The organism is Paracoccus sp. MKU1, from assembly GCF_001447385.1.
Taxonomy (GTDB): domain Bacteria; phylum Pseudomonadota; class Alphaproteobacteria; order Rhodobacterales; family Rhodobacteraceae; genus Paracoccus.
The window spans coordinates 55,546-167,008 of record NZ_LLWQ01000215.1 but is presented as its reverse complement, the minus strand read 5'-3'; the positions used below and the strand labels follow the sequence as shown (position 1 = coordinate 167,008).

Genomic DNA, 111,463 nt, shown 5'->3' with positions numbered 1-111,463 from the left:
ACATCAAGAGCGTCGTCGGCGTCTCGACCCGGGTCGAGGTCAAGGATCCCAACAGCATCGCCCGTTCGGAAGGCAAGGCGAAACGGGTGCTTGACAACCGGCCCAAGACATGATGCCGCATCGCGGCAACCAATATGACACGCGGTCGCAAACCCGCTAAGTCGTTAGGGGGCCATGTGCCCCCTTGTTTTCCTCGCCTCTCGACCGCGGGCGAACAAATGATCTGATGAGGATGGCATGGCTCGGACACGGGCAGTGGATTTCGAGGAAAAGCAGCGCGGCCTTCTGGACAAGGCGGCCGAGGTCTTTGCCGATCTGGGCATGGAAAAGGCATCCATGGCGCAGATCGCCGCGCATAGCCAGGTGTCCAAGGCGCTGCTCTACCACTATTATCCCAGCAAGGACGCACTGATCTTTGCCATCATCATCACCCATCTGGAAGAGCTCGAAGCCGCCCTCGAAGAAGCGGACGATCCCGGCCTGCCGCCGCAGCAGCGGCTGCGCCGGCTGGTGGGCACGGTGCTGGACCGCTATCGCGGTGCGGACAACCAGCACAAGGTGCAGCTGAACGCCACCCCGGCCCTGGGCGACGAGCAGAAGGCCGAGATCCTGGGCGTCGAGCGGCGCATCGTCAAGCGCTTCGCCGCCGTGCTGCGCGAGATCAACCCGGCGCTGGACGATCCGCAGCGCCCCCTGCTGACCCCGGTCACCATGTCGCTGTTCGGCATGATGAACTGGGTCTACATGTGGTTCCGCGACGGCGGCCGCATCACCCGTGAGGATTACGCCGACGTGGCGACGACCCTGATCCTGGAGGGGATCAAGGCGGTGCGGTAATGCCGCGACGCGGCGGTCCTCGACGGAGTGCCCCGCGAAGCGCAGGCGGAAGTCCCGGTGACGGGCAGCCGACCGGAAACGAAGCGATCATGCAGACCGTGCCTAGGCAATTCGAGCAGGTACCCGCCGCGCTGGCGTCCTTGCGAAACATCCTCGGCGATGCGCTGCTTGCAGCCTATCTGCATGGATCGGCGGCTTCGGGCCAGCACCGGCCGCAAAGCGACATCGATCTTCTGGCCGTCGTGGATCGCGCCTTGTCCGAAGGTCAGCGCAGCGACTTGCTGGCAGCCCTGCTGCGTCTTTCCGGCCGCCACCCCGCCGCGCCGGGCGGTCCGCGCTGCCTTGAGGTGATGATATTCCGCCGCTCCGACCTCGCAGAGCCTGCTTCTTGGGACCGGGCGGAGTTCGTCTATGGCGAGTGGTTGCGGGAGGCGTTCGAAAGCGGCAGCAAGGCGATGCCGGCGCGTGATCCCGAACATATCCTGCTTCTCGCACAGGCGCGCGAAGAGGCTATTCCCCTGCTCGGCCCGGGCGCGGACCAGCTTCTGCCCGCGTTTCCCCCGACCCGTCTTCGACAGGCCATGCGCGACATGCTTCCGGCCCTGCTGGCCGGTTTGCACGGGGATGAGCGGAACGTCCTGCTGACGCTTGCCCGGATGTGGCATACGGCGAGCACCGGACAGTTCGCCTCCAAGCAGGCCGCCGCCCTCTGGGCAAAGCGGCGAATCCGGGGGCGGGAAGCTGCGACGCTGGACCATGCGCGGCAAGCCCATCTCGGCGAGATCGCCGATGACTGGAGCAGCAGGTCCGACGCTGCGCAGCGATTGGCCGCGCATCTGGAAAGGCGGATTGCCGGGGAACTGGGAATTTCCGAGGGGTCCTGACCAGCTGCTGGCCGGTCCGGGCTTTCGCAGGTGCGGGCAGGGACGATCCCGAAGCACCGCCCTGCCCTTCCGCTTATTCCGCCGCCTGCGCCAGCGGCCACTCCTTGGCCACCATGGTCAGCACGTCGTATTGCGCCACGACCTCGCCCTTCTGGTTGGTGACCTGGCAATCCCAGCGCACCTCGCCATGGCCGGCATTCTCGCGCGGGTTGATCTCCTTGCAGGTCAGCCGCACTTGCAGCGTGTCGCCGAAATAGACCGGGGTCAGGAAACGCAGGTTGTCCACGCCGTAATTGGCCAGAACCGGACCCGGATTCGGCTCGACGAACAGGCCCGCCGCGAAACTGGCGATCAGGTAGCCATGCGCGACGCGGTCGTCGAAGAACGGGTTCGCCTTGGCCGCCGCCTCGTCCATATGGGCATAGAAGGTGTCGCCGGTGAAATGGGCGAAATGCTCGACATCCTCGCGGGTGACGGTGCGCTTGGTCGTGACCAGCTGATCGCCGATGCGCAGCTCGGCCAGCGACTTGCGGAAGGGGTGGATGCCCTGCTGCGCATCGGCGCCCTCGATCCAGCGGCCGGTGACTGCGGACAGCAGCCGCGGCGCGCCCTGCACCGCCGTGCGCTGCATGTAATGCTTGACGCCGCGGATGCCGCCCATCTCCTCGCCGCCGCCGGCGCGGCCCGGCCCGCCATGGACCAGCGGCGCCAGGGGCGAGCCATGGCCGGTCGAGGACTTGGCCGAGGCGCGGTTGCCGATCATCACCCGGCCATGCCAGGGCGCCACGCCCAGGACCAGCTCCTCGGCGACCTTGGGATCGTCGGTAAAGACCGACGTGACCAGCGAGCCCTTGCCCAGCCGTGCCAGCGCCACCGCCTCGTCCAGGTCGTCATAGGGCATGACCGTGGACACGGGACCGAATGCCTCGACCTCATGCACCGCCGCCGCCTCGAAGGGCTTGGCCGCATACATCAGCACCGGGTTCAGGAAGGCGCCCTGCGCGGCATCGCCCGAGGTCACGCGCACTGCGTCCGGGTCGCCGGCCACGATCTCGGCCGCCGCCTGCAAGTCGCGGATGCGCTCGCGTACCTCCTCGCGCTGGTCGAGGCTCGCGAGCGGACCCATGCGCACCCCCTCGTCGCCCGGCAGGCCAAGCGCGGTCTTGCCCAGCCGCTCGTCCAGCGCGGCGACCAGCGCATCGACCTGGGCGCGGGGCGCGATGACGCGGCGGATGGCAGTGCATTTCTGCCCGGCCTTGACCGTCATCTCGCGCGCGACTTCCTTGACGAACAGGTCGAACTCGGGCGTGCCCGCCACCGCGTCCGGGCCCAGGATCGAGGCGTTCAGGCTGTCCGCCTCCATGGTGAAGCGCACGGAATTGGCGACGATCGCCGGATGGGTCTTGAGCTTGCGCCCGGTCCAGGCCGAGCCGGTGAAGGTCACGGCGTCCTGTTCGGTCACATGGTCCAGAAGATCCCCGACCGAGCCGCAGATCAGTTGCAGCGCGCCTTCCGGCAGGATGCCGGTCTCGACGATGCGGCGCACCATCAGCTCGGTCAGATAGGCGGTCTGGCTGGCGGGTTTCACCAGGCAGGGCACGCCGGCCAGAAGCGTCGGCGCGATCTTTTCCAGCATCCCCCAGATCGGGAAGTTGAAGGCGTTGATATGCACCGCCACGCCATGCAGCGGCGTCAGGATATGCTGGGCGCTGAAGCTGCCGTCCTTGGACAGCGGCTCGACATCGCCATCGGTCAGCACGCGGGTGTTGGGCAATTCGCGCCGGCCCTTGGAGGCATAGGTCAGCATGGTGCCGATGCCGCCCTCGATATCGACCCAGCCGTCGGTGCGGGTGGCGCCGGTATGCAGGCTCTCGGCGTAGAATTCCTCTTTCTGCGCCATCAGCGCCAGGCCCAGGGCCTTGAGCATGCCGGCGCGTTCGTGGAAGGACATGGCGCGCAGCTTCGGCCCGGCCACGTCGCGGCCATGGGCCAGCGCGGCGGCAAAGTCGATCCCGGTCGAATCGATCACGGCCACCGGCTCGCCGGTGGCGGCGTCCAGCAGGGTCTGGCCTTGCTGGCTGCCGGGGGTCCAGCGGCCGCAGACATAGCTTTCAAGACGGCGCGGAGTGGTCATGGGCGTTTCCTTGGTCAGTCTTTGTTTCGTCAGGCGGCAAGCCGCGCCCCAGGGGACGCGGCGATGACGCCGATTAGAGGCCAAGCGCGGCCAGATGTTCCGAGGCCAGCGCCTCCCAGCGGGCCAGCAGCGCCTCGTTCGGGCTGTGGCGCAGGCCGAAGCGCGCCAGCGTATCGTAGCGCGCCGAATGGGTCAGGCCGAAGCCCGCCGCAACGCGGGGCCGCCAATAGGCGACCGCGGCGCGGGCTTCCTCGCGCCCCTCTTCGGTCGCGGCGATCTGCTCCAGCCCCTCAAGACCCAGCTCGGCGTGACGCGCCTCGCGCGGGGCGATCTCGCGGAACACCTCGGCCAGCGGACCGTAGGAGACGCGGGTCAGTTCGGTCATCTGCACCCCGGTCGCCAGCCCTTGCAGCACGTTCATCACCACCGCATCGGTCCAGCCGGTGACGGGATAGTGAAACACCGACAGCCGCATGTCGCCGGGCCGGCGCGCGGTACCCAGATCGGCATCGCGCTCGACCCGCGCGGCCCAGTCGTGGCTGGTCTGGTAGCGCGCGACATCGGTGCCGAACTCGCCCATCACCCGCAGCACGCGCTCGGCATGGTCGGCCTTTTCCAGCGTGATGCGGCTGGCGGCGATGCGTTCCTTGATGCCGGGGGCAAAGTTGATCGCATTGGCAAAGCCGGCCGAGGCGGCAAGCTCGCTGTCGACAAAGGACGACATCAGCCGCAAAAGCTCGCCGCGATAGCGGGCGGGCACGTTGCCGGGCGCGGTCAGAACGCCGCCCTGCGCCAGATAGTCCTCGATATTCATGGTGTCGGACATCGGTTCCTCCCCTGCGCCCTGATCATTCGTCATAGGTGACGACCACGCGGTCGCTGATCGGATAGGCCTGACAGCTCAGCACATAGCCGGCGCGGACCTCGTAATCCTCCAGCGCGTGGTTCACCGCCATCTCGACCTCGCCTTCCAGCACCTTGCAGCGGCAGGTCGAGCAGACGCCCGCCTTGCAGGAATAGGGCGCATCCAGGGCATTGGCGATGGCGGCGTCCAGGATCGTCTCGCCCTGGCGCGGCATCTGGAAATTGCGGGTGGCGCCGTCCAGCGTCACGGTGGCGGCCACGCCCTCGCCGGCCTTGATCGCCTCGCGCGAGACGGGACGGATCCTGGCCCGGCCGGGCTGGCTGCTGGCGAACAGCTCGAACTTGATCTGCTCGTCGCGCAGCCCATGGTCGCGCAAGGACGCGGCGACGGTCAGCATCATCGGCTCGGGCCCGCAGATGAAGGCGGTGTCCACGGCCTTGGCGTCCAGCCAGTGCTGGAACAGCGCCGTCATCTTCTCGGCATCGATGCGGCCGGTGAACAGGTCGATCTCCTGCCCCTCCTGCTCCAGCACATGGATGACCGCGAACCGGCCGAGATAGAGGTTCTTCAGATCCTCCAGCTCCTCGCGGAACATGATGCTGTTGATCTGGCGGTTGGCATAGACCAGCGTGAACTGCGAGCGCGGCTCGCGCGCCAGCACGGTCTTGATGATCGACAGGACCGGGGTGATGCCCGATCCGGCGGCAAAGCCCAGATACTGCTTTTCGGCCTCGGGCTCGATCGGGGTAAAGAACTTGCCCATCGGCGGCATCGCCTCGATCTCGTCGCCCGGCGCCAGGTTCTCGTTCACCCAGGTGCTGAAAGCCCCGCCATCGACGCGCTTGATGCCGACGCGCAGCATGCCCTCGTCCTTGCCGGCGCAGATCGAATAAGAGCGGCGCAGCTCCTCGCCGTCGAAGTCGCGGCGAAAGGTCAGGTATTGGCCTTGGGTAAAGTCGAACAGCGCGCGGTCCTCGTCGCGGGGCGCAAGGGTGACGACCACCGCGTCGCGCGTCTCGCGCTTCACGTCGGTGACCTTCAGCGGGTGGAAGCGTGCCATGTGGGTATCCTTCCTGAAGCGGGGCGCCTTCTTACAGGCATTTGAAATAGTCGAAGGGTTCCAGACAGTCCTTGCAGCGATAATTCGCCTTGCAGGGGGTCGAGCCGAACTGGCTGATCTTTTCGGTATGGGTCGAGCCGCAGCGCGGGCAGGCGATGGTCAGGTTCGCGCCGGTCATCCGGGCGATGCGCCCGGCCAGCACCCCGTCCGCCGCCGTGCCGTCCACGGGCGGCGCGATGCCATAGGCGCGCAGCTTTTCCCGCCCCTCCGGCGTTATCCAGTCGGTGGTCCAGGGCGGCGACATCTGGCGTTCCAGCCGCAGCTTTTCGATGCCGCGACCGCGCAGCGCGGTCTCGATGTCCAGGTTGATGATGCTGGTCGCGGGACAGCCGGAATAGGTCGGCGTGACCCTGACGACCAGCGTGTCGCCCTGCCATTCGACGCCGCGGATGATGCCCAGATCGGTCAGGCTGATCACCGGGATTTCCGGGTCGGGCACCTCCGAAAGCCAGCCCCAGACCTCCTCGACGCTGGGATGGGTCGCAGCGGCCATGGCGCTTTACCAGCTTGCGCCCGGATAGGCGCGTTGCAGGAACTGCATCTCGGCCAGGATATAGCCCAAGTGTTCGGTATGGATGCCCTGCTTGCCGCCCTTATGCGCGAAATCGCCCTCGGGGATCTGCAAGGTGGCCTCGGTCAGCACATGACGCAGGGTCTCGTCCCAGCCGGCGCGCAGGCTGGCCGGATCGGGGGCGATACCGCGTGCCGCCATATCGGCATCCTTGTCGTCGCCCAGGAACATCTCGCCCGTATAGGGCCAGAGCGCGTCCAGCGCCTCCTGCATCCGGCGATGGCTTTCCTCGGTCCCGTCGCCCAGCCGCACCACCAGGTCGGACGAGCGTTCCAGGTGATAGGCGACCTCCTTGCCGGCCTTGGCCGCAATCTCGGCCACGCGCGGGTCCGACGAAGCCGCCAGCCCCTTCAGCAACTCGTGGTGCCAGGCGTCGAACAGGAACTGCCGCATCAGGGTATGGCCGAAATCGCCGTTCGGACGCTCGCAGATCAGCAGGTTGCGGAAGTCCCAGGCGTCGCGCAGATAGGCCAGGTCGTCGGCCGAGCGGCCCTGCCCCTCGACCTCGCCGGCCAAGCCCAGCCACAGCTGGGTCTGGCCGATCAGGTCCAGCGCCACGTTGGCCAGCGCGATATCCTCTTCCAGCGCCGGCGAATGGCCGCACCATTCGGACACGCGATGGCCCAGGATCAGCGTCGAGTCGCCGATGCGCAGCAGGGTTTCGAACAGCGCCTCCTGCCCGGCATCGGGCTGGGGCACGGTCGGATGGGCGGGATGGGCATCGGCCTCGCGCCGGGCCAGGTCCGCCACCTCGGGTGTGTTCATGTCGGGCAGCGACGGCATCACATATGCCCCACTTCTTCGGGAATGTCGAAAAAGGTCGGGTGGCGATAGACCTTGCTGTTCGACGGCTCGAACAGCGGCCCCTTGTCCGAGGGGCTCGACGCGGTGATCTGCGCCGAGGGCACCACCCAGATCGACACGCCCTCGTTGCGGCGGGTATAGACGTCGCGGGCGTTCATGATCGCCATTTCGGCGTCGGGCGCGTGCAGGCTGCCGACATGGCGGTGGTTCAGCCCGTGCTGGCCCCGGATGAAGACCTCCCAGAGCGGCCATTCCTTGGACATGGTTCTCTCCCTAAACTTGGTTCTGCGACTGGCGCGTGTTCCTGGCGATAGCGGGCTTATTCGGCGGCCTGCGCCCGGCGGGCGGCGGCCTTTTCGGCATGGGCCATCAGCCCCTCTCGGAACCAGGCGCCGTCCTCCCAGGCCTTGACGCGCGCGCCCAGCCGGTCCTTGTTGCAGGGCCCGTTGCCGGCCAGCACGTCGTAGAATTCCGACCAGTCCGGCTCGCTGAAATCGTAGCCGCCCTTTTCCTCGTTCCATTTCAGGTTCGGGTCGGGGACGGTCAGGCCCAGATATTCCGCCTGCGGCACGGTCTGGTCGACGAATTTCTGCCGCAGCTCGTCATTGGTGTTCATCTTGATCTTCCAGGCCATGGACTGCGCGGAATGCACCGAGTCCTTGTCGGATGGCCCGAACATCATCAGCGCCGGATACCAGAGCCGGTTCAGCGCATCCTGTGCCATGCGCTTCTGCGCCGGCGTGCCCTGCGCCATCTTCATCATGATGGCATAGCCCTGGCGCTGGTGGAACGATTCCTCCTTGCAGATGCGGATCATGGCGCGGGAATAGGGACCGTAGCTGGTGCGTTGCAGCGGCACCTGGTTCATGATCGCCGCGCCATCGACCAGCCAGCCCACCGCGCCCATATCGGCCCAGGTCAGCGTCGGATAGTTGAAGATCGAGGAATATTTCATCTTGCCGGCGTGCAGCAGTTCCATCAGCTCATCGCGCGAGACGCCCAGCGTCTCGGCCGCCGAATAGAGATAGAGCCCGTGCCCGGCCTCGTCCTGCACCTTGGCCAGCAGGATCGCCTTGCGCTCCAGCGTGGGGGCGCGGGTGATCCAGTTGCCCTCGGGCAGCTGGCCGACGATCTCGCTATGGGCATGCTGGCCGATCTGGCGGATCAGCGTCTTGCGATAGCCCTCGGGCATCCATTCCTTGGGCTCGATCTTCTCGCCGCGGTCGATGCGCTCCTGGAAGGCAAGCTCCTCGGGCGTCATCTCCTCGCGGGTCTTGGTGCCTTCGGATTTCACAAGCTGGGCATACATGGCTGGATCCTCCCCTGGATCAAACGCGTTCGATGATGATGGCGATCCCCTGTCCCACACCGATGCACATGGTACAGAGCGCATAGCGCCCGCCGGTGCGATGCAGCTGATACATCGCCGTCGTCACAAGCCGGGCCCCCGACATGCCAAGCGGATGGCCGATCGCGATGGCGCCGCCGTTCGGATTCACATGGGCGGCATCATCGGGCAAACCAAGATCGCGCAGCGTCGCCAGCGCCTGACTGGCGAAGGCCTCGTTCAATTCTATCACATCCATCTGCTCGATGGTCATCCCTGCGCGCGCCAGCACTTTTTTCGCCGCCGGCGCCGGGCCGATGCCCATGATGCGCGGCTCGACCCCCGCCGCCGCCATGGCGACGATGCGCGCCTTGGGCACCAGCCCGTGCTGTTCCGCCGCCGCGCCCGACAGGATCGCCAGCGCCGCAGCGCCGTCATTGACGCCCGAGGCATTGCCGGCCGTCACCGTCAGGTCGGGACCGTTCACGCCCCTGAGCTTGGCCAGCGTCTCGGCCGTGGTGCCGGGGCGCGGATGCTCGTCGGTATCGACCACGACGAGCTCGCCCTTTTTCTGCGGGACGGTGACGGGCACGATCTCGTCGGCAAAGACCCCGGCCTTCTGCGCGGCTTCCCAGCGGGCCTGGCTGCGGGCGGCGAAAGCGTCCTGGTCGGCGCGGCTGATGTTGAAATCGGCGGCCACGTTGTCGGCGGTCTGCGGCATCGAGTCGATGCCGAACTGCGCCTTCATCGCCGGATTGACGAAGCGCCAACCGATGGTGGTGTCATAGACCGCATTGGCGCGGGAAAAGACGGTTTCCGCCTTGGGCATCACGAAGGGGGCGCGAGTCATGCTTTCGACGCCGCCGGCAATGACGAAATCGCAATCGCCCGCCTTGATGGCGCGGGCCGCCATGCCGACCGCATCCATGCCCGAGCCGCAAAGCCGGTTCACCGTGGTCGCCGGCACGCCCACCGGCATCCCGGCCAACAGCACCGCCATGCGGCCGACATTGCGGTTGTCCTCGCCCGCCTGGTTGGCGCAGCCATAGATCAGGTCGTCGACCGCCGACCAGTCCACGCGCGGATTGCGCTCCATCAACGCTTTCAGCGGCACCGCGGCCAGGTCATCCGCCCGGACCGAGGCCAGCGCCCCGCCATAGCGACCGATCGGCGTGCGCACCGCATCACAGATGAAGGCGTCCTGCATGCTCTCTCCCCTTTTTGGCAACGGCGGGTGATTCTCCAATTCACCGACCGGTTGGTCAACTTATACATTCCTAAACATCACAAAGAAAGAAAAAACTTCGCCTGCCTTGTGATGTTTTAGGATGCGCAAGATAGTCTTACTATTTCAAGTCGTTGTCCCGGACAGATCGGCCAGCCTCGTCTCGCTTTCGGCGGTTTTCTCGGGCAGGAAGCCGGCGCTGCCCTCGAAATGCGCCCCGATCCAGCGTTCCGCCGCCGGGGAAAGCTGCCGATAGAGGCGGCGGAACAGCGCCCGCGCCTCATGCCCCCTCCAATCCGGCGGCAGGGCCGCCTGCGGCAGGCGCGGATCGCGCAGCAGGACGCCGCGATAGTCATGCACCAAGAGCAGCCGGGCGATCAGCGCCATCTCGTCCGACAGCGCCGCGCCCGCCTCGGCCAGCGGCGCAAAGCGCGCCAGCATGTCGAGATAACGCTGATGCAGCGCCGAGAGATCCCAGAACTGCCCGATCCGGCCCAGCTCGGGCGGGTCCGAGGCGTGGAAAACCAGCGCGCCCTCGGGCACCGGCTGGCCGCGGTCGGGCCGGATGAAGACCGCCCCGCCCATATGGCCCATGCGCTGGTGGCGGGCCTCGTCCTCGGCAAGCTCCGGGGCGTGCAGGATCTGCCAGCCCTGCGCCGGCACCTCGGCCTTGTAGAGCAGTCCCGCCGCCTGGTCGAATTCCCGCTGGGCCGAGGCGTCCAGCCGGTAATAGCTGCGCCGCCCCAGCCGCTCGCCGCGCAGCCGGTGGGCGGCGACCAGGCGCGAGACGGCGGTGCGCACCAGCGATTCGCTGATGCCGACCCGCTCGCAAACCTCGATCAGCGTGCCGGTCCACAACACGCCGCCGCGCGGCACGACCACATCGCCATAGACGGTGACGATGAACGCGGCCGAACGCAGCGCCATCCCCTGCAATATTCCGTCGAGCAGCCCGCGCTCGGCCATTCCGCCCTGCTGCATGTTTCCTCGCCATCCGCCACCGCTGCCATAGAAGCCGGGAAAGCGGCCATGCGCAATGCGGCTTGCCCCTGCCTCGGATGCGGATGCCGGCCACCTGTCGCGATGGCCGGCCGAACCTCAGCGCGGAACGGCGATGGTTTCGCGCGACACGGCCGCGGCCTCGACCTCGTCGCGGGTCAGCGCCTGCGGGCGGCAATCGAAGTTCTGGTAAAGCGCCAGCTGGTCCTCGTAATGCGGCGACGCCTCGCCCGAGGGGCCGATGAACCCGCTTTGGCCCGGCGGGGTCACGGCGCAGAACTCGGCCTTGCCGTCGCGGAAGGTGATCCGGTTGTTCTCGGTGCCGCGGTTCATCGCGGTGCCGATGGCGCGCGTCTCGTCCTCGCCGGCCTGCGGGATGCCCAGGTAGTTGCTGGTCTCGAACACATGCTGCTTGATCTCGATGCGCCAGTCGGCGGGCTCCTGGCTGCCGAACCTGTCGGCCAGCCGCGCGGCGGCCTTGTCCAGCGAGGCCAGGATGATCTCCTTGCGGCCCGCCTCATCGGCGCCGTTGAAGAAATCATGGGTCTGCGGCACGCCGGCCCGCTCGCCCAGCAGCGCGTTGTGCAGCATTTGCGCGGCGCGCGAGATGCGGTTGTACAGGATCGCCGGCGGGATCGCCGGGCTGTCGTCGCGCAGCACGTCCTCGACCATCACGTCCAGCCAGGTCTGGAACAGCCCCACCGCCGGGGAGCTCGCGCGGCCGTCCTCGCCCCGGATCTGCTGCCCGTCCCAGTTGCGCAGGATCTCGACCAGTTCGGCGCGCTGGCTTTGCGGGTCGATGCCCTCGGCCGCATCAAGGATGAAGGGCAGGAAATAGCGCGCGTTGATGTCGAGAAAGCTGATCTCGCGGTTGATGTCCCAGATCTCCTCGGGGGTCAGCTTGTCCTTGGCGTCGAGCCGCGCGGTGATCTCGACCACCCGGTCGGCGCTGCCCCAGGGCGTGGCCTCGAAATTCGCGGCATCGCCCTTGGCCGAGCGGTTGTTCCAGTTCGCGATCCAGCCCTGGCTGGGGTTATAGGCCTTGGGCGCATCGGCAAAGGGCCGCACGCCCTGCCAGTCGTCCTTGCCCGGCTGGGCCGGAAGCCGCTGGTCGTGGCCTTCGGCGCGGAGGGGGACATGGCCGGGCGAGACATAGCCGATGTTGCCGTCCCGGTCGGCGTAATACCAGTTGATCGTCGTCGCGACCTTTTCCGCCTGGTCCAGCCATTCCTCGTAATTCTGCGCCTTGGTCGAGTTCACCCAGGCCATGAGCGTCGAGATCTCCTGCCCGTCCCAGGCGCGGTTGAAGGCATAGGCGGTCGCCGCCTCGGGATCGATCTGGCCGACCACGCCGTAATCGCTTTCCCAGACCGTGGTTTCGACCTCGGGCTGGCCCTTGACGCGGAAGGTCTCGCGGCGCGCCGTCATCTCCTTCCAGCCGTCGCCGGCGCGGTATTGGCGCGGGTTCTCGGGGTTCAGCTCCAGCCGGTAATAGTCGTTCACGTCGCGCGGCCCGGCGGTGGCGCCCCAGGCGATGGTGCCGTTGGTGCCGAACAGGACGTTGGGCACGGCAAAGGGCGTGTTGCCGGTCAGGTCGAACCCCGCGCCGTGCAGCCCGATGCTGAAGACATAGGACGGGTTGAAATTGCCGAATTGCGGCCCGTTGATCAGGATGGTGCTGCCATCGGTGGTCTTTTGCGGCCCGGCGATCCACAGGTTGCTGGCGCGCGGGCGGTCGTCGTCGCCGGGCAACTCGCCGGCGTGCAGCAATTCGGCGAAGCGGCTGGCCGAAGGCGGGGCCAGCCCGGCCTTGCGCTGGTATTGCTCGCCCTCGGGCACGGTGGTCGGGGCCAGCGGGTCCTCGTTCCAGAACATCTGGTCGAAAAGTGCGCGCGCCTTTTCAGGGCCGAGTTGCGCCTCGAGTTCGGCCAGCGTCTTGGCATTGCCCAGTTCGGAGCTGTAGCCCGAAAAGCGGCCGGCCATGGTCCCGACATAGATCATCGCCACGTCGAACTCGGTCCAGCGCCGGGGCTTGAAGCCGAAATCGTTGAACTGCCTGGGCATCAGCTCAGCCGGTTCGGCCAGAACCCGGTCCACCCACAGGTTGAAGCCCGCCGCATAGCCGCGCAGGATGTCGCGCTCTTCCGGGGCCAGCGCCTCGATCTGGCTGCGGATCTCGGCATGGTCGAACATGGCCCGGGTCTGGATGTCGAAGGGCAGCCGCTCGATGCCCAGCACCTCGGCCACCTCGCCCAGGACCGAGCGCCGCGCCATCTCCATCTGGAACAGCCGGTCCTGCGCGACGCTGTAGCCGAAGCCCGCGTAAAGCCCATGCACGTCGTCGGCATAGACATGCGGCACGCCCCAGTCGTCGCGGATGATCTCGACCTGGGTGTCGGCCAGCGCCGGGCAGGCAACGAGGGCGGAAAGGCCGGCCGACAGCAACAGGCGGCCAAGCAGGGACCTGGACATGTGATTCTCCTCCGGGTGTAGGCGCCTCCTCCGGCGCCTCGCCATGGTTATCGTTAACCGTTCGGTCGGTCAATTATTGAAAGCCCATCGCTCAGAAATCACGCCCCCGGCAGATCGCGGCGTTCACGCGATTGTCAGCGCAGACCGGCGCGCGCTGGCGGATCATGGAGCGGCGGCCACCACCTGGCGCGCGGCAGTCCCGACCAACATCCGAAAAAGAGGTCCGACATGCATATCCAAGCCCGCATCCTTCCCTCCATCATGCTCGCCGCTGCCCTGACGCTCGGCGCTGTGCCCGCGCTTGCGCATCACGGCTGGTCATGGGCCGAAGGCGAGCAGTCGACGCTGGAGGGAACCATCGAAAGCGTCTCGATGAACCCGCCCCATCCCACCATTCAGGTCCGCGATGCCCAGGGCACCGTCTGGCAGGTCGATCTGGGCAATCCCAACCAGACCGCCCGCTCGGGCTTTACCGCCGACACGGCAGAGCCGGGCGATGCGATCACGGTGATCGGCAATCGCAACCAGGACCAAAGCGCGCATATGAAGGCCGTCCGCATCGTGATCGACGGGCAGAACTACGACATGTATCCTGATCGCATCCAGGACTGAGCCGTGCAGGACTTCGCGGCCTGGGCCGAGAGCACCGCCCTGGCGGCGGCGCTGCGCCGTTCGGGCCATCTCTACATGGTGGTGAATGCCACGCATATCCTGGGAATCGCGCTGCTGCTGGGGGCGATCGTTCCGCTGGACCTTCGCCTTGTCGGGATCATCCGCGGCGGGGCGCTGCGCGTCCTGGCGCCCTTCCTGTCGCGTGCAGCGGGGGTCGGGCTTGCCATCGCCCTTGCGACCGGCCCCGTCCTGTGGTCGGTCGCGGGCCGCGACTATCTGGCCAATGCCGCCTTCCGCTGGAAAATGGCGCTGATCGCACTTGGCCTTGTGGTCGTCGCCCTGCAACATATCGGCAAGGGTTGGCGACAGGCAGTCGAGACCGGAGCGCCCGGCCCGGATGCGCGCATTCTGGCGGCGCTTTCGGTGGCGATCTGGCTGTCGGTGCTGCTGGCGGGGCGCTGGATCGGCTTTCTGTGACGCGCCTGGTGCCGCTGCATCGGAAATCCTGAGACGCTGGCAATGGAATGGCGATTTTTTGCGGGGTCGCGGCTTCGCTAGTCTTGGGCAAACGGCCAGGACGATGAGCAAGCCATGACCCAGATCCCCTCTCCCCATCCGTTCCGCCCGGAATTGGCGATCCTGCGCAGCGGCATCGCGGCAGGGTCGGCGCTGCGCCAAGGCGTCATCGTGCTGGGGAATTTCGACGGCTTTCATCGCGGCCACCAGTTCCTGATCCGCTCGGCGCGTCGGATTGCGGCGGACGGGCGGGCGGTCGGCGTCATGTCGGTGGAGCCCCATCCGCGCCAGGTGTTTGCCCCCGAGGCCGCGCCCTTCCGCCTGGCCCTGCCCGAACAGAAGCACGGGACGGCGCGGCGGATCGGGCTGGATTACCTGTTCGAGCCCGTCTTCGACCGCGCCTTCGCCGGCATGACGCCCTGCGACTTCATCGACGAGGTGCTGTGCCGGCGGCTGGGGGTCTCGCATGTGGTGGTCGGCGCGGATTTCCATTTCGGCGCGAAACGCGCGGGCACGACCCGGACCCTGACGCAGGAATGCACGGCGCGCGGCATCGGTGTCACGGTCCTGCCGTTGCAGGGCGGCTTTTCCTCGACCGCGGCGCGCGAGGCGATCCTGGCCGGCGACATGCGGCAGGCACGGCGCTGCCTCGGCCGTCCATGGGAGGGCGTGCTGGATGCCGGGTGGCTTGCCCCCGCGCAGATCCGCCCGCCGGCGGGCCGGTATCTGGTCCGTGCGCAGCGCGGCGCCGGGCCCGAACTGGTCCGGCTGGACGCGGACGGCCGTATCCTGTCCCCCGAGAGCCTGCCGCGACGGATCGAATTCCTGGATCGGCGCGACTGATCCGCCTTGCCCGAAAGGAACCCCATGGAACTGCCCCTGCACCTGCCGGCCAGCGCCTATCGCACCATGCCGTGGAAGAACGGCACCGGCGCCACGGACGAGGTCTGGCTCTGGCCGCCCCGCGGCGACCGCGACGCCTTTTCGATCCGCATCTCGCGCGCGCCGATCCTGACGGATGGCGGCTTTTCCGCCTTTGCCGGCGCCGACCGGGTCATCACGCTGATCGAGGGCGCGGGGCTGGTGCTGGATTTCGGCAGCCGCAGCGAGCATCTGGCCCCGCTGGCGCCCTTCCGCTTCGACACCGGCCTGGCGCCGGTGGGGCGGCCCGTCGGCGGGCCGGTGCGGGTGTTCAACGTCATGGCCGATCGCGACGCCTGGACCATCGCGCGGGCGGCGGTGCTGGAAAAGGGGATGGACGAGGCGGCCGGCCTGACCGTCCTGTTCGCGCTGGAGCCCCAGCAGGCCGAGACCGGCGGCCGCCTGCATTACCTTGCCCGGCAGGATACGCTGATCTGCGGGCCGGGACCGCTGCGGCGCGGCGGGCGGGCGCTGGTCGTCGCCCTGGCGCCCGCTGGCTGACGCGTGGCGGGCCGTCAGGCCCCGCCGAACTAGGCCCGCGCGAATTTCTCGCGGCATTTCTGGGCGAAACGCTGGGCGGCGCTGGACAGCGCATGCCCCTTGCGCCAGGCCAGCACGATCTGCGACAGCGCATGATCGCCCGCCAGCGGCAGCGCCACCAGCGGCAACCCGTCATAGCTCATGCTCGACGCGGGCTTCGTGCACAGCAGCGTATAGCCCAGCCCATGCGCGACCATGCCCCGCACCATCTCGAACGAGGCCGAGCGATGCGCGATCAGCGGCTCGACCCCCTGCGCCTCGAGGATGCCGGTGAAATAGGCGCTGGAGGGCGGCGCATCCAACAGCACCATCGGCTCGGCCGCCAGGTCGGTCGGCAGGATCTCGGCCTGACGCGCCATCGGATGATCCTCGGCCATCAGCACATAGGGCTTCAGCACGCTCAGCGCCTGCCATTCGAAACGTTCGTCCAGGTCGTTGTCATAGAGCACCGCGATTTCGGACTCGCCCGAGACCAGGCTTTCGGTCAGCCGGCGCTGGTCGCCTTCCAGCAGCTCGATATCGAGCCCGCCCAGTTGCCGGATCAGCGAGGGCATCAGGAACGGCCCGAAGGTGTGGAAGCAGCCGACCTTCAGCTTGATCCCCTCGCCGTTCAGCACGCCCCGCATGCTGCGCGGCGCATCGATCCGGCGCGACGAGCCATAGGAGCGGTTGGCATAGATCAGCGGCGAGCCGAGCCGAGCGCTATGCGTGTCATCGACGGCGCACAGCAGGACGTGATGCGTGCCGACCCGCTCGGCCGAAAGCACATGGCACTCGAATGCCACCAGCGGGTCGGCGACGCGCGGCGTGCCATTGGCCAGCACCACCCAGTCCGTGCATTCGAACTTGTCGCCCAGCTCGTCCTTGAAACGCCCGGCGAAGGCTTCGGAGATATAGGACTGGTCCTCGCGCAGCACGTTCACGCACAGCACGCCGTTCTCGATGATCCTGGGCGCCGCCGGGCTGAGGTGATGGACGCAGATCAGCAGCGTCGGCGCCTCGCCATCGGCCGAGACCGAGGCCATGGCCGAAACCGTGACCCCCGCCTTGCCAGCCGGGCCGTCGGTGGTGACGACATTCACCGTGCAGGCGGCATGGCTCATCCCCGCGACGAAGCGGTCGCGAAGCGGGATCTGGGGCATCTGCGGGTCGGCGTTCATGGCTGCTGTCCTTGCGTGGGTTCGTTCCGATTGTCCTGCATGCAGATTGCCGGCTTTTGCCCTCGGGCCAAAATCGTGTTTTCCGCAGCTCTGCCTCAGGAAGATTGATGGGCCGGATCCTCGGGCCCGCATTCGGTCTGCTCGGCCGGCAGCATGCCCGGCAGGGCGCCGTCGCGGATCACCTCGCGGCAATAGTCGATGAAGGCCTCGGCCGCGCGCGACCGGCGCAGCTCGGTCAGATAGGCGATGCCGAAGGCGATGGATTGCGAGACGTCCTCGATCGGAAGATAGACCAGCGGCAGCCCATTCTCGGCATGGCGGTTGGCAGGCCGGACGGTCATCATGCTGTAGCCGATGCCCGCCGCGACATAGGAGCGCAGCGAGGCGGTGGACGAGGTTTCCATCACGATGCGGGGGGTGCCGCCGATCTTGCGGAACATGCCCAGGAAGTAGTCGCGCGTCAGCGGCGGGTCCAGCAGGACGAAGGGGTCGTCGATCAGCTCGGCCAGCCGGACGGACTTGCGATCCGCCATGCGATGCCCGGCCCCGACGATGACATAGGTCCTGAGCCGCGCCAGTTCGATGAACGAGACATCCGGCGGCAGGTTCAGGTCATAGGTCAGCGCCAGGTCGATCCGCGCCAGCCGCAGCTTTTCCAACAGATCGACCTCGCTGCCCTCGGCCATGGTCATCTGCACCGCCTCGTAGCGGCCCGAGAAACCGGTCCAGAGCTCCGGGGCGATCAGCGGCGCGAAGGTGAAGAAGGTGCCGACATTCAGCGTGCCCGCGACATGGTCGTTCACGTCGCTGGCCACGTCGTAAAGCTCGGAGGCGGCGCGCAGCGATTCCTTGGCCGCGCGCAGCAGCCGGGTGCCGGCGGGCGTCAGCGACAGGCCCTGCGCGTGATGGCGCACGAAAAGCTGCACGTTCAGCTCGGTCTCCAGATGCGCGATGGCCGCCGAGATCGAGGGCTGCGAGATATTGACCTGCTCGGCCGCCTTGGTGACCGACAGCGTCTCGCCGGCCGCGATGAAATAGCTGAGTTGCCTGAGCGTGAATCGCATCGTCCTGGTCCCCTGTCATGCGCGCAAAGTGGCAACATTCTTTCCGCGCTCACCCGCCGAATTGGAAGCTGGTTCTTGGGTCAGGCCGCCGCCTCCAGCGCATCGAGCAGGCGCGACAGCATCCGGTCGCAGGCCGCCAGCTGTTCGGCGGCAACGAATTCGTCGGGCTTGTGGCCCTGCTCCATGAAGCCCGGCCCGCAGATCGCCGTGGACATGCCAAGGCCCTGATGGAACAGCCCGCCCTCGGTCCCGAAGGCCACCTTGATCGCCGGCCCGTCCGCCCCGGTGATGCGGCGCAGCAGCCGGATCGCGGGCGCGTCCTCGGGGGTGTCGAGGCCGGGATAGGCCGAGACCGTCTCGATCTCGATCCGCGCCTCGGGAAAACGGGCGCGATGGGCGGCGGCGATGGCCTCGGCATCGCCGGCGATGGCAGCCAGGATCGCGGCAGGGTCGTCGGCGACGATGTTGCGGATCTCGAAATCGATCTCGCAGCGGTTCGGCACGATGTTCAGCGCCGTGCCGCCCTGCATGATGCCGGCATGGATGGTGGAATAGGGAATGTCATAGGCAGGGTCGCGGGCACCGCTGCTGGCCAGTTCCTGCTGCCGGACCTGAAGCCCGGCGACGAAGGCCGCGCCCAGATGCAAGGCGTTCAGCGCGTTCGGAGCCAGCGCCGAATGGCCCTCGCGGCCATGGCAGCAGGCGCGATAGGCCGCCTTGCCCTTGTGGCCGGCGGCGATGCGCATGCCGGTCGGCTCGCCCACGATGCACAGCGCCGGACGGTCGGGACGCGCGGCCAGCGCCTCGATCATGCCACGCACGCCCATGCAGCCGATTTCCTCGTCATAGGACAGCGCCAGATGCAGCGGCATCCGCAAATCGCGCCGGGCGGCATGCAGGGCGGCATGGATGGCGGCGGCGACGAAGCCCTTCATGTCCGCCGTGCCGCGCCCGTAATAGAGCCCGTCGCGCTCGGTCAGGGCAAAGGGGTCCAGGCTCCAGTCCTGGCCGGTCACCGGCACCACGTCGGTATGGCCCGACAGCACCACGCCGCCCGGCCCCTCGGGACCGATGGTCGCCCACAGATTGGCGCGGCTGCCATCGGCATGCGCGAAGCGTTCGACGCGCGCCCCAGCGGGACGCAGCAGCCCCTCGACATAGTCCAGCAGGTCGAGGTTCGGGCGGCGGGACACCGTCTGATAGGCGACCAGCCGGCGCAGGATATCGACGGTCGAGGGGATCGCGGTCATGGAAATCTCGTCGCAAAGACCGGGGGCGGCACGGGCCGCCCCCGAGTTGGGGGGATCATTCGTCGCCGGGCACGCCATAGCTGGGCGCGGCGTCGGGGTTCAGCGCGCGGGTCACATAGGCGTCCATCTCGAGCCGCCAGCGTTCCCACAGGGCGGCGCAATCCTCGATGGGATCGCCCTCGCTCCAGTCGATGCGCAGGTCGGCTATGGGCCAGCTCACCCTGTCCACGATCAGCATGCCCATGGAATGCACCGGCCCCTCCTCGCCGCCGGCGGCGACCGAGGCGCGCATGCCCGCCAACAGCCGGTCGCCCAGATGCCGGCCGCTGGCCGCCATGAAGGCATCGACCATCTTCCGCGGGATCTCGTCCGAGCGAAGCAGGTTGCCCGCCGCCGCCACGCCCTCGCCATAGGCGATGCCATGCGTGCCCAGCGTCCGGGCGCCGGAACGCCCGGCGGTGCCGCCCGCCGCATCGACCAGCGCCAGCTGGCGGTATTCGACATGCGGCGCCTCGGCCACCAGCCGCTCCAGCGCCTGCGCCGCGGAAAGCCCCTGCGCCATCAGGTCCAGCCCCTTCGGCCCCAGGCTCGGATCGGTGACGTTCTGGGTCGCGACCACCCCCACGCCCGCCCGCGCATGGGCGCAACGCGCCGCCACGCAGGGCGAGGAGGAGGAGACCGCGATGCCGAACATGCCGGTCTCGGGGCAGCGGGCGGAGATCGAGAAGGTCATGCCCGCCTCATGCGTCCGGGATGACGGCGGTGGCCTCGATCTCGACCACCCATTCGGGCCGGGCCAGCGCCGGGACCACGATGCCGGTCGAGCAGGGATGCACGCCTTGCAGATGCTTGCCCATCTCCTGATAGACCGCCTCGCGATAGCGGATGTCGGTCACATAGACGACGATGCGGCAGATATGCTCCATCCGCGAGCCCGCCTCTTCCAGCAGCATCCGGATGTTTTCCATGGTCTTGCGGGTCTGCGCCGCCGGGTCGCCGACATGCAGGCATTCGCGGGTCTCGAGGTCCTGCGAGACCTGGCCGCGCAGGAAGACCATGGTGCCGCGGGCGACGACGCCCTGGCTCAGGTCGTTGTTCAGCTTCTGCTCGGGATAGGTTTCCTTGGTGTTGAAGGGGCGGATGCGGTGATGGATGGTCATGGTGTCTGCTCCGGTCATTCAGTGTTTCGTGCCCCAGACCTGATCGGACAGGCCCGCGGATTTGTGGGTGAAGCGCAGCGCCTCGTTCCAGTCGAAGTTGCGATAGACGGCAGCCAGATGGGCGAAGGGCGGGGATTGCGCGAAAAGCTGGAAGGTCAGCCGGTGGCCGGCATAGTCCGAGTTCAGCAGGTCGCGCGCATAGGCCAGAAGCTTGCGGCGATCCTCGCTGCCCCAGTTCTCGTTCAGCGTATAGAACTTGTCGAGCCAGGGCGCGGTTTCGGGGTCCTCGAAACAGGCGGCATCGGGGGTGATGCAGATCTGGCCGCCGCAAAGCTCGCGCGCCAGATGCATCATGTGATGCAGCTGCGAACAGGCCAGCACCCGGCCGGTCATCAGCAGCGACTGGTTCGGCATCATCAGCCCGCCGGGGCTTTCTTCGGCCTCGGCGATGGCCGCGGTCAGGTGGGCGTTGATCCCCTCGCGGTAGCAGGCCAGCGTCGCCAGCTTTTCCTGCACGGCCGGCTGATGCTCCAGCCCGGTCTGGCGCACGTTCCACAGCGCCGCGCCGATCAAGAGGTCGGCAAGCTTGAGGTTGCGCTGCACGAAGGCAAAGGCGGAATAGCGGTGCAGCGTGGCGCGGATGAAGGTCGCGGCCTTGGTGTGCTGGTAGAACAGCACGTTTTCCCACGGGATCAGCACGTCGTCATAGATCACCAGCGTCTCGACCTCGTCGAAGCGGTTCGACAGCGGATAGTCCCGGGCCGGCGCGCGGCCGGCAAAGCCGGTGCGGGCGATGAAGCGCAGGTTGGGCGAGGAAAAGTCGCACACGAAGCCCACCGCGTAATCCGACATGGCCTCGTTGCCCCAGTTGGCGATGGTCGGCTTGGTGAAGGCCTGGTTGGCATAGGCGGCGGCGGTCTCGTATTTCGCGCCGCGCACGATGATGCCCGCGTCGGTTTCCTTGACCACGTGCAGCAGCATGTCCGGGTCCTGGTCCTGCGGCCGCTTGGAGCGGTCGCCCTTGGGATCGGTATTGGCCGAGACGTGGAAGGGGTCGGTCATGATGACGCGGTGGATGTGGTTGCGGATGTTTTCCGAAAAGCGCGGATCCACCTCGTTCAGGATGTCCTGGCCGTCGAACAGCGACCACATCTCGCCCGCCGTCTCGTCGCCGACGCGGGTGACGATGCCGCCCACCTCTTCCAGAACCGCGTTGGTGGCGGCGCGCTTGGCGCGCCAGTCCTCGCGGGTGAAGGGCAGCTTGAGCCCGACCGAGAAACGCTCGCCGTTCTCCTCGTAGCTCATCAGGTCGCGCGTGGCCTCGGCATGGGCCATGTCGTAGATATGCGCGCGGATATCGACCAGCGGCTTGAACATCGGATGCCGGGTGATGTCCTGCACGCGCTCGCCATTGATCCAGACGCGGCGGCCGTCGCGGATGGAGTCGCGATACTGTTCTCCGGTTCTTAACATGATTTCCTCGGGATTGGCCTTTCGGCGGATGGGTTCGGCCCGGGCGCGCTGGCCCTCGGCGGGGGGGATCGGGCAGACCTCTCCCGTCCCCTGCAAACGTTCGCAGGGGCGGGATCGGCCGGCGGGGATGGATCGGATCAGCGGGCGTCAGGACTTGGCATAGGTGGTCCAGGCGCCGTCCTTGACGGTCTTCAGCTCGATGGCGATGGGGGTCTGGGTCTGGCCGTTCGCGTCGAAGGTGATCTGGCCGGTGGCGCCGTCATGCTGGATCGCGCGGATCGTCTCGGCCAGCTTGGCCTTGTTCTCGACCCCGACCTCGTTGATCGCCTGGATGATGATGTTCGCGGCATCGAAGGCGTATTTCGTATAGGGGCTCATCGGTTCGGCGAAGCCCTTGGCCTGGTAGTCGGCCTCCATCTTGGCCAGCTTCGGCGTCTGCGAGGCCACCGGATAGGAGACGATGGTGTTCGAGGCCGCGTCGCCCGCCACCGCGATGAATTCCGGGTCGTAGAAGCCCGAGATGCCCAGCATCGGCTTGTCCAGCCCGACTTCCTTCATCTGCCGGGCCAGGATGCCGGCCTCGGTGATGACGCCGCCGAAATAGACCGCATCGACCTGCTTGCCCTTCAGCGAGGTCAGGACGGTGCGAAAATCGGTCGAGCCCACCGGCAGCAGGTCGGTCGAGACCACCTCGCCGCCCGCCGCCGGGACGAATTCGGCAATCGCCTCGGCGTTCGACTTGCCGTAATCCGAGGTGTCGGCGATGACGGCGATGCGCTTGGCGCCCAGATCCTTGACCATCCATTCCGAAAGCGGCTGGTTCTCGGTCAAAAGCGTCGGGGTGACGCGCGTCACCTCGGGCAGGTTCTGCTCGGTGATCGCCGGAGAGATCGCGCCCCAGATCACCAGCGGCGTCTGGAAGCGCGAGAATACCGGCATGGTCGCCAGCGCCACGGGCGAGTTCCAGTGCCCGGTCGCGGCCACCACATCGGGGTCGTTCACCAGCTTCATCGCCGCGCCGACGCCGGTCTGCGGGTCCGAGGCGTCGTCCAGCACCACCGGCTCGATCTGATACTGGCCGGCCGGATCGGCATTCGCCTGCTCGATCGCCAGCAGGAAGCCGTTCCGGGCGCCCAGACCCTGCTGGGCGTTGCCGCCCGAAAGCGGGCCCATGAAGCCGATCTTGACCTTCGCCTTCTCGGCGAATGCGGGGGCGGCAAAGACCGCCGTCGAAAGCACGAGACCGGCCAGAACGGCGCGGCGGGTGGTGGGCATGAAAGCCATGGACCTCTCCTGTCGAAGCGGAAGTTTCCGCGGTCGCGTTTGGGTTGGGATCTGCCGCGTTGGCCGGCCGGGCACCCTTTCGGGGATGCTGGCTCGCCGGTCTCGCGGCTTGTTGTCGCACCCCGAACATCGACCGATTTCCGCCCGGCTGAGAAGTCGCATTAACTGAACCAGTGCCTCAAAAAATACGAAGCATCCGGCCAAGCATTTCATTTGCCTGATGGGCGCTCCCGCCGTCATCTTCGTCGGAAAAACCAATCCAACGCATCAACATGGGAGGACGACATGGAAAGTCTGATCCTCCAGCACCTGCTTAACTGGCTGGTTCTGGGAAGTATTTACGCGCTGGTGGCGCTGGGGTTCAGCCTGCTGTTCGGGCTGCTCAACGTCATCCATTTCTCGCATGGCGACGTGTCGATGATCGCCCCTTTCGTGGCGCTCGGCAGCCTTCAGGCGGTCTTCGGCATCACCGGCGGCAGCATGGGCATCCTGCCGATCCTGACGGTGCTGGCCATCGCGATCCTGGTCACGGGGCTGATCGGCATCGGCGCGGACAAGCTGGTGATCTCGCGCTTTCGCCGCTCGCCGGCGATGATGGCGCTGGTGGCCACCGTGGCCCTGGGCACGGTGATCCGCGAGCTGATCCGGGGCTTTTATCCGCAGGGCTCGAACCCCAAGGCGTTCCCGGCCATCGCCCAGGGCTTCCTGGAGCTCGGCCCGCTGCGGCTGCCCGCCCAGCCGGTGCTGATCGTCGGCACGACCGCGCTGGTCGTGGCGCTGATGTATGGGCTGATGCAGAAGACGCCCATCGGCACCCGCATCCGCGCCGTGGCCGAGGATGCGGCGACCGCGCGGCTGATGGGAATCACCCCCTCGCGCATCTTCGCCTTCACCTTCTTCCTCGCCTCGGCGGCGGGGGCGCTGGGGGCGCTGTTCTTCGCCAGCCATGCCGGGGTGGTGCGATTCGACTTCGGCGTGCAGCTGGGCCTGATCGGCTTTTCCGCCGCGGTGATCGGCGGCCTCGGCTCGATGACCGGGGCGATCCTGGGCGCGCTCGCCATTGCCGGGATCGAAAGCATCGTGCAGGCCAACATCGCCGACGGCGCCTCGTACCGCCTCGTCTTCGCCTTCCTGCTCGTCATCCTGATGCTGTGCCTGCGCCCCTCGGGCCTGCTGGGCAAGCCCGTCTTCGAAAAGGTCTGAGCCGATGTCCACGACCCTGACCAATATCCAGAGCCGCGCCGCCCTGCCCGCCAGCCTGATCGTCGCCGCGACCGAGATCGGCGGCGCGATCCTGCTCGGCGCCTTCCTGCTGGCCGAATCGACGCCGCTGGTGGTGGCGCTGCTGGCGGTGATGGGCGCGCTGTTCGCCGCCTTGCAACTCCGCCCGCAGATCGAGGAGGTGATCGTCGCCGCCTTTCACGACGCGCGCGGGCTGGCCACGGTGCTGGCCGTCGCCATCGTGCTGATCTATCCGTTCTTCCTGGGCGGCAACACCTATGCGCTGCACCTGCTGATCGTCTCGCTGCTTTATTCGGTGCTGGCCCTGGCGCTGAACTTCCAGCTCGGCTCGGCCAATATCCCGAACTTCGCCACCGGCGCGACCTATGGCATCGGCGCCTATACCTCGGCGCTGCTGGCGATCCATTTCGGCTGGACCTTCTGGGCGACGCTGCCCGCCGCCGCCATCGTCGCCACGGTCTTCGGCTTCCTGCTGGGCATCCCGTCGATGCGCACGCGCGACAGCTACCTGGCGCTGGTGACCATCGCCTTCGGCATCGTCATCCACCAGATGCTGAACAATCTCAGCTGGACCGGCGGCCCGAACGGCCTGGTCGGCATCCCGGCGCCCAGCCTGCTGGGCCATTCCTTCATGCGGCCCATCGAGCTGTTCGGCTTCCGGCTGCCCTCGCAGGCGAATTTCTACTATCTCTCGGCGGCGCTGCTGGGGCTGGCGATCCTGTCGGCCAAGCGGCTGCACGAAAGCCGCGTCGGCCTGGCCTGGAACGCGATCCGCGCCGACGAGCTGGCGGCGAAATGCCAGGGCATCAACGTGGTCTGGTACAAGATCCTGGCCTTCGGCGTGGACGCCTTCCTGGCCGCCTTCGCCGGCACGATCTATGCCTTCTACATCTCGTATATCTCGCCCGACAACTTCACCTTCCTGGTCTCGGTCACGATCATGACCATGGTGATCGTCGGCGGCATGGACAACACGCTGGGCGTGATCCTGGGCGCCTTCCTGCTGACCATGCTGCCGGAAAAGCTGCGGGTATTTTCCGACTACCGCCTGCTTTTCGTCTCGGTCGTGGTGATCCTGTTCCTGATTCTGCGCCCCAAGGGGCTGTTCCCGCAACGCCAGCGCCATTACGGAGGCCATTGATGACCACCCCGCTGCTGAAACTGAGCGGGCTCGGCATCCGCTTCGGCGGCCTCGTCGCCGTCGATGCCGTCGACCTGACCGTCGCCCCCTCGACCATCACCTGCATCATCGGCCCGAACGGGGCCGGGAAATCCACGCTGTTCAACCTGATCACCGGCATCTACCGGCCGACCTCGGGCACGGTGGCCTTGCAGGGCGACGAGATCACCGGCCTGCCCGCGCACAAGATCGCCATGCGCGGCATCGCCCGGACCTTCCAGTCCTCGCGGCTGTTCGAGGACCTGTCGATCCTCGACAACGTCATCATCGGCATGCATGGCCGCACCCGCACCGGCGTGCTGACCGCGCTGCTGCGCCCGGCGAAGTCCCGGCGCGAGCTGGAGGCCTGCGCCGCCGAGGCCGAGACGATCCTGCGCGGCATCTCGGACGAGCTTTTCGCCCGCCGCTACCAGCCCGCCGGCATCCTGCCGCAGGCCGACCGGCGCCGGCTGGAGATCGCCCGGGCGCTGGCCTCGCATCCCCGGCTGATCCTGCTGGACGAGCCCTCCTCGGGCATGGACGACCGCGACACGGCCGCGCTGATGGCCGATATCCGCCGCGTCATGGCCGACAATCCCGGCCTGTCCTTCCTGATCATCGAGCATGACATGCGGCTGGTGGCCGAATTGCCCGACAATGTCGTGGTCATCGACTACGGCAAGAAGATCGCCGAGGGGGATTTCGCCACCGTGCGCCAGCTTCCCCGCGTGCAGCAGGCCTATCTCGGACAGAAGGCGGTCGAACATGCTTGAACTCAGCAACGTCAGCACCTCCTATGGCCCCGTCGCCATGCTGCGCGGGGTCAGCATGACCATCGGCAAGGGCGAACTCGTCTGCCTGCTGGGTCCGAACGGCGCCGGCAAGTCCACCACCTTCAAGGCGCTGACCGGGCTTTTGCCGCTGGACGGCGGCGAGGTGCGCCTGATGGGCCGCGACATCTCGCGCCTGGGCACGGAAAAGCTCGCCGCGCTCGGCGTGGGCTTCGTGCCCGAGGGGCGGCGGCTGTTCCCCTCGCTGACCGTGCGCGAAAACCTGAAGCTCGGCTACGATGCCTCGGGCTGCACCATCCCCTTCGAGAGCCGGCTGGAACTGATCTACGACATGTTCCCGCGCATCCGCGAGCGGATGAACCAGCAGGCCAACACCATGTCCGGGGGCGAGCAGGCCATGGTGGCACTGGCGCGGGCGCTGATCGGCGATCCCGAGATGCTGGTGATGGACGAACCCTCGCTGGGCCTGTCGCCCAAGCTGATCGATGAATATTTCGAGACCGTGGTCCGCATCCATGCCGAGGGCAAGACCGTGCTGCTGATCGAGCAGAACGCCGAGACCGCGCTGTCGATCTCGGACCGCGGCTATCTGCTGGTGCGCGGCCAGATCGCGGTCAGCGGCACCCGCGCCGAGATGCTTCAGGACGACACGATCCGGCACATGTATCTGTGACCGCCGGGACCGGCCGGCCCGCTGGCCCGTCCCATGCCGACCCCGGCCAATGCGAATGCCTTGAGGCGCCGTCCCCCAGCGGGGCGGCGCCTCACGCTTGCCGCGTCCCGGCCTGGCTGGGCCGGGCCGGGTTTCGCCGCAGGAGTCGGCGGGATCGGTGCCGGCCCGCCCATGGATGCAATCCGCATAGACATAACCCAAAGGCATATTTCTGCGCGACCATGCGATGATATGGCCGCCTTCCCCAAGATAGAGTGCTGCCTCAGGACGCTTGCCGCAGGCGCCGGCCAGAGGAGGGCCACGCCACCGCAACGGAATGCGGCGGATCATGGGAGGTTAGGCAATGCTCAACAGACGGACATTCATCGCTTCGGGCGCGGCGCTGGCGGGACTGGGGCTGGCACGCCCGGCGCTCGCGCAGCGCAAGGCGATCAGGATCGGCTATGTCAGCCCGCAGACCGGGCCGCTTTCGGCCTTTTCGGCGGCGGACGACTTCACCGTCAGGCAGTTCCTGGCCGCAGCACCGGGGCTTGGCCTGGATGTCGAGGTCATAGTCAAGGACAGCCAGTCCAACCCCAACCGCGCCGCCGAGGTGGCGCGCGAGCTGATCAGCCGCGACGAGGTGAACCTGCTGCTGGTCGCCTCGACCCCCGAGACCACCAACCCGGTGTGCAGCGTGGCGGAATCCGAGGAGATCCCGGTGATCTCGACCGTGGCGCCCTGGCAGCCCTGGTTCATCGGCCAGCAGGGCAATCCGGCCGACGCGGAAAGCTGGCAGGAATTCGACTATGCCTATCACTTCTTCTGGGGGCTCGAGGACAATGTCCGGGTCTTCATGAACATGTGGGAGACGGTGCAGACCAACAAATCGGTCGGCGCGCTCTGGCCGAACGACAGCGACGGCAATGCCTGGGCCTCGGACGTGGGCATGCCGCCGGCGCTGGCCGAAGCCGGCTACAGGCTGACCGATCCGGGCCGCTACCAGAACCTGACCGACGATTTCAGCGCCCAGATCAACGCCTTCAAGCAGGCGCAGGCCGAGATCCTGGTCGGCATCCCGATCCCGCCGGATTTCACCACCTTCTGGACCCAGGCCCGCCAGCAGGGCTACCGGCCCAAGCTGGTTTCGGTCGCCAAGGCGCTGCTGTTTCCCGAAAGCGTCGCCGCGCTTGGCGAGCTGGGCGACAACCTGACCTCCGAGGTCTGGTGGTCGCCGCAGCACCCGTTCCGCTCGTCCCTGACCGGGCAGAGCGCCGGCGAGCTGGCCGGCGCCTTCGAGGCGGCGGCGAAGCGGCAATGGACCCAGCCCGCCGGCTTCGTCCATGCGCTGTTCGAGGTCGCCGCCGACGCCATCCGCCGCACCGAGGACCCGACCGACGGCGATGCGCTGGCCGAATCCATCGCCGCCACCGACCTGCAAACCGTGGTCGGCCGCGTCGCCTGGGGACAGGAGAACGTGCCCGAATTCGCCCGCAAGAACGTCGCCAAGACGCCGCTGGTCGGCGGACAATGGCGCCGCAAGGAGGATGGCAGCTTCGATCTGGTGATCGTCGAGAACGCCCTGGCGCCCGAGATCCCGCTGGGCGACAGCATCCGGACGCTGGCGTGATGGCCCTGCTTTCGCTGCGATCCGTGTCGAAAAGCTTCGGCGCGCTGAAGGTCACCGACGATGTCAGCTTCGACCTGCAACCGGGCGAGGCGCTTGGCATCATCGGCCCCAACGGCGCCGGGAAATCGACCCTGTTCAACCTGATCACCGGCAACCTGCGGCCGGATGCCGGGCAGATCCTGCTGGACGGCCGCGATGTCAGCGCCGATTCGGTCATGGCGCGCTGCGCGGCGGGCATCGGCCGCTCGTTCCAGATCCCGCAGCCCTTCGGCCATCTGTCGGTCTATGAGAACCTGCTGGTCGCGGCGCGGTTCGGCGGCGGCCTTGCGGCGGCCGAGGCGCCGGAGTTCTGCATGGACATCCTGCGCCGCACCGGGCTGGCCGGCGTGGCCGACAGTCCCGCCGGCGGGTTGCCGCTGCTCAGCCGCAAGCGGCTGGAGCTGGCGCGCGCCATGGCGACGCGGCCGCGGGTGCTGCTGCTCGACGAGATCGCCGGCGGGCTGACCGATGCCGAATGCGTCGAACTGGTCGCCACCATCCGCGCCATCCATGCCGAGGGCACCGCCATCGTCTGGATCGAGCATGTGCTGCATGCGCTGAACAGCGTCGTGAACCGGCTGATCGTGCTGAATTTCGGGCGGCTGCTGATGGTCGGCGACGTCAAGACGGTGATGAACTCGGCCGAGGTGCGCGAGATCTATCTGGGGGCCGAGGTATGAGCGAACCCATCCTGTCGGTTTCCGGCCTGACCGCGCATTACGGCGATTTCCAGGCGCTGTTCGGCGTCGACGTGGCGCTGGAGCAAGGCGAGGTCGTCGCCATCATCGGCGCCAACGGCGCCGGCAAGACCACCCTGATGCGCGCCATCACCGGCATCGCCCGCATCAGCGCCGGCCGCGTCCGGCTGGACGGGCGCGACATCACCGGCACCGCCGCGCCCGGCATCCTGATGGCCGGCATCGCCATGGTGCCCGAGGGGCGGCGGCTGTTCCCCTCGCTCAGCGTCGAGGAGAACCTGCTGATCGGCGCCCATGCGCGCCGGGCCGCCGGGCATTGGAACCTCGAAAGCGTCTACAGGCTGTTCCCCGCCCTGCGCGAGCGGCGCCACCATCCCGGCACGGCGCTGTCGGGCGGCCAGCAGCAGATGGTGGCCATCGGCCGGGCGCTGATGTCCAATCCGCGCGTGCTGCTCTGCGACGAGCTGAGCCTCGGCCTCGCCCCGGTGGTGATCCGCGAGATCTATGCCGCCTTCCCCGAGATCCGCGCCAGCGGCGCCTCGATCGTGGTGATCGAGCAGGACGTGGGCCAGGCGCTGAAGGTGGCCGATTACGTGCATTGCATGATGGAGGGCCGCATCACCCTGTCCGGCCGGCCGGGCGACCTGTCGCGCGACGCCATCCACGACGCCTATTTCGGAGCGACCCACTGATGTTTTCGCTGGATACAATCGTGCAGGGCCTGCTGCTGGGCGGCCTCTATGCGCTTTTCGCCGCCGGGCTCAGCCTGGTCTTCGGCATCATGCGGCTGGTGAACCTGGCGCATGGCGACCTGATCGTGCTGGGCGCCTATCTGATCCTCGGCCTCGGCACGGTGACGGGCATGAACCCCTTCGTCGCGGCGCTGATCGCCATGCCGCTGATGTTCGCGCTGGGATGGCTCTTGCAGACCCGGCTGCTGAACCGCGTGCTGGGCGAGGACATCCTGCCGCCGCTGCTGGTCACCTTCGGGCTGTCGGTGGTGATCCAGAACGGGCTGCTTGCCGCCTTCACCGCCGACAGCCGCAAGCTGGCGGCCGGGCCGGTCGAATCCGCCTCGGTCGCGGTCGGGCCGGTGCAGATGGGCGTCATGCCGGTGATGTCCCTGGCCACGGCGGTCGCGGTCATCCTGGGGCTCAACCTGCTGTTCTACCGCACCGCGCTGGGACGCGCCTTCCGCGCCACCTCGGACGATGCGGTGACCGCACAGCTCATGGGCATCCGGCCGCAGCGCATCTTCGCCATGGCCACCGGCATCGCCCTGGTCGTCGCCGCCATCGCCGCGCTCTACCTGGGCACGCGGGCGAATTTCGACCCGTCCATCGGGCCGGCCCGGTTGCTCTATGCCTTCGAGGCGGTGATCATCGGCGGGCTGGGCAGCCTCTGGGGCACGCTGGCCGGAGGCGTGGTGATCGGCCTTGCCCAGACCATGGGCGCGGCGATCAACCCGGAATGGCAGATCCTGGCCGGGCATGTCGCCTTCGTGCTGATCCTGATGGTCCGCCCGCGCGGGCTGTTCCCCCGAGCCATCGACTGAAGGGCGCCATGATGAAAACCTCATTTCCCGCATATCGCCCCCTGGCCCTCGCCGTGCTTTGCGCCGCCGCCCTGGCCCTGGTGCCGCTGATCGGCCCGCGCGCCGTGGTGCAGGACCTGTTCGGCATCCTCTGCCTGCTGGTGCTGGCGCTGAACTGGAACATGCTGGCGGGCTTTGCCGGGCTGGTCTCGGTCGGGCAGCAGGCCTTCGTCGGCATCGGCGCCTATACCATGTTCGCCGCCGTCATCCTGTTCGGGCTGGACCCGCTGGCCGGCGTGCTCTTGGGCGGGCTGGTCGCCATGGCGCTGGCCGTGCCGGTGGCCTGTTTCGTCTTTCGCCTGAACGGCGCCTATTTCGCCATCGGCACCTGGGTCGCGGCCGAGATCGCCCGGCTGGGCCTGGGCCAGTGGAAGGCGCTCGGCGGCGGCACCGGCACCTCGCTGCCCAAGGGCACCACCCGCGACATGCTGGGCGTCGGGCCGGTCAAGGAATGGCTGGGCGTTTCCAGCGCCGCGGCCAGCGACATCCTGCTTTACTGGCTGGCGCTGGGGCTGGTGCTGGTGACGCTGGGCGTGTCCTGGGCCTTCCTGCGCTCGCGCATGGGGCTGGGCTTGCAGGCGATCCGCGACAATGCCATGGCCGCGCGCGCGGTGGGCGTCGATCCGGTGCGGCTCAAGGCGCTGGTCTTTCTGCTGACCGCCTTCGGCACCGGCCTTTGCGGCGGGCTGCTGTTCATCCAGATCACCCGCATCACCCCCGACGCGGCCTTCTCGCTGCTGGACTGGACCGCCTTCGTGCTGTTCGTGGTGGTGATCGGCGGCATCGGCACCCTGCCCGGCCCCATCGTCGGCGTGGTGGTGTTCTATGCGCTGGAGCGGCTGCTCTCGGATTACGGCAGCGCCTATCTGATCGTGCTGGGCCTGTTCGGCATCGCGGTCATGCTGTTCGCCCGGCGCGGCCTCTGGGGCAGCCTGTCCGGACGCACCGGGCTGGAGCTGCTGCCGCTGGGCCACCGCGCCCCCGCCTCTGCATCGGCCGTCCGGCCCTGAGATTCACGAAAGGAAAGCATCATGTCCTATTTCACCGAAGCAGGCTCGGTCGAGGCGGTGAACGCCCGCATGGCCGAGGATATCGACCCGCGGCTGCGGCAGGTAATGGCCTGCCTGGTCAAGCACCTGCACGCCTTCGCCAAGGAAATCGCCCTGACCCAGGAGGAATGGGAGCTCGGCATCGACTTCCTGACCCGCACCGGCCAGATCTGCTCGGCCGAGCGGCAAGAGTTCATCCTGCTTTCGGACGTGCTGGGCTTTTCCATGCTGGTCGATGCGATCAACAACCGCCGCCCCGAAGGCGCGACCGAGAACACCGTCTTTGGCCCCTTCCATGTCGAGGGCGCGCCGATCCGGCAGATGGGCGAATGCATCAGCCTGGACGGCAAGGGCGAGAGCTGCCTGTTCGAGGGCCGGGTGCTGGACCTCGACGGCAATCCCGTCGAGGGCGCTACCGTCGATGTCTGGTCCGACAATGCCGACGGCTATTACGACGTGCAGCAGCCGGACATCCAGCCGAAATGGAACAATCGCGGCCGTTTCGTCACCGGGCCGGACGGGCGCTACAGCTTTATCGGCATCAAGCCGGTCAGCTATCCGATCCCCGATGACGGGCCGGTCGGGCAGATGCTGGGCAGGCTGGGCCGCCATCCCTATCGGCCGGCCCATATGCATTACATGGTGACCGCGCCGGGCTATCAGCGCGTCGTCACCCATACCTTCGTCGCCGAGGACGACTATATCGCCGACGATACCGTGTTCGGCGTCAAGGAGACGCTGATCGCCCCCTTCCAGCGGGTCGATGGCGACACCCTCTGGCGCTCGCCCTTCGACTTCATCCTCGTTCCCGCCTGAGCCGATCATGCCCAACGTCAAGATCTATATCGACGAAACCCGCCTCGCCGCCTGCCGCGGCGCCATCGAGGACGCGCTGCCCCGGCTGCGCGACCTGCTCTGCGAGGGGCTGGCGGTCGAAGCCAGTGCCTGCCAGATCGCCGCGCTGCCGGTGGTGGGCCTGCCCGACCAGCCGCAGGTGAATGCCGAGCTGCTGATCCTGCCGCGCAGCGGGCGCACGCCGGACCGCATCCGCGCCGTCGCCGGGACCATGCGGCAGGTGCTGGAACAGGCCAGCGGCCTCGATGTCGCGGTGCGGGTGGGCATGCTGGACCCCGAGACCTATCTGGCGCTGAAATAGGCCCTCAGCCGCGCCGCCGCGTCACCTGCTGGTCGTGCTCCATCCGCGCGGTCAGCCGGGCGAATTCCTCGGTCAGGAAGACGATGAGCTGGCGCATGGCCGGCGGGCCGGGCCGGTCCTCGGGCATCAACAGGCCCAACTGCCGCTCAGGGTGGTCGATGCGCAGCGGCAGCGCCTCCATCGGCACGCTGCGGCGCGACAGGAACACCACCGAATAGGGCAGCACGGTCAGCGCGTCCGATCCCGCCATCACCGACTGGATCGACGCCAGCGTGCCGCCCGAGAAGCTGACGTTGAAATCCTCCTGCCCGATGGATTTCAGCGCCCGCTCCAGATCACGGTAAAGCGGGCTGTTCGCCGGCGGCGCGATCCAGGTATAGGGCGCGAGATCGGCCTGCGTGATCGCCTTGCGCCGGATCAGCGGATGGCCGGCGCGGGCCGCGACCACGTTGCGGCTGGGCAGGACCGGAGTGAAGCTCAGCCCCGGCGGCACCTGGCTGGGATGCAGGGGCAGGATCGCCATGTCCAGCGTGCCATTGCGCAAGGATGCCTCCAGCGTATCGACATAGCCATAGGACTGGTCGATCTGCACCTCGGGGTGGCGCATCTGGAAATCCGCGATCATGGTCGAGACCACGCCGTCCATGAAGATCGGCGAGCCGCCGACCCGCAGCCGCCCGGCATGGCCCTTGCGGAAGCGCTGGACCAGCAGGCTCGCCTCCTGGTTGGCGGCGCGGATGCGGGCGCCGAAGCGCGCCAGGCTCAGCCCCAGCTCGGTCGGGCGCAGCGGCCGGCGGCCGGGCTGGAACAGCGGCATGCCGATGCGCTTTTCCAGCAGCGCCATGCTGCGCGAGACCGAGGGCTGCGACTTGCCAAGCGCCTCGGCCCCCTCGGTCAGCCCACCCTTCTCGACGATCACCGCCAGGATTTCCAGATGTTCGCTGTCTATTTTCATAACTTATTATCATATTATGTTTCGTTCATCCGATCAATATTTGTCTTTGGCCGGTGTAACGTCCCCGGGACGAGGATCGAGGGAGGAAAACCAGTGTCCTTTTTCCGCGAGGAATTCACAGCGCAAAGCCCGGCCGTCCGGGTGCGGTTCGGCAGCGGCGTGCGCAACAGCATCGCCGACGAGATCGACGCGCTTGGCGCCCGCCGCGCGCTGATCCTGACGACGCCGCAGCAGGCCGGGATGGCCGATGAGTTCGCCGCACTCTGCGGCAACCGCGCGGTCGGCCGGTTCACCGGCGCGGTCATGCACACCCCGGTCGAGGTCTCGGAACAGGCAACCGAGCAGGCCCGCAGCATCGGCGCCGACGTGCTGGTCGCGGTGGGCGGCGGCTCGACCACCGGCCTCGGCAAGGCCATCGCGCTGCGCACCGGCCTGCCGCAGATCGTCGTGCCCACCACCTATGCCGGCAGCGAGGCGACGCCGATCCTGGGCCAGACCGAAAACGGGCTGAAGACCACGATCACCGACCGCCGGGTGCAGCCCGAGGTCATCCTCTACGATGCCGAGCTGGTCGCCACCCTGCCGGTGGCCATGACCGTGACCAGCGCGCTGAACGCCATGGCCCATGCCGCCGAGGGGCTTTACGCCCGCGACCGCTCGCCCCTGACCTCGCTGATGGCGGTCGAGGGGCTGCGCGCCTTTCGCGACGCCCTGCCCCGCGTCGTCGCCGCGCCCGGCGACCTGGCGGCGCGGGGCGAGACGCTGTATGGCGCCTGGCTTTGCGGCTCGGTGCTGGGCCAGGTCGGCATGGCGCTGCACCACAAGCTTTGCCACACGCTGGGCGGCAGCTTCGACCTGCCCCATGCCGAGACCCATGCCGTGATCCTGCCCCATGCCATCGCCTATAACGCGCAGGCGGTGCCCGAATTGCTGGCGCCGGTGGCCGAGATCTTCGGCGATGCCGATCCGGGACGGGCGCTTCACCACTTCGCCCGCGAAAGCGGCGCGCCGCTGGCGCTGCGCGACCTGGGCCTGAAGGAAACGGACCTGGACCGCGCCGCCGAGATCGCCACCCGCAACCCCTACTGGAACCCGCGCCCGGTCGAGCGCGACGCCCTGCGCCGGCTGCTGGCCGCCGCCTGGGCGGGCGAGGCACCGGGCCGCTGAGCCGCCGCCCGCGCAGCCATCCCTTTTTGACGAAACCCTCTGGGAGGAGAGACCCCGAATGACTGATATCACCACCGATGTGCTGATCATCGGCACCGGCCCGGCCGGCTCGGCCACCGCCGCGCTGCTGTCGACCTACGGCATCGCCAACCTGGCGGTGAACCGCTATCGCTGGCTGGCCAACACGCCCCGCGCCCATATCACCAACCAGCGCACCATGGAGGTGCTGCGCGACCTCGGCCGCGATGTCGAGGACGAGGCCTATATGTTCGCCACCCATCAGGAACTGATGGGCGAGAACATCTTCTGCGAAAGCCTGGCGGGAGAGGAGATCGGCCGGCTGAAGGCCTGGGGCAACCATCCGCTGTCCAAGGCCGAGCATCTGATGTCCTCGCCCACCCGGATGAACGACCTGCCGCAGACCTATATGGAGCCGCTGCTGTTCAAGACCGCCTGTTCGCGCGGCACGCAGGGGCGGCTGTCCACCGAATACCTGCGCCACGAGCAGGACGAGACCGGCGTCACCACCACCTGCCGCGACCGGCTGACCGGGCAGGAGATCACCATCCGCTCGAAATACCTGATCGGCGCCGATGGCGGCAAATCGCTGGTCGCCGAACATGCCGGCCTGCCCTTCGAGGGCAAGATGGGCGTGGGCGGCTCGATGAACATCCTGTTCCGGGCCGACCTGTCGAAATACGTCGCGCACCGGCCCTCGGTGCTTTACTGGGTGATGCAGCCCGGCGCCGATGTCGGCGGCATCGGCATGGGGCTGGTGCGCATGGTGCGGCCCTGGAACGAATGGCTGATCGTCTGGGGCTATGACATCAACGGCCCCGAGCCCGAGGTGACCGAGGAATTCGCCACCGGCGTCGCCCGCCAGCTGGTCGGCGATCCCGAGCTGAAGATCGAGCTGCTGTCCGCCAACACCTGGACGGTGAACAACTTCTACGCCACCCGGACCGCGAACGGGCGGGTGTTCTGTATGGGCGATGCCATCCACCGGCATCCGCCGTCGAACGGGCTGGGCTCGAACACCTCGATCCAGGATGCGTTCAACCTGGCCTGGAAACTGGCCCTGGTGCTGAAAGGCCAGGCCGGCGAGCGGTTGCTGGACAGCTATGACGCCGAGCGCGCCCCGGTGGCCAGGCAGATCGTGACCCGCGCCAACCAGTCCATCACCGAGACCGGCCCGATCTTTGCCGCGCTCGGCATGGCCGAGGGGGTGGACCCGGTGCAGATGCAGAAGAACCTGCAAGCCCGCACCGACGGCACGCCCGAGGCCGAGTTGCAGCGCGAGGCGATCCGCAAGGCCATCGCCTTCAAGAAATACGAATTCGACGCGCATGGCGTCGAGATGAACCAGCGTTACCGCTCGGATGCCGTGGTGACCGACAACCAGCTCGAGCCGGATTTCCAGCTCGATCCCGAACTGCACTACCAGCCGACCACCTGGCCGGGCGCCCGCCTGCCGCATGCCTGGCTTTACCGCCACGACGACGGGGCCGAGGTCTCGACGCTGGACCTGTGCGGCCATGGCCGCTTCACCCTGCTGACCGGGCTTGGCGGCGAGGCCTGGGCCGAGGCGGCCGGCCAGGTGGCGCGCGATCTGGGCATCGACCTGGTCGCCCATGTCATCGGCCCGCGCCAGGCCTATGTCGATCACAGCGGCGACTGGGCCCGCGCCTCGGAAATCAAGGATAACGGCTGCCTGCTGGTGCGCCCCGACCACCATGTCTGCTGGCGTGCCACCGGCCTTGTTCCCCAGCCCGAGGCCGAATTGTCGCGCGTGCTGCGGCAAGTGCTGGCGCGCTGAATCATCCCCCGCACCACCACGGCCGGGCGCGCTCTGCAAGGGGCGCGCCCGATGGCATTCCATTTTTTCGAAAATTTTATTGATTACCGATAAGAACTGCCTTACCACTCGGCGCGGGGACGATTCATATAACGTTGCGTCATGTTATCCGCCGATCATGTCATGCTGTAACCCGCCTCCCTTTGCTAACCCTTCCAAGGGGGAGGAGACCCGGAGAGACAGCTAGCACCGTCGGCGCCTTGCGCGGCCCGGGATCGTTCTTCCGTGAACAGGAGGAGGAATCATAATGACGTCGAAAAGACTGGCCACCTTGCCGCGCCTTGCGCTGAGCGTGGCGACGCTGGCCATCGCCCATCCGGCGCTGGCGCAGGACGCCCGCCCCAACATCGTGCTGATCGTCGTCGACGACATGGGCTATTCGGATATGGGCGCCTTCGGCAGCGAAATCCTGACGCCGAACCTGGACGCGCTGACCCGGGACGGCGTGCAGCTGACCAATTTCCACGTCGCGCCGACCTGCTCGCCGACACGCTCCATGCTGATGTCGGGCACCGACAACCATGTCGCCGGCCTGGGCAGCATGGCCGAGGAAATCCTGGACGAGCAGCGCGGTCATCCCGGCTACGAGGGCTATCTGAACGAGCGGGTCATAAGCTTCCCCGAGGTGCTGCGCGACAGCGGCTATCACACTTATATCTCGGGCAAATGGCATCTCGGCGGCAAGGAGGGCCAGCGCCCCAACGCCCGCGGCTTCGAGCGCTCCTTCGCGCTGATGAACGGCGCCGCGCATAATTTCGACCAGACCGGCCTGATCGAGGCGCTGCCCAAGGCGAACTATACCGCCGACGACCAGCCGGTCGACCTGGGCGACGACTTCACCTATTCGACGGATTACTTCACCACCCAGCTGATCGAGCAGATCGATTCCGCCAGCGACGACGCGCCGTTCTTCGGCTATCTGGCCTATACCGCGCCGCATTGGCCCCTTCAGGCCCCGGACGCATCCATCGCGCTGTTCAAGGGCAAATACGATGCCGGCTATGACGCGATCCGCGACGCGCGGCTGGCGCGGATGCGCGAGCTGGGCCTGATCGGCGCGGACGTGCAGCCGAACGCCGCCCCCGACCTCTGGCCGCATTGGAGCGAGCTCGACGCGGCGCAGCGCGCCAGCGAGGCCCGCAAGATGGAGGTCTATGCCGCGATGATCCACGAGGTCGACCAGAATGTCGGCCGTCTCGTCGATCACCTGAAGCAGAAGGGCGAATACGAGGACACCATCTTCATCTTCTTCTCGGACAACGGCGCCGAGGGCCAGCTGCCCGAGAACATCATGGGCGGCAGGAACGGGGAATGGATCAGCCGCGCCTTCGACAATTCGCTCGAGAACATGGGCAAGCAGGGCTCGTATATCGGCTATGGTCCCAGCTGGGCCTCGGTCAGCCAGACGCCGTTCCGCATGGTCAAGGGCTATACCTATGAAGGCGGCACCCGCTCGCCCGCCTTCATCTCCTATCCCGGCTGGAAGACCGGCGAACGGCTGGACCAGTTCGTGCATGTCACCGACATCGCGCCGACGCTCTTGGACCTGGCCGGCGCCACGCCGCCCGCAGAGCGCGCCGGCATCGAACTGGCGCCGATGACCGGCCATTCGCTGCGGCCCTGGCTGGAGGGCCAGGCCGAGACGGCCCGCCCGCAGGACGAACCGGTCTGCACCGAGCTGTTCGGCCGCGTCTCGGTCTGGAAGGACGGCTGGAAGATGGTGCACAGCAACAAGCCCTGGGGCACCGGCGATTTCGAACTGTTCGACATCAAGGCCGACATGACCGAGCGTCACGACCTGGCGGCGGATCAGCCCGACAAGCTGGCCGAGCTGAAAGCCGACTGGGCGGATTGCCAGGAACGTTTCGGCATCTACTGGAACGAGGGGCTGGCGCCGCAGATGGTCTATTCCAACGAGACCGAATACCTGTTCCCGCGCCCGCAGCTGGCCGGCGCCAACTGAGCTACTGCAATCCTGCCCGGGGGCATCGCCGTCCCCGGGGCCCTGCCGAAAGGACCGGCCATGACCCTTGCCCGCCAGCCTGACCCCGGCGAGATGGTGGCCGTCCCGGGCGGCCGCTTCCTGATAGGTTCGGACCGCTTCTACCCCGAGGAGCGCCCGGTCCGCCCGGCCGAGGTCGGCGCCTTTCTCATCGACCGCCACCCGGTCACCAATGCCGCCTTCGCCCGCTTCGTCGCCGCGACCGGCCATGTCACCCAGGCCGAGCGGCCGCAGCCGCATCCCTCGATCCCCGGCCGCATGGTCGAACCCTGCTCGGCGGTCTTCACCCCGCCGCTGCCCGGCACGGTGCTGCAAGGCCCGGCCAGCTGGTGGCGGCTGGTGCCGGGCGCCTGCTGGAAGCACCCGGCCGGCCCGGGCAGCGACCTTGCCGGGCTCGAGGATCACCCGGTGGTGCATGTCGCCCTGGCCGATGCGCTGGCCTATGCCGCATGGGCCGGCAAGGCGCTGCCGACCGAAGCGGAATGGGAATGCGCCGCGCGCGGCGGGCTCGCGGGCGCGGAATACGCCTGGGGCGACAGCCTGACTCTGGACGGCCGGCACATGGCGAATACCTGGCAGGGCGCCTTTCCCTTCGTCAACGACCTCGAGGACGGTTTCGCCCGCACCTCTCCGGTCGGCAGTTTCCCGGCCAATGGCTACGGGCTTTTCGACATGATCGGCAATGTCTGGGAATGGACGCTGGACGACTATGCCGCGCCCCGGGCCGAGCCGGCGCGCAGCTGCTGCCGCAAGCCGGAGGCCAGCGGCGCCGCGACCAAGGTCATCAAGGGCGGCTCCTATCTCTGCGCGCCGAACTACTGCCAGCGCTACCGCCCCGCCGCCCGCCATCCCCAGCAGACCGACATGACCACAGGCCATCTGGGATTCCGCTGCATCCGGCGGATGTAGCCGCATAGCGGGAGCGGTAAGCCCCCGCCGCCAACGGGACTAGACCCTCTCCAGCGCCACGGCGATGCCTTGGCCAACGCCGATGCACATGGTCGAGAGCGAGCGCCGCCCGCCGGTCCGCGCCAGTTCCAGCGCCGCCGTGCCGGTGATGCGGGCGCCCGACATGCCCAGCGGATGCCCCAGCGCGATGGCGCCGCCGTTCGGGTTCACGCGCGGGTCGTCATCGGCAATGCCCAGCTGGCGCAGCGTGGCGAGGCCCTGGGCCGCGAAGGCCTCGTTCAGCTCGATCACGTCGAAATCCGCTTGGGTCAGGCCCAGCCGCGCCATCAGTTTTTGCGAGGCCGGCGCCGGGCCGATGCCCATGATGCGCGGCGGCACGCCCGCCGTCGCGCCGCCCAGCACCCGGGCGATGGGCGTCAACCCGTGCTTCTTCGCCGCCGCCTCCGAGGCCAGGATCAGCGCCGCCGCCCCGTCGTTCACCCCCGAGGCATTGCCCGCCGTGACCGAGCCGTTCGGGAACAGCGGTCGCAGCTTGGCCAGCGCCTCGGCCGTGGTGGCGCGGGGATGCTCGTCGGTATCGACCACCACCGGCTCGCCCTTGCGCTGCGGGATCGTCACCGGCGCGATCTCGGCCGCCAACCGGCCGCTGGCGATGGCGGCAGCGGCTTTCTGCTGCGAGGCCAGCGCCATGGCATCCTGCGCCTCGCGCGAGATGCCGTAGTCGTCGGCGACATTCTGGCCGGTCTGCGGCATCGAGTCGGTGCCATAGGCCGCCTGCATCGCCGGGTTCACGAAGCGCCAGCCGATGGTGGTGTCGTGGATCTCGGCATGACGGCTGAAGGCGGTCTCGGCCTTGGGCAGCACGAAGGGCGCGCGCGACATCGACTCGACGCCGCCGGCGATCATCAGCTCGGCCTCGCCCGCCGCGATCTGGCGCGCGGCGACCAGCACCGCATCCATGCCCGAGCCGCAAAGCCGGTTGATCGTGGTGCCCGGCACCTCGAGCGGCAGGCCCGCCAGCAGCGCGGACATGCGGGCGACGTTGCGGTTGTCCTCGCCGGCCTGGTTGGCGCAGCCGTAGATCACGTCGTCCACCGCCTGCCAGTCGAGCCCGGCATGGCGGGCCATCAGCGCGCGCAGCGGGATGGCGCCCAGGTCGTCGGCCCGCACCGGGGCCAGCGCGCCGCCGAAACGGCCGATGGGCGTGCGGATATAGTCGCAGATGAAGACTTCGGTCATGTCACAGCTCCGGTGCGATCAGGTCGCCGACCGCACCGTCCAGATGCAGCCGCGCGCCGGTCACGGCTTGCAGGTCGTCAAGGGAAATCGTGGCCAGCTTCTCGCGCAGCACGAAGCGGCCGTCCTCGATGTCCACCACGGCGAGCGAGGTATAGACGCGCGTCACGCAGCCAACCCCGGTCAGCGGCAGGGTGCAGGCCTCCAGCAGCTTGGGCTTGCCGTCCTTGGTGACGTGATCGGTGATGACGGCGACGCGCTTGGCGCCATGCACCAGATCCATGGCGCCGCCGACCGCCGGCACCCCTTTGGGTCCGGTGGACCAGTTCGCCAGGTCGCCGTTCTGCGCCACCTGATAGGCGCCCAGGATCGCCACGTCCAGGTGGCCGCCGCGCACCATGGCAAAGCTGTCGGCATGGTGGAAGAAGGCCGCGCCGGGCTTCAGCGTGATCGCCTTCTTGCCGGCGTTGATCAGGTCCCAGTCCTCCTCGCCCGCCGGCGGGGCCTCGCCAAAGCCCAGCACGCCGTTCTCGGTATGGAACACCGCCTGACGGCCGGGGGGCTGGAACTTGGCCACCATCTCGGGGAACCCGATGCCCAGGTTCACATAGGCGCCGTCGGCGATGTCCTGCGCCGCGCGCCAGGCGATCTGGGCGTTGGAAAGCTTCGTGGTCATGCCTGCACCTCCTGGGGACGGGCGGGGGGATGGGCCGCGTCGGCGCGGTTCAGCGCCTCCTCCTGCGCCGGGTTCGCAACCTCGACGATGCCGGAGACGAAGATGCCCGGCGTCACCACATGCTCGGGGTCGATGCCGCCCGGCGCGACCGCCTGCGTCACCTGCGCAATAGTGCGCGCCGCCGCCATCGCCATCAGGGGCGAGAAGTTCCGCGCCGCCATGCGATAGGTCAGGTTGCCGTAATGGTCGCCCAGCTCGGCCTTGACCAGCGCGAAATCGGCCTTGAGCCAGCGTTCCTGCACATAGGGCCGGCCGTCGAATTCGGCGACCGGCTTGCCGCGGGCCAGGTCGGTGCCGTAGCTGGTGGGCGTATAGAAGGCCGGGATCCCCGCCCCGCCGGCGCGGATGCGTTCGGCCAGCGTGCCCTGCGGCACCAGTTCCAGCTCGATCTCTCCGGCCAGATACTTGTCGGTAAAAACCCGCGGATCGGCCGAGCGCGGGAAGGAACAGACCATCTTGCGGACCATGCCCTGCTCGATCAGCGCGGCGATGCCGACATGGCCGTTGCCGGCATTGTTGTTGATGACGGTCAGGTCCTTGGGGCTGCCGGTGGCCAGGTAGCGGTCGATCAGCGCGTGGATCAGCTCGATCGGCGCGCCAGAGCCGCCGAAGCCGCCGATCATCACCGCGGCGCCGTCCGGGATGCCGGCGACCGCCTCGGCCAGATTGGGGATGCGTTTGTCCATGAACTCCTCCTGCGGGTTCCGGGGAGTTTCATGCGCGCATGGCCACCGCGACACCAGAGATTTCGTGCGGATGTTGACATTTGTTCAAACTGCGTAAAAACATGTGCGCATGGTGAACAAGACCGATTTCATCGCCTCGCTTGCCAAGGGCCTTCACGTGATCGAGGCGTTCCGGGCGGAACGTCCACGGCTCTCCATCGCCGAGGTGGCCGGGGCGACGGGGCTGGACCGGGCGACGGCGCGGCGCTGCCTGCTGACCCTGCACGAGCTGGGCTATGCCGATTACGACGGCAAGTTCTTCACCCTGACCCCGCGCGTCCTGCGGCTGGGCATGGGGGCCTTGGCGGCGCTGCCGCTGGCGCAACTGGTGCAGCCCTGGCTGGACCAGCTGTCCGAGCAGATCGGGCAAAGCACCTCAGTCTCGATTCTCGACGACACCGAGATCGTCTATCTGGCGCGGGCGGCGCAGCGGCGGGTGATGTCCATCGGGCTGATGCCGGGCTCTCGCCTTCCCGCGCATTGCACCTCGATGGGCCGGGTGCTGCTGGCCGCCCTGCCCGAGCCCGAGGCGCGCGCCATCATCGAACGGTCGGACCTGACGCCCCGCACCCCGCACAGCCTGACCGCGCCGGACGAGATCATGGCGCGCATCCGCCAGGCCCGCGCCGAAGGCCATGCGGTGATCGACCAGGAGGTCGAGCTGGGCCTGCGGTCGCTTGCCGTGCCGCTTTACAACGCCCACGGCCGGGTGGTGGCGGCGCTGAATATCGGGGTGGCGGCGGTGCATTCCTCGGCCGAGGAACTGGTCGCGCTTTACCTGCCGGCGCTCCTGAAGGTGCAGGAGGGGTTGCGCCGGGTGCTGCGCTAGCGGCCGGGCAGCGGCGGGCGCGGCCGGCTGGCCAGTTCGGTGGCGCTGGCCAGGTCCAGGCCGGTGATGCAGAGCAAACGGGCCACGATCCGCTCGCTTTCGGCGGGTGAAAGCTGGTCTTCGGTGATCCCCAGGCTGGCACCGATCAGCGCGTGACAGGTCAGCCGCCAGATCAGCTCGGTATCCCCGGCCTCGAACCGGCCGGCCGCCGAGGCCTGGCGCAGGTCGCGGATCGCGAAGGGTCCCATCATGCGGAACAGCGCATCCGCGATCACCTCGGAGCGGTGCAGCATCTGCCGCCAGCGCGGATCGCCGGTCGCGGTGTCCAGAACGGTGCGGAGGCCGAAGGCATAGACCTGCGCCGGATCCTCGAACCTGTCGGTGACGGCCTGGATGCTGACGCCCAGGTCGTGCATCAGCCCCTCGAGCACGGCGATGGCCAGTTCGTCCTTGGACCTGAAATAATTGTAGATCGTCCCGGCACCGACATCGGCGCGCTCGGCGATCTCCAGCATGGTGGCGGCCTCGGCGCCCTTCTCGGTCATGATCTCGCGCGCCGCCTTGATCAGCGCCGCCCGGTTGCGCCGCTGGCGCCGCGCCACGCGGCCTTCGCCCTGGATCCCTGCCTCGGCCATGTCCTGCTCCGTATTCGGAAACGAACCATATTCGGAAACGAATCGGTTCTCAAGCCGAGGGGCAGGCTGGGCCGCCCGACGCGACAAGAGGCCGCAGGCAGGTGGGGGAATTTTCGCCGCCCTGTCAAAGCATTGCAGATTTCCCGCTGTCATGAATTATAATCAAAGTTGACGATCATTCATTTTTAGAAGAAGTTCATCCTCAAGCGATCCGCCCGCAGGGGAGCGCGGGCGATCGGGCCGGAACCCCGGCGATTGTTTCAGGGAGGAGCAAGGATGACCCCATCTCACCAAGCCGTCGACACCGATGTCGCCATCGTCGGCGCGGGCCCGGTCGGCACGCTGCTGGCGATCCTGCTGGGCCAGCGCGGCAAGCGCGTGACGCTGGTCGAGCGTTGGAGCACGCATTACGACCTGCCGCGCGCCGTGACCTTCGACCACGAGATCGCGCGCATCCTGGCCACGCTGGGCATCGATGCCGAGACCGATCCCTCGATCAACCATCACGACGAGCTTTATTACTGGCGCAACGCCAAGGGCGAGAACCTCCAGATCGTGGACTGGCAGAGCCGGTCGGCCAGCGGCTGGCGGGTGCGCTATTGGTTCAACCAGCCGCTGCTGGAAAAGCGCCTGCTGAAGCTGGCGGGCAGCATGCCGGAAATCACCATGCTGCGCGGCTGGAACGCCGTCGCGCTGGACCAGGACGCGAAGGGCGTCACCCTGGCGCTGCAACAGAGCCCCGAGGAGGTCGGCCCGGACGGCGAGCGCCGGACGATCCGGGCGAAATTCGTCGCCGGCACCGACGGCGCCAACAGCTTCGTGCGCCATGCGCTTGGCATCGAGAACGAGGACAAGGGCTATTTCTTCGACTGGCTGATCCTCGACATGCTGCCGAAGTTCGACTACTGCGCCGCGCGCCCGGATGAGCCGGCGCAGTGGCAGCTTTGCGACCCCAGGCGCCCGACCACCATCGTCCCCGGCGGCCCCGCGCCGCAGCCCGGCCAGCCCGACCGCCGCCGCTGGGAGTTCATGGTGCTGCCCGGGGAATCGGTGGCCGAGATGCAGACCCCGGAAAGGGCGTGGGAACTGCTGCAACCCTGGGGCCTCACCCCCGGGAATGCCGAGCTGGAGCGTGCCGCCGTCTATCGCTTCCAGGCCCGCTGGGCGAAGCAATGGCACAAGGGCCGCTGCCTGATCGGCGGCGACGCCGCGCATCTGATGCCGCCCTTTGCCGGCGAGGGGCTGTGCGCGGGCCTGCGCGATGCGGTGGCCATGGCCTGGCGGCTGAACCTGATCCTCGAGGGCAAGGCGGGCCTCGGCCTGCTGGACAGCTATACCAGCGAGCGCAAGGACCATGCCTGCCACTACATCGACTTCAGCCAGGAGCTGGGCAGCATCATCTGCATCGCCGACGAGACAGAGGCCGCGGCCCGCGACGCCCGCATGATCGCCGAGCTTCAGGCCCGCGGCCAGCGGCCGGTGCCGACCGATATCTGCCATCTCGGCCCCGGCGCCTGGTGCCCGGCCAGCGCCCATGCCGGCGAGCTGTCGGTGCAGGGCGTGGTCGAGCACAGGGGCCGGCGCGACCGCTTCGACCAGGCCGTGGGCCGGGGCTGGGTGGTGATCGGCTATGAGGCCGATCCGCTGGCGGCCCTGACGCCCGGGCAGCGGGCACAGCTCGACCGGCTGGAGGGGTTCGGCGTGCAGGTCTGCGCCCCCGGCGGCGGCTGCGCGGTGATCGACGCCGAGGGCACCTACAAGCGCTGGCTCGACGAGATCGACGCGAAATATGTGCTGATCCGGCCGGACTTCTATGTCGCGGCCACGGCGAACAGCCCCGAGGCCTTCCAGCAGCGCGTCGATGCGGTGATGCGGACGCTGGACCTGGCCGACAGCCCGGCGCTGGCGGCGGAGTAACGCCCCCTCTCCGCTGCCGCCAGCCCTGTCCATCCGATGCCGTGACGGCGCCGCGCAAGGCGGATGGAAGCGAGGGGCAAATGCATGTCAGCAACGGCCGCGCCAGTTGGCGCGGCCGTTGTTGCTGTGTCCCCGGATAAAGAGCATTATTCCATTATATAGAATGAAATATTTGCAGAAGATCGCCCTATAAGGCCGAAAGCGCGGCGTTCGGCAATTTTCGCTTGCACTTTGCCGAGAATCGCCCAGAAATTCCCAAAAACGCGGCAGCTGTTGCGTCCATATCATGGACCAATAGCAGGGAGGGGAGGCCCCGCCGCCATGGGAGGAATGCAATGCAACTGACCGACACCCAGCCCGAGGGCGAGCTGGCCCTGGGCGGCATCGAGGCGCTGGCCGAGCCAAAGCGCGCCGAGCGATGGATGCGCCCGGTCGAGGTGTTGGCCGCCGGCCTTCTGGCGGTGATGATCGTCACCGTTCTGGCCAATGTGTTCTTCCGCTATGTGCTGGCGAAGCCGCTGATCTGGGGCGACGAAGTGGCCTCGATCAGCTTCATCTGGATGGCGATGCTGGGCGCGGCGCTGGCGGTGGACCGGCACGAGCACATGCGGCTGACCGTGTTCCTGCCCCTGCTGCCCGAGCGGCTGGCGCGGGTGGCCGAGGTGGCGGGTCAGGTGCTGGTCTGCGTCCTGCTGCTACGGCTTTTGCCGGTCGCGGTGGAATATGCCTATGAGGAAAGCTTCGTCAGGTCGCCGGCGCTGGGGCTGCCGATGTCATACCGCGCCTCGGCCCTGCCGGCCGGGATCGGGCTGATGGCGGTGCTGGCGGTGCTTTCGCTGCTGCGCTCGCGCGAATGGCGCATCATCGCCGCGACGCTGGCCGTGACGGCGGCGGCGGTGGCGCTGTTGTGGTTCGCCCGGCCGGCGCTGCTTTCCATCGGCAACTGGAACCTGCCGATCTGGCTGGGCCTGCTGGTGGCGGTGCTGCTGTGCATCGGCGTGCCCATCGCCTTCTGCTTCGCGCTGGGGACGCTGGCCTACCTGACCTTCGCCAGCCATGCGCCGATCTTCGTGATGATGGGCCGCATCGACGAGGGCATGTCCTCGCTGATCCTGCTGTCGGTGCCGGTCTTCGTGCTGCTGGGCTGCATCCTCGACGCCACCGGCATGGGCAAGGCCATCGTCAATTTCCTCGCCTCGCTGCTTGGCCACGTCAAGGCGGGGATGAGCTATGTGCTGCTGGGCTCGATGTTCCTGGTCTCGGGGATTTCCGGCTCCAAGGTCTCGGACATGGCGACGGTGGCGCCCGCGCTCTTCCCCGAGATGCGCAGGCGCGGCCATTCCGCGCCCGAGATGACGGCGCTGCTGGCCACCGGCGCGGCCATGGCCGATACCGTGCCGCCCTCGATCGTGCTGATCGTGCTGGGCTCGGTCGCGGGCGTGTCCATCGCCGGGCTGTTCACCTCGGGCTTCGTCATCGCCATGGTGCTGCTGGTGGTGCTGGCCGTGCTGGCGCGCTGGAAGGCGCGGAACGAGGACATGTCGGGCGTGCGCGCCGCCACCCTGCCGCTGATCGGCAGGACCGCGATCATCGCCGCGCCGGCGCTGGTCCTGCCCTTCATGATCCGCAGCCTGGTCGGCGGCGGCGTGGCGACCGCGACCGAGGTCTCGACCATCGCCGTGGTCTATGCCTTCGTCATCGGCGTCGTGCTTTACGGCGGCATCCCGATCCGCAGGCTGGGCACCATGCTGGTCGAGACGGCCGCCATGTCCGGCGCGATCCTGCTGATCCTGGGCGCGGCATCCGCAATGGCCTGGGCGCTGACGCAATCGGGTTTCGCCCGCGACCTGATGGCCGTCGTCACCGGCCTGCCGGGCGGCTGGGTGGTGTTCATGCTGGCCTCGATCCTGATCTTCCTGATCCTCGGCTGCGTGCTGGAGGGGCTGCCGGCCATCGTGCTTCTGGCGCCGATCATGTTCCCCATCGCCCGCGGCCTGGGCATCCACGACATCCATTACGCCATGGTCATCGTCACGGCGATGAACATCGGGCTGATGGCCCCGCCCATCGGCATCGGCTTCTACATCGCCTGCAAGATCGCCGACGTGCCGGCCGACCAGGTCATGCGCCGGATCTGGCCCTATCTGGCGGCGCTGCTGGTCGGCCTGCTGGCCATCGCCGCCGTGCCCTGGTTCTCGACCGCCTTGCTTTGATTTCAACAGCCTTCGGGGAGGAGGAAAACATGACCATCACCCGCCGCAGCGTCCTGATGGGTGCCGCCGCAGGGGCGCTCGCCGCGCCCTTCATCCGGCCGGGCGCCGCCCGCGCCGCCGAATTCAGCTACAAGATCGCGAACAACCAGCCCTTGGAGCATCCCAGCAACGTCCGGCTGGCCGAGGCGGTCAAGGCGATCCTGGAAGAAACCTCGGGCGCGGTGGACATCCAGATCTTCCCCTCGAACCAGCTGGGCGCCGATACCGACGTGCTGGGCCAGCTGCGCTCGGGCGGGGTCGAGTTCTTCCAGCTGTCGCCGGTGATCCTGTCGACGCTGGTGCCGAACGCCTCGATCAACGGCGTGGGCTTCGCCTTCCCCGACTACGACACGGTCTGGAAGGCGATGGACGGCGATCTGGGCGCCTATGCCCGCGGCCAGATCGAGAATGCCGGCCTGGTGATGATGGACAAGATCTGGGACAACGGCTTCCGCCAGACCACCACCTCGACCAAGCCCATCACCACGCCCGAGGACTTCCAGGGCTTCAAGATCCGCGTGCCGGTCAGCCCGCTCTGGACCTCGCTCTTCTCGGCCTTCGGCGCCGCGCCCGCCTCGATCAACTTTGCCGAGGTCTATACCGCGCTGCAAACCGGCATCGTGGACGGGCAGGAAAACCCGCTGGCGATCATGAAGGTCGCCAAGCTGTGGGAGGTGCAGAAATACCTGTCCATGACCAACCACATGTGGGACGGCTTCTGGCTTCTGGGCAACCGCCGCGCCTGGGGCGCCCTGCCCGAGGAGACGCAGCAGATCGTCGCCAGGCATTTCAACGCCGGCGCGGAAAACCAGCGCGCGGACGTGATGGCGCTGAACGCCACGCTGCGCGGCGATCTGGAAGGCCAGGGCTTCGTCTTCAACGACGTCGACCCGCAGCCCTTCGAGGACAAGCTGCGCGAGGCCGGTTTCTACGCCGAGTGGAAAAAGACCTATGGCGACGAGGCATGGGAGATCCTGGAAGCCGCCGTCGGCCGGAAGCTCGCCTGATGACCGAGGCGCCCGCCCCTGAACCGACCAGCGGCTCGCAAGCGGTTGCCCGCGCGCTGTCGCTGCTGTCGCTGGTCGGCAGGGGCGGCGACGAGGGGCTGGCATTGGGGCAATTGGCCGCCATGACCGGGCTGACACGGCCCACGGTGCGGCGGCTGCTGTTGGCGCTGGCGGCGGCGCGCATGGTCGAGCAGGACCGCCGCACCCGGCGCTATCACCTGGGTCCCGAGGCCTATCTGCTGGGCAGCTTCGCCGCCGAGCGCCACGGCATCCTGCATCACGCCCGTGAGTCCATGCTGCGGCTGGCGCGCGAAACCGGCGACACCCTGCTGCTGACCGTGTCGCAGGGCGACCATACCCTGTGCCTGGAGCGGATCGAGGGCGATTTCCCGATCCGCACCCATGCGCTGATGCGCGGCGACCGCAAGCCCGCGGGCGTCGGCGCCGGCGCGCTGGCGATCCTCGCCGCCCTGCCGGCGCCCGAGGGCGAGGCGCTGTTGCAAAAGGCCAAGCCGCTGATCGAGGTGCTTGCCCCGGGTCTGGCGCCGGCGCTGGCCGAGGACCTGGCTCATGCGCGCGCGGCCGGCCACGCGCTGAATCCCGGCCGCGTGGTGCCGGGATCCTGGGGCCTGGGCGTCGCCATCCTCTGGCCCGACGGCCGCCCGGCCGGGGCGCTCTCTATCGCCGCCATCGAGAGCCGCATGGGCGAGGCGCGGCAGGCCGAACTGGCCGCCGCGCTGCACCGCGAGGCGCGACTGGTCGAAACCCGTCTCGCCGCGCTCGAGACGCAACCGAAAAGGAACATCGCATGACCGATCCGCTGATCGTCGGCTGGGCGCATACGAAATTCGGCAAGTCCGAGGCACCCGACACGCTGGCCCTGATGGCCGAGGTGGCACGGCCGGCGCTGGACCACGCCGGCCTGGGCGCCGATGCCGTGGACGGCATCTTCGTCGGCGTCTACAACAACGGCTTCTCGCGGCAGGACTTCCAGGGCGCGCTGGTCGCCATGGGCACGCCGGAACTGGCGGGCGTGCCCTTCATGCGCACGGAAAACGCCTGCGCCACCGGCTCGGCCGCGCTGTATGCGGCGGCGGATTTCATCGCCTCGGGGCGGGGGCGCGTGGCGCTGGTGATCGGCGCGGAGAAGATGAGCGCGACGCCCGGCGACCAGGTCGGCGACATCCTGTTGTCCGCGAGCTACGTCCCCGAGGAGGGCGAGATTCCCGGCGGTTTCGCCGGCGTCTTCGGCCGCATCACCGAAAGCTATTTCCAGCGCCACGGCGACCGCTCCGAGGAGCTGGCGATGATCGCCGCCAAGAACCACGAAAACGGCATGCGCAACCCCTATGCGCATATGCAGAAGCCCTTCGATCTGGCGTTCTGCAACACCATCTCGGACAAGAACCCGCGCGTCGCGGGACCGCTGCGGCGCACCGATTGCTCGCTGGTCTCGGACGGGGCGGCGGCGCTGGTTCTGGCCGCGCCCGAGATGGCGGCCGACCTGCAACGCGCCATCCGTTTCCGCGCCCGGGCGCAGGCCGGCGACCTTCTGGCGCTGTCGCGGCGCGATCCCATCGCCTTCGACGGGCCGCACCGGGCCTGGGCTGCGGCGCTGGATCAGGCCGGGCTCGGCATCACCGACCTGTCGCTGGTCGAGACGCATGACTGCTTCACCACCGCCGAGATGATCGAATACGAGGCCATGGGCCTGGCCCCGCGCGGCCAGGGCTGGCGCGTCATCCGCGACGGCGTGACCCGGTTCGACGGCGCGCTGCCGGTGAACCCCTCGGGCGGGCTGAAGTCGCGCGGCCATCCGATCGGCGCCACCGGCTTGTCGCAGCATGTCATGGTGGCCATGCAGCTGGCCGGCGATGCCGGGGCCATGCAGGTGCCCGGCGCCACGCTGGGCGGCGTCTTCAACATGGGCGGCGCGGCGGTCGCCAGCTATTGCTCGATCCTGGAGCGCGTGAAATGACCGAACCCGCCACCGAACCCATCGGCGGCCTGACCCCGGTTTCGACCCGGGTGATGAACCTTGCCACCTTCCTGACCCAGGCCGCGCGGCGCGACCCGGACGGCATCGCGCTGGTCATGGGCGAGGCGCGCTGGACATGGGCCGAGTTCGAGGCCCGCGCCGACGCGCTGGCCCATGCGCTGCAAACCCGCTTTGGCCTGCAAAAGGGCGACCGGGTGATGTGCCAGTCGCAGAACTGCATGGAGATGATGCAGGCCATGTTCGCCACCTGGCGCGCGGGCGGCGTCTGGGTGCCCGCGAACTTCCGCCAGACCCCGGAGGAGGTGGCTTACCTGACCGAAGCCTCGGGTGCGCGGCTGATGCTGTGCAACGCCGCCTTTCCCGACCATGCGGCAGCCTGCGGCGTGACCACGCTGGCCTTCGGGCAGGCCGGCTTCGGCCCCTCGGTGCAGACCATCACCGCCGAGCACATGGGCAGCCGCCCGCAGGTCGCGGCGGTGGATCGCGACGATCCCTGCTGGTTCTTCTTCACCTCGGGGACCACGGGCCGGCCCAAGGCCAGCGTTCTGACCCACGGCCAGATGGCCTTCGTGGTCACGAACCACTTGGCCGACCTGATGCCGGGCCTGACGGGCGACGACGCCTCGCTGGTGGTGGCGCCCCTGTCGCATGGCGCGGGGGTGCATCAGCTGACCCAGGTGGCGCGCGGGGTGAAAACCGTGCTGCTGCCGACCGAGCGTTTCGACGTGGCGCAGGTCTGGGACCTGGTGCGGGAATGGCGCGTCTCGACCATGTTCACCGTGCCGACGATCCTGAAGCTGCTGGTCGAGCATCCGGCGACGGAAACGGCCGACACCGCGTCGCTGCGCTATGTGATCTATGCCGGCGCGCCGATGTATCGGGTGGACCAGCAAAAGGCGCTGCGCACCCTGGGCAAGGTGCTGGTGCAATATTTCGGCCTGGGCGAATGCACCGGCAACATCACCGTGCTGCCCGCGCATCTCCACGATGCCGAGGACGGCCCGACCACCCGCATCGGCACCTGCGGCCATGCCCGCACCGGCATCGAGATCCAGGTCCAGGACGATCAGGGTCGCGAACTGCCGCCCGGCCAGACCGGCGAGATCTGCGTCATCGGCCCCGCCGTCTTTGCCGGCTACTACCGGAACCCGCAGGCCAATGCGAAGGCCTTTCGCGACGGCTGGTTCCGCACCGGCGACCTGGGCCATATGGACGAGGCGGGGTTCCTGTATATCACCGGGCGCGAGTCGGACATGTTCATCTCGGGCGGCTCGAACATCTATCCGCGCGAGATCGAGGAGAAGATCCTGACCCATCCCGCCATTTCCGAAGTCGCGGTGCTGGGCGTGCCCGACCCGCTCTGGGGCGAGGTCGGCTGGGCGGTCTGCGTCGCCAGCGCCCCGGTGACCGAGGAGGAACTGGCGGCGTTCCTGGCCCCGAAGCTGTCGCGCTACAAGCTGCCCAAGCGGTTCCTGTTCTGGGACGGCCTGCCGAAATCGGCCTATGGCAAGATCACCAAGAAGATGATCCGCGAGGAACTGGAGGCGCGCGGCCTGCTGGAGCAGGCTCCGGCATGAACATGGTCCATCCCGGCCCCCGCGCGGCCGAGCGTGTGCAGGCTCGGCCCGCGCTGCTGCGCCCCGTCGCAGGCAGGCTGCGCGCGGGGCAGACGGTCATGCAGGCGGTGGGCGCGCTGTTCGCGGATCACGGCTGCAAGGGCGGCGTGCTTTCGCTGGCGGGCGTGACCTGCGAGCCGATGCGCTATGTCCTGCCGGCGCTGTCGACAGACGGGCTGCACGCGGCCTGGTATTCCGACACCCACGCGCCCGAGGGTCGCTGGACCGTCGAAAGCGCCACCGCGACGGTCGGCTGGAAGGACGGCGCGCCCTTCCTGCATTGCCACGGCATCTGGTCGGATGGGCGCGACAGGGCGATGGGCAACCTGCTGCCCCTCGACTCGACCGTCGCCGAGGACGTGACGGTCGAGGGGCTGGGCGCGGCAGAGACATGGTTCGAGGCGCTGCCCGATCAGGAAACCGCCTTCACGCTGTTCATCCCGCAGGGCGGCGGCGACGGTCCCGGCCTTTTCGCCCGCATCCTGCCGGGCGAGGATGTGGTCGCGGCCATCGAAACGCTTGCCGCCCGCCACGGCATCCGGGACGCGCGCCTGCATGCCGTGGGCAGCATCGACCATATCCGCTTCGCCGAGGGGCACCGCATGGACTGCCTGGCCACCGAGCTGCGTTTCGACGGCGCGCGGCTGGCCCGGGGCACGGCGCATGTCCCCATCGAGGTCGTGGACATCCACGGCCATATCGCGCGCGGCACGCTGGCCCGGGGCGCGAACCCCGTCGGGGTGACGCTGGAACTCATCATCGAACCGACAGGGGAAACGCCATGAAAACCGCCATCGTCACCGGAGGCTGCCGCGGCATCGGCCTGGCCGCCACCGAGATCTTCCTGGAGCAGGGCTGGCGCGTCGCCATGGTCGATCGCGATACCGAGGAACTGCACCGGGTCGCGGACGGCATGGAGAACGTGCTGGCGGTCGAGGCCGACGTCTCGGACCCTGGCCAGGTCGAGCGCATGGTGGCCGAGACCGTCGCCGGCCTCGGCCGCGTCGATGCGCTGGTCAACAATGCCGGCGTCGCGCTGTTCTCGCGCGCCGGGCGCACCAGTTTCGAGGAATGGCGCGAGGTGATGGCGACGAACCTGGACGGCGTGTTCCTGTGCACCCAGGCCACGGCGCCGGAGCTGGCGAAAACCGGCGGCGCCATCGTCAACATCGCCTCGATCTCGGGGCTGCGCGCCTCGACCCTGCGGGTGGCCTATGGCACCTCGAAGGCGGCGGTGATCCACCTGACCAAGCAATTCGCCGCCGAGCTGGGCGAACAGGGCATCCGCGTCAATTGCGTCGCCCCCGGCCCGGTCAAGACCAAGCTGGCCATGGCGGTGCATGCGCCCGAGATCATCTCGGCCTATTACGACGCCATCCCGCTGAACCGCTATGGCGAGGCGCGCGAGATCGCCGAGGCCATCGTGTTCCTGTGCTCGGACAAGGCCAGCTTCGTCTCGGGCCAGACGCTGGCGGTGGATGGCGGTTTCGACGCCACCGGCGTCGGCCTGCCGGCGCTGCGGCGCGAGAACGAGCCGGCCTGACGGCGGCGCGCGCCCCGGACCGGATCAGCCGATCTCGACGCGCAGCCTTTCGATCATCCTGTCGCGTTCGCGCAGGGCGCGGCGGGCGGCCTCCGGCCGGGTGGCGGCACAGGCGTTGATCAGGCATTCGACGGCGACGGTAAAGGCGCCGATGCTGTTCGACAGGAAGCTGGTCTCATGCGCCGCCAGGATCGCGGCGCGCGAGCTTTGCACCAGCGGCGAATCGGTCCGGTCGGTCAGCGCCACGGTGCCGATGCCCAGCCTGCGCGCCTCGGCCGCGACATCGACCACCTGCGCCGAATAGGGCGCGCAGCTGGTCGAGATCAGCACCCCGCCCTCGCCCAGCAGCGCCAGCCCCTCGGCGATGCCCAGCCCGTTCGCATCGAGCAGCGCCACGTCCGAGCGGATCATGCGCAGCCCATAGACCAGGAAGCTGGCGATGGAATGAAACTGGCGGATGCCGTGGACCACGACCCGGGGCGCCGCCATGATCATCTCGGCCGCCATGTCGAAGGCGGCCTCGTCGAACTGCTCGATGAAGCGGTCGATATTGGCCTGGTTCTCGCGGCAGAGCCGCGCGGCGCGGGCGCGGGTCGAACTGCCGCCCTCGAGGGCCGAAACCGCCCGGCGCGAATAGAAGGCGCCCGGCGCGCTCATCGAGGCCGAAAGCAGCACCTGCTGGAAAGCGGGAAAGCCGGAATAGCCCAGCGAATGCGCCAGCCGGGTCAGGGTCGAGGGGCTGACCTCCAGCCGCTCGGCCAGCGTGGTGATCGACAACAGCACCGGATCGCCGGTCAGGTCCAGGATGCGCGACAGCGCGCCGCGCGCCTTGGCCCCCAGCGAGATGCCGCCCTGGCCCTGCGCGATGGCGACGGCCAGGGCGCGCAGCTCTTGCAGGGTCTCAGGCGGTGCCGCTGTAGCGGGCGGGTCCGGTGGCGCGGTCATGGATGCTCCAATCCAGCCCCCGGGCGGTCAGGCGCAGGAGCGCGGTGCCGAGGGTGTTTTCTTCGTCGGGATCGTCAGCCGCGTCGCGCCGGATGGGAAGTCCCTCGCCACCGGTATCGCGCAGGATCGCCAGCGGAGCCAGGCCCGCCGCCACCAGCGCATCGCCGCGCCGCTGCCGGTCGCCCGAGGAGGCAGTGACAATCTGGCCGTCGAGGCCACGCGGCAGGTGCAGCGCGTGATTGGCATGCAGCGCCGGGGCGGCGATCTCGCGCTGCGACATCGCGCCGCCGCCGAACTCGACCGACAGGATGCGCCCGTCGCCGCGCTGCATCAGCGCGAAATGGAACCCGCCCGAGGGCGCATCGGCCAGAACCTCCAGCGCCGCCGCCAGCGTCGGGCTGGCCAGCACCGCCCGGCCCAGCACCATGCGCGGGATTTCCGTCTCGACCCCGGTCAGGCGCAGGTTGTTCACCGTCTGCACCAGCCCGGCGCCGGTAAAGGCGAAGGTATGGCCGGGGATCGAGCCGGGATAGCAGAAGGCATGGAAGCCCGGCTCGGCCTCGGGCCGGGCCTCGGCGATGAAGCAGGCGCCGCGAAAGAAGGGCAGCCCGTCCTCGTTATGCGCCAGCAGCGGCTCGGGGCCCGGCAGCATGACGGTGGTGCAGCCGTCCGGGACCGAGGCCAGCAGGTCGCCGCGGCAGTTCCAGGCAAAGACCTGCGCCACCGGCAGGCCCAGCCCCTCGGCCAGCCCCTCGATTTCCTGCCAGATGCGCGGAAAGCGCGCACGGGTCGCCGCCGCCATGCGGGCGAGGCGGGGGGCATGGGCGGGGGCGTTGACCTCCTGCCACAGCGGATGGCCGGGCAGGTGCCGCTGCACCGCCGCGCGGCCGGCGCGGCCAAGCGCGACGCCGATCTGATGCGGGGTGCCGGCCAGTTGCAGCCAGCCCAGCCCGGGCGCGGTCGAAACCTCAGACATGTTGCAGGAAATCCTTCAGACGGTCGTTGGGCGGGCTGGCGATGGTCTGGACCGGATCGCCGTCCACCGAGATCTTGCCATGCTCCATGAAGATCAGCCGCGTGCCGACCTGGCGGGCGAAGGTCATCTCATGGGTGACGACCACCATGGTCATGCCCTCCTGCGCCAGTTCGCGCATGACGTTCAGCACCTCCTGCTTCAGCTCGGGGTCGAGCGCCGAGGTCGGCTCGTCGAACAGCATGACCTTGGGCCGGATCGCCAGCGCCCGGGCGATGGCCACGCGCTGCTGCTGGCCGCCCGACAGCGCCGAGGGCGGATGATGGGCGCGCGCCGCCAGCCCGACCTTTTCCAGAAGCTGCATCGCCTGCGCCTCGGCCTCGGCGCGCGGCAGGCCGCGCACCTTGCGCGGGCCGAAGGCCACGTTCTGCAAGGCGGTCATCTGCGGGAACAGGTTGAACTGCTGGAACACCATCCCGGCCTCCTGCCGGATGCGGCGCAGCTGCTTGGCCCCGGCGCGAACCGAGACGCCGTCCACCAGCAGGTCGCCGCCGGTGATCTGTTCAAGCCCGTTGATGCAGCGCAGCAGCGTGGACTTCCCCGAGCCCGAGGGGCCGATCAGCACCACCACCTCGCCGGTCTCGATGGAAAGATCGACCTCGTCCAGCACCTTCAGGTCGCCGAAGTGCTTGGAGGTCTTGCGAAACTCGATGATGCTCACAGGATCCTCATGCGTTTTTCGATCAGCCGCAGGACAAAGGTCAGCACGCCGGTCATGACCAGGTAAAGCACCGCCACCGCCGTCCAGATCTCGACGGCGCGGAAGTTCGAGGCCATGATCTCCTGCCCGGTCCGGGTCAGCTCGCCCACCCCGATCACGATGAACAGCGAGGTGTCCTTGAGCGAGACGATGAACTGGTTGCCCAGGGGCGGGATCAGCCGGCGAAAGGCCAGCGGGCCGACGATATAGGTGAGCACCTTCCATTGCGGCAGGCCCATGGCCAGCCCCGCCTCGGTCAGGCCGCGCGGGATCGACAGAAAGGCGCCGCGCACGATCTCGGCGATATAGGCGCCGGCATTGACCACGATGGCCAGGATCGCGGCGGTCATCGGGTCGATGCGCACCCCGGCCAGCACCGGCAGCGCGAAATACAGGAACATCACCTGCACCACGATCGGCGTGCCCCGGATCACCTCGATATAGGCGAAGGCGATGGCGTTCAGGATGACGCCGCCATAGGCGCGCATCAGCCCGGCGATCAGCCCGAGGACGGTGCCGCCGACCAGACCGGCCAGGGCGATGAGGATGGTGACGCGGGCACCGGCGAGAAGTTGCGGCAAGAAGCCGGGAACGACGGACCAATCGACTTCCAAGGGAAGACCTCCGTGACGCGGAAAGGACAGGTTGCGGCCGGCCGGACGGGGACGGATCGGCCCCCGTCACCCCGGCTGGCCGCCCGGAACGATCACTTGGCGGGCTTAGTGCCGAACCATTTCTCGTACATCGCGTCGTAGCGCCCGTCGGCCTTGAGCTTGGCCAACGCCTCGTTGACCTTGGGGGTCAGCTCGCTGCCCTTGGGAAAGCCGATGCCGTATTCATGCGCCATCATCTGCTCGCCCACGGCCTTGACCTGGCCGCCGCCGGCGGTGGCGATGTAGTAAAGCACGTTCGGCGTGTCATGCATGGCCGCATCGACGCCGCCGGTGCGCAGCTCCAGATAGGCGTTGTCGATGTTGGGGAACTTGCGCAGCGTGGTTTCCTTGAAATTCTCCTCGGCATAGTCCGAGGACGAGGTGCCGGTCTTGACCGCCAGCGTCTTGCCGGCCAGGTCGGCATGGCTGGTGACCTCGCTGTCGGCCGGCACCATCAGCAGCAGGCCGCTGTCGTAATAGCCGTCCGAGAAGTCGATGACCTCCTGCCGCTCGGGCTTGATGGTGATGCCGGCCAGCGCCACGTCCACCTGCCCGGTCTGCAAGGCCGGGATGATGCCGGCGAAATCCATCGGCCGCAGCTCATAGGTGACGCCGATCTCGGTGGCGATGGCATCCCAGAGGTCGATGTCGAAGCCGACATACTTGTCGCCCTCCTTGAACTCGAAGGGCACGAAGGCGGTGTCGGTGGCGACGACCAGATCCTCGGCCATGGCGGCGGTCCCGATGCCCAGGGCCAGGGTGGCAGCACCGGCGAGTGCGAAAAGCGTCTTCATTTGTTCTTTCTCCCTGTGGAACGGCGCCGCGAGTCCAGCGCCGCGTTCGCAAATTTATTTGCATAAATAGACAAACAATGCAATTAGATTTGCCGATCACTGGCCCATGAAAGGATGGAGTCGCGATGCCCGGGCATGTTTTCGGACGAACGACCAAGGGGGTGCTGCCGGTGGCGGCACGCGGCGAAGGCTGCTATATCATTGATTCTACCGGGAAACGCTATCTGGACGGCTCGGGCGGGGCGGCGGTGTCCTGCCTTGGCCATTCCGATGCCGGGGTGCGCGCCGCGCTGCATGCCCAGCTGGATGCGCTGGCCTTTGCCCATACCGGCTTCTTCACCTCCGAGCCCGCCGAATCGCTGGCCGACGCGCTGGCCGCCCATGCGCCCGCGGGGATCGAGCGGGTCTATCTGGTCTCGGGCGGTTCCGAGGCGGTCGAGGCGGCGATCAAGCTGGCGCGGCAGTATTTCCTGGAGATCGGCCAGCCGCAGCGGCACCGGGTGATCGCCCGGCGGCAGAGCTATCACGGCAATACGCTGGGCGCATTGGCGGCGGGCGGCAATGCCTGGCGGCGGGCGCAATTCGCGCCGCTGCTGGTCGAAACCACCCATATCGCGCCCTGCTACGAATATCGCGACCGGCAGGAGGGCGAGACGCAGGAGGCTTACGGCCAGCGCGCCGCCGAAGAGCTGGAGGCCGAGATCCGGCGCCTCGGCCCCGAGACGGTGATGGCCTTCATCGCCGAGCCGGTGGTGGGCGCGACCGCCGGTGCGGTGCCCGCCGTGCCCGGCTATCTGAAGCGCATCCGCGAGATCTGCGACCGCCACGGCGTGCTGCTGATCCTCGACGAGGTGATGTGCGGCATGGGCCGCACCGGCCATCTCTTCGCCTGCGAGGAGGACGGCGTCGCGCCCGACATGATCACCATCGCCAAGGGCCTGGGCGCCGGCTACCAGCCGGTCGGGGCGCTGCTGACCTCGGGGCGGATCTACGGTGCCATCGCGGCGGGTTCGGGCTTTTTCCAGCATGGCCATACCTATATGGGCCATGCGATGGCGGCGGCGGCGGCCGGGGCGGTGCTGGACGCCATCCTGGGGCGCGGCCTGCTGGCGCGGGTGCGCGACCAGGGCGCCAGGCTCGACGCGGCGCTGCGGGCCGAGTTCGGCCAGCATCCGCATGTCGGCGACATTCGCGGCCGCGGGTTGTTCCGCGGCATCGAACTGGTCGAGGACCGCGCCAGCAAGACCCCCTTCGACCCGGCGCGCAAGCTGCATGCGCAGATCAAGAAGCTGGCCTTCGAGGCCGGGCTGATCTGCTATCCGATGGGCGGCACCATCGACGGGCAGCGCGGCGACCACATCCTGCTGGCGCCGCCCTTCATCATCGAGGACGCGCAGATCGACGAGCTGGTCGACAAGCTTTCGGGCGCGATCCGCGGGGCGCTGGCGGCATGAGCCTGCCGCGGATCATGGTCGCGCCGAACGGCGCGCGGCGCGGCAAGGCGGACCACCCCGCCCTGCCCGTCACCATCCCCGAAATCGTCGCCTGCGCGCGCGAGTGCCATGCGGCGGGCGCTGGCGGCATCCATGCCCATGTCCGCGACGCCGAGGGCCGGCATGTGCTGGACGCCGGGCTCTATGCCGAGCTGATCGCCGAACTGGCCCGCGCGGTGCCGGAGATGGCGGTGCAGATCACCACCGAGGCGGTGGGCCGTTACAGTCCCGCCGAGCAGCGCGCGCTGGTGGCGCGGCTGCGCCCGGCCGCGGTCTCGGTCGCATTGCGCGAGATCACGGCCGAGCCGGATGCGCGGCTGACCCGCGCCTTCTTCCACGATTGCGCCGCGGCCGGAACCGAGGTGCAGCATATCCTCTATGCGCCCGAGGAGGTGGACCGGCTCGCCGCCCTGCTGGCGGACGGCACCGTGCCGGCCGAGCGGTTGCAGGTCCTGCATGTGCTGGGCCGCTATGCGACGGGCCAGATCTCGCAGCCCTCGGACCTCGACGCGCCCCTGGCCCGCCAGCGCGCCGCCGGGCTGGCCGCCGACTGGGCAGTCTGCGCCTTCGGCCCGGCCGAGACCGAATGCCTGCTGGCGGCGATGCGGCGGGGCGGCAAGGCGCGGATCGGGTTCGAGAACAACCTGCTGAACATGGACGGCCACCCGGCCGCCTCGAATGCGGAGCGGGTGGCGGAACTGGTGCGGCTGGCCGAAGCGGGTCTCTGAAGCCCCGCTTCCATCCTGGGCCTTCCGCCGGTGCCCCGCGGCGGATCGGGTTGCGGCGGGGCGCTGCGATCCCGTTCCGGGACGGCCCGGCTGCGGCGCCAACCGGGATCGCCCGAGCCGGGGGATGGTCAGGCGGACTGGCCGCTGGCCGGACGGGCGGGCCTGCGGTTGGTCGCGAAGCAGACGAGGATCGCCATGATGCCCGCGACCGCCGTGCCCAGAACGCCGGGGATCGGCGACAGGAAGATCGCAAGCCCGCACAGGATGCCGGTCAGCGCGTTGCGGCGGGTGGCGCTGTTCATGAACATGACCAGCACAGCGCCGTAAAGCGCGGGCAGCGTGTATTCCTTGACCGCCACCGCCATCGGCGCGGGCATGGCGTCGATCAGCGCCCGGCCGATCACCACCAGCGCCACCAGAAAGACCAGGTTCACCAGCACCGAGACGGCGATGCCCAGCACCGCCGCGACCTCGGCCTTACGCGAGCCGGTCTCGGCCTCGACGGCCTGCTGGCACGAGATCACCACCGGCATGCGCATGTTGCCGATATTGCCCGACAGGAAGCTCATATAGGTGCCGCAGACCCCCAGCACCGGGAAATACGAGATCGGCTCGACGATCCAGATGATGCCGACAAAGGCCAGCACGGCCAGGAAGCCGGTCAGGATCACCCCGGCGCCGGGCCAGGCGCCCAGCACGAAGGACAGGTAGAGCGCGGGCAGCAGGCAGACCACCATGGCGATCAGCAGCGTGATGCGCCCGATGCGATGCGCCTGCGGGATGAAGCTGGTCCGGTAATGGGTCTCGAGGTTCTGCTTGGTCATGGGTCGCTCCTGATGCTTGGGGATCAGGCCAGGATCTGGCCGACGAGATATCCGGCGGCGAGCCCGCCGATCAGCGCGAATCCCACGGCCCATTCGCGCAGCCACAGCCAGCGTTTGCCAAGCTGGCCCAGCACCAGCATGGTGCCGGCCCCGATCAGCAGCGCGGCCAGATCGTCCCAGGCCACGGTGATCTCCGCCAGCCCGGTCTTGGCCACGGCCGCGCCCAGCCCCAGCGTCAGGAAGATCGCCACCGGCGTCGCGGTGCCGAGCGCCCGGATCAGCTGCGGATTGCCGACCGACAGCTTGTCGCGCGTGCGGTCGAGGCTTTTCGTCATCAGGAAGGTGCTGACCAGCCAGCCCATGCCGCCCAGCGTCATCACCCAGACCGAGGCGGTAAAGGCTTGCAGCGTATAGCTGTCGGTGCCCAGCGTCGCGCCCGCCGCCTTGGCGCCCATCTCGGCAGCGACGAATTCGAAGATGGCCGAGCCGATCACCCCCACCCGCATCAGCGTCACCGGCCCGCCCACCATGGCGACCAGAGACACGGCGACGAAGAAGACCGCGATCGCCGGCCCGATCGAGTTGATCGTCGCGGTCTTGTAGACCCGCAGGCGTTCGTCGCGGGTCAGGATGCCGTAATCGTTCGAGAGGCGCAGCGTCATGCGCAGGTAAAGCAATGCCTGCACCACGACGGTGCCGACGATCAGGCCGGCCAGCAGCCACAGCACGGGGCCGTTGGCCACCGAGAAGACATGTTCCATGCGGGTAATCCTTGCAGGCCCTGCCGGGCAGGGGGCGCTCAGGCCAGTTCGGTTTCGACCAGGCGGCAGAAATAGCTGGCCGCCACCGTCAGGATCGCATCGTTGAAGTCATAGCCGGGATTGTGCGGCATGGCGCCGGGGCCGGCGCCGACCAGGACATAGCTGCCCGGCACGCGCTCGGTCATGAAGGCGAAATCCTCGCTGCCGGTCAGCGGCGGCGCATCGGCATGCACCCGCTGCGGCCCGACCACCTGCGCGGCCACGGCCAGCGCCACCCGTGTCGCCTCGGCATCGTTGACCAGCGGCACGAAATTGTCGTCATATTCCACGCTCGCCTCGCCGCCATAGGTCGCGGCGACGCCTTGGGCGACCTCATCCAGCCGCCGCTTCATCAGCGCGCCGACCGCCTTGTCGAAATAGCGCAGGCAGCCCTTGAGCGTGGCCTTGTCGGGGATCACGTTATGGCTGTTGGTGCCGGCATAGACATCGGTAAAGGACAGGATGCCGGTTTCCAGCGGATCGAGGTTGCGCGCCACGACGCTTTGCGCCGTCACCACCAGATTGGCGGCGATCTGCGCCGCGTCGATGGTGGTCTGCGGCAGCGCCGCATGGCCACCGCGCCCCTGCACCCGGATGGTGAAGAAGCTGCATCCCGCCATGGCCCGGCCGGTGTTGCTGTAGATATGGCCCTGCTCCATGCCGGGGAAATTGTGATAGGCGTATAGCCGGTCGCAGGGAAAACGCTCCAGCAGCCCGTCGCGGATCATCGCCAGCGCACCGCCCAGCCCCTCCTCGGCGGGCTGGAAGATGAAATGCACGGTGCCGGCGAAATCGCGGGTCCGCGCCAGATGCCAGGCCGCGGCCAGCAGCGTCGCGGTATGGCCGTCATGGCCGCAGGCATGCATCACGCCCGGAACCTTCGAGGCATAGGGCTTGCCGGTCTCCTCCTGGATCGGCAGCGCGTCCATGTCCGCCCGCAGGCCGATGGCGCGGTTCGATTCCCGCTTGCCGCGCAGCACCCCCACCACGCCGGTGCCGCCGATGCCGGCATGCACCTCGTCAAAGCCGAAATCGCGCAGGCTGCGCGCGACCAGTTCGGCGGCAAAGGTTTCCTGAAAGCCGATTCCGGGATTTTCGTGCATCGCACGGCGCCAGCCGACGAAGGTGCTTTCCTGCGCGACGATATCCTCGACCAGACCCATGCTTCCCTCCCTGCGAATCACGCCTGTCTGTCTTGATATACAATTGTTGCATAATGAGACCATTGCGCAAAGGAATTATTTCACCTTTGCTATGTTCTTGGCCAAGGACGGACAAATGGGCGGAAACATGGGAAAAACCTGGTCGAGAAGCTTTCGTCAGGGCAATGCGATCTACAAGCTGAACCTGCTGGCGACCGAATCGATCCGCTCGGTCGAGGATCGTTTCATCGCTCTGGTCGGGCTGGACGTGCGCACGATCCGGGTGCTGCGGCTGATCGGCGACAATCCCGGTACGACCTTTGCCGAACTGACGGTGATGACCGGGCTGGAGCGCAGCCTGGTATCGCGGCTGATCCAGAACCTGGTGCGCGGCGGCCATGTCGAGCGGCGCAACGACGATGCCGACGCCCGCCGCTTCGGCCTGTTCGTGACCGAGGCCGGGCAGAGGGTGCGCGACCGCGCCGACCTGCTCTCCGCCCGCGCGCTGGAGGCGGTGTTCGAGCCGCTCTCGCAGGCCGAGGTGCAGGCCTTCATCGCCACCATGGACAAGCTGGCCGACTGGCTGGACAGCCCGGACTATGTGCAAAAGGTCACGCGGATCTTCGACAGCATCGATTTCGACGGTCCCGGCCCGGGCTAGGGGCGGCGCTCATCCCCGCTCCAGCGCCGCCTGCGCCCAGATCGCCGCCAGCCCGGCGGCAAGCGCCAGCGCGCTGATCCCGGCGACGGTAAGCCCGATCCGCCGGCCGCCGACCAGGCCGGCAAGCACCGCCTTGGAAACGGTGTTCACCCCCACCGCCACCAGGATGGCCCGCGCCGCCATGGCGATGGCCAGATCGCTGCCGCCCAGCCGCGCCATCGAGATCGACACCGCATCCACATCGGCGATGCCCGAGATCGCGGCGATGATCAGCACGCCGACATCGCCATATTGCCGGCGCAGGATCTCGGCCGCCAGCAGCACGGCGGCGATGAAGCCGGCGATCTTCAGCGCCGTGCCCACCGCCAGCGGGTTGTTGATCGGCAGCACGGGACCGGGCTGCGCCGGTCGCCGGTGCAGCAGGATGGCGGCCGCGCCGGCCATCACCGCCGCCCCGGCCGCCAGCGGCAGGACCAGATGCCCCAGCAGCGCCCGGTTCAGCCCCACGGTAACGACGCCCACGCGAACCAGCATGACGATGCCGGAAATCAGGATGCCCGCGGTCAGCAGCCGCGCGGCGCCGGGCTCGGCCTTGCCCAGCCGGGCAAAGGCCAGCGTGGTCGCGGTCGAGGAGGCCAGCCCGCCGGCCGCCGCCATCACCACGATCCCCAGCCGGTCGCCGAAGGCCCTGACCGCGACATAGCCGGCAAAGGAAATCCCCGCGATCAGGATTGCCAGCAGCCAGATCTCGCGCAGGTTGACCGCGCCCCAGGGGTCGATGCTGCGGTCGGGGATGACCGGCAGCAGCAGAAAGGACATCGCCGCCAGCGTCAGGATCGCCCGGATCTCGGCCCAGCTCAGCGCCGCCACCCAGCGGTGCAGGTGCTCGCGCGCCGCCAGCAGCAGCGTCATCGCCACGGCGGCGGCGACGGCGGGGACCAGCGGCCCGGTGACGGCCAGCGCGCCCAGCAGAAAGACCAGCATCCCCGCCACCGCCGAAGTGGCGCTGACATTCCGGTCGAGCCGCGATTCCAGCCACTGGAAGGCGGCGAAGACCAGCGCGAAGCCGCAGAACACGATGCCGATCACCAGGCCGCCGAAATCCAGCGCCAGCACCCCGGTCGCCCCGCCGGTCAGCCCGGCCAGCGCAAAGGTCCGCAGGCCGGCGGCGCGCTGATGGTCGCGCTCGGCCCGGGTGCGCCAGCCGCGCTCCAGTCCGACCAGCAGGCCGATGGCCAGCGACACGGCAAGACGGCTGAGAACCTGATCCTGATGCATCGGCGCATTCTGCCACCGGCTCCGGCGGCTGACCAGCGCCGCAAAAGCCCCGCGGCCCCTCTTGAAACCCGGCGCGCGCTTTCCCAGATGAAGCCTGATCGCCGGTATTTTCCAGCGATTCCAAGCTTTTCACCCTTCGTCAACAACCATCATCCGTTTGGGACGCCGAGCCGATGCTGATCGAGACGCAAAAACCGCGGACAGATCTCCAACCCGCCACCCCCGCCAGCCCCTTCCGCGCCGAACCCCTGGCGCCGCAATACCGATCCCGACCCTGGGGGCGCCATGACGGCATCCCGGCCCCGGCCGCGATGCAGCCGCTGGGCGAGATGGTTTTCGATGCCGCCGAGGACGGGCTCGTGGTGAAATGGCTCCAGACCAGTGGGCCGCTTTCGGTCCGGTTCCACCCGCAGCGCGGTCCGGGGCGCAATCACAAATGGTGGTATGTCGCCGATGCCCGGCCCGGCGCCTGGTTGCAGCTTGGACTGAAGCGATCCGCCGAGCCCGAGGAGATCGCCCGCGCCGCCCGGGATGGCAGCCTGCCCGGGATGCTGCGCCGGATCGAACCCGCCATGGGCGACATGTTCTTCGTCGAGGCCGGCACCCTCCATGCGCTCGGCCCCGGCCTGACCGTGGTCGAACTGCGGGAGACCGGCGAGGCGGCCCGGCAGCTTTGCGGCCATGATGGGCCGCAGGGGCCGGATCCGGCCCTGCACGAGGCGATCCTGGACCCCCGGCCGATCCAGCCCCTGCCGAGCGAGCACGCCCCCTTCCGCATCGCCCAGGAAATGATCGGCCCCGAGCAGCGGGTGATGCTGATGGACCGCCGTGCCTGCATCGCCATCGTCGAGGGCAGCGGCACCCTCGGCAACCAGCCCTATCAGCGCCACCAATGCTGGCAGCTCAACGGCCCGCTGCCGGCGCGGGCGATCGAGCCGACGGTGATGATCCTGGCCGAGGCAGTCGAGCCCGCCGGGGAGGACGCCGAGGGCTGCCGGACCAGGCAATGAGCACCCCGCCCACCTTGCCGGGCACCCAAGGGCCGCTCGACCTTGCCTTGGCGGAAACCCGGCCTGATCCCGCACGACGAGGGACCGGGCGGATCCGCGCCGTTTCCCGCCGCGGCCGCCCATCCTGAAAACGCGTGCAGCGCTTGACGCAGGGACGAAAGGCTTGGCCCCCGGATCGGCCAAGCCCGTTCCGGAGCCGGTCCAGCCATTCCCGGCCCATGGCATCGTCGAAAGTCACGCCGGCACTGGACGAACGCCGCGCCGCCCTTGCATGATCGCCTTTCCCAAACCGCGAGCTTCGACCATGACCGAGACAGGACCCTTCACCGTCAGCGACCTGATTGCGGAAAGCGGCGTCGCCTTCGGCACCAGCGGCGCGCGCGGGCTGGTCAGCGCGCTGACCGACCGGGTGGCCTATGGCTATGTCCAGGGCTTCCTGCACCACCTGCGCGAGATCGGCGCATTCGCCCCGGGGACCGAGGTGGCGCTGGCCGGCGACCTGCGCCCCTCGACCCCGCGCATCCTGCGGGCCTGCGCCCAGGCGATCCGCGACGCGGGCGGCCGGCCGCTGTTCTGCGGCCATGTGCCCACCCCCGCGCTGGCGCATTACGCCTTCGGCCGGCGCATCCCCTCGCTGATGGTCACCGGCAGCCATATTCCCGACGACCGCAACGGCATCAAGTTCCACCGCCCCGGGGGCGAGATCCTGAAACCCGACGAGGCCGGCATGACCCGGCAGGCGCTGGCGCTGGACCCCGCCCGTTTCGGCCCAGACGGCGGGCTGGTCGATGCCGCCCCCCTGCCCGAGCCGCAAGACATCGAGGAGGGCTATCTGCGGCGCTATCTGGATTTCTTCGGCAAGGACGCGCTTTCGGGGCTGGTGCTGGGCCTTTACCAGCATTCCGCCGTCGGCCGCGACCTCATCGCCCGCATCCTGCGCGCACTTGGCGCCGAGGTGCTGCCGCTCGGCCGCTCGGACCGCTTCATCCCCGTCGATACCGAGGCGCTGCGGCCCGAGGACATCGAGCTGGCGCGCGGCTGGGCCGCCGAGCAGCGGCTGGACGCCATCATCTCGACCGACGGCGATTCCGACCGTCCGCTTCTGGCCGATCACCGCGGCGAATGGCTGCGCGGCGACATCCTGGGGCTGATCTGCGCCCGCGAGCTGGGCGCGGAATGCGTCGTCACCCCGGTCAGCAGCAATACCGCGCTGGAGCTGAGCGATGCCTTCGCCCGCACCATCCGCACCCGCATCGGCTCGCCCTATGTCATCGCCGCCATGGACGAGGCAGCGTGCGAGACCCTCGGCCCCGTCTGCGGCTACGAGGCGAATGGCGGCTTCCTGCTGGGCAGCGAGATCGCGCGGGACGGGCGCCGGCTTTCGGCCCTGCCGACGCGCGATGCGGTCCTGCCGGTGGTCGCGGTGCTGGCGGCGGCCAAGGCGCGGCCGCTGGCCGAGCTTTGCGCCGACCTGCCGCAACGCGTGACCTTCAGCGACCGGCTGAAGGATTTCCCGACCCGGGATTCCCAGGCGATCCTGGCCTGGCTGACCGCGGGCGGCGAAGCGGAACGGACCGCGCGGATCGAGGCGCAATTCGCGGCGCTGGCCGGCAGGCTGCGGCAGATCGACCAGACCGACGGGCTGCGCATGACCTTCGAGGACGGCGCGATCATCCACCTGCGCCCCTCGGGCAACGCGCCGGAGCTGCGGCTTTATACCGAGGCCGAAACCGAGGAAACCGCCCGGATCCTGAACGGAAAGGCGCTGGCCCGGGTGCGGGAGATGGCGGCCCAGCTCGGCTGAACCGCCGCAGCCGCATCAGGCGGCGGCCGGGGCTGGCGGCCGCACCCTTGCCGCAAAGGCGCGCAGCTCGGCATCCTCCAGCGTCTCGCGCTCCAGCAAGGCGCGCGCGGATTGCTCCAGCAACTCGCGATTGGCCTCCAGCAGCGCCACGGTGCGGGCGAAGATCTCGTCGGTGATCCGCTTCACCGCCGCGTCGATCCTTTGCGCCGTGGCCTCGGAATAGCGCCGGCTCAGCCATGTGGCCTGCTCGTTCGCGCCCAGAAAGCCGGGGCGGTCGCTGTCATAGCTGACATGGCCCAGGTCGCGGTCCATGCCATAGCGGGTGACCATGGCGCGGGCGATGTCGGTGGCCTTGACCAGATCGTCGGCCGCGCCGGTCGAGAGATGGCCGAAGACGATGCTTTCCGCCGCCCGCCCGCCCAGCAGCACGGCGATCTTGTTTTCCAGCTCCTCGCGGGTCATCAGGAAACGGTCCTCGGTCGGGCGCTGGATGGTATAGCCGAGCGCGCCGATGCCGCGCGGGATGATCGAGACCTTGTGCACCACGTCGATGCCGGGCAGCGCCATGGCGACCAGCGCATGGCCCATTTCATGGCTGGCGACGATCTCGCGCTCGCGCGGGTTCAGCAGGCGGTTGCGCTTTTCCAGCCCGGCGACGATGCGCTCGACCGCATGGTTGAAATCGGCCATGGCGACGGAATCGGCGCTGCGCCGGGTGGCCAGCAGCGCCGCCTCGTTCACCAGATTGGCCAGGTCGGCGCCGGAAAAGCCCGGGGTCAGAGCCGCCACCTGCTCGATCGCGACATCCGGGGCCAGCCGCACCTTTTTCATATGCACCTTCAGGATGTCGATGCGGCCCTTCTTGTCGGGCTTGTCCACCAGCACCTGCCGGTCGAAGCGGCCGGCGCGCAACAGCGCGGGGTCCAGGATTTCGGGCCGGTTGGTCGCGGCCAGCAGCACCACGCCCGACGAAGGGTCGAAGCCGTCCAGCTCGGACAGCAGCTGGTTCAGCGTCTGCTCGCGCTCGTCATTGCCGCCGGTGAACTGGCCCGAGTTGCGGGCGCGGCCAAGCGCATCAAGCTCGTCGATGAAGATGATGGCCGGGGCGCTCTTGCGGGCCTGCTCGAACAGGTCGCGCACCCGGGCGGCGCCGACGCCGACGAACAGCTCGACGAATTCCGAGCCCGAGATCGACAGGAAGGTCACGCCGGCCTCGCCCGCCACGGCCCGCGCCAGCAGCGTCTTGCCGGTGCCGGGCGGGCCGACCAGCAGCACGCCCTTGGGAATGCGCGCGCCAAGGCGGCCATAGCCCTCGGGGTCGCGCAGGAAGGCGATGATCTCCTCAAGCTCGGCCTTGGCCTCGTCCACCCCGGCCACATCGGCAAAGGTCACGCCGGTTTCCTTTTCCATATAGACCTTGGCCCGGCTCTTGCCGACCTGCATGAAGCCACCCAGGCCCTGGCGCTCGGCAAACTTGCGGAACACGAACATCCACAGCGCCAGGAACAGCACCACCGGCACCACCCAGGACAGCAGCGTGCCGAGCCAGGTGTTCTGCGGCACGCCGCTGATCTCGACCCCGGCCTGGTCGATGCGCGCCAGGACCGCCGGATCGACCAGGGTGGTCACGAACTGGCTGCGGCCATCGACCGGCGTGCTGAAGCTGCCGGTGATCCGGTCGCCGCCCACCGCCACCGACGAGATGCGGCCCTGTTCCAGATAGGTCTCGAACTGGCTGTAGCTGATCGGCGCGATGTCGCGCGCACCGGACACCAGGTCCTGGATCAGGATCACGGCCAGAAAGGCCAGGATCCAATACCAGATGTGGAACTCGGTCCTTTTCTCCATGTCATCTCCGTGGCGGTGCCCGGCAGGCAGACCCGATCGGCTGGCGGGGCGCGCGGGGTCCGCCGATGTTGCCCGACCGCGCCGCGCCGATCAACACCCGGGCCGGCAATGCCCCGGCTGCGGCCGCGACCGGTCGCCGCAGTCAGCCCCGGGCCGGCTCTGGCGCGACGGTCTCGGGCAGCGCGGCGCGAAAGGCGGGCAGGTCGCGGCAGGCGCGCGCCACCGCCGAAACGCGAGCTAGATCCTGAAACTCCACCCCCCAGCGGCTGGCATTGTAAAGCTGCGGGATCAGCACGCAATCGGCCATGCCGGGCCGGTCGCCATGGCAGAAGCGGCCGGCAAAGCCCGGATGGTCCAGCAGCGCCTCGATGGCCGCCAGCCCGGCAGAGATGTTCTCGCGGTTCCAGGCGGCGCGCGCCTCGGCCCCGGCCAGCGCCTCGACCCGGTCCAGCACCCGCAGGTTCGAGAGCGGATGGATCTCGCAGGCCACGGCCAGGGCCAGCGCCCGGACATGGGCGCGGGCTGCGGAATCGGCGGGCAGCAGCGCCGGCTGGGGCCGGGTCTCCTCCAGATATTCCAGGATCGCCAGCGACTGGGTCAGCACCCGGCCGTCGATCTCCAGCGCCGGCACCAGGCCTTGCGGGTTGACGCGCAGGTTCGCCGCGCCGCGCTGTTCGCCCGCGACCAGATCCACCGCCACCCGCCGATAGGCGATGCCCTTCAGCGCCAGCGCGATCCGCACCCGATAGGAGGCCGAGGAGCGCCAGTAATCGTGCAGCACGACGCCGCCCGCTGCGGCCATGGCCGCGCTCATGGCTGGGCCGGCAGGATGCGGCCCAGGCAGGGGCCGAAGCCGATGCGATAGCCCTCGCCTTGCGCCTGCGCGAACAGCCCGATCTCGTCGCCATCCTCGATGAAGGTGCGGGACGCGCCATTGACCGTGACCGGCACCTTGCCGCCCTGGGTCATCTCCAGAAGCGCCCCGGTCTGGTCGCGGCCCGGCCCCGAGATGGTGCCCGAGCCCAGCAGGTCGCCGACCCGCATCGGGCAGCCGGAACTGCTGTGATGCGCCAGTTGCTGGGCGCTGGAGTAATACATGACGTTGTAATTCGTCCGCCCCATGACCTGGCCGTTCATGGTCCAGCCGATCTCCAGGTCGTAAAGCCCCGGCCGCCGCTCGTGCAGATAGGGCAGCAGCGGGTTCGCCCGCTCGGCGCCCGCGCAGCGGAACGGCTCCAGCGCCGCTTGGGTCACCACCCAGGCGCCGATGGTGGTGCCGAGCGCCTTGGACTGGAACGGGCCCAGCGGCTGGTATTCCCAGGCCTGGATGTCGCGCGCCGACCAGTCGTTCAGCAGCACATAGCCGAAGATCATCGCCTCGGCATCCTCGACGCCGACCCGCTCGCCCATGCGGCTGTCGGCGCCGACGATGGCGCCCAGTTCCAGCTCCAGGTCCAGCCGGCGGCAGGGCACCCATTCCGGCCCGGCCTCGCCCCGGACCTGCCCCATCGGACGGCGGATCGGCGTGCCGGACACGACCACCGACGACGCCCGGCCGTTATAGCCGATGGGCATATGCGTCCATTGCGGCGGCAGCGCGTTCTCGGGGCCGCGAAACAGCACGCCGACATTGAAGGCATGATTCCTCGACGCATAGAAATCGGTGTATTCGGTCACCCGGATCGGCAGGTGCAGCTCCGCCCCGGCCATGGCGACCAGCGGGGCGTCTGCGCTTGCGCCTTCCGCCAGCAGCGCGGTCAGCCGCGACCGCACCTCGTCCCATTTCGCCCGTCCCAGCGCGATGAAATCGTTGAGCCGCGGCTGCGAGAAGGCCCCGCCCGCATCCAGCAGCCCGCGGGCCTCGCATTCCGCCAGATCGACGATCATCTCGCCGATGGCCGCCCCGCAGCGCGGCGCCGCGCCGGCGGTCGAGAACACGCCATAGGGCAGGTTGTTCAGGGGAAAGGGGCAGTCCGCCGTGTTGGCGCTTTCCACCCAGGACCGCAATAAAGCCAAGTCCGGCCTCCTTCTTTCGTGTGCAAATATCCTCGGGGGTCGTCCACCTGGTCCGCCATTGGTCAACGGGGCAATGGTCAACGGGGCAGACGGCCCCCGGCCTTGGGCCGCCTCACTTGAGGCCCGGGGCTCCGTCGAACTTCTTCTCCAGCTGCTGCCAGACCTCGATATATTCCTTCTGCATCGGCGCCTCGCGGGCCGCGAACGCGGTCAGGTGCTGGGGAAAGCGGGTCTCGAACATGAAGCTCATGGTCTCGTCCAGCTTCTCGGGCTTCAGCTCGGCATTGCTCGCGCCCTCGAAGGCGTCGCGATCCGGGCCGTGCGGCAGCATGCAATTGTGCAGGCTCATGCCGCCCGGCGCGAAACCCTGCGGCTTGGCGTCGTAGATGCCGTAGATGTTGCCCATCAGCTCGGACATGATGTTCTTGTGATACCAGGGCGGGCGGAAGCTGTGCTCGGCCACCATCCAGCGCTCGCGGAACAGCACGAAGTCGATATTCGCCGTGCCCTCCTGCCCCGAGGGCGCGGTCAGCACGGTGAAGATCGACGGGTCGGGATGGTCGAACAGGATCGCGCCCACCGGCGAATAGGTGCGCAGGTCGTATTTGTAGGGGCAATAGTTGCCATGCCAGGCCACCACGTCCAGCGGGCTGTGGTCGATCCAGGTCTCGTGGAACCGGCCGCACCACTTGATGACCACGCGCGAGCGCGCCTCGCGATCCTCGAAGGCGGCGACCGGGCATTTGAAGTCGCGCGGATTGGCCAGGCAGTTGGCGCCGATGGGGCCGCGGTTCGGCAGGTCGAATTTCTGGCCGTAATTCTCGCAGACGAAGCCGCGGCAGGGGCCCTCCAGCACCTCGACGCGATAGACCAGGCCGCGCGGGATGATGGCGATTTCCTTCGGCTCCAGGTCGATGACGCCCAGTTCGGTGCAAAAGCGCAGCCGGCCCTCCTGCGGCACCACCAGCAGCTCGCTGTCGGCGGAAAAGAAATACTCGTCCTGCATCGAGCGGGTGACCAGGTAGACATGGCTGGCCATGCCGATCTGGATGTTCACGTCGCCCGCCGTGGTCATGGTCCGCATGCCGGTAAGCCAGGTCAGGTCCTGCTCCGGTCCGGGCAGCGGGATCGGGTCCCAGCGATACTGGCCCAGGCTGGCGATGTCGGGCAGCACGTTCGGCGCCGTCTGCCAATAGGGCAGGTCGATCGCCGCGAAATCGCCGGTATGGCGGACCGAGGGCCGGATGCGATAGCACCAGGTGCGCTCGTTCTGGCCGCGCGGCGCGGTGAAGGCGGTGCCGGAGAGCTGCTCGGCATAAAGCCCGTATTCGCATTTCTGCGGCGAGTTCTGGCCCTGCGGCAGGGCGCCGGGCAGGGCCTCGGTTTCGAAATCATTGCCGAAACCCGGCATGTAGCCCTCGACGGTGCCGGTGGTGCCGGTGGCGCGGATCATGCCCCGGGGCAGCTGGTGCCTGGTCATGCGGTCTCCTCCTCGGTCGGTATCATTGCTGTTGCAACGAATATAACGTTGCATCGGCAACGATGTCAACGCGGATCTGCGGCCGGCCGATCTTTATTGCAGGCGCAACGGCTTTCTGCTGTTCTGCCGGCCAAGGAGAAGCGCATGTCATTCGATCTGGACCAGTTCCTGCCCTATCGCCTGTCGGTCGCCGCCGCGCAGCTCAGCCGCCGCTTTGCCGCCCGCTACGCGGCCGAGGCCGGGCTGAGCATTCCCGAATGGCGGGTGCTGGCGCATCTGGCCCATTCCGGCGCGGTCAGCGTGCGCGACATCAACGCGCGGGTGAACCTGGACAAGTCGGTGGTCAGCCGCGCCGCCGCCCGGCTGGAGCAGGCGGGCTGGGTGCGCAAATCGGCAAACGACGCCGACCGCCGCCTGGTGGTGCTGGAGCTGACGGTCGAGGGCCGGGCGCTGATGACGCGCCTGGGCCGCATCGCCGAGGATTTCCAGGCCGAGTTGCTGGCCGAGCTGGGGCGGGATGCCGCGGCGCTGCGCCGGGCGCTGGACGGGATCATCCGGGCCGGGCCGGGCTGAGTCCCTGCCGCCCGTCGCCCGGTGGCTGCGGCTGCGGGGCGCCCGCCCCGCCGGGCCGGCCCAGGCCGGCAAGGGCCCGGTCCAGGGCGGCAAGGCCGCGTTCTAGCGCCATCCGGTCCTCGGCCGGCATGGCTTGCAGCACCGCCTCCGCCCGACCCGCCACGGCGCCAAAGGCCCGGCGGAACAGCTCACGCCCCGATTCCGTGATCGCATATTCCCGAAGCCGGCGGTCCGATCCCGGGATCGAGCGGCTGATAAGCCCCTTCTGCTCCAGCCGCGCCGCCGCCCGGCTGACCTGCACCTTGTCCAGCGAGGTCCGCCCGGCCAGGGCCAGCGAATCGATCCGCCCCGCATCCTCGAGCAGGAACAGCAGCCGCCATTCCTCTCGGGACAGCCCGTATTCCCGGCCGTAAACCGCAACCAGCTGACGCGAAAACGCCTCTGCCACGACCGCCAGCCGATAGGGAAAGAAACTTTCAATGCGCATCATACAGCCCGGAAAATGTTGCGGTTGAAACAATCTGCCTGCGGCCGCGCCCGACATCAAGCCCGACGGGCCGCTCCGGCCATTCCTGCGCGGATCGGCCGCAGCACGGGCGCCGGAGTTGCACAGGCCCGCGCGGCGGGCGAGCATCGCCGGGGAACCGCTCTACCCCCTGGTCCGCGCGAAAAAACCCGCTGCCGGGCCGACATGGAAAGCGGCCGGGGCGCAGGCCCCGGCCGCCCGGCGTCTTGCGGCCGCAGGATCAGGCCCCACTGGCCAACGGCTTGCGCGCCCCCATCAGCGACACGGCAATGGCGACGGCGAAGGCCAGCGGCACCGTCACCAGCGTCGGATAGTCCGAGGGGAAGACCGGCGCGGCATGGCCGAGGATCTTGACCCAGACCGAGGGGCCCAGCACGATCAGCACCACCGAGCCGACCAGCCCGGCAAAGCCGCCCGCCATCGCGCCGGCCGCCGTGGTGCGGTTCCAGTAGAGCGCCAGGATCAGCACCGGGAAATTGGTCGAGGCCGCGATGGCAAAGACCAGCGCCGCGAGGAAGGCGACGTTCTCGTGCTGGAACAGGATCGCCAGCAGCATGGCCGCGACCGAGATCGCCACCGTGGCCAGGCGAAAGACCGCGACTTCGGTCCGGTCGGGCAGCGGCTGGCCGCGCAAGGTGTTGGCCAGGTCGTGCGAGCTGGCCGAGGCCGCCGAAATGGTCAGCCCGGCCACCACCGCCAGGATGGTGGCGAAGGCGATGCCCGCCATGATGCCATAGAGCGGCTGGCCGCCAAGCGCCGTGGCCAGGTGCAGCACCGCCATGTTGCCGCCGCCGATGATGCCGCTGCCATCCGCCGCCTGATAGGCCGGATCGCCCATCACCAGCGCGATGGCGCCCGGGCCGACGATGGCGAAAAGCAGCATGAACACCGCGCCGATGATCCAGACCGCGACCACGATGGACTTGCGCGCCGCCGCCTCGTCCGGGACGGTGAAAAAGCGGATCAGCAGATGCGGCAGGCCCAGGATGCCCAGCGACTGGCCGACCGCGAAGGACAGGGCCGAGAACATGTCCATCTGGAACCCGCCGGCGTCGAAGACATGGGCGCCCAGCGGATGCAGCCCGGCCACCCGGTCGTAAAGCGCCGCCGGCCCGCCGGTCTGGCCCAGCACCAGCAGGCTCATCCCCGCGACCGAGGCGACCAGCAGCACCGCCTTGACGATCTGCACCCAGGTCGCGGCCAGCATGCCGCCGAAGGCCACATAGATCGTGACCAGCCCGCCCATGGTCAGCACGGCGGCGGTGAAGCTGAGCCCGAACAGCACCGAGATCAGCGTGCCCGCCCCGACCATCTGCGCGATCAGGTAGATCAGCGCGATGACGATGGAGCTGGCCGCCGCGAACAGCCGCATCCGCTCGTCCCCCAGCCGGGCGACCATGACGTCGCCGATGGTGAAGCGCCCCAGCCGGCGCAGCGGCCCGGCGATCAGAAGCAGCATCAGCGCAAAGCCGACCAACGGGCAGATGTAGTAAAGCGCCGTATCGGCGCCCTTGGCATAGAACAGCGCCGTGGTGCCCAGCAACGTGGTGGCCGACAGGAAGTCGCCGGCGATGGCAAGGCCGTTCTGGCCGCCGCTGATCTCGCCGCCGGCGGTATAGAGCGCGGCCTTGCTCTGGCCGCGCCGCCCGGCCCAGACGGTGATGGCCAGCGTCACGGCGATGGTGGCGAAGAAGCTGAGAATGCTCGCCGACATGTCAGCCCTCCATCCGGGCGCTGAAGCCCGAATTCGACTGCGCGATCAGGATGAACAGCAGCAGATAGGCCGGAATCGCCAGCACCGCGGCAGGGACGCCCAGCCAGTCATCGGCCAGAAAGCCGGCCAGCGCCGGGCGGGCGGCGACGATCGGCGTGGGCAGGAACAGGACCGCGGCCAGCAGCACGCGCGCCCAGGGACGTGGGGGCTTGGACAAGTGAACTCCTCCCAGAGATTCGTTTCAAATGCAATGAAACTGCCCTCTGGAAATGCCGCTGTCTGTCCACAGCCCTATGGACAAGTCACGCCATCACGGCGGCCAGCAGGTCGTTCGACTTGCTCATGCCCAGCTTTTGATAGGCGCGCTGGCGATAGGTCAGCACGGTGCCGACGCTCAGCGCCAGTGCCTCGCCGATCTGGCGGGCGGTCTGGCCGGTCAGGGTGCGGGCGCAGACCTCGCGTTCGCGCGCGGTCAGGCTCGGATAAGCCTGGGCCAGCCGGTCGCGCACCTGCTGGAGCAGCGGCGGCGTGTCCTGCGACAGCCGCGTCAGCCCGGTGATGGCAAGCTGCGCCAGCGCGCCCAGCCGGGCCATGTCCGGCTCGGCATCGCCATGGCGCTGATAGAAGGTCACGACCACGGCGTGATCCGCCTTGCGCCAGCCGAAGCAGATCTTCTCGACGAATCGCGGGCGCTCGAAGCAGAGCTTGCGATATTCGCCCAGCTCGATCGCGGCGGCGGGCACCCGGCAGACGAAGCCGCTGTTTGGCGCCGCCGTGATCCGCGCCAGGGCCGCCGGGTCGCTGCGGTGAAAGCGCCGGGCATAGGCGCCGGCGCGCTCGGCCACGTCGCCCAGCCCGCTGGTCGAAGCCAGCACCCGCGGCGCCCCGGAATCAATGCGATAGGCGAAAAGCTCCTCGACGCCCGAGCTTGAATGGGCAAGCTCCAGCAGCCGCGTAGCGAACAGGCCCTGATCGCGCGCCTCAAGCAGGCTCGCGGCCAGGTCGGGATCGATCAAGCCGACCGAGCACATCCTTTTTCCTCCGGCAGCGGGGCCGGCTGCCTCCCCGCAGGATGTCATTAGACCTGCCGACAGACGGGCCGAGATCGTTTCATTAGAAATGATCCCGACCGCATTCTAGCCGAAAATCACGGGAGAGAGAAACATGACCAAGCCGTTTGCCTCGTCGGCCGACACGGCGACCAAAACCGACACGCTGGAGATCCTGGGCGATGGCGTCTATGCGCTGACCGCCGAGGGCGATCCGAACGTGGGCGCGGTCGAGGGCGAGGATTTCGTCGTCGCCATCGAATCGCGCGCCACGCCCTCCGCCTCGCGCGACTGGCTAAGGATCCTGCGCGGGCAGACCGACAAGCCGGTGCGCTATCTGGTGCTGACGCATTACCACGCCGTGCGCGTGCTTGGCGCCAGCGCCTTCGGGGCGGGCGACATCATCATGTCCGAGGCCTCGCGCGATCTGGTGGCCGAACGCGGCAAGCAGGACTGGAAAAGCGAATTCGGCCGCATGCCGCGCCTGGCCAAGAACGCCGAGGAGGTGCCCGGCCTGACCTGGCCCAGCATCACCTTTGCGCGCGAATACGACATCGAGCTGGGCGGCGACCGCGGCCGGCTGGAGCTGCGCTTCCTGGGCCGCGGCCATACCGGCGGCGACATCGTGGTCTGGCATGACAAGAGCCGGACGCTCTATGCCGGCGACCTGGTCGAGGCCAAGGCCGCGCTTTACACCGGCGACGCCTATCACTTCGACTGGGCCGGCCAGACGCTGGACAATGTGAAGGCCTATCGCGCCGAGAACCTGATCGGCGGGCGCGGCGCGGTGGCGCGGGGCGTGGCGGAAACCGATGCGGCGGTGGAGCAGACCCGCAAGTTCCTGAACGGGATGATCGAGAATGTCGGCCGCGTCCACAAGGCCGGCGGCGCGCTGAAACAGGCCTTCGAGGCCACGCGCGACGCGCTGGCGCCCGAATTCGGCGCCTGGCCGATCTTCGAGCATTGCCTGCCCTTCGACGTGCAGCGGCTCTGGGACGAATATGACGGCATCGAGCATCCCCGCATCTGGACGGCCGAGCGCGACCGCGAGGTCTGGGCGCAGTTGCAGGACTGACCGCAGGCGGGAGGAGGACGATCATGGCAAACGTTCAGGGCATCCCCGTCTATAGGGAGATCGGCGCCACCCCGGCCCCGGCCATGGCGCAGGACAGCGCCCGCATCGCCATCGTCGGCGCCGGGCCGGTGGGCCTGGCCATGGCGCTGGACCTGGGCCGGCGCGGGCATGAGGTGACGGTGCTGAACCGGCTGGACTTCGTCGCGCATTGTTCCAAGGCGATCTGCTTTTCCAAGCGGTCGCTCGACATCCTGGACCGGCTGGGCGTCGGCGACCGGGCGGTCGGAAAGGGCGTGACCTGGAATGTCGGCAAGGTGTTCTGGGGCGCGGGCGACAGGCCGGTCTATCGGTTCGACATGCTGCCGGTGAAGGACCAGAAGCGGCCCGGCTTCATCAACATCCAGCAATATTACATCGAGGACTATCTGCTGGACGGCCTGTCCGCCCTGCCCAATGTCCAGATCCGCTGGGGCCACCGGGTCGAGGCGGTCTCGGCCCGCAACGGCGGGGTGGAACTGGCGGTCTCGACCGCGGCGGGCGATTACCGCCTGCACGCGGAATGGCTGATCGCCTGCGACGGCGCGCGCTCGACGGTGCGCGAAGCGATGGGCCTGGATTTCGAGGGCCGGGTGTTCGAGGACAATTTCCTGATCGCCGACATCCGCATGAAGCACGAGATGCCGCCCGAACGCTGGTTCTGGTTCGACCCGCCCTTCAACCCCGGCAAATCGGCGCTGATGCACCGCCAGCCCGACGATGTCTGGCGGCTGGACTTCCAGCTGGGCTGGAACATCGACCGCGAGGCGGCGACGCGGCCCGAGAATGTCGAGCCCTTCATCCGCGCCATGCTGGGCGAGGAGATCGCGTTCGAGCGCGAATGGTATTCGGTCTATACCTTCCAGTGCCGCCGCATGGCGCGGTTCGTGCACGGCAGGGTGATCTTTGCCGGCGATGCCGCGCATCTGGTCTCGCCCTTCGGGGCGCGGGGCTGCAATGGCGGCCTCGCCGATATCGACAACCTGGGCTGGAAGCTGGACCTGGTGCTGCGCGGCGAGGCGGATGAAGCGCTGATCGAGACCTATGACCACGAGGCCATCGCCACGGCGGACGAGAACATCCTGAACTCGACGCGCTCGACCGATTTCCTGACGCCGAAATCCGCGGCGAGCCAGGCCCTGCGCGACGCGGTGCTGGAACTGGCGCGGGACCACGCCTTCGCGCGGCCCTTCGTGAATTCGGGGCGGCTGTCCACGCCGGTCAGCTATCCGGCAAGCCCGCTCTCCACGCCCGACCGCGACGACTGGGAAGGCGGCGTGGCGCCGGGTGCCCCGGTGCTCGACGCGCCGCTGGGCGGGGGCTGGCTGCTGGAGCGGCTGGGCGGCGATTTCGTGCTGCTGGCGCGCGGCTGGCCGCATGCCCTGCCGCAGGGCGTGCGGCTGGTCGAGATCGAGGGCCTTGCCGCCGAGCGCCTTGCCCTGCCGCCGGGCGCCGCCTGCCTGGTCCGCCCGGATCAATATGTCGCGGCACGCTGGAAGGCCGCCGGCCCCGCCGATGTCGAGGCCGCCCTGCTGCGCGCCAAGGGAGGAAAGCCATGCCTGCACTGAACCTTGCCCCGAACCTGACCGGCCATGACGACCTGTATGAGCAACTGGTCGCCATGCATGACGGGCTGTCCGAGGCCGAGAGCCTGAAACTCTGGGCGAAATTCGCCCTGCTGCTGGCCAACCATATCGGCGAGCGCGCGGTGATCGAACAGGCCATGGCGATGGCCCGGCCCCGCGCCGCCTGAGCCGCGCGGTCAGACGGCCGGCGCCACCTGCCGCAAGCCGCAGGCCGCCTGCCGGATGGCCTGCGCCTCTGCCCCCTCCAGACGCCGCGCCAGCCGGTCGAGGCTGCGGCCGGCGCAGCCGGCGTCGCGGGCGATGCGCGCCAGCCGCCGCCGGGCCAGCCCCGCCGCGCGTCGGGTCGGGTCCGGCGTGTCGGGCGCGGCCAGCAGCGCGTGGCAGCGCATCGCGGCATGGGCCAGGGTCAGGATGGCAAGGCTCTGCGCCAGCGCCCGGTCGCGGGCACCCGCCAGCCGCTCGGAGAGCCGCACCAGCCGCAGCGCGCGGTGATACAGCCGCGCCTGCCAGACCCGGCGACGCGCCAGCGCATCCGGGTTGCCGGCGATCGCGGCCAGATCGCGCAGCATCATCTGCACCAGGTGCCGCTGCCGGCGTTGCAGGCTGACCGGATAGACCAGCAGATAGCCGGCCCAGGCCGTCAGCGGCGCGGCCAGGACCGCCAGCCCCTTCAGCAGCAGGTCCGGCAATCCCTCTTGCAGCGGCAGATGCGGCTGCGACATCAGCAGCAGGATCATGCTGTAATCCGTGGCGGCCAGCATGGTCCGGCGATGTCCCGCCAAGAGCGGCGCCAGCATCAGGAAGGGCGCCAGCATCAGGATCTGCTGCAATTCGGACCGGGCAAGGGGCCAGAGCAGCCAGTGGCACAGGATCGCCGCCACCATGCCGAGCGCCTGCCCGGCGCTGACATGGCGCATCATCTGGACCGGGTTCTCGAAGGTCGAGAACAGCGAGATCATCACCGACAGGCCCAGCAGCATGAACGGGCCGAAGCTCCAGCCGGTGGCCAGCCAGATCAGGCCGAACAGCAGCATCGCCCCGCCGGCCCGCAGCCCGGCCTCGCGCGCGCCGATCCAGTCGCGATGCAGCACCGCCGGCGGCGCCGCAGCCGGCGGGACGGCAGGCGCGTCCCAGCCGCGCAGCGCTTGGGCCAGCGCCTGCACCAGCCGGCACAGGTCGTCATCGCCCTCGGGCATCGCGGTGGCGAGGATGCGGCAGGCGGCCGCCGCATCGCCGCGATCCAGCGCTCCCGCCGCATCGGCCAGCCGCAGCGCCAGCGGCGGCGGCACCGGCGCCGCGCCCTCGGCCCGCAGCAGCAGCGGCATGGCGGCCAGCAGCACCGCCCGGCTGGCCCGCACCTCGCGCCGCGAGCGCAGCGAACCGGCGGCATGGGGATCGAGGTCCTCCTCCAGCGCGGCGATGCGCGACAACAGCGCCGGGCCCTCGGCCGGCGCCGTTCCGGCCAGATGGCGCAGCAGATCGGCCAGCAGGCCGCCGATGCGGGCGCGCAGATCGGCGACACCGCCCTGCCCGGCAAGGAAATAGCCGGCCAGCGTCGCCACCACGACCCCGGTCAGCACCGTCGCCAGCCGGTCGGCGCCCAGATGCAGCACCCGGTCGGGATGCGCCGTATCCAGCAGCGCCACCATGGCGGCCGAATAGCCCGCCAGCACCGTGCCATAGGCGACAAAGCCGCGCTGGAGATTGCCGGCCCAGGTGCACAGCCCGACCCAGAGCGCCAGCCCCAGCACCAGGACCCCCGGATGCAGCGGCGCCCCCAGCACCAGCAGCACCCCCGCCACCGTGCCGACCAGCGTGCCGGCGAAGCGGAAGAAGGCCTTTTCGAGCAATTGCCCGCGCAAGGGCTGCGCCGCCGCCCAGACCGACATGCCGGACCATTGCGGATGCTCCAGCCCCATGGCCCAGGCGATCAGGACCGCAAGGCAGCAGGCCAGCGCCGTGCGGGTGGCAAAGCGCAGCCTGCCCCCGTCGAAGCCGCGCCGCAGCAGCCAAGCCGCGCTCATGCCTGTCCGCCTGCCAGCCTGTCGGCGATGCGCGCCTCGATGCGGGACAGGTGGCGCAGCATCTCGTCCAGCGCGGCATCGTCCAGATCGGCCAGCAGCTCGGCCTCGATCCGGTCCAGCATCCGGCGCAGGCGCGCCACCTCGTCCCGGCCGGCGGCGGTCAGCAGGATGCGGCGGGCGCGGCGGTCGGCCGGGTCGGGCCGGCGCTGGACCAGGCCACGGCCCTCCAGCAGATCCAGCAGCCGCACCAGCGTCGAGCCGTCCAGCGCCAGCCTTGCGGCAAGCTCGGTCTGGCTAATGTCGTCGCCGCCCTCGGCCAGATGGATGAGCGGCGCCCAGGTCGCATCGGTCAGCCCGGCCGGGGCCAGGGCCTGTTCGACGGCCCGCCGCCACTGGCGGCCGAGCGTCACGAAATAGCGGCCGAAACGGTCGCGCGCAGAGGTCGGATGAATCGTCATGCCGATACATGTATGTCAAAATAGTTTGTAATACAAATTATTTTGACAGGCAATCAATCCCGGCCATCCCGGCGCGGCGGCGATTTTTTCGCAGGACCGTGCGCGGGCGCACATGCGGCCCGCGCGGCAGGCGATAGAGCAGCGGCACAACAAACTCACCGATTGCCCGTTGCCTGGTCCGGCCTTGGCGAAACCGTCCGACCTCGACCCGAGGCACGCGCCGCTCCGTCCCCCGGAACGAGGCTTTCCTGTCCGGACGGGTGCGCCGCGCAGCCGGAACGGGCTGCCGGTCGTCGCCAAGGAGAAAGCCCGCGCCCCGATCCCGGACCGGCGCGCTCTGGCCCATGGCTATGTGGCGGACGGGGCCGAGGGGCAGGCCTTCGACGCCGGGGGCAACGCCGGGTGGTGACCGACAATGCCGGCGTGGACGACAGCGCGGCCGAGACACCGTTCTGCAATCTCGGCGCGCTGTGACCCCCTGCCCGTCAATAGCGCAGCCGGGCGTAATAGGAATGCTCGGCCGCCTCGCGCGCCTGGCCCAGCGTGACGACGCCGCGGGCCTTGAGCAGCGGCAGGAGGCGCAGGAACACCTCGGCCGTCACCAGCGCATCGCTCAGCGCATTGTGGCGCTGGGTGATCTCGACCCCCAACCGCGCGGCGATGGCCTCCAGCGAATGCGAGGGCTCGTGCGGCTGGGCGATGCTGGCCAGAAGCAGCGTGTCCAGCACCGGCTGGTCGAAGCGCAGCCCGGTCGCCGCCTCCTTCAATTGCAGGAAGCGCATGTCGAAGGCGACGTTATGGCCGACCAGAACCGTGTCCGAGGCATAGGCGTGGAATGCCGGCAGCACCTCGGCGATGCGGGGCTGGCCCTGCACCATCTCGGGGTGGATGCCGTGATAGGGGATGGATTCGGGCGGGATCTCGCGGCCCGGATCGACCAGCTGGTCGAAGCGTTCGCCGCGCAGAAGCTTGCCGTTCAGGATGCGCAGCGCGCCGATCTGGATGATCTCGTCGCCCTGCGCGGGGTTCAGGCCGGTCGTCTCGGTGTCGAAGACGGTATAGCTCAGCCGCTCCAGCGGCTGGTCGTCCAGCGAGCGGCTGGAATCGCTGGCCGCGAACAGGTCGAAATCATAGAATTCCGGCCGCGCCTCCAGCGCCTCGAGCTCGGGTCCGGCCGCCGCGGTGGGCAGCAGGAAGCGAAAGAAGGACAGGCCGGCCGGCCGGTCCTGTTCCAGCCACAATTCGCCGCCGTGCCGTTCGGCGATGTCGCGGGCGGCGCCCTGCACCCCGGTATCGCCACCCGCGGCCGGATCAAGCGGCCAGACCAGATCCAGATGCGCCCAGCCCGGCGTCGCGGCCGGCGCCAGCCGCAGGGTCAGCGAGGGCATGCCCTGCGGCCCCACCAACTGTCCCGCCAGCGCGCCAAGCGCCTGGATCAGCGAAAAACTGTCCAGCCGCAGCCAGAGTTCCTCATCGGCGTTCTCGACCTTGGCCACCCGCCCGGTCTGCGCCAGCACATGCTGCGCCGCGGCCGCCAAGAGGTCGTCGCCCAGCATCTCTTGCAGCGGCCAGCGGGTCAGGATCTCTTGCGAGGCATCCGCCGTCAGCGCCGCCAGACGCTGGCCCATGGCCGCCACCTCGTCGCGGACGATGGCATGGAAACCGTCGCGCTCGGCCGGCTCCAGGTCGGGATAGTCCAGCATGTCCAGCGCCGCGCCCATATTGGCCAGCGAGGCGCGGCTGGCCTCGGTCAGCTCGGTCAGGCGGCGGTCGCGGCGGGACTGGGCGGCATAATCCTGGGTGATGTCGTCCAGAAGCAGCACATAGCCGCTGATCGCGCCGGCCTGCGGCCGCACCGGCGCCAGCACGACATGCAGCAGGCTGCCCGTGGCGGTGCTGGTGACGAATTGCGCCGAAACGGCGGCCTCGCCCCGCGCGATATGGCGGTCCACCGTCTCGCGCGCATGCTCGATCAGGGCGCGGTCGATCACCGCATGGATCGAGCGGCCAAGCCCGATCACCTCGGCCCCGCCGCCGATCTGCCCGCCCGAGACGCGGTGGAACAGGCTGCGGGCGTGGTCGTTGTAAAGCAGGATGCGGCCGTCGAGATTGCAGACCACCACGCTTTGGCGCAGCTCGGCCATCAGCGCGCCAAGCTGGTCGCGTTCCTGCGCCACCTTCTGCTGCGCCTCGGCCACCAGCCGGGCCATGTCGGTTTGCAGGGTCTGGCGCTGATCGGCCAGCCGGTTCGCCGCCTCGGCCAGCGCGGCAAGGGCGGCCGGACCGGCCGTCTCCAGCCGCGGCGCATCGGCATTGTCGGCCAAGAGCCGCGCCGCATCGGCCAGCCGCGCCGGGGCTTCGACATGGCGGGCATGAAGCCGCGCCGCCCACCAGCCCGCCAGCGCCGCCCCGGCCAGCCACCAGCCGAACAGGATCGCACCGCTGGCTTGCAGCGCGGGGCCAAGCGCCGAGACCAGCCCGGCGCCCTGCCCCACCGGCAGCGAGGCATGGAACAGCGCCGCACCGCCAAGCGCCCAGAACATCAGCGCCAGCCCCGGCGCGGCGACAAGCAGCAGGCGGCGCGGGCCGGGCTTCATGCCAGCATCTCGCGGATGCGCACGATCAGATCGCGGGTCGAGAAGGGTTTCGTCACATAGGCATCGGCGCCCGCGCCCATGCCGCGGGCGATGTCGGTGTCGCGGCCCTTGGCGGTCAGCATCAGGATGCGGATGCCGGAAAGGTCGGGGTCGGCGCGCACCGCCTCGCAGACCTCGAAGCCGCTCATGCCCGGCATGGCCGCATCCAGCAGCACCAGCCGCGGCCGCTCGCCGCGGATCATCGCCAGCGCCTGCGTGCCGTCGGGCGCGACCAGCACCTCGTAACCCTCGCGTTTCAGCATGAAGGACAGCGAGACGACGATGTTCGGCTCGTCATCCGCGATCAGCACCCTCTCCGTCATCGGACCCTCCCTTGCTGCGAAGCGGCAGGCTGAAGGCGAAGCACGCGCCCTGCCCCGGCTGGCTGTCCAGCCACATCCTGCCCCCCAGATTAACCACGATCTGCCGGCTGATCGGAAGCCCGAGCCCGGTGCCGGGCGGACGGTTTCCGGCCTCGCCGCCCTGCCGGAACTTCTCGAACACCGTGGCCTGGTCCTCGGGCGGGACGCCGGGGCCGTTGTCGCGGACCGTGACCACCAGTTCGTCGCCCCGGTGGCGCAGCGCCACCTCGACCCGGCCGCGGCCCTCGGGGACGAATTTCGCGGCATTCGACAGCAGGTTGACCAGCACCTGCGTCAGCCGGTCGGGATCGGCCAGCACCGCCGGTACCCGGTCGGGCAGGTCCAGCGCCACCTCGGCCCCGCGTTCGCGGAACAGTTCGGCGGTCGAGCGCAGGGCCGCGACGATCAGCGCCTTCAGGTCCACGTCGGTATTGTGCCATTCCGCCATGCCGGATTCGATCTTGGCAAGGTCCAGCACCTGGTTGACCAGCCGGCTCAGCCTTTCGCTTTCCGACAGGATGATGTTCAGGAACTCCTCGCGCTCATGCGGCGCGATGTCGGGCGTGTCCAGCATCAGCTCGGTCAGCGCCCGGATCGAGGTCAGCGGCGTGCGCAGCTCATGCGTGACCGAGGACATGAAGTCGTCCTTGAGCTGGTCGAGGCTTTTCAGCTTTTCATTGGCGGCGCGCAGCTCGACCGTGGCCTCCTCCAGCTCGCGGGCATAGGTGCGCACCTGCGACGCCTCGTCGATGATCTCCAGCACGTCGCCCAGGCTCAGCGGTTCCTCCTGCGCCGCCGATTCGACCATGACCCGGGCCGAGGCGGTGCCGATGGCGCCGGCGATCTGGCGCTCGACCCGGTCCACCAGCCGGGCATCGGCGGTCAGGCTGTCCAGCGCGGTCCCGGTTTCGCGCGCATGGTCGCGAAACAGCGCCTCGGCCCGCGCCGCGCCCAGGAAGCGGCCCGCAAGCCGGCGCAGATCCTCGAGCCGCGCCCGGCCGCGCCAGAACACCGGCTGCGCCTCTCCGCGTTCGAACACCTCGACGAACAGCAGCGCCTGGCTGGCCTCGCGCGCCGAGGCGCGGCCCCTGAGCGACAGGCCGACGTAAAGCCCGATATTGACCGTCAGGCTCCAGAACAGCGAATGGGTCAGCTCGTCAAAGCCGGTCAGCCCGAACAGGTGTTGCGGGGCCAGGAAGGCCAGGCCGAAGGGGCCGTCGAGGAAGCCCGCCCCGATCCAGCCCGACCGCGCCAGCGACGGCAGCATCAGCGTATAGGCCCAGACCAGCGAGCCGCCGATCAGCCCGCCAAGCGCGCCCACCCGCGTCGCGCCGCGCCAATACATGCCGCCCAGCAGCGCCGGGGCGAATTGCGCCACCGCGGCAAAGCTGATGAGGCCGATCGAGACCAGCGCATAGGCCTCGCCCGCGACGCGGAAATACAGATAGCCGAGCAGCAGCACCAGGAAGATCGCGGCGCGGCGGATGTTCAGCAAAAGCCGGGTCAGATCGCCGCCGGTGCGGGCAAAGCGGCCGCCGCGCAGCAATGCCGGCATCACCAGGTCGTTGCAGACCATGGTCGAGACCGCGACGGTCTCGACGATGATCATGCCGGTCGCCGCCGAAAGCCCGCCCAGATAGGCCAGCAGCGCCAGCCATTCCGCCCCCTGCGACAAGGGCAGCGTCAGGACGTAGCTTTCCGCCCCCGCCCCGCCGTCGCCAAAGATCAGCATGCCGCCGATGGCGATGGGCAGCACGAAGATGTTGATGAGCAGCAGATAGGCCGGAAACAGCCATGAGGCGCGCAGGATATGCCGCTCGTTCACGCATTCGACCACCATCATCTGGAACTGGCGCGGCAGCATCAGCACCGAGAGCATGGACAGCAGGGTCAGCGCGAACCATTGCGCGCCCTGGAAGCCCTCGAACCCCTGCCCGCCCAGGCGCAGGAGGCCGGCGATGTCGGGCTGGGCCTGCGCGCGCGCCCAGATGTCGCCCATGCCGCCGAAAAGCCCGTAGGTGACGAAAACCCCGACCGCCAGAAAGGCCGCAAGCTTGACCGCGGATTCAAAGGCGATGGCGGCGACCATGCCCTCGTGCCGCTCGGACAGGTCGAGGTGCCGGGTGCCGAAGACCACGGCGAAACCGGCCAGCGACAGCGCCATGTAAAGCGTGCCGTCGCGCCACCAGGCGGCATCGGACTGGCCCAGTCCGCCGGTCAGCGCCTCATAGCCGGCGGAGACCGCCTTCAGCTGCAAGGCGATATAGGGCAGGATGCCGACCACGGTGATCAGCGTCACCAGCGCCGCCAGCAGCGGGCTCTTGCCATAGCGGCTGGCGATGAAATCCGCGATCGAGGTGATGCGGTAGCTGCGCGCGATCCGCACCATCTTGCGCAGCACCAGCCAGGCCAGCAGCATGGCCAGCATCGGCCCCAGATAGATCGGCAGGAACCACACCCCGCCCGAAGCCGCGCGGCCGACGCTGCCGAAATAGGTCCAGGCCGAGCAATAGACCCCCCAGGACAGCGCATAGACCAGGCTGCTGTCGATCAGCGAGCGCCCCTGATCGGCGCGGCGGTCGCCATGCGCCGCCACCGCCACCAGCAGCAGCAGATAGCCGAAGGAGACCGCAAGGACGAGGCCGGGCGGGATCATCCGTCCTTGTCCTCCTCGGCTTCCCTGGTGCCCCGCCCGCTGCGCGGCACGCTGACCCAGGCCAGCGCCAGGATCAGCCCCGCCCAGATCGCGAACAGCGCCACCGGCAGAAGCGGCAGGCCAAGCACCGTCAGCGGCTGGTCCCAGATCAGCAGCAAGGGAAAGTTGAACAGCAGGAAGCCGGCGCCGCACAGCGCCAGCAGCACCTGCGCCGATGGTCCGTCGCGCCGCCTCATAGCAGGTCCAGCCGGTAATGCTGGCCCAGCCATTGCTTGAAGTCGCGCACGATGTTCAGCGAATCGCGCAGGGCCTGGCGGTCCAGCCGGCCCAGCTCGGTCGGGCGGATGCTGTTGTCGGGCGCCTGTCCGCGGGCGATCTGGGCAAGGTTGCCGTCCAGCTTCAGCGCCATCATGCAATGCAGCGCATCGGTCAGGTCGCGGGCCAGGCCGGCATCGAGGCGCCCCGCCCCGGCCAGCGCCTGCAAGCGGGCGCGGGTCCCGGGCGCGGCGATGCCATATTCCAGCGCCAGGGCACGGGTGCCATGCACGACCGGGAATATGCCCAGCTTCTTCAGGTCGATCTCGGCCGCTTCGGGACCGCGCATGCCGGGCAGGCGACGCCACCAGCCGCCCTCGGCCCCGCGGTCGAACTGCCGGATCGCGGCGGCGAAACGGGCATAAAAGCTGTCGCTGCCGGTCAGCATGCGCCGCAGCCGGTCCCGCAAGGCGGCCAGCAGGCTTTCGTCCCCGGCAACAGCGGCCGCGTCCAGAAAGATCGCCAGGTTCATCGGCCCCTCGGGGTCGTCGCCATGGATCCAGTCGCGCAGCGTGTCGCCGAAGGCCTGCACGCTCTGGCACCACAGCGGCCGGCTCAGCATGATGCCGCCGGGACAGGGCGGATAGCCGAAGGAGATCAGCGCCTCGGTGAAGGCCTGTGTCACCCGGTCGAGCCCGTCGAAGGCGAAGCCGTCGCGCAGGATCAGCGCATTGTCCTGATCGGTGCGGATGATCTGCTCGGACCGGCCCTCGCTGCCCATGACGATCAGGCAGCTGTTCTCGCGCAGGGCCTGCGGCGCCAGCATCTGCCACAGCCGGCGAAAGATCTGCCGGTTCAGCGCCCCGACCAGCCCGGCGATGACCTCGATGCGCACGCCGTCCTCATGCAACACGCGGATCAGCGCCTCGACCTGGGCGGCGGGCCGGGCCAGCTCGGCCGGGCTCATCGCCCGGGCGATCTCGGCCGAGATCAGATGCGACTGGTTGGCCAGAAAGCCCATCAGGTCCATCTGGCTGAGGATGCCGACCACCGCCTCGCCCTCGCGCACCAGCACGCGGTGGATGCGGTGGCGCAGCATCAGCATCATCGCGTCGTAGAGATCGTCGTCGATCGAGACCGACCAGGGCGTGAAGCTGGTGAAGTCGCGCACCTTCAGCGTGGCGGGCGGCACGTCGCGCAGGATCGCCTGCACCAGATTGGTCGTGGTGAAGATGCCCAGCCTGTCGCCGTCGCGCACCAGCGCATCGGTGATGCCGCGCGCCGCCAGCTCGGCGCACAGCGTCAGCAGGTCGGTATCGGCATCGACGAAATGCGGCTTGCGCAGGATGGCGTCGCGCACCCGCGCGGTGACCAGCGTCACCATCTCGCGCTGCTCGTGGCGCAGCGCCCGGTCGCCGGCCGTCACCGCCGGCCCCCCCGCCGCATCGTCCGCGCGAGCCAAACCGTCGCCTCAGAGGAATCACGCATGGACCTCTCGCCCCCTCCCAACATCGTCACCGCGCCCGGCGCTGCCCTTGCGGGGCCGGGCCGGGCGCCAATCCGGCGTTCCTCCTGCTCGCAATACCTTGATAAGCCTAAGCGCGGGCGTTTCACAACAGCCTTGCCGCGCGGCGCCTCGTGCGAGAGAGAGGGGACGGGAGGAGACGGGGGCCTAGCGTTCGACGGCGCGGAACTCCAGCTTGCCCGAGAACAGGATGGCGACGGTCGAGCAGATCGCGCCCGAAAGCAGGTAAAGCCCCGCCGCCGACAGCCCCAGCCAGGTCGAAAGCAACAGCGCCGTCAGCGGCGCGAAACCGGCGCCGAACATCCAGGCCAGGTCCGAGACGATGGCCGAGCCGGTATAGCGGTTGCGCGCCTCGAACAGCGAGGCGACCGCGCCGGAACTTTGCCCGAAGCTGAGGCCGAGGATGAAGAACCCGACGATCATGTAGACCAGCTCGCCGGTCTTGCCCGCCGACAGAAGCAGCGGCGCCAATACGGCGAAGCAGCCGATCAGCAGCGCCCCCACCAGCAGCAGGTTGCGCCGGCCGATGCGGTCGGCCAGCCAGCCCGACAGCAGGATGGCGCCGATCCCGCCGGTCGCGGCGACGGCCTCGATGATCAGGAAGCTGAGCAGCGTCTCGTTGGTGTAGAGATAGATCCAGGACAGCGGATAGACCGTGACCATGTGGAACATGGCAAAGCTGGCCAGCGGCACGAAGATGCCGATGAGGATCGCGCCGCCATCCTCGCGCAGGGTCTTGCCGATGCGGGTCGGCTGGAGTTCGCGCGATTCGAAAAGCTCGGCGAATTCCTCGGTCGCGACGATGCGCAGCCGCGCGAACAGCGCCACCACGTTGACCGAGAAGGCGACGAAGAACGGATAGCGCCAGCCCCAGTCCAGGAAATCCTGCGCCGTCAGGTTGGCCGCCAGATAGGCGAAAAGCAGGCTGGCGACGATCAGCCCGATGGGCGCGCCAAGCTGCGACACCATGGCGTAAAAGCCGCGGCGGTTGCGCGGCGCCGTCAGCGCCAGAAGCGAGGGCATGCCGTCCCAGGCCCCCCCCAGCGCCAGTCCCTGGGCGATGCGCAGCACGGCCAGGATGACGACGGCCCAGCCGCCGACATTCTCATAGCTGGGGATCAGGCCCATGGCGACGGTCGCGGTCCCCATCAGGAACAGCGCCGCCGTCAGCTTGGTGACGCGGCCGTGGCGGCGGTCGATGCTCATGAATAGCACGCTGCCCAACGGCCGGGCGATGAAGGCCAGCGCCAGCAGCGCAAACGACAAGAGCGTCCCGGTCAGCGGATCGGCAAAGGGAAAGATCCGCTGCGGAAAGACGATCACCGAAGCGATGGCGAAGACGAAGAAGTCGAAGAATTCCGAGGTGCGCCCGATGATGACGCCCACGGCGACATCCGAGGGCGAGACCCGGTGCCGCCCATGCGACGACGGGGCGGCCGGCTCGGCGGCGGGCATGGAGGAGGTTGTGCTCATATGTCCAAGGAATCCGATGCGATCCAGATTCGTGCCGGGCACGGGCCAACCCGCCGCGGCGTTTCCGTCCCTATTGCTGCCGCAGACCCGAACCGAACTGTATAGGACAAAACGTCGCATGGCGGCTTTGATCTAAATCAAGGTAATTCGCCCCATGCAACGTCGCAACCCTGCGACTCAGCCATCCGCGCCTGTCGCTGACCGACATCGGGTAGTCCAATGACCGACATACGAAAATTCGCCCGCCTGCCCTGGCTTGTCTTGCTGATTCCGCTTGCCGCCTGCAAGGCCGAGGTTCTGGCGCCGGCCGGGGATGTGGCGGCGCGGCAGCGCGACCTGCTGGTGATCTCGACCCTGCTCATGCTGCTCATCATCGTGCCGGTGATGGTGCTGACCGTGGTCTTTGCCCGCCGCTATCGCGAAAGGAACAAGGACGCCGACTATCGCCCCGACTGGGACCATTCGACCAAGCTGGAATTCGTGATCTGGGCGGCGCCGCTGCTGATCATCATCACGCTCGGCGCGCTGACCTGGGTGGGCACGCATCTGCTGGACCCCTATCGGCCGCTGGACCGCATCAGCGCCGACCGGCCGCTGACCGAGGCGCACAGGCCCCTGCCGGTGCAGGTGGTGGCGATGGACTGGAAATGGCTGTTCATCTATCCCGAGCAGGGCATCGCTTCGGTCAACGAGCTGGCGGTGCCGGTGGATCGCCCGGTCGAGTTCACGCTGACCTCGACCTCGGTGATGAACGCCTTCTACATCCCCGCCATGGCCGGCATGATCTATGCCATGCCGGGGATGGAGACCAAGCTGAACGGCGTCTTCAACCATCCCGGCGAATACAAGGGCATCGCCTCGCATTATTCGGGCCACGGCTTCTCGGGGATGCATTTCAAGGCCCATGCCACCGACGAGGCCGGCTTCGCCGCCTGGATCGAGAAGGCCCGCGCGGCCGGCGGGACGCTGGACCGCCCGCGCTATCTGGAGCTGGAGGCGCCCAGCGAGAACGTGCCGCCGATGTCCTTTGCCGAGGTCGATCCGCAGCTGTTCCAGCGCATCGTCAACATGTGCGTCGAACCGGGCAAGATCTGCATGGCCGAGATGATGGCGCTGGACGCGCAGGGCGGCACCGGGCTGGCCGGGACCATGAACGTGACCCGGCTGACCTATGACAAGGACCAGCGCCGCGGCACCCGCGCGCCGGTGCTGGGATGGGAGCCGTTCCAGGTCGCCTCGTTCTGCACGCCCGAGGATTCGGCGCTGATGTTCGGCCAATCGCCCGAGCTGGCCCGCGCGCCGTTGGACACGGCCCCGCTGCGCGGCCATGCGCTGGTGCCGCCGAAAGGGCCCTTCGCCCCCTCGCAAGACAATGCCGTCACGCTGCTGGACCCGACCGAGGGCCGGGCGCGGAACTTCTGATCGGACGCAAAGCATGGCTACCTTTTCCAACGAGACCACCTTTCTTCTCGGCCGGCTGAACTGGGACGCGATCCCGAAGGAGCCGATCGTCTGGGCCACCTTCGTCGTCGTCGCCCTGGGCGGCATCGCGCTGCTTGCCGCGCTGACGCGATACCGGCTCTGGGGCTGGCTCTGGCGCGAGTGGTTCACCTCGGTCGACCACAAGAAGATCGGCATCATGTATATCATCCTGGCGCTGATCATGTTCCTGCGCGGCTTTGCCGATGCAGTCATGATGCGGCTGCAGCAGGTCTGGGCCTTCGGCGGCTCCGAGGGCTACCTGAACGCGCATCACTACGACCAGATCTTCACGGCGCATGGCGTCATCATGATCTTCTTCGTGGCGATGCCCTTCATCACCGGGCTGATGAACTATGTCGTGCCCTTGCAGATCGGCGCGCGCGACGTGTCCTTCCCCTTCCTCAACAACTTCTCGTTCTGGATGACGGTGGGGGGCGCGGTCATCACCATGGCCTCGCTGTTTCTGGGCGAGTTCGCGCAGACCGGCTGGCTGGCCTTTCCGCCGCTGTCGGGCATCGGCTACAGCCCCTGGGTCGGGGTGGACTATTACATCTGGGGGCTTCAGGTCGCCGGCGTCGGCACCACGCTGTCGGGCATCAACCTGCTGGTGACGATCCTGAAAATGCGGGCGCCGGGCATGACCATGATGCGGATGCCGATCTTCACCTGGACCTCGTTCTGCGCCAATATCCTGATCGTCGCCTCGTTCCCGGTGCTGACCATGACGCTGATCCTGCTGACGCTGGATCGCTATGTCGGCACCAACTTCTTCACCAACGACCTTGGCGGCAATCCGATGATGTATATCAACCTCATCTGGATCTGGGGCCACCCCGAGGTCTATATCCTGATCCTGCCGCTGTTCGGCGTGTTTTCCGAAGTCACCTCGACCTTCTCGGGCAAGCGGCTGTTCGGCTACAGCTCGATGGTCTATGCCACCGTCTGCATCACGGTGCTGAGCTATCTGGTCTGGCTGCACCATTTCTTCACCATGGGCTCGGGCGCGTCGGTGAACTCGTTTTTCGGGATCACCACGATGATCATCTCGATCCCGACCGGGGCCAAGCTCTTCAACTGGCTCTTCACCATGTATCGCGGCCGCATCCGCTATGAGCTGCCGATGATGTGGACGGTGGCCTTCATGCTGACCTTCGTCGTGGGCGGCATGACGGGCGTGCTGCTGGCGGTGCCGCCGGCGGATTTCGTGCTGCACAACTCGCTGTTCCTGATCGCGCATTTCCACAATGTCATCATCGGCGGCGTGCTGTTCGGCCTGTTCGCGGCGATCAACTTCTGGTGGCCCAAGGCCTTCGGCTTCAAGCTCGATGTGTTCTGGGGCAAGGTCTCGTTCTGGTTCTGGGTCGTCGGCTTCTGGGTGGCCTTCATGCCGCTCTATATCCTGGGCCTGATGGGCGTGACCCGGCGGCTGCGCGTCTTCGACGACCCGGACCTGCGGATCTGGTTCGCCATCGCCGCCTTCGGCGCGGTGCTGATCGCGGCGGGCATCGCGGCCATGTTCGTGCAGTTCGGCGTCTCGATCCTGCGCCGCAACCGCCCGGACTATCGCGACGTCAGCGGCGATCCCTGGGACGGGCGCACGCTGGAATGGGCGACCTCCTCGCCGCCGCCGGCCTATAACTTCGCCTTCAACCCGATCTCGCACGGGCTGGATACCTGGTGGGAGATGAAGCGGGCCGGCGCCGTGCGCCCGACCGGGGGCTACATGCCGATCCACATGCCGAAGAATACCGGCACCGGCGTGATCCTGGCCGCGCTGGCCACGGTCTGCGGCATGGCGCTGGTCTGGTATGTCTGGTGGCTGGCGGCCCTGAGCTTCCTGGGCATCATCGCCGTGTCGATCGCCCATACCTTCAACTACCACCGCGACTATTACATCCCGGTCTCGGAAATCGAGGCGACCGAGGATGCCCGGACGCGCCAGCTTGCGCAGGGGGTTTGAGAGATGAGCCACGCGACAACCGACACCAGGCGCCAATACTGGGAGCTTGAGCCCCATCACCACCCCGAAGGCGCCTCGACCAGCCTGGGCTTCTGGGTCTACCTGATGAGCGACTGCCTGATGTTCGCGGTGCTCTTTGCGGTCTATGGCGTGCTGGGCACCAGCTTCGCCGCCGGGCCGGGGCCGAAAGACCTGTTCGACCTGGAGCTGGTGGCGGTCAACACCGCCATGCTGCTGCTCTCGTCGATCACCTTCGGCTTCGCCATGCTGGCCATGGGCAAGGGCGACCAGCGCGGCACGCTGCGCTGGCTGGCGGTGACGCTGTTCTTCGGCCTGTGCTTCCTCGGCATCGAGCTTTACGAGTTCCACCACCTGATCCATATCGGCGCCGGGCCGCAGCGCTCCGGGTTCCTGTCGGCCTTCTTCACGCTGGTCGGCACGCATGGGCTGCACGTCACCTTCGGCTCGATCTGGCTGGTGACGCTGATGGTGCAGATCACCCGCACCGGGCTGATCCCGGCGAACCAGCGCCGCATGGTCTGCCTGTCGATGTTCTGGCACTTCCTCGACGTCATCTGGATCGGCGTCTTCACCTTCGTCTATCTGCTGGGGATGATCTGATGTCCGCCGAACACGCACATGCGCATCACGACGATCACGGCCACGACCACGGCAGCTATTCCTCTTACATCAAGGGCTTCCTGCTGTCGGTGATCCTGACCGCCATCCCCTTTGGCCTGGTCATGGCCGGCGGCTTCGAAAGCCGCGCCCTGACCGCCGTCACGGTGATCGGCTTTGCCGTGGTGCAGATCCTGGTCCACATGGTCTATTTCCTGCACATGAACGGCAAGCAGGAAGAGGGCTGGACCATGCTGTCCACCATCTTCACCGTGGTCGTGGTGGTGATCCTGCTGGCCGGCTCGCTGTGGGTCATGTATCACATGAACACCAACATGATGCCGCAGATGGACCATGAGCTGATGCAGGGCTTCGGTTCGTGACCCTGCGCCGGCTGGCAGCGCCGGCCGGGGCGCTGGCGGTGTTCCTGGCGCTGATGGCGCTGGGGGTCTGGCAGGTGCAGCGGCTGGCCTGGAAGACCGACCTGATCGCCCGGGTCGAGGCGCGTCTGGCCGAGCCGCCCGCACCCGCCCCCGGACCTGCCGAATGGGCCGGGATGGACGCGCGCGACGCGGAATATCGCCGCATCGCGGTGACGGGAACCTATCGCGCGGACAGCGACACGCTGGTCAAGGCGGTGACGGAACGCGGCCCGGGTTTCTGGGTGATGACGCCGATGCAGACCGCGCAGGGCTGGACCGTGCTGGTCAATCGCGGCTTCGTCGCGGATACCGCGCGCGACGACCGTGCCCTGCCCGGCGGCGAGGTGACGGTGACGGGCCTTCTGCGCATGAGCCAGCCCGGCGGCGCCTTCCTGCGCGGCAACGACCCCGGGGCCGGGCGCTGGTATTCCCGCGACACGGCCGCCATCGCCGCCGCGCAGGGCCTGGGCCCGGTGGCGCCCTGGTTCCTCGACGCCGATGCCCGCGGCGACGGGGCCCAGCCCATCGGCGGGCTGACCGTGGTCCGGTTCCGCAACAGCCATCTGGGCTATGCGGTGACCTGGTTCTCGCTGGCGGCGCTTTGGGCGGGCTGGCTTTTCTGGGCCTGGCGCCGGGGCGCGCGCGCCTGAAAATACGCGGTCTTTCCCGGCAAGCGGCGGATAAGACCGGGAAAGGCGCTGCATCTTGACTTGAATCAACGTCAGCGGGGATCGATATCCGCAGGGTGGCGCGCAAGGCGCTCGCGCCGCCATGCCGGGATTCCCGCGCGGGATCGCCATGCCCCGATGCCCGGTTCCCCTGTGCCGAGAGCCCGCCAAGGAGACGCCGATGAAGACCCCGACCCGCGCGCCGAAGCCCGTCGCCGCATCCGCCGAATTGCCGCCGGTGCCCTGCCCCGAACCCCTGGGGCGCGAGGCGTTCCGCACCTTCGACCGCATGCGCGAGGCCATGCTGGGCCAGTTCACCGGCGGGCTGTCGCCGGCGGCGCTGACGCTGGCCTTGCAGGACTGGACCATGCATCTGGCCGCCGCGCCGGGCAAGCGGATGGAGCTGATCGACAAGGCCAACCGCAAGGCGGCGCGGCTGTTGTGCCATCTGGCCGCGCTTTGCGTGGACCGCGAGGCGCCCGCCTGCATCGACCCGCTGCCCGGCGATTATCGCTTTGCCGCCGAGGGCTGGAAGAAGCCGCCCTTCAGCATCTGGGCGCAGGCCTTCCTGTTGCAGCAGCAATGGTGGCACAACGCCACGCATGAGGTGCCGGGGGTGAACCCGCATCACCAGGAGATCGTCTCGTTTACCGCGCGGCAGATCCTGGACATGTTCTCGCCCTCGAACCTGCCCTTCACCAATCCCGAGGTGATCGCCCGCACCATGGAAACCGGCGGCATGAACCTGGTGCAAGGGATGCGCAACTGGACCGAGGACCTGATCCGCCAGGCGACCGGCCAGCCCCCGGTCGGGACCGAGGATTTCGTGGTCGGCAAGGACGTGGCGGTGACGCCGGGCAAGGTCGTCTACCGCAACCACCTGATCGAGCTGATCCAATACGCCCCCGCCACCGAGACGGTGATGGCCGAGCCGATCCTGATCGTGCCGGCCTGGATCATGAAATATTACATCCTGGACCTCTCGCCGCAGAACTCGCTGATCCGGCATCTGGTGGCGCAGGGCCATACGGTCTTCTGCATCTCCTGGCGCAACCCGCAGGCCGAGGACCGCGACCTGACGCTGGACGACTATCGCCGGCGCGGGGTGATGGCGGCATTGGAGGCGGTCGGCGCCATCCTGCCGCAGCGCAAGGTCCATGCCGTGGGCTATTGCCTGGGCGGCACACTGCTGTCGATCGCTGCCGCCGACATGGCGCATGGCGACGACGACCGGCTGGCCAGCATGACCCTCCTGGCGGCGCAGACCGATTTCAGCGAACCGGGAGAGCTGGCGCTGTTCATCGACCACAGCCAGGTGAACCTGCTGGAAAGCATGATGTGGAACCGCGGCTACCTGTCCGCCGACCAGATGGCCGGGGCCTTCCAGCTGCTGCGCTCGAACGACCTGATCTGGTCGCGCATGGTGCATGACTACCTGATGGGCGAGCGCAAGCCGATGATCGACCTGATGGCCTGGAACGCCGATTCGACGCGCATGCCCTATCGCATGCATGCCGAATACCTGGAGCGGCTTTACCTGGACAACGAACTGGCCGCCGGGCGCTTCATGGTCGAGGGCCGGCCCGCCGCGATCCAGAACATCCGCGTGCCGATGTTCGTCGTCGGCACCGAGCGCGACCATGTCGCGCCGTGGCGCTCGGTCTTCAAGATCCACTACCTCAGCAATACCGAGCTGACCTTCGTGCTGACCAGCGGCGGCCACAATGCCGGCATCGTCAGCGAGCCGGGCCGGCCGCGCCGGCGCTATCGCATCGCGCTGCGCGAGGCCGGCGGGCGCTGCCCCAGCCCCGACAGCTGGGCCGAGACCGCCGAGGCGCGGCCGGGATCGTGGTGGGAGGCATGGACCGAATGGCTGGCCGCGCATTCCTCGGCCGAGCGCACGGCCCCGCCGGCCATGGGCGCGCCCCGGGCCGGCCATGCGCCGCTGGCCGATGCGCCCGGCAGCTATGTCCTGCAACGCTAGGCCAAGGCCCCGCGCATTGAACTGCCCGGCGAATGCCGCCAAACACATGACAGGTGACTGCCGAAGGAGAGCCCGATGAAGCCCGCCGAGATCGCGCCGGACGAGGTCGCATGGCACGCCCGCAGCGGCGAGGAGACCTGTGCCGCGCTGGCGACCAGCCTTGACGGGCTCGGCCATGACGAGGCCGCGCGGCGGCTGGACCGCTTCGGCCCGAACGAGCTGCCACCCGCCGCCCGCACCCATCCGGTGCTGCGCTTCCTGGCGCAGTTCAACAATGCGCTGATCTATTTCCTGCTCTCGGCCGCGGTGGCGGCCATCGCGCTGGGGCATGTCATCGACGGCGCGGTGATCGTCGTGGTGGTGCTGGTCAATGCGGTGGTCGGCTTCATCCAGGAGGGCAAGGCCGAACGCGCGCTGGACGCCATCCGCGACATGATCGCGCCCCATGCCGTGGTGGTGCGCGAGGGCGAGCGGCACACGCTCGACACCCGCCAGATCGTGCCCGGCGACATCGTGGTGATCGAGGCCGGCGACAAGGTGCCCGCCGACCTGCGCCTGCTGCGGGCGCGCGGGCTCAGCGCCGACGAGGCGATCCTGACCGGCGAATCGGTGCCGGCGGAAAAGACCGAAAGCCCGGTCGCAGCCGATGCCGTGCTGGGCGACCGCGCGCCGATCCTGCATTCCGGCACGCTGGTCACCACCGGCCAGGGCATCGGCGTGGCGGTGGCCACCGGGCCGCGGACCGAGATCGGCCGCATCTCGGGCATGATCGGGGCGGTGCAAAGCCTGACCACGCCGCTGCTGCGCCAGATCAACGCCTTCGGCACCCGCTTCACCTGGTTCGCCATCGCCACCGCGGCGCTGCTTTTCGCCTTTGCCACGCTGTTTCGGGGCTATGCCCCGCTCGACGCGCTGATGGTGGTGGTGGCGCTGGCGGTCGGCGTGGTGCCCGAGGGGCTGCCCGCCGTCATCACCATCACCCTTGCCATCGGCGTGCGCCGCATGGCCGCGCGCAATGCCGTGGTGCGCCGCCTGCCCGCGGTCGAGACGCTGGGCGCCACCTCGGTGATCTGCTCGGACAAGACCGGCACGCTGACCCGCAACGAAATGACCGTGCGCCATCTGGTGACCGCCGCCAGCGTGACCGCGGTTTCCGGCACTGGTTATGCCCCCGAGGGGCGCTTCTCCGGCCCGGACGGCGCCGAGCCCGTGCCGGATGCCGAGCGCGACGCGCTGATCCGCGCCGGGCTGCTGTGCAGCGACGCCCGGCTGGTGGAAGCCGAGGGGCATTGGACCGTGCTGGGCGATCCGATGGAGGGCGCGCTGGTCGCCACCGCCGCCAAGGCCGGCCTGCACCCCGAGACCGAGCGCGCGCTGTGGAACCGGCTCGACGAGATCCCCTTCGACGCACAGCACCGTTTCATGGCGACGCTGCACGAAACCCCGCAGGGCGAAAGGCGCATCTTCGTCAAGGGCGCGCCCGAGCGGGTGCTGGCCATGTGCGCCGACCAGGCGGCGGGCGGGTCCACCCTGCCCCTCGACCCCGGCTACTGGCAGGAATGCGTCGACGCCTGCGCCGCCGGGGGCGAGCGTGTGCTGGGCTTTGCCAGCATGACCACCGGCCCCGAGGTCGAGCGGCTGGATTTCGACATGGTCGAGGGCGGGCTGAGCTTCCTGGGCCTTGCCGGCTTCATCGACCCGCCGCGCGACGAAGCCATCGCCGCGGTGGCCGAATGCCGCTCGGCCGGGATCGGCATCAAGATGATCACCGGCGACCACAAGGGCACGGCGGCGGCCATCGCCCGCCAGCTCGACATCGCCGACGATCCGAAGGTGCTGGAGGGCGCGGCGCTGGACGGCATGCCGGACGAAAAGCTGCGCCAGGTGGTCGAGGAGGTCAGCGTCTTCGCCCGCGCCACCCCCGAGCACAAGCTACGCATCGTCAATGCCTTGCAGGCAAACGGCCATATCGTCGCCATGACCGGCGACGGGGTGAACGATGCGCCGGCGGTCAAGCAGGCCGATGTCGGCGTCGCCATGGGCCGCAAGGGCACCGAGGCCGCCAAGGAGGCGGCGCAGATGGTGCTGCTGGACGACAATTTCGCCTCGATCGTCGCCGCCGTGCATGAAGGGCGCACCGTCTACGACAACATCCGCAAGGTGATCGGCTGGACGCTGCCCTCGAATGGCGGCGAGGTGCTTTGCGTGATCCTGGCCATCATCCTTGGCGTGACCCTGCCGATGACGCCGGTGCAGATCCTGTGGATCAACATGATCCTGACCGTCACCCTGGGGTTGGTCCTGGCCTTCGAGCCGCCCGAGCCCGACGTGATGAAACGCCCGCCGCGCCCGCGCGACGCGCCGATCCTGTCGCGTTTCCTGGTCTGGCGCATCGGCTTCGTCTCGGTGCTGTTCATGCTGGGGGTCTTCGGCATCTTCGCCTATGCGCTGAGCCGCGGCTATGCCGTCGAGGGCGCCCGCACCATGGTGGTCAACATGCTGGTGGTGATGGAGATCTTCTATCTGTTCAACGTGCGCTACCTGCATCGCAGCTCGTTCAGCCTGATCGGCGCCATGGGCACGCCGGCGGTGCTGGGGGCGATCGCGGTGGTGGTGGCGGCGCAGGTCCTGTTCACCTATGCGCCCTTCATGCACGACCTGTTCGACAGCGCCCCGATCGCCTTCGTCGACGGGCTGGTGATCGTGCTGGTCGGCGTGGCGACCATGACCATCCTGGAGATCGAAAAGACCCTGACGCGCCGCGCGATGCTGTGACCCCGCTCAGCACTGGCCCAGCATCCACCGGCGCGAGCTGGCCGGGGGCTTCTTGCTGCACAGGTTGCAGCCGCAGCTGGGCAGATGCGCCCGCTTCACCACCCGCGGGGCGCCAGAGCTGGATTCGGCCCGGGTTTCGGCCCTGCGCAGCGCGCTCGACAGGGTGCTGACCTGCGGCAGGGCCGGCAGCACCGGGCTCGGCGCGCCGCAGCGGGGACAGCGGGCGCCGGCGCGGCTGGCCTCATAGCCGAGCCGGTCGCTGAAGACCCCGTGCGCGGGACAGTTGAAATCATAGACGGGCATGGCGCATCCTCCTCACATCAAGCCGTCGAGCAGCAGGAAACCCGGCAGCCAGCCGGTCACGATCCCGGCCAGCAGCGTGACCCAGGCGGTCTGGCGCAGGATCGGGCGCCCCAGCGCCAGCAGCAGGAAATACATGAACCACAGCACCCCCCAGACCAGCCAGTTCCCGGCCAGCCAGAGCTCGGTCGGCGAGCTGGCGGCGGCGATGCCGCGCAGGAAAACCGGAACCGTGCTGATCGCCACGAACAGGCTGAACCAGCCGAGCCCGCGCCCGTCCACCGCGACGACGCGGTTATAGGCCACCCAGAAATAGGTGGTGCTGAACATCAGCGTCAGCGCCGCCGCCCGCACGGTCTGCGCATCCGCCCCGGCCCCGAAGGCGCCCTGCACCACCACGCCCGCGGCGACCAGGCCCGAGACGATGTTGATGACCACGATCTCGCGGTCCTCGATCCGGCCCAAGAGCCACAGCCCGTTGAGAAACAGCACCGCGCCCACATAGAAAAGTAGAAAACCGAGCAACATGGACTTGCCTCCTGTGGAGCCGCGTCCCGGGACTGCCGGGACGCGGGCGCGTGGAACCGTCAGTTCGTCTTCGCCACCGAGACCTCGGGGACCGAGCGTTTCGGCCCGTCGCCATTCGGCCTGATGTCGAAGTCGAAGATGCCGGTCGGGATCGCCAGGGTGGCGCAGACATTGGGAATGTCCACGATGCCGGCGATGCGGCCCTCGACCGGGGCGGTGCCCAGGATCATATAGGCCTGCTCGCCCGAATAGCCGAATTTCTTCAGATATTCGATGGCGTTGAGGCAGGCCCGGCGATAGGCGACATGGGCGTCCAGGTAATATTGCTCGCCCGTGTGCTCGTCGACCGAGATGCCCTCGAAGATCAGGTAGTCGTCGAAATGCGGATCGATGGGCGAGGGCCGGAAGATCGGGTTGATGACGCCGTATTTCGCCATGCCGCCCTTGATGATATCGACCTTGATCTCGATCCAGCCGGCCATCTCGATGGCGCCGCAGAAGGTGATCTCGCCGTCGCCCTGGCTGAAATGGATGTCGCCCATCGAAAGCCCGCCGCCCTTCACATAGACGGGGAAATAGACCTTGGAGCCGCGCGACAGGTTCTTGATGTCGCAATTGCCGCCATGCTCGCGCGGGGGCACGGTGCGCCAGGCCTCCTCGGCGGCGCTTTGCGCGGCGCTGCCGGTCATCTGCCCCATCAGCGCGGTCGCGGCATGGGGTGGTGCTGCCAGCGGCGGGACGCGGTTCGGATCGGTGGCGATCAGCGCCGCCTCGCGCCGGTTCGCCTCGGCCAGCAGCTTGTGGTCGGGCAGGCAGCCGATCAGGCCGGGATGGATCAGGCCGGGATAGCGCACGCCGGGGATATGGCGCGAGGTGGTGTAGATGCCCTCGAAATCCCAGATCGACTTGGTGGCCTGCGGGTAATGCTCGGTCAGGAAGCCGCCGCCATTCTCCTTGGCGAAGAGCCCGTTGAAGCCCCAGCGCGAATCCTCGAGCGCGCCGATGTCGAGGATGTCCACCACCAGCAGGTCGCCCGGCTCGGCCCCCTCGAAGCCGAAGGGCCCGGACAGGTAATGCACCCGCGTCAAATCCACGTCGCGGATGTCGTTGGCGCTGTCGTTGTTGCCGATCTGGCCGCCGGTCCAGTCGTAGCATTCGACGCGCAGCACCTCGCCGGGCTTGAAGGTCTCGACCATCGGGATGTCGGGATGCCAGCGGTTGTGCGGCTTTTGCGCGGCCTCCTCGGGCGCCTTGTTCAGATCGACCTTGAATACGGTTTTCGACATGTTCTCCTCCCAGTTCCGGGGCCGGCGCGCGATCCTGAGACGGTCCGCCCCGATCCAGCCTGCGCCCGCCCTGTAACCGCAATTCGCGCCCGGGCCGGCGGTTGTGTAATTTTGTGTAATTTGCGGCGGGAAAGCCGATTAACGTGTAACCTGTCGGCCGGAGGAGAACGGCCTTTCCGCCCCGCCCCCGACCGGGACGGGAAACCGCCGGCTGATGGGGGACCCGATGAACATGAACCGCGCCGCCCGCGATCCCGGTCCGATGGAGGGGACCGGGGGCGGCTTTCCGGGGCTGGAGCCCGCGCCGCGCAGCTATCAGTCCTGGGTCGCGGACGAGACCATCGAGGATTACGCCCTGCGCTATGCGCCGGCCAGCCACCGGCGCTGGACGCCCTCGGTCATCGCGCATACCGCGCTTGGCGGCATCTCGTTCCTGGCGCTCGAGGCGATCGGCGCGGCGCTGACGCTGTCCTGGGGCGTGCAGACCACGGTGGTCGCGGTGCTGATCGCCTCGGTCTTCATCTTCGTCACCAGCCTGCCCATCGCCTATCACGTGGCCCGGGCGAATGTGGACATGGACCTGCTGACGCGCGGCGCGGGCTTCGGCTATATCGGCTCGTCCATCACCTCGCTGATCTACGCCACCTATACGATCATCTTCTTCGCGCTGGAGGGCGTCATCATCGCGCAGGCCCTGAAGGTCTGCTTCGGGCTGCCGCTGCCGCTGGGATACCTGCTCTCGACGCTGGCGATCCTGCCCTTCGCCTCGCGCGGGATGACCGCGATCTCGCGCTTTCAATGCGTCACGCAACTGCCCTGGATCGTGCTGGCGCTGCTGCCCTTCGCCGCCATCGCCTGGACCGACCCGGATGCGGCGCGGCGCTGGCTGGCCGCGCCCGGCCCCGAGCTGGGGCTGCTGTCGCTGGGCTCGGCCATCGGGGTGCTCTGCGCGCTGACGCTGCAAATCGGCGAGCAGGTCGATTACCTGCGCTTCCTGCCGTCGCCGCGCGCGACCGACCGGCTGCGCTGGTGGGGGGCGCTGATCCTGGCCGGGCCGGGCTGGATCCTGATCGGCGGGCTCAAGATCCTGATGGGCAGCTTTCTGGCATGGCTGGCCATCGGCGACGGCATGGCGCCGGCCGTCGCGGTCGAGCCCATCGGCATGTTCCGCCACGCCTACGAATATCTGTTCGGCCCGCAGACCGCGCTGCTGGTGGCCACGGTCTATGTGCTGATCGCGCAGATCAAGATCAACGTCACCAATGCCTATGCCGGGTCGCTGGCGCAGTCGAACTTCTTCCTGCGGCTGGCACGCTATCACCCGGGGCGGCTGATCTGGCTGCTGCTGCATGTCACGATCAGCTGCACGCTGATGCTCATGGGCGTGTTCTCGACGCTCGAGGCGGTGCTGGCGATCTATGCCAATCTGGCCCTGGCCTGGCTGGGGGCGATCTTCGCCGATCTGGCGATCCTGAAGCCGTTGCGCCTCAGCCCGGCGCGCATCGAGTTCAAGCGCGCCTATCTGCCGGATTTCAACCCGGTCGGCTGCGGCGGCATGGCCATCGGCGGGCTGGCGGGGCTGGCGCTGTTCCTCGGCGCCGCCGGCCCGCTGGCCCAGGCCTGGTCCGCGCCCATCGCCTTCGGCCTGTCGCTGGTCGCCGCGACGGCCATCGGCCTGCTGCGGCGCGGCCGGGGCTATGCGGCCCGGCCCATGCATGATTTCGGCCATGCCCCGCGCTGCGACTGTGCCATTTGCAGCCATGGCTACGAGCCGCGCGACATGGCCTATTGCACCTTCTACGAGCGGCCGATCTGCTCGCTGTGTTGCAGTCTCGAGCCGCATTGCCGCGACTATTGCAAGCGCTCGCCCGCCCTTCAGCAGGACATCGGCGATCCGCAAGCCGGCAGGTTGCGGCTGCACCGGGTCTCGCCCCGGCTGGGCCGCCGGATCTGGCAGATCGCGGCGATGTTCGCCCTGCTGATGACCGGGCTGGCCGGGCTCTATCTGGCCGGGTGGCATCTGGCCGGCAGGCTGCACCAGCCGGACCTGGCGCTGTCGCTGTTCCTGGGCGCCGCGCCGGTGATGGCGCTGATCGCCTTCTGGGCGGTCATGGCCAACGAGCGCCGCCGCCTGACCGAGGAGAACCTGCTGGGCGCGCTGCGGCGGCTGGCCTCGACCCAGCGCGAGCTGGCGATCCGCCAGCGCCTGGCCGCGGTGGGCGAGGTCGCGGCCACCATCAGCCACGAGCTGCGCAACCCGCTGGGCACCATCACCAGCTCGGTCGAGGTGCTGTCGCGCAATCCGGGCCTCGGCCCCGAGGCCGAGGAGGACGTGCTGCGCATCCGCCGCAACATCGGCCGTTGCAGCCGGATCATCGACATCCTGCTGGATTTCGCCCGCCAGGGCGCGCATGAGACCGTGTCGGTCGAACCGGGCGACTGGCTGGCCGCGCTGGTCCGGGAGCACCCGGCCCGGTCCTGCCTCGCGATCGAGGTGCCGCCGGACGTGCGGCTGCGCTGCGACCCGGCGCGGCTGCAATTCGCGGTGCGCAACCTTGTCGAGAACGGCTGGCAGGCGGCGGAGACCGTCGCCTCGCCGGCGCACCCGCCCCGCGTCACCTTGCGCGTCCTGCGCGGCGACGGGATGAGCATCATCGAGGTCGAGGATAACGGCCCCGGCCTGCTGCCCGAGATCCGGGCCCGCGCCTTCGATCCGCTGGTCACGACCAAGGAAACCGGCGTCGGCCTTGGGCTTTCGCTGGTCCGGCGCGTCGCGCAGATGCATGGCGGCGACGCCTGGATCGAGCGGACCGGACCCGATGGCACCGTCATGCGGCTGAGCATCGCGGAGCCGGGATGAGCGCGCCGGCCCGCCGCCTGATGATCGTCGACGACGATCTCGACTTCTCGGTCTCGACCTCGCGGGCGCTGGAAGGGGTCGAATGCCTGGCCGCGCCCGACGGGCCGACGGCGCTGGCGCTGCTGGAGGCCGAGGAGGTCGAGGTCGTGCTGCTCGACATCCGGCTGGGCGGCGAGGACGGCACCAGCCTTGCCCGCCGGCTGCGCGCCGCCCGCCCCGAGCTGGTCATCGTCATCATGACCGCCTATGCCACGGTGGACAGCGCCGTCGCCGCGCTCCAGGCCGGCGCCTATGACTATCTGCGCAAGCCCTTCTTCCTGGACGAGCTGATGCAGGCGCTGGAGCGCTGCTACCAGCTTTGCGACCTGCGCCGCGAAAAGCGCCGCGCCGAGCAGGAGCTGGCGCTGATGCGCCAGATGGAGGCGGCGGCGCGGCTGGCGACCGGGCTGTCGCACGACTTCAAGAACATGCTGGCGGTCATCCATGCCAACCTGTCGGTCATCGGCCAGCGCCTACCGCCGCAGGACGCGCTGCGGCCCTATGCCGGCGATGCGCTGGACGCCTCGGCCACCGCCTCGGAGCTGGTGTCGCGGCTGATCGGCTTTTCCCGCAGCAGCCCGCCGCGATCGGTGCTTGCCGACCTGCGCGACCCGGTCGCCCGCGTGACGGCGATGATGCAGCGCACGCTTTGCGCCGGGATGCAGTTGGCGCTCGACCTGCCCGGACAGGCCATCGCCGCCCCGGTCGATGCCGGGCAGTTCGAGGCCGCCCTCGTCAACCTGCTGATCAACGCCCGGGACGCGACCGAAGGCCGGGGCCGGGTCGAGGTGCGGCTCGGTCGGGTCTGGCGCGGCGGCGATTATGCGCGGCTGACGGTGCGGGACGACGGTCCCGGCCTGTCGGAGGAGGGGCTGCACCGGGCGCTGGAGCCGCTGTTCACGACGAAATCCGAGGGCACCGGGCTGGGGCTGCCGATGATCCAGCACATGGCACTGGTCAGCGGCGGCAGCTTCCGCATCCGCAACGCCGAAGCCGGCGGCGCCTGCGCGGTGCTGGAACTGCCCTGCCTGCCGCCGGCTCAGGGATCGGGCGAGAACATGTAGCCCGCCCCCCGGATGGTGCGGATGCGGCGATGCTCGGGGCCGGTATCGCCGATCTTGCGGCGGATCTTGCCGATCATCACGTCGATCGAGCGGTCATAGGGGGACCAGTGCCGGCCGACGGTCAGGTCCAGCAGCTGGTCGCGGCTCAGGACCCGGCCGGGCCGCTGCGCCAGGGCGCTGAGCAGGTTGAATTCCTGCGTGGTCAGCGCCTGCGCCCGGCCCGCCGCGTCGAGCAGCAGCCGCGCCTCCAGATCCAGCCGCCAGTGATCGAAGCCCAGAACGCGGACCGCCGCCGCGCCGGGTGCCGCAGGTGCCGCGGCCCGGGCCGCCGGCAGCCGCCGCAGGATCGCCCGCAGCCGGGCCAGCAGCTCGCGCGGCTCGAAGGGCTTGACCAGGAAGTCGTCGGCGCCGATCTCCAGCCCGACGATCCGGTCTATCGGCTCCTGCCGGGCCGAGAGGAACAGGATGCCGACATCGTGCTCGCGCTTCAGCTCGCGGGCGAGCGTATAGCCGTCGTCGCGTCCGGGCAGGCCGATATCCAGCACCACGAGGTCGAATTCGCCCGCTTCCAGCGCCCGCCACATCGCGCCGCCATCCTGCGCGATCCCGACCGCGAAGCCCTCCTCCTCGAAATAGCGCCGCAGGAAGGCGCCCAGTTTCGGGTCGTCCTCGACAAACAGGATGCGTCGGGGGGCGAGGCAGGCGTCCATGTCAACCGTTCAACCGACAACTCTCGGGGCTGCTGTGCCGGCATCTTAGCCGAGCGCGATATTCCGGCCTAGCGATTTCCCGGCCGGCCCATGGCGGCGGCCCGCGCGCGGATGCGGGCCGGATTGATTTTGTTCTCTGTATGTTCTATATTGCGAGCATGATCCGCAAGGGAGATCCGCCATGGATGCCACCACCTTTGCCCTGCCGGCCACGCCGCGCCAGATCGCCTATGCCCGCTCGCTTGCCCTGAGGAACCAGACGCTTCTGCCTTGGGAGGTGCAGCAGGACCGCCGCACGCTCAGCGCCTGGATCGAGGCACAGGCCCGGATGAAACCGGTCACGGGCCTGCCGACCTCGAAACAGGTCGCCTTCGCCGAACGCATCGCCCGCATCAAGCGCCGCGCGGTGCCCGACGAATGCTTCCGCGACCGCCAGCTTCTGTCGCGCTGGATCGACAGCAACCGCTGAGCAGCGGCCGCCCCCTGCCCTGCCTGCGCGACGTGAGGGCGGGCAGTTCAAAATCGCACAGCATGCTAGATGATGCTGCCATTATGCCGGAAGGCTCCCCGACCGCATATTCAGCGCCAGGGCCGCTTTACCGCCGGCACGGCGACACGCTACTGCGCCTCGGCGCTGAAGCGGGGCGGGCTGACAACGGCGCGCGGCACGGCCCGGCGGCCGGCGCATATCGGGCGCTTCCCGCAACATATCGGGCGACAAATCTGCCGGTCTTCGAGCGCGCGGACCTAAGTCTCTGGCGAGCCGAGCCCGGCAAGCGCCGTCAATTGCGCCCCGGTCGGGTCCGCCAGATCGTCCAGCACCTGGAAATGGTCGCAGCCGGGCACATGCAGCAGGGCCACCTGCTCGCCCGCCCGCCGGCAGGCTTGGGCGTAATCGTCGGATTGCCGGACCAGTTCCGGCAGTTCCCCTGCCCCGACCGCAACCAGCATGGGCGCCCCCGCCGCGATGATCCGCTGCGGGCTGCAAGCGGCGATCTCGGCATGGGTCAGTTGCAGCTTGTCGTTCAATTGCCCGAGGCTGATCGGCTCCAGATCGAAAAGCCCGCTGATCGCCAGCACCGAAGCCACCGCCGGGTGGCCGCGATGCATGGCCGCCAGATGCCCGCCGGCGGAGTGCCCGGCCAGGCAGAGCCGCCGCCCGGCAAGCCGGGGCGCGAGATGGTCGAGCAGCCGGCCGATCTCGGCCACGATCTGCGTCATCGAAGCCTGGGGCGCCAGCGTGTATTCGGCCAGGATCACGTCATGGCCGCGCGCCATGGGACCGGCGGCGCAGAAGGCGAAATCCTCCTTGACGCAGCTCTGCCAATAGCCGCCGTGGATGAAGACGAAGATCGGCGCATCCGGCCTGCCGCTGGCGAACCAGTCACAGGTCTGGCGCGCGCCGGGGCCATAGCGCAAATCCCGCCGGCAGTCATGCGTGGCATAGAAGGCCGCGCTGCGGGCGCGGAAATCGCGCATCAGCCCCGGAAAATCCGCGAGGCGGCCGGTGTTGCTGTAGGCCGTGTCCAGTTCCTGGCGGGTCATCCCCCGGTAAATCGTCGTCGCCATTCACACCCCCAGATAGCGGTCGGTCAGGTCCGGGGTCAGATCGGCGATGCCGCCCTGCCAGACCGTCGCGCCGCGCTCGACGATCACCGCGCGGTCGGCGACCGAGGCGATCTCGCTGAGCGACTTGTCCACCAGCAGGATCGACAGCCCTTCGGATTTCAACCGCCGCACGCCGGCCCAGATCTCCTGCCGCACCACCGGGGCCAGGCCCTCGGTCGCCTCGTCCAGCACCAGCAGGCGCGGATTGGTCATCAGCGCCCGGCCGATGGCCAGCATCTGCTGCTCGCCCCCCGACAGGGTGCGCGCGACCTGGCCCATGCGTTCCTGCAAGCGCGGGAACAGCGCACAGACGCGGGCCATGTCCCAAGGGCCGGGCCGGGCGGCGACGGTCAGGTTCTCGGCCACGGTCAGCGGCGCGAAACAGCGCCGGCCCTCGGGCACCAGCCCGACGCCCAGCCGCGCCACCTTGGGCGCCGAGAGGCCGGCGACATCCCGGCCGGCAAAGCGCAGGCTGCCGGCGGAATGCGGCATCAGGCGGCTGATGCAGCGGATCGTCGTGGTCTTGCCCATGCCGTTGCGGCCCATCAGCGCCACGACCTCGCCCTCGTCCAGGTCCAGGGTGATGCCGAACAACGCCTGCACCGGGCCGTAGGACGCGGTCACGTCGCGCAATTCCAGAAGATGGGTCATGCCTCCTCTCCCAGATAGGAGCGCCGCACCTCGGGATTGGCGCGGATCTCGGCCACGCTGCCTGTGGCGATGATGCGGCCATAGACCAGCACCGAAATGCGGTCGGCCAGCGCAAAGACCGCGTCCATGTCATGTTCGACCAGCAGGATCGGCGCCTCGTTGCGCAGCTCGGCCAGGATGCCGGTCAGCTGCCGCCCACCCTCCAGCCCCATGCCGGCCATGGGCTCGTCCAGCAGGAAGGCGCGCGGGCGCAGGGCCAGCGCCATGGCGATCTCCAGCTTGCGGCGCTCGCCATGCGAAAGGGTAGCGGCGGGGACAAGATGCCGCCCGGCTAGGCCCGCCTGCTCGATATGGAACAGGGCGGGTTCGGTCAGCTTGCGGTCGGCCAGCGCCGGCAGGTGAAAGCGGAACACCGCGCCGCTGGCCCCGGCCACCGCCAGCATGACGTTTTGCAGTACGGTGAAGTCCGGGATCACCGAGGACACCTGGAAGCTGCGCGCCAGCCCCAGCCGCGCCCGCGCCGCCGCGTCCAGCGTATCGATCACCTGCCCCTCGAAGCGGATGCTGCCGGCGTCGGGCCGGATCTCGCCGACGATCTGCTTGATCAGCGTGGACTTGCCGGCGCCGTTCGGGCCGATCAGGGCGTGGATCTCGCCCGGGCGCAGGTCCAGGCTGACATCGTCGGTCGCCACCAGCGCGCCAAAGGACTTGCGCAGGCCGCGGATCTCCAGGATGGGTTC

Annotated in this window: 104 protein-coding genes (2 of these 104 running past the window's edge); 50 read left to right on the top strand and 54 right to left on the bottom strand. The window is 68.6% G+C overall.

Annotation, left to right across the window (positions count from 1 at the left end; translation table 11 throughout):
* The 3 genes from paaK to AQY21_RS23490 form a co-directional block, all read left to right on the top strand.
* Positions 1–113, top strand: the 3' end of a protein-coding gene (gene paaK / locus AQY21_RS23500) for a phenylacetate--CoA ligase PaaK (protein ID WP_058100003.1). It extends 1,198 nt beyond the left edge of the window; the window shows 113 of its 1,311 coding nt (coding positions 1,199–1,311); its start codon lies off the left edge, out of view; its stop codon occupies positions 111–113.
* A 124-nt stretch (positions 114–237) separates the two neighbouring features.
* Positions 238–837: a TetR/AcrR family transcriptional regulator gene (locus AQY21_RS23495; RefSeq protein WP_058100002.1), complete on the top strand. Its 600-nt coding sequence runs from the start codon at positions 238–240 to the stop codon at positions 835–837.
* A gap of 89 nt (positions 838–926) precedes the next feature.
* Positions 927–1,721: an aminoglycoside adenylyltransferase domain-containing protein gene (locus AQY21_RS23490; protein ID WP_058100001.1), complete on the top strand. Its 795-nt coding sequence runs from the start codon at positions 927–929 to the stop codon at positions 1,719–1,721.
* A gap of 73 nt (positions 1,722–1,794) precedes the next feature.
* Here AQY21_RS23490 and paaZ read toward each other — a convergent pair whose 3' ends face one another.
* The 10 genes from paaZ to AQY21_RS23440 all read right to left on the bottom strand — a co-directional run bounded on the left by paaZ (position 1,795) and on the right by AQY21_RS23440 (position 13,238).
* Complete coding sequence (gene paaZ, locus AQY21_RS23485) at positions 1,795–3,855, bottom strand: phenylacetic acid degradation bifunctional protein PaaZ (protein WP_058100000.1); 2,061 nt, start codon at positions 3,853–3,855, stop codon at positions 1,795–1,797.
* A gap of 73 nt (positions 3,856–3,928) precedes the next feature.
* A complete protein-coding gene (locus tag AQY21_RS23480) occupies positions 3,929–4,681 on the bottom strand; it encodes a Phenylacetic acid catabolic protein (protein WP_058099999.1) in 753 nt (250 codons plus the stop codon).
* A 22-nt stretch (positions 4,682–4,703) separates the two neighbouring features.
* Positions 4,704–5,780, bottom strand: a complete 1,077-nt coding sequence (gene paaE / locus AQY21_RS23475; protein ID WP_058099998.1) for a 1,2-phenylacetyl-CoA epoxidase subunit PaaE — start codon at positions 5,778–5,780, stop codon at positions 4,704–4,706.
* A 31-nt stretch (positions 5,781–5,811) separates the two neighbouring features.
* Positions 5,812–6,333 carry a 1,2-phenylacetyl-CoA epoxidase subunit PaaD gene (gene paaD, locus AQY21_RS23470; protein WP_058099997.1) on the bottom strand — a complete coding sequence of 174 codons (522 nt, stop codon included), beginning with the start codon at positions 6,331–6,333 and terminating at the stop codon, positions 5,812–5,814.
* 6 nt (positions 6,334–6,339) lie between these two features.
* The gene (gene paaC / locus AQY21_RS23465; RefSeq protein WP_203416641.1) at positions 6,340–7,194 is read right to left on the bottom strand and encodes a 1,2-phenylacetyl-CoA epoxidase subunit PaaC; all 855 of its coding nucleotides are present in this window, start codon (positions 7,192–7,194) and stop codon (positions 6,340–6,342) included.
* Positions 7,194–7,478 (bottom strand): 1,2-phenylacetyl-CoA epoxidase subunit PaaB, encoded by a 285-nt coding sequence (paaB, locus tag AQY21_RS23460; protein WP_028713630.1) that lies wholly within the window; start codon positions 7,476–7,478, stop codon positions 7,194–7,196. The genes paaC and paaB overlap by 1 nt, the downstream gene beginning before the upstream one ends.
* Before the next feature lie 56 nt (positions 7,479–7,534).
* Positions 7,535–8,524 (bottom strand): 1,2-phenylacetyl-CoA epoxidase subunit PaaA, encoded by a 990-nt coding sequence (gene paaA / locus AQY21_RS23455; RefSeq protein ID WP_058099996.1) that lies wholly within the window; start codon positions 8,522–8,524, stop codon positions 7,535–7,537.
* Positions 8,525–8,543: 19 nt separating this feature from the next.
* The gene (gene pcaF, locus AQY21_RS23450; RefSeq protein WP_058099995.1) at positions 8,544–9,749 is read right to left on the bottom strand and encodes a 3-oxoadipyl-CoA thiolase; all 1,206 of its coding nucleotides are present in this window, start codon (positions 9,747–9,749) and stop codon (positions 8,544–8,546) included.
* A gap of 144 nt (positions 9,750–9,893) precedes the next feature.
* Entirely contained in the window at positions 9,894–10,748 is an 855-nt protein-coding gene (locus AQY21_RS23445; protein ID WP_058099994.1) for a PaaX family transcriptional regulator C-terminal domain-containing protein, read from the bottom strand.
* 117 nt (positions 10,749–10,865) lie between these two features.
* Positions 10,866–13,238, bottom strand: coding sequence for a penicillin G acylase (locus tag AQY21_RS23440; RefSeq protein WP_058099993.1), 2,373 nt, complete (start codon positions 13,236–13,238; stop codon positions 10,866–10,868).
* Positions 13,239–13,466: 228 nt separating this feature from the next.
* Here AQY21_RS23440 and AQY21_RS23435 point away from each other — a divergent pair, with 228 nt between their 5' ends.
* From AQY21_RS23435 to AQY21_RS23420, 4 genes are all read left to right on the top strand, one after another.
* Positions 13,467–13,850, top strand: coding sequence for a DUF6152 family protein (locus tag AQY21_RS23435; protein WP_058099992.1), 384 nt, complete (start codon positions 13,467–13,469; stop codon positions 13,848–13,850).
* Positions 13,851–13,853: 3 nt separating this feature from the next.
* Positions 13,854–14,327: a DUF6644 family protein gene (locus AQY21_RS23430; protein ID WP_058099991.1), complete on the top strand. Its 474-nt coding sequence runs from the start codon at positions 13,854–13,856 to the stop codon at positions 14,325–14,327.
* A 114-nt stretch (positions 14,328–14,441) separates the two neighbouring features.
* Positions 14,442–15,209 carry an adenylyltransferase/cytidyltransferase family protein gene (locus AQY21_RS23425; protein ID WP_058099990.1) on the top strand — a complete coding sequence of 256 codons (768 nt, stop codon included), beginning with the start codon at positions 14,442–14,444 and terminating at the stop codon, positions 15,207–15,209.
* Between the two features lie 24 nt (positions 15,210–15,233).
* Positions 15,234–15,788 carry a HutD family protein gene (locus tag AQY21_RS23420; protein ID WP_058099989.1) on the top strand — a complete coding sequence of 185 codons (555 nt, stop codon included), beginning with the start codon at positions 15,234–15,236 and terminating at the stop codon, positions 15,786–15,788.
* Positions 15,789–15,817: 29 nt separating this feature from the next.
* On the opposite strand, the gene AQY21_RS27225 is transcribed toward AQY21_RS23420, so the two are convergent.
* The 7 genes from AQY21_RS27225 to AQY21_RS23385 form a co-directional block, all read right to left on the bottom strand.
* Entirely contained in the window at positions 15,818–16,987 is a 1,170-nt protein-coding gene (locus AQY21_RS27225) for a LysR substrate-binding domain-containing protein (RefSeq protein WP_065169982.1), read from the bottom strand.
* Positions 16,988–17,082: 95 nt separating this feature from the next.
* Positions 17,083–18,051, bottom strand: coding sequence for a LysR family transcriptional regulator (locus AQY21_RS23410; protein ID WP_058099988.1), 969 nt, complete (start codon positions 18,049–18,051; stop codon positions 17,083–17,085).
* A gap of 80 nt (positions 18,052–18,131) precedes the next feature.
* Entirely contained in the window at positions 18,132–19,301 is a 1,170-nt protein-coding gene (gene argE, locus AQY21_RS23405; protein ID WP_058099987.1) for an acetylornithine deacetylase, read from the bottom strand.
* 55 nt (positions 19,302–19,356) lie between these two features.
* Positions 19,357–20,034, bottom strand: coding sequence for a DUF1028 domain-containing protein (locus AQY21_RS23400; RefSeq protein WP_058099986.1), 678 nt, complete (start codon positions 20,032–20,034; stop codon positions 19,357–19,359).
* A 7-nt stretch (positions 20,035–20,041) separates the two neighbouring features.
* Positions 20,042–20,479 carry a RidA family protein gene (locus tag AQY21_RS23395; protein ID WP_238986889.1) on the bottom strand — a complete coding sequence of 146 codons (438 nt, stop codon included), beginning with the start codon at positions 20,477–20,479 and terminating at the stop codon, positions 20,042–20,044.
* Entirely contained in the window at positions 20,480–21,934 is a 1,455-nt protein-coding gene (locus tag AQY21_RS23390) for a 4-hydroxyphenylacetate 3-hydroxylase family protein (RefSeq protein WP_058099985.1), read from the bottom strand.
* Positions 21,935–22,081: 147 nt separating this feature from the next.
* On the bottom strand, positions 22,082–23,218 hold the full coding sequence (locus AQY21_RS23385; RefSeq protein WP_058099984.1) for a branched-chain amino acid ABC transporter substrate-binding protein: 1,137 nt from the start codon (positions 23,216–23,218) through the stop codon (positions 22,082–22,084).
* 285 nt (positions 23,219–23,503) lie between these two features.
* Here AQY21_RS23385 and AQY21_RS23380 point away from each other — a divergent pair, with 285 nt between their 5' ends.
* The 11 genes from AQY21_RS23380 to AQY21_RS23330 all read left to right on the top strand — a co-directional run bounded on the left by AQY21_RS23380 (position 23,504) and on the right by AQY21_RS23330 (position 33,228).
* Complete coding sequence (locus tag AQY21_RS23380; RefSeq protein ID WP_058099983.1) at positions 23,504–24,421, top strand: branched-chain amino acid ABC transporter permease; 918 nt, start codon at positions 23,504–23,506, stop codon at positions 24,419–24,421.
* A gap of 4 nt (positions 24,422–24,425) precedes the next feature.
* A complete protein-coding gene (locus tag AQY21_RS23375; protein WP_058099982.1) occupies positions 24,426–25,601 on the top strand; it encodes a branched-chain amino acid ABC transporter permease in 1,176 nt (391 codons plus the stop codon).
* On the top strand, positions 25,601–26,392 hold the full coding sequence (locus tag AQY21_RS23370; RefSeq protein WP_058099981.1) for an ABC transporter ATP-binding protein: 792 nt from the start codon (positions 25,601–25,603) through the stop codon (positions 26,390–26,392). Before AQY21_RS23375 ends, AQY21_RS23370 begins: the two co-directional genes overlap by 1 nt.
* A complete protein-coding gene (locus tag AQY21_RS23365; protein WP_058099980.1) occupies positions 26,385–27,083 on the top strand; it encodes an ABC transporter ATP-binding protein in 699 nt (232 codons plus the stop codon). Before AQY21_RS23370 ends, AQY21_RS23365 begins: the two co-directional genes overlap by 8 nt.
* 343 nt (positions 27,084–27,426) lie before the next feature.
* Positions 27,427–28,692: an ABC transporter substrate-binding protein gene (locus AQY21_RS23360; RefSeq protein ID WP_058099979.1), complete on the top strand. Its 1,266-nt coding sequence runs from the start codon at positions 27,427–27,429 to the stop codon at positions 28,690–28,692.
* Positions 28,692–29,411 (top strand): ABC transporter ATP-binding protein, encoded by a 720-nt coding sequence (locus AQY21_RS23355; protein WP_058099978.1) that lies wholly within the window; start codon positions 28,692–28,694, stop codon positions 29,409–29,411. The genes AQY21_RS23360 and AQY21_RS23355 overlap by 1 nt, the downstream gene beginning before the upstream one ends.
* Positions 29,408–30,121 (top strand): ABC transporter ATP-binding protein, encoded by a 714-nt coding sequence (locus AQY21_RS23350; protein ID WP_058099977.1) that lies wholly within the window; start codon positions 29,408–29,410, stop codon positions 30,119–30,121. Before AQY21_RS23355 ends, AQY21_RS23350 begins: the two co-directional genes overlap by 4 nt.
* Complete coding sequence (locus AQY21_RS23345) at positions 30,121–30,984, top strand: branched-chain amino acid ABC transporter permease (RefSeq protein ID WP_058099976.1); 864 nt, start codon at positions 30,121–30,123, stop codon at positions 30,982–30,984. Before AQY21_RS23350 ends, AQY21_RS23345 begins: the two co-directional genes overlap by 1 nt.
* Positions 30,985–30,995: 11 nt before the next feature.
* Entirely contained in the window at positions 30,996–32,033 is a 1,038-nt protein-coding gene (locus AQY21_RS23340) for a branched-chain amino acid ABC transporter permease (RefSeq protein ID WP_238986887.1), read from the top strand.
* 21 nt (positions 32,034–32,054) lie between these two features.
* Positions 32,055–32,888, top strand: a complete 834-nt coding sequence (locus tag AQY21_RS23335; RefSeq protein WP_058099974.1) for an intradiol ring-cleavage dioxygenase — start codon at positions 32,055–32,057, stop codon at positions 32,886–32,888.
* A gap of 7 nt (positions 32,889–32,895) precedes the next feature.
* Positions 32,896–33,228, top strand: coding sequence for a hypothetical protein (locus tag AQY21_RS23330; protein ID WP_058099973.1), 333 nt, complete (start codon positions 32,896–32,898; stop codon positions 33,226–33,228).
* A 4-nt stretch (positions 33,229–33,232) separates the two neighbouring features.
* On the opposite strand, the gene AQY21_RS23325 is transcribed toward AQY21_RS23330, so the two are convergent.
* A complete protein-coding gene (locus tag AQY21_RS23325; protein ID WP_058099972.1) occupies positions 33,233–34,183 on the bottom strand; it encodes a LysR family transcriptional regulator in 951 nt (316 codons plus the stop codon).
* Positions 34,184–34,276: 93 nt separating this feature from the next.
* Between AQY21_RS23325 and AQY21_RS23320 the strand changes: the two genes are divergently transcribed.
* From AQY21_RS23320 to AQY21_RS23305, 4 genes are all read left to right on the top strand, one after another.
* Positions 34,277–35,350 carry a maleylacetate reductase gene (locus AQY21_RS23320; RefSeq protein ID WP_058099971.1) on the top strand — a complete coding sequence of 358 codons (1,074 nt, stop codon included), beginning with the start codon at positions 34,277–34,279 and terminating at the stop codon, positions 35,348–35,350.
* Positions 35,351–35,408: 58 nt separating this feature from the next.
* On the top strand, positions 35,409–37,166 hold the full coding sequence (locus AQY21_RS23315; RefSeq protein ID WP_058099970.1) for an FAD-dependent monooxygenase: 1,758 nt from the start codon (positions 35,409–35,411) through the stop codon (positions 37,164–37,166).
* Positions 37,167–37,452: 286 nt separating this feature from the next.
* Positions 37,453–39,168, top strand: a complete 1,716-nt coding sequence (locus AQY21_RS23310; protein ID WP_058099969.1) for an arylsulfatase — start codon at positions 37,453–37,455, stop codon at positions 39,166–39,168.
* Positions 39,169–39,228: 60 nt separating this feature from the next.
* A complete protein-coding gene (locus tag AQY21_RS23305) occupies positions 39,229–40,116 on the top strand; it encodes a formylglycine-generating enzyme family protein (RefSeq protein ID WP_152988328.1) in 888 nt (295 codons plus the stop codon).
* A gap of 39 nt (positions 40,117–40,155) precedes the next feature.
* Here the strand turns inward: AQY21_RS23305 and pcaF (AQY21_RS23300) are convergent, their stop codons facing one another.
* Genes pcaF (AQY21_RS23300) through AQY21_RS23290 form a run of 3 tightly spaced genes read right to left on the bottom strand, consistent with a single transcriptional unit; the run spans position 40,156 to position 42,774 of the window.
* Positions 40,156–41,355, bottom strand: a complete 1,200-nt coding sequence (gene pcaF / locus AQY21_RS23300) for a 3-oxoadipyl-CoA thiolase (protein WP_058099968.1) — start codon at positions 41,353–41,355, stop codon at positions 40,156–40,158.
* 1 nt (position 41,356) lies between these two features.
* Positions 41,357–42,028, bottom strand: a complete 672-nt coding sequence (locus AQY21_RS23295) for a 3-oxoacid CoA-transferase subunit B (protein WP_058099967.1) — start codon at positions 42,026–42,028, stop codon at positions 41,357–41,359.
* A complete protein-coding gene (locus AQY21_RS23290; protein WP_058099966.1) occupies positions 42,025–42,774 on the bottom strand; it encodes a 3-oxoacid CoA-transferase subunit A in 750 nt (249 codons plus the stop codon). Before AQY21_RS23290 ends, AQY21_RS23295 begins: the two co-directional genes overlap by 4 nt.
* Positions 42,775–42,883: 109 nt before the next feature.
* On the opposite strand from AQY21_RS23290, the gene AQY21_RS23285 reads away from it, so the two are divergent.
* Positions 42,884–43,642 carry an IclR family transcriptional regulator C-terminal domain-containing protein gene (locus tag AQY21_RS23285; RefSeq protein ID WP_058099965.1) on the top strand — a complete coding sequence of 253 codons (759 nt, stop codon included), beginning with the start codon at positions 42,884–42,886 and terminating at the stop codon, positions 43,640–43,642.
* On the opposite strand, the gene AQY21_RS23280 is transcribed toward AQY21_RS23285, so the two are convergent.
* Positions 43,639–44,277: a TetR/AcrR family transcriptional regulator gene (locus AQY21_RS23280; protein ID WP_058099964.1), complete on the bottom strand. Its 639-nt coding sequence runs from the start codon at positions 44,275–44,277 to the stop codon at positions 43,639–43,641. The genes AQY21_RS23285 and AQY21_RS23280 overlap by 4 nt on opposite strands.
* Positions 44,278–44,553: 276 nt before the next feature.
* Between AQY21_RS23280 and AQY21_RS23275 the strand changes: the two genes are divergently transcribed.
* From AQY21_RS23275 to AQY21_RS23240, 8 genes are all read left to right on the top strand, one after another.
* Positions 44,554–46,194: a bifunctional 3-(3-hydroxy-phenyl)propionate/3-hydroxycinnamic acid hydroxylase gene (locus AQY21_RS23275; RefSeq protein ID WP_058099963.1), complete on the top strand. Its 1,641-nt coding sequence runs from the start codon at positions 44,554–44,556 to the stop codon at positions 46,192–46,194.
* A gap of 335 nt (positions 46,195–46,529) precedes the next feature.
* Positions 46,530–48,407 (top strand): TRAP transporter large permease subunit, encoded by a 1,878-nt coding sequence (locus AQY21_RS23270; RefSeq protein ID WP_058099962.1) that lies wholly within the window; start codon positions 46,530–46,532, stop codon positions 48,405–48,407.
* A 29-nt stretch (positions 48,408–48,436) separates the two neighbouring features.
* A complete protein-coding gene (locus tag AQY21_RS23265) occupies positions 48,437–49,453 on the top strand; it encodes a TRAP transporter substrate-binding protein (protein WP_058099961.1) in 1,017 nt (338 codons plus the stop codon).
* On the top strand, positions 49,453–50,265 hold the full coding sequence (locus tag AQY21_RS23260) for an IclR family transcriptional regulator (RefSeq protein ID WP_058099960.1): 813 nt from the start codon (positions 49,453–49,455) through the stop codon (positions 50,263–50,265). Before AQY21_RS23265 ends, AQY21_RS23260 begins: the two co-directional genes overlap by 1 nt.
* Positions 50,262–51,431 carry an acetyl-CoA acetyltransferase gene (locus tag AQY21_RS23255; protein ID WP_058099959.1) on the top strand — a complete coding sequence of 390 codons (1,170 nt, stop codon included), beginning with the start codon at positions 50,262–50,264 and terminating at the stop codon, positions 51,429–51,431. Before AQY21_RS23260 ends, AQY21_RS23255 begins: the two co-directional genes overlap by 4 nt.
* A complete protein-coding gene (locus AQY21_RS23250; protein WP_058099958.1) occupies positions 51,428–53,029 on the top strand; it encodes an acyl-CoA synthetase in 1,602 nt (533 codons plus the stop codon). The genes AQY21_RS23255 and AQY21_RS23250 overlap by 4 nt, the downstream gene beginning before the upstream one ends.
* Positions 53,026–53,853: a PCC domain-containing protein gene (locus AQY21_RS23245; protein WP_058099957.1), complete on the top strand. Its 828-nt coding sequence runs from the start codon at positions 53,026–53,028 to the stop codon at positions 53,851–53,853. The genes AQY21_RS23250 and AQY21_RS23245 overlap by 4 nt, the downstream gene beginning before the upstream one ends.
* The gene (locus AQY21_RS23240) at positions 53,850–54,611 is read left to right on the top strand and encodes an SDR family NAD(P)-dependent oxidoreductase (RefSeq protein ID WP_058099956.1); all 762 of its coding nucleotides are present in this window, start codon (positions 53,850–53,852) and stop codon (positions 54,609–54,611) included. Before AQY21_RS23245 ends, AQY21_RS23240 begins: the two co-directional genes overlap by 4 nt.
* 24 nt (positions 54,612–54,635) lie before the next feature.
* Here the strand turns inward: AQY21_RS23240 and AQY21_RS23235 are convergent, their stop codons facing one another.
* The 5 genes from AQY21_RS23235 to glnH form a co-directional block, all read right to left on the bottom strand.
* Complete coding sequence (locus tag AQY21_RS23235; RefSeq protein WP_058099955.1) at positions 54,636–55,556, bottom strand: MurR/RpiR family transcriptional regulator; 921 nt, start codon at positions 55,554–55,556, stop codon at positions 54,636–54,638.
* A complete protein-coding gene (locus AQY21_RS23230) occupies positions 55,513–56,532 on the bottom strand; it encodes a C45 family peptidase (protein WP_058099954.1) in 1,020 nt (339 codons plus the stop codon). Before AQY21_RS23230 ends, AQY21_RS23235 begins: the two co-directional genes overlap by 44 nt.
* Complete coding sequence (gene glnQ, locus AQY21_RS23225) at positions 56,525–57,244, bottom strand: glutamine ABC transporter ATP-binding protein GlnQ (RefSeq protein WP_203416645.1); 720 nt, start codon at positions 57,242–57,244, stop codon at positions 56,525–56,527. The genes AQY21_RS23230 and glnQ overlap by 8 nt, the downstream gene beginning before the upstream one ends.
* Positions 57,245–57,246: 2 nt before the next feature.
* Positions 57,247–57,903, bottom strand: a complete 657-nt coding sequence (gene glnP / locus AQY21_RS23220) for a glutamine ABC transporter permease GlnP (protein WP_058099952.1) — start codon at positions 57,901–57,903, stop codon at positions 57,247–57,249.
* 92 nt (positions 57,904–57,995) lie between these two features.
* On the bottom strand, positions 57,996–58,736 hold the full coding sequence (gene glnH, locus AQY21_RS23215) for a glutamine ABC transporter substrate-binding protein GlnH (protein WP_058099951.1): 741 nt from the start codon (positions 58,734–58,736) through the stop codon (positions 57,996–57,998).
* Between the two features lie 125 nt (positions 58,737–58,861).
* Here glnH and AQY21_RS23210 point away from each other — a divergent pair, with 125 nt between their 5' ends.
* Both AQY21_RS23210 and AQY21_RS23205 read left to right on the top strand, forming a co-directional pair.
* Positions 58,862–60,190, top strand: a complete 1,329-nt coding sequence (locus AQY21_RS23210; RefSeq protein WP_058099950.1) for an aspartate aminotransferase family protein — start codon at positions 58,862–58,864, stop codon at positions 60,188–60,190.
* Positions 60,187–60,957 carry a 3-keto-5-aminohexanoate cleavage protein gene (locus AQY21_RS23205; RefSeq protein ID WP_058099949.1) on the top strand — a complete coding sequence of 257 codons (771 nt, stop codon included), beginning with the start codon at positions 60,187–60,189 and terminating at the stop codon, positions 60,955–60,957. Before AQY21_RS23210 ends, AQY21_RS23205 begins: the two co-directional genes overlap by 4 nt.
* 128 nt (positions 60,958–61,085) lie before the next feature.
* On the opposite strand, the gene AQY21_RS23200 is transcribed toward AQY21_RS23205, so the two are convergent.
* Genes AQY21_RS23200 through AQY21_RS23190 form a run of 3 tightly spaced genes read right to left on the bottom strand, consistent with a single transcriptional unit; the run spans position 61,086 to position 63,744 of the window.
* Positions 61,086–61,781 carry a hypothetical protein gene (locus tag AQY21_RS23200; protein WP_058099948.1) on the bottom strand — a complete coding sequence of 232 codons (696 nt, stop codon included), beginning with the start codon at positions 61,779–61,781 and terminating at the stop codon, positions 61,086–61,088.
* A gap of 23 nt (positions 61,782–61,804) precedes the next feature.
* Positions 61,805–62,542, bottom strand: a complete 738-nt coding sequence (locus AQY21_RS23195; protein ID WP_058099947.1) for a DUF5058 family protein — start codon at positions 62,540–62,542, stop codon at positions 61,805–61,807.
* 38 nt (positions 62,543–62,580) lie between these two features.
* On the bottom strand, positions 62,581–63,744 hold the full coding sequence (locus tag AQY21_RS23190) for an amidohydrolase (RefSeq protein WP_058099946.1): 1,164 nt from the start codon (positions 63,742–63,744) through the stop codon (positions 62,581–62,583).
* 115 nt (positions 63,745–63,859) lie between these two features.
* On the opposite strand from AQY21_RS23190, the gene AQY21_RS23185 reads away from it, so the two are divergent.
* Positions 63,860–64,384 (top strand): MarR family winged helix-turn-helix transcriptional regulator, encoded by a 525-nt coding sequence (locus AQY21_RS23185; protein ID WP_238986886.1) that lies wholly within the window; start codon positions 63,860–63,862, stop codon positions 64,382–64,384.
* Positions 64,385–64,393: 9 nt separating this feature from the next.
* Here AQY21_RS23185 and AQY21_RS23180 read toward each other — a convergent pair whose 3' ends face one another.
* On the bottom strand, positions 64,394–65,662 hold the full coding sequence (locus AQY21_RS23180) for an MgtC/SapB family protein (RefSeq protein WP_058099944.1): 1,269 nt from the start codon (positions 65,660–65,662) through the stop codon (positions 64,394–64,396).
* A 173-nt stretch (positions 65,663–65,835) separates the two neighbouring features.
* On the opposite strand from AQY21_RS23180, the gene AQY21_RS28850 reads away from it, so the two are divergent.
* Both AQY21_RS28850 and AQY21_RS23170 read left to right on the top strand, forming a co-directional pair.
* On the top strand, positions 65,836–66,672 hold the full coding sequence (locus AQY21_RS28850) for a hypothetical protein (RefSeq protein ID WP_058099943.1): 837 nt from the start codon (positions 65,836–65,838) through the stop codon (positions 66,670–66,672).
* A gap of 304 nt (positions 66,673–66,976) precedes the next feature.
* Positions 66,977–68,476, top strand: a complete 1,500-nt coding sequence (locus AQY21_RS23170; RefSeq protein ID WP_058099942.1) for a phosphomannomutase — start codon at positions 66,977–66,979, stop codon at positions 68,474–68,476.
* A 15-nt stretch (positions 68,477–68,491) separates the two neighbouring features.
* On the opposite strand, the gene ftsH is transcribed toward AQY21_RS23170, so the two are convergent.
* From ftsH to hmgA, 4 genes are all read right to left on the bottom strand, one after another.
* Complete coding sequence (ftsH, locus tag AQY21_RS23165) at positions 68,492–70,324, bottom strand: ATP-dependent zinc metalloprotease FtsH (protein WP_058099941.1); 1,833 nt, start codon at positions 70,322–70,324, stop codon at positions 68,492–68,494.
* Positions 70,325–70,466: 142 nt separating this feature from the next.
* Positions 70,467–71,126: a maleylacetoacetate isomerase gene (gene maiA, locus AQY21_RS23160; protein WP_203416639.1), complete on the bottom strand. Its 660-nt coding sequence runs from the start codon at positions 71,124–71,126 to the stop codon at positions 70,467–70,469.
* Between the two features lie 8 nt (positions 71,127–71,134).
* The gene (gene fahA, locus AQY21_RS23155; protein ID WP_058099939.1) at positions 71,135–72,340 is read right to left on the bottom strand and encodes a fumarylacetoacetase; all 1,206 of its coding nucleotides are present in this window, start codon (positions 72,338–72,340) and stop codon (positions 71,135–71,137) included.
* Between the two features lie 112 nt (positions 72,341–72,452).
* Positions 72,453–73,820 (bottom strand): homogentisate 1,2-dioxygenase, encoded by a 1,368-nt coding sequence (hmgA, locus tag AQY21_RS23150; RefSeq protein WP_058099938.1) that lies wholly within the window; start codon positions 73,818–73,820, stop codon positions 72,453–72,455.
* 144 nt (positions 73,821–73,964) lie between these two features.
* On the opposite strand from hmgA, the gene AQY21_RS23145 reads away from it, so the two are divergent.
* On the top strand, positions 73,965–74,393 hold the full coding sequence (locus AQY21_RS23145) for a MarR family winged helix-turn-helix transcriptional regulator (protein WP_058099937.1): 429 nt from the start codon (positions 73,965–73,967) through the stop codon (positions 74,391–74,393).
* Here the strand turns inward: AQY21_RS23145 and AQY21_RS23140 are convergent.
* The 4 genes from AQY21_RS23140 to AQY21_RS23125 all read right to left on the bottom strand — a co-directional run bounded on the left by AQY21_RS23140 (position 74,371) and on the right by AQY21_RS23125 (position 77,649).
* Complete coding sequence (locus AQY21_RS23140) at positions 74,371–74,880, bottom strand: MarR family winged helix-turn-helix transcriptional regulator (protein WP_058100065.1); 510 nt, start codon at positions 74,878–74,880, stop codon at positions 74,371–74,373. The genes AQY21_RS23145 and AQY21_RS23140 overlap by 23 nt on opposite strands.
* Positions 74,881–75,139: 259 nt before the next feature.
* Entirely contained in the window at positions 75,140–76,633 is a 1,494-nt protein-coding gene (locus tag AQY21_RS23135; RefSeq protein ID WP_058099936.1) for a cation/acetate symporter ActP, read from the bottom strand.
* Between the two features lies 1 nt (position 76,634).
* Positions 76,635–76,850, bottom strand: coding sequence for a hypothetical protein (locus tag AQY21_RS23130; protein ID WP_058099935.1), 216 nt, complete (start codon positions 76,848–76,850; stop codon positions 76,635–76,637).
* An 85-nt stretch (positions 76,851–76,935) separates the two neighbouring features.
* Entirely contained in the window at positions 76,936–77,649 is a 714-nt protein-coding gene (locus AQY21_RS23125) for a helix-turn-helix transcriptional regulator (RefSeq protein WP_203416637.1), read from the bottom strand.
* Positions 77,650–77,797: 148 nt separating this feature from the next.
* On the opposite strand from AQY21_RS23125, the gene AQY21_RS23120 reads away from it, so the two are divergent.
* The 3 genes from AQY21_RS23120 to AQY21_RS23110 are packed head-to-tail and all read left to right on the top strand — an operon-like array spanning position 77,798 to position 80,546.
* Positions 77,798–78,757: an MBL fold metallo-hydrolase gene (locus AQY21_RS23120; protein ID WP_058099933.1), complete on the top strand. Its 960-nt coding sequence runs from the start codon at positions 77,798–77,800 to the stop codon at positions 78,755–78,757.
* 23 nt (positions 78,758–78,780) lie between these two features.
* A complete protein-coding gene (locus tag AQY21_RS23115) occupies positions 78,781–80,361 on the top strand; it encodes an FAD-dependent oxidoreductase (protein ID WP_058099932.1) in 1,581 nt (526 codons plus the stop codon).
* Positions 80,349–80,546, top strand: a complete 198-nt coding sequence (locus tag AQY21_RS23110; RefSeq protein WP_058099931.1) for a DUF2783 domain-containing protein — start codon at positions 80,349–80,351, stop codon at positions 80,544–80,546. Before AQY21_RS23115 ends, AQY21_RS23110 begins: the two co-directional genes overlap by 13 nt.
* A gap of 9 nt (positions 80,547–80,555) precedes the next feature.
* Here AQY21_RS23110 and AQY21_RS23105 read toward each other — a convergent pair whose 3' ends face one another.
* The 8 genes from AQY21_RS23105 to AQY21_RS23065 all read right to left on the bottom strand — a co-directional run bounded on the left by AQY21_RS23105 (position 80,556) and on the right by AQY21_RS23065 (position 91,768).
* Positions 80,556–82,403 carry an FUSC family protein gene (locus AQY21_RS23105; RefSeq protein ID WP_058099930.1) on the bottom strand — a complete coding sequence of 616 codons (1,848 nt, stop codon included), beginning with the start codon at positions 82,401–82,403 and terminating at the stop codon, positions 80,556–80,558.
* The gene (locus AQY21_RS23100; protein WP_058099929.1) at positions 82,400–82,861 is read right to left on the bottom strand and encodes a MarR family winged helix-turn-helix transcriptional regulator; all 462 of its coding nucleotides are present in this window, start codon (positions 82,859–82,861) and stop codon (positions 82,400–82,402) included. The genes AQY21_RS23105 and AQY21_RS23100 overlap by 4 nt, the downstream gene beginning before the upstream one ends.
* A gap of 485 nt (positions 82,862–83,346) precedes the next feature.
* Entirely contained in the window at positions 83,347–85,458 is a 2,112-nt protein-coding gene (locus AQY21_RS23090; RefSeq protein WP_058099927.1) for an exonuclease domain-containing protein, read from the bottom strand.
* Entirely contained in the window at positions 85,455–85,820 is a 366-nt protein-coding gene (locus tag AQY21_RS23085) for a response regulator transcription factor (RefSeq protein WP_058099926.1), read from the bottom strand. Before AQY21_RS23085 ends, AQY21_RS23090 begins: the two co-directional genes overlap by 4 nt.
* Positions 85,792–88,515, bottom strand: a complete 2,724-nt coding sequence (locus tag AQY21_RS23080; protein WP_058099925.1) for a sensor histidine kinase — start codon at positions 88,513–88,515, stop codon at positions 85,792–85,794. The genes AQY21_RS23085 and AQY21_RS23080 overlap by 29 nt, the downstream gene beginning before the upstream one ends.
* Complete coding sequence (locus AQY21_RS23075; RefSeq protein WP_058099924.1) at positions 88,512–88,751, bottom strand: hypothetical protein; 240 nt, start codon at positions 88,749–88,751, stop codon at positions 88,512–88,514. Before AQY21_RS23075 ends, AQY21_RS23080 begins: the two co-directional genes overlap by 4 nt.
* Complete coding sequence (locus tag AQY21_RS23070; RefSeq protein ID WP_238986885.1) at positions 88,748–90,232, bottom strand: DUF294 nucleotidyltransferase-like domain-containing protein; 1,485 nt, start codon at positions 90,230–90,232, stop codon at positions 88,748–88,750. Before AQY21_RS23070 ends, AQY21_RS23075 begins: the two co-directional genes overlap by 4 nt.
* Positions 90,233–90,442: 210 nt before the next feature.
* On the bottom strand, positions 90,443–91,768 hold the full coding sequence (locus AQY21_RS23065) for an MFS transporter (RefSeq protein WP_058100063.1): 1,326 nt from the start codon (positions 91,766–91,768) through the stop codon (positions 90,443–90,445).
* Positions 91,769–91,987: 219 nt separating this feature from the next.
* On the opposite strand from AQY21_RS23065, the gene cyoA reads away from it, so the two are divergent.
* The 7 genes from cyoA to AQY21_RS23030 all read left to right on the top strand — a co-directional run bounded on the left by cyoA (position 91,988) and on the right by AQY21_RS23030 (position 101,677).
* Entirely contained in the window at positions 91,988–93,190 is a 1,203-nt protein-coding gene (gene cyoA / locus AQY21_RS23060; RefSeq protein WP_058099923.1) for a ubiquinol oxidase subunit II, read from the top strand.
* Between the two features lie 13 nt (positions 93,191–93,203).
* Positions 93,204–95,210, top strand: coding sequence for a cytochrome o ubiquinol oxidase subunit I (gene cyoB / locus AQY21_RS23055; protein ID WP_058099922.1), 2,007 nt, complete (start codon positions 93,204–93,206; stop codon positions 95,208–95,210).
* A 3-nt stretch (positions 95,211–95,213) separates the two neighbouring features.
* Positions 95,214–95,831, top strand: a complete 618-nt coding sequence (gene cyoC, locus AQY21_RS23050; RefSeq protein ID WP_058099921.1) for a cytochrome o ubiquinol oxidase subunit III — start codon at positions 95,214–95,216, stop codon at positions 95,829–95,831.
* A complete protein-coding gene (cyoD, locus tag AQY21_RS23045) occupies positions 95,831–96,211 on the top strand; it encodes a cytochrome o ubiquinol oxidase subunit IV (protein ID WP_058099920.1) in 381 nt (126 codons plus the stop codon). Before cyoC ends, cyoD begins: the two co-directional genes overlap by 1 nt.
* Positions 96,208–96,900 (top strand): SURF1 family protein, encoded by a 693-nt coding sequence (locus tag AQY21_RS23040; protein ID WP_082658243.1) that lies wholly within the window; start codon positions 96,208–96,210, stop codon positions 96,898–96,900. The genes cyoD and AQY21_RS23040 overlap by 4 nt, the downstream gene beginning before the upstream one ends.
* Positions 96,901–97,099: 199 nt before the next feature.
* Positions 97,100–98,902, top strand: coding sequence for an alpha/beta hydrolase (locus tag AQY21_RS23035; RefSeq protein ID WP_058099919.1), 1,803 nt, complete (start codon positions 97,100–97,102; stop codon positions 98,900–98,902).
* Between the two features lie 75 nt (positions 98,903–98,977).
* Positions 98,978–101,677, top strand: coding sequence for a cation-transporting P-type ATPase (locus AQY21_RS23030; protein WP_058099918.1), 2,700 nt, complete (start codon positions 98,978–98,980; stop codon positions 101,675–101,677).
* Between the two features lie 6 nt (positions 101,678–101,683).
* Here the strand turns inward: AQY21_RS23030 and AQY21_RS23025 are convergent, their stop codons facing one another.
* Genes AQY21_RS23025 through fmdA form a run of 3 tightly spaced genes read right to left on the bottom strand, consistent with a single transcriptional unit; the run spans position 101,684 to position 103,791 of the window.
* On the bottom strand, positions 101,684–101,980 hold the full coding sequence (locus tag AQY21_RS23025) for a zinc ribbon domain-containing protein (protein ID WP_058099917.1): 297 nt from the start codon (positions 101,978–101,980) through the stop codon (positions 101,684–101,686).
* Between the two features lie 12 nt (positions 101,981–101,992).
* A complete protein-coding gene (locus AQY21_RS23020; protein WP_058099916.1) occupies positions 101,993–102,505 on the bottom strand; it encodes an AmiS/UreI family transporter in 513 nt (170 codons plus the stop codon).
* Positions 102,506–102,564: 59 nt separating this feature from the next.
* Entirely contained in the window at positions 102,565–103,791 is a 1,227-nt protein-coding gene (fmdA, locus tag AQY21_RS23015; protein ID WP_058099915.1) for a formamidase, read from the bottom strand.
* Between the two features lie 226 nt (positions 103,792–104,017).
* Between fmdA and AQY21_RS23010 the strand changes: the two genes are divergently transcribed.
* Both AQY21_RS23010 and AQY21_RS23005 read left to right on the top strand, forming a co-directional pair.
* A complete protein-coding gene (locus AQY21_RS23010; RefSeq protein WP_152988327.1) occupies positions 104,018–106,651 on the top strand; it encodes an ATP-binding protein in 2,634 nt (877 codons plus the stop codon).
* Positions 106,648–107,754 carry a sensor histidine kinase gene (locus tag AQY21_RS23005; protein ID WP_058099914.1) on the top strand — a complete coding sequence of 369 codons (1,107 nt, stop codon included), beginning with the start codon at positions 106,648–106,650 and terminating at the stop codon, positions 107,752–107,754. Before AQY21_RS23010 ends, AQY21_RS23005 begins: the two co-directional genes overlap by 4 nt.
* Here AQY21_RS23005 and AQY21_RS23000 read toward each other — a convergent pair.
* On the bottom strand, positions 107,730–108,464 hold the full coding sequence (locus AQY21_RS23000; protein ID WP_058099913.1) for a response regulator: 735 nt from the start codon (positions 108,462–108,464) through the stop codon (positions 107,730–107,732). The genes AQY21_RS23005 and AQY21_RS23000 overlap by 25 nt on opposite strands.
* 181 nt (positions 108,465–108,645) lie before the next feature.
* On the opposite strand from AQY21_RS23000, the gene AQY21_RS22995 reads away from it, so the two are divergent.
* Positions 108,646–108,933 (top strand): hypothetical protein, encoded by a 288-nt coding sequence (locus tag AQY21_RS22995; protein WP_058099912.1) that lies wholly within the window; start codon positions 108,646–108,648, stop codon positions 108,931–108,933.
* A gap of 278 nt (positions 108,934–109,211) precedes the next feature.
* Here the strand turns inward: AQY21_RS22995 and AQY21_RS22990 are convergent, their stop codons facing one another.
* The 3 genes in view from AQY21_RS22990 to AQY21_RS22980 are tightly spaced (each overlapping or abutting the next) and all read right to left on the bottom strand, a layout consistent with a single transcriptional unit that may run on beyond the window.
* Positions 109,212–110,033: an alpha/beta hydrolase gene (locus AQY21_RS22990; protein ID WP_058099911.1), complete on the bottom strand. Its 822-nt coding sequence runs from the start codon at positions 110,031–110,033 to the stop codon at positions 109,212–109,214.
* Positions 110,034–110,723 (bottom strand): ABC transporter ATP-binding protein, encoded by a 690-nt coding sequence (locus AQY21_RS22985; RefSeq protein WP_058099910.1) that lies wholly within the window; start codon positions 110,721–110,723, stop codon positions 110,034–110,036.
* Positions 110,720–111,463, bottom strand: partial view of an ABC transporter ATP-binding protein gene (locus AQY21_RS22980; protein WP_058099909.1) — the 3' portion only. 21 nt of this gene lie beyond the right edge of the window; only the last 744 of its 765 coding nucleotides appear in the window; its start codon lies off the right edge, out of view — the gene reads right to left on this strand; its stop codon occupies positions 110,720–110,722. Before AQY21_RS22980 ends, AQY21_RS22985 begins: the two co-directional genes overlap by 4 nt.

Excerpts from the sequence above, each read along its gene's own strand:
- AQY21_RS23495 (WP_058100002.1), top strand. The coding sequence starts at position 238 with ATGGCTCGGACACGGGCAGTGGATTTCGAGGAAAAGCAGCGCGGCCTT.
- AQY21_RS23490 (WP_058100001.1), top strand. The coding sequence starts at position 927 with ATGCAGACCGTGCCTAGGCAATTCGAGCAGGTACCCGCCGCGCTGGCG.
- paaZ (WP_058100000.1), bottom strand. The coding sequence starts at position 3,855 with ATGACCACTCCGCGCCGTCTTGAAAGCTATGTCTGCGGCCGCTGGACC.
- AQY21_RS23480 (WP_058099999.1), bottom strand. The coding sequence starts at position 4,681 with ATGTCCGACACCATGAATATCGAGGACTATCTGGCGCAGGGCGGCGTT.
- paaE (WP_058099998.1), bottom strand. The coding sequence starts at position 5,780 with ATGGCACGCTTCCACCCGCTGAAGGTCACCGACGTGAAGCGCGAGACG.
- paaD (WP_058099997.1), bottom strand. The coding sequence starts at position 6,333 with ATGGCCGCTGCGACCCATCCCAGCGTCGAGGAGGTCTGGGGCTGGCTT.
- paaC (WP_203416641.1), bottom strand. The coding sequence starts at position 7,194 with ATGCCGTCGCTGCCCGACATGAACACACCCGAGGTGGCGGACCTGGCC.
- paaB (WP_028713630.1), bottom strand. The coding sequence starts at position 7,478 with ATGTCCAAGGAATGGCCGCTCTGGGAGGTCTTCATCCGGGGCCAGCAC.
- paaA (WP_058099996.1), bottom strand. The coding sequence starts at position 8,524 with ATGTATGCCCAGCTTGTGAAATCCGAAGGCACCAAGACCCGCGAGGAG.
- pcaF (WP_058099995.1), bottom strand. The coding sequence starts at position 9,749 with ATGCAGGACGCCTTCATCTGTGATGCGGTGCGCACGCCGATCGGTCGC.
- AQY21_RS23445 (WP_058099994.1), bottom strand. The coding sequence starts at position 10,748 with ATGCAGCAGGGCGGAATGGCCGAGCGCGGGCTGCTCGACGGAATATTG.
- AQY21_RS23440 (WP_058099993.1), bottom strand. The coding sequence starts at position 13,238 with ATGTCCAGGTCCCTGCTTGGCCGCCTGTTGCTGTCGGCCGGCCTTTCC.
- AQY21_RS23435 (WP_058099992.1), top strand. The coding sequence starts at position 13,467 with ATGCATATCCAAGCCCGCATCCTTCCCTCCATCATGCTCGCCGCTGCC.
- AQY21_RS23425 (WP_058099990.1), top strand. The coding sequence starts at position 14,442 with ATGACCCAGATCCCCTCTCCCCATCCGTTCCGCCCGGAATTGGCGATC.
- AQY21_RS23420 (WP_058099989.1), top strand. The coding sequence starts at position 15,234 with ATGGAACTGCCCCTGCACCTGCCGGCCAGCGCCTATCGCACCATGCCG.
- AQY21_RS27225 (WP_065169982.1), bottom strand. The coding sequence starts at position 16,987 with ATGAACGCCGACCCGCAGATGCCCCAGATCCCGCTTCGCGACCGCTTC.
- AQY21_RS23410 (WP_058099988.1), bottom strand. The coding sequence starts at position 18,051 with ATGCGATTCACGCTCAGGCAACTCAGCTATTTCATCGCGGCCGGCGAG.
- argE (WP_058099987.1), bottom strand. The coding sequence starts at position 19,301 with ATGACCGCGATCCCCTCGACCGTCGATATCCTGCGCCGGCTGGTCGCC.
- AQY21_RS23400 (WP_058099986.1), bottom strand. The coding sequence starts at position 20,034 with ATGACCTTCTCGATCTCCGCCCGCTGCCCCGAGACCGGCATGTTCGGC.
- AQY21_RS23395 (WP_238986889.1), bottom strand. The coding sequence starts at position 20,479 with ATGACCGGAGCAGACACCATGACCATCCATCACCGCATCCGCCCCTTC.
- AQY21_RS23390 (WP_058099985.1), bottom strand. The coding sequence starts at position 21,934 with ATGTTAAGAACCGGAGAACAGTATCGCGACTCCATCCGCGACGGCCGC.
- AQY21_RS23385 (WP_058099984.1), bottom strand. The coding sequence starts at position 23,218 with ATGGCTTTCATGCCCACCACCCGCCGCGCCGTTCTGGCCGGTCTCGTG.
- AQY21_RS23380 (WP_058099983.1), top strand. The coding sequence starts at position 23,504 with ATGGAAAGTCTGATCCTCCAGCACCTGCTTAACTGGCTGGTTCTGGGA.
- AQY21_RS23375 (WP_058099982.1), top strand. The coding sequence starts at position 24,426 with ATGTCCACGACCCTGACCAATATCCAGAGCCGCGCCGCCCTGCCCGCC.
- AQY21_RS23370 (WP_058099981.1), top strand. The coding sequence starts at position 25,601 with ATGACCACCCCGCTGCTGAAACTGAGCGGGCTCGGCATCCGCTTCGGC.
- AQY21_RS23365 (WP_058099980.1), top strand. The coding sequence starts at position 26,385 with ATGCTTGAACTCAGCAACGTCAGCACCTCCTATGGCCCCGTCGCCATG.
- AQY21_RS23360 (WP_058099979.1), top strand. The coding sequence starts at position 27,427 with ATGCTCAACAGACGGACATTCATCGCTTCGGGCGCGGCGCTGGCGGGA.
- AQY21_RS23355 (WP_058099978.1), top strand. The coding sequence starts at position 28,692 with ATGGCCCTGCTTTCGCTGCGATCCGTGTCGAAAAGCTTCGGCGCGCTG.
- AQY21_RS23350 (WP_058099977.1), top strand. The coding sequence starts at position 29,408 with ATGAGCGAACCCATCCTGTCGGTTTCCGGCCTGACCGCGCATTACGGC.
- AQY21_RS23345 (WP_058099976.1), top strand. The coding sequence starts at position 30,121 with ATGTTTTCGCTGGATACAATCGTGCAGGGCCTGCTGCTGGGCGGCCTC.
- AQY21_RS23340 (WP_238986887.1), top strand. The coding sequence starts at position 30,996 with ATGAAAACCTCATTTCCCGCATATCGCCCCCTGGCCCTCGCCGTGCTT.
- AQY21_RS23335 (WP_058099974.1), top strand. The coding sequence starts at position 32,055 with ATGTCCTATTTCACCGAAGCAGGCTCGGTCGAGGCGGTGAACGCCCGC.
- AQY21_RS23330 (WP_058099973.1), top strand. The coding sequence starts at position 32,896 with ATGCCCAACGTCAAGATCTATATCGACGAAACCCGCCTCGCCGCCTGC.
- AQY21_RS23325 (WP_058099972.1), bottom strand. The coding sequence starts at position 34,183 with ATGAAAATAGACAGCGAACATCTGGAAATCCTGGCGGTGATCGTCGAG.
- AQY21_RS23315 (WP_058099970.1), top strand. The coding sequence starts at position 35,409 with ATGACTGATATCACCACCGATGTGCTGATCATCGGCACCGGCCCGGCC.
- AQY21_RS23310 (WP_058099969.1), top strand. The coding sequence starts at position 37,453 with ATGACGTCGAAAAGACTGGCCACCTTGCCGCGCCTTGCGCTGAGCGTG.
- AQY21_RS23305 (WP_152988328.1), top strand. The coding sequence starts at position 39,229 with ATGACCCTTGCCCGCCAGCCTGACCCCGGCGAGATGGTGGCCGTCCCG.
- pcaF (WP_058099968.1), bottom strand. The coding sequence starts at position 41,355 with ATGACCGAAGTCTTCATCTGCGACTATATCCGCACGCCCATCGGCCGT.
- AQY21_RS23295 (WP_058099967.1), bottom strand. The coding sequence starts at position 42,028 with ATGACCACGAAGCTTTCCAACGCCCAGATCGCCTGGCGCGCGGCGCAG.
- AQY21_RS23290 (WP_058099966.1), bottom strand. The coding sequence starts at position 42,774 with ATGGACAAACGCATCCCCAATCTGGCCGAGGCGGTCGCCGGCATCCCG.
- AQY21_RS23285 (WP_058099965.1), top strand. The coding sequence starts at position 42,884 with ATGGTGAACAAGACCGATTTCATCGCCTCGCTTGCCAAGGGCCTTCAC.
- AQY21_RS23280 (WP_058099964.1), bottom strand. The coding sequence starts at position 44,277 with ATGGCCGAGGCAGGGATCCAGGGCGAAGGCCGCGTGGCGCGGCGCCAG.
- AQY21_RS23275 (WP_058099963.1), top strand. The coding sequence starts at position 44,554 with ATGACCCCATCTCACCAAGCCGTCGACACCGATGTCGCCATCGTCGGC.
- AQY21_RS23270 (WP_058099962.1), top strand. The coding sequence starts at position 46,530 with ATGCAACTGACCGACACCCAGCCCGAGGGCGAGCTGGCCCTGGGCGGC.
- AQY21_RS23265 (WP_058099961.1), top strand. The coding sequence starts at position 48,437 with ATGACCATCACCCGCCGCAGCGTCCTGATGGGTGCCGCCGCAGGGGCG.
- AQY21_RS23260 (WP_058099960.1), top strand. The coding sequence starts at position 49,453 with ATGACCGAGGCGCCCGCCCCTGAACCGACCAGCGGCTCGCAAGCGGTT.
- AQY21_RS23255 (WP_058099959.1), top strand. The coding sequence starts at position 50,262 with ATGACCGATCCGCTGATCGTCGGCTGGGCGCATACGAAATTCGGCAAG.
- AQY21_RS23250 (WP_058099958.1), top strand. The coding sequence starts at position 51,428 with ATGACCGAACCCGCCACCGAACCCATCGGCGGCCTGACCCCGGTTTCG.
- AQY21_RS23245 (WP_058099957.1), top strand. The coding sequence starts at position 53,026 with ATGAACATGGTCCATCCCGGCCCCCGCGCGGCCGAGCGTGTGCAGGCT.
- AQY21_RS23240 (WP_058099956.1), top strand. The coding sequence starts at position 53,850 with ATGAAAACCGCCATCGTCACCGGAGGCTGCCGCGGCATCGGCCTGGCC.
- AQY21_RS23235 (WP_058099955.1), bottom strand. The coding sequence starts at position 55,556 with ATGACCGCGCCACCGGACCCGCCCGCTACAGCGGCACCGCCTGAGACC.
- AQY21_RS23230 (WP_058099954.1), bottom strand. The coding sequence starts at position 56,532 with ATGTCTGAGGTTTCGACCGCGCCCGGGCTGGGCTGGCTGCAACTGGCC.
- glnH (WP_058099951.1), bottom strand. The coding sequence starts at position 58,736 with ATGAAGACGCTTTTCGCACTCGCCGGTGCTGCCACCCTGGCCCTGGGC.
- AQY21_RS23210 (WP_058099950.1), top strand. The coding sequence starts at position 58,862 with ATGCCCGGGCATGTTTTCGGACGAACGACCAAGGGGGTGCTGCCGGTG.
- AQY21_RS23205 (WP_058099949.1), top strand. The coding sequence starts at position 60,187 with ATGAGCCTGCCGCGGATCATGGTCGCGCCGAACGGCGCGCGGCGCGGC.
- AQY21_RS23200 (WP_058099948.1), bottom strand. The coding sequence starts at position 61,781 with ATGACCAAGCAGAACCTCGAGACCCATTACCGGACCAGCTTCATCCCG.
- AQY21_RS23195 (WP_058099947.1), bottom strand. The coding sequence starts at position 62,542 with ATGGAACATGTCTTCTCGGTGGCCAACGGCCCCGTGCTGTGGCTGCTG.
- AQY21_RS23190 (WP_058099946.1), bottom strand. The coding sequence starts at position 63,744 with ATGGGTCTGGTCGAGGATATCGTCGCGCAGGAAAGCACCTTCGTCGGC.
- AQY21_RS23185 (WP_238986886.1), top strand. The coding sequence starts at position 63,860 with ATGGGCGGAAACATGGGAAAAACCTGGTCGAGAAGCTTTCGTCAGGGC.
- AQY21_RS23180 (WP_058099944.1), bottom strand. The coding sequence starts at position 65,662 with ATGCATCAGGATCAGGTTCTCAGCCGTCTTGCCGTGTCGCTGGCCATC.
- AQY21_RS28850 (WP_058099943.1), top strand. The coding sequence starts at position 65,836 with ATGCTGATCGAGACGCAAAAACCGCGGACAGATCTCCAACCCGCCACC.
- AQY21_RS23170 (WP_058099942.1), top strand. The coding sequence starts at position 66,977 with ATGACCGAGACAGGACCCTTCACCGTCAGCGACCTGATTGCGGAAAGC.
- ftsH (WP_058099941.1), bottom strand. The coding sequence starts at position 70,324 with ATGGAGAAAAGGACCGAGTTCCACATCTGGTATTGGATCCTGGCCTTT.
- maiA (WP_203416639.1), bottom strand. The coding sequence starts at position 71,126 with ATGGCCGCAGCGGGCGGCGTCGTGCTGCACGATTACTGGCGCTCCTCG.
- hmgA (WP_058099938.1), bottom strand. The coding sequence starts at position 73,820 with ATGACCAGGCACCAGCTGCCCCGGGGCATGATCCGCGCCACCGGCACC.
- AQY21_RS23145 (WP_058099937.1), top strand. The coding sequence starts at position 73,965 with ATGTCATTCGATCTGGACCAGTTCCTGCCCTATCGCCTGTCGGTCGCC.
- AQY21_RS23140 (WP_058100065.1), bottom strand. The coding sequence starts at position 74,880 with ATGCGCATTGAAAGTTTCTTTCCCTATCGGCTGGCGGTCGTGGCAGAG.
- AQY21_RS23135 (WP_058099936.1), bottom strand. The coding sequence starts at position 76,633 with ATGTCGGCGAGCATTCTCAGCTTCTTCGCCACCATCGCCGTGACGCTG.
- AQY21_RS23120 (WP_058099933.1), top strand. The coding sequence starts at position 77,798 with ATGACCAAGCCGTTTGCCTCGTCGGCCGACACGGCGACCAAAACCGAC.
- AQY21_RS23115 (WP_058099932.1), top strand. The coding sequence starts at position 78,781 with ATGGCAAACGTTCAGGGCATCCCCGTCTATAGGGAGATCGGCGCCACC.
- AQY21_RS23110 (WP_058099931.1), top strand. The coding sequence starts at position 80,349 with ATGCCTGCACTGAACCTTGCCCCGAACCTGACCGGCCATGACGACCTG.
- AQY21_RS23105 (WP_058099930.1), bottom strand. The coding sequence starts at position 82,403 with ATGAGCGCGGCTTGGCTGCTGCGGCGCGGCTTCGACGGGGGCAGGCTG.
- AQY21_RS23100 (WP_058099929.1), bottom strand. The coding sequence starts at position 82,861 with ATGACGATTCATCCGACCTCTGCGCGCGACCGTTTCGGCCGCTATTTC.
- AQY21_RS23090 (WP_058099927.1), bottom strand. The coding sequence starts at position 85,458 with ATGAAGCCCGGCCCGCGCCGCCTGCTGCTTGTCGCCGCGCCGGGGCTG.
- AQY21_RS23085 (WP_058099926.1), bottom strand. The coding sequence starts at position 85,820 with ATGACGGAGAGGGTGCTGATCGCGGATGACGAGCCGAACATCGTCGTC.
- AQY21_RS23080 (WP_058099925.1), bottom strand. The coding sequence starts at position 88,515 with ATGATCCCGCCCGGCCTCGTCCTTGCGGTCTCCTTCGGCTATCTGCTG.
- AQY21_RS23075 (WP_058099924.1), bottom strand. The coding sequence starts at position 88,751 with ATGAGGCGGCGCGACGGACCATCGGCGCAGGTGCTGCTGGCGCTGTGC.
- AQY21_RS23065 (WP_058100063.1), bottom strand. The coding sequence starts at position 91,768 with ATGAGCACAACCTCCTCCATGCCCGCCGCCGAGCCGGCCGCCCCGTCG.
- cyoA (WP_058099923.1), top strand. The coding sequence starts at position 91,988 with ATGACCGACATACGAAAATTCGCCCGCCTGCCCTGGCTTGTCTTGCTG.
- cyoB (WP_058099922.1), top strand. The coding sequence starts at position 93,204 with ATGGCTACCTTTTCCAACGAGACCACCTTTCTTCTCGGCCGGCTGAAC.
- cyoC (WP_058099921.1), top strand. The coding sequence starts at position 95,214 with ATGAGCCACGCGACAACCGACACCAGGCGCCAATACTGGGAGCTTGAG.
- cyoD (WP_058099920.1), top strand. The coding sequence starts at position 95,831 with ATGTCCGCCGAACACGCACATGCGCATCACGACGATCACGGCCACGAC.
- AQY21_RS23035 (WP_058099919.1), top strand. The coding sequence starts at position 97,100 with ATGAAGACCCCGACCCGCGCGCCGAAGCCCGTCGCCGCATCCGCCGAA.
- AQY21_RS23030 (WP_058099918.1), top strand. The coding sequence starts at position 98,978 with ATGAAGCCCGCCGAGATCGCGCCGGACGAGGTCGCATGGCACGCCCGC.
- AQY21_RS23025 (WP_058099917.1), bottom strand. The coding sequence starts at position 101,980 with ATGCCCGTCTATGATTTCAACTGTCCCGCGCACGGGGTCTTCAGCGAC.
- AQY21_RS23020 (WP_058099916.1), bottom strand. The coding sequence starts at position 102,505 with ATGTTGCTCGGTTTTCTACTTTTCTATGTGGGCGCGGTGCTGTTTCTC.
- fmdA (WP_058099915.1), bottom strand. The coding sequence starts at position 103,791 with ATGTCGAAAACCGTATTCAAGGTCGATCTGAACAAGGCGCCCGAGGAG.
- AQY21_RS23010 (WP_152988327.1), top strand. The coding sequence starts at position 104,018 with ATGAACATGAACCGCGCCGCCCGCGATCCCGGTCCGATGGAGGGGACC.
- AQY21_RS23005 (WP_058099914.1), top strand. The coding sequence starts at position 106,648 with ATGAGCGCGCCGGCCCGCCGCCTGATGATCGTCGACGACGATCTCGAC.
- AQY21_RS23000 (WP_058099913.1), bottom strand. The coding sequence starts at position 108,464 with ATGGACGCCTGCCTCGCCCCCCGACGCATCCTGTTTGTCGAGGACGAC.
- AQY21_RS22995 (WP_058099912.1), top strand. The coding sequence starts at position 108,646 with ATGGATGCCACCACCTTTGCCCTGCCGGCCACGCCGCGCCAGATCGCC.
- AQY21_RS22990 (WP_058099911.1), bottom strand. The coding sequence starts at position 110,033 with ATGGCGACGACGATTTACCGGGGGATGACCCGCCAGGAACTGGACACG.
- AQY21_RS22985 (WP_058099910.1), bottom strand. The coding sequence starts at position 110,723 with ATGACCCATCTTCTGGAATTGCGCGACGTGACCGCGTCCTACGGCCCG.